The organism is Phytobacter sp. RSE-02 (genome assembly GCF_040578655.1).
In the GTDB taxonomy this organism is placed as follows: Bacteria; Pseudomonadota; Gammaproteobacteria; order Enterobacterales; family Enterobacteriaceae; genus Phytobacter; species Phytobacter diazotrophicus.
On sequence record NZ_JBEULY010000013.1, the window covers coordinates 1 to 113591 of the forward strand.

General features: G+C 53.7%; 119 protein-coding genes, 1 tRNA gene, 1 other RNA gene and 1 riboswitch (1 of these 122 running past the window's edge). Of the genes, 58 read left to right on the forward strand and 63 right to left on the reverse strand.

What is annotated here, in order from left to right:
• The coding region (locus tag ABU190_RS21520; RefSeq protein WP_354692345.1) for an enolase C-terminal domain-like protein at window positions 1–984 on the forward strand (984 nt) is incomplete at its 5' end.
• Between the two features lie 48 nt (window positions 985–1032).
• On the opposite strand, the gene crcB is transcribed toward ABU190_RS21520, so the two are convergent.
• The gene (gene crcB, locus ABU190_RS21525) at window positions 1033–1407 is read right to left on the reverse strand and encodes a fluoride efflux transporter CrcB (protein WP_354692346.1); all 375 of its coding nucleotides are present in this window, start codon (window positions 1405–1407) and stop codon (window positions 1033–1035) included.
• 80 nt (window positions 1408–1487) lie between these two features.
• Window positions 1488–1557, reverse strand: a riboswitch (Fluoride riboswitch).
• A gap of 294 nt (window positions 1558–1851) precedes the next feature.
• Here crcB and mntP point away from each other — a divergent pair.
• The 20 genes from mntP to acpT all read left to right on the forward strand — a co-directional run bounded on the left by mntP (window position 1852) and on the right by acpT (window position 18601).
• Window positions 1852–2424 (forward strand): manganese efflux pump MntP, encoded by a 573-nt coding sequence (gene mntP / locus ABU190_RS21530; RefSeq protein WP_354692347.1) that lies wholly within the window; start codon window positions 1852–1854, stop codon window positions 2422–2424.
• Between the two features lie 465 nt (window positions 2425–2889).
• A complete protein-coding gene (locus tag ABU190_RS21535; RefSeq protein ID WP_039077942.1) occupies window positions 2890–3279 on the forward strand; it encodes a lipoprotein in 390 nt (129 codons plus the stop codon).
• A 65-nt stretch (window positions 3280–3344) separates the two neighbouring features.
• A complete protein-coding gene (locus ABU190_RS21540; protein WP_354692348.1) occupies window positions 3345–4403 on the forward strand; it encodes a methyltransferase in 1059 nt (352 codons plus the stop codon).
• A gap of 67 nt (window positions 4404–4470) precedes the next feature.
• A complete protein-coding gene (locus ABU190_RS21545) occupies window positions 4471–5193 on the forward strand; it encodes a beta-ketoacyl synthase chain length factor (RefSeq protein WP_354692349.1) in 723 nt (240 codons plus the stop codon).
• Window positions 5190–6011 carry a lysophospholipid acyltransferase family protein gene (locus ABU190_RS21550; protein ID WP_354692350.1) on the forward strand — a complete coding sequence of 274 codons (822 nt, stop codon included), beginning with the start codon at window positions 5190–5192 and terminating at the stop codon, window positions 6009–6011. Before ABU190_RS21545 ends, ABU190_RS21550 begins: the two co-directional genes overlap by 4 nt.
• Window positions 5986–6243, forward strand: coding sequence for a phosphopantetheine-binding protein (locus ABU190_RS21555; protein WP_039077946.1), 258 nt, complete (start codon window positions 5986–5988; stop codon window positions 6241–6243). Before ABU190_RS21550 ends, ABU190_RS21555 begins: the two co-directional genes overlap by 26 nt.
• A gap of 13 nt (window positions 6244–6256) precedes the next feature.
• Window positions 6257–6508 carry an acyl carrier protein gene (locus tag ABU190_RS21560; protein ID WP_039077947.1) on the forward strand — a complete coding sequence of 84 codons (252 nt, stop codon included), beginning with the start codon at window positions 6257–6259 and terminating at the stop codon, window positions 6506–6508.
• A gap of 6 nt (window positions 6509–6514) precedes the next feature.
• Window positions 6515–7096 (forward strand): hypothetical protein, encoded by a 582-nt coding sequence (locus ABU190_RS21565; protein WP_354692351.1) that lies wholly within the window; start codon window positions 6515–6517, stop codon window positions 7094–7096.
• A complete protein-coding gene (locus tag ABU190_RS21570; RefSeq protein WP_354692352.1) occupies window positions 7093–8454 on the forward strand; it encodes an acyl-CoA synthetase in 1362 nt (453 codons plus the stop codon). The genes ABU190_RS21565 and ABU190_RS21570 overlap by 4 nt, the downstream gene beginning before the upstream one ends.
• Window positions 8441–8794: a hydroxymyristoyl-ACP dehydratase gene (locus tag ABU190_RS21575; protein WP_354692353.1), complete on the forward strand. Its 354-nt coding sequence runs from the start codon at window positions 8441–8443 to the stop codon at window positions 8792–8794. The genes ABU190_RS21570 and ABU190_RS21575 overlap by 14 nt, the downstream gene beginning before the upstream one ends.
• The gene (locus ABU190_RS21580) at window positions 8785–10479 is read left to right on the forward strand and encodes a glycosyltransferase (protein ID WP_354692354.1); all 1695 of its coding nucleotides are present in this window, start codon (window positions 8785–8787) and stop codon (window positions 10477–10479) included. Before ABU190_RS21575 ends, ABU190_RS21580 begins: the two co-directional genes overlap by 10 nt.
• 2 nt (window positions 10480–10481) lie before the next feature.
• Complete coding sequence (locus tag ABU190_RS21585) at window positions 10482–10904, forward strand: thioesterase family protein (protein WP_354692355.1); 423 nt, start codon at window positions 10482–10484, stop codon at window positions 10902–10904.
• Entirely contained in the window at window positions 10901–11506 is a 606-nt protein-coding gene (locus ABU190_RS21590) for an outer membrane lipoprotein carrier protein LolA (RefSeq protein ID WP_039077953.1), read from the forward strand. Before ABU190_RS21585 ends, ABU190_RS21590 begins: the two co-directional genes overlap by 4 nt.
• On the forward strand, window positions 11475–13796 hold the full coding sequence (locus ABU190_RS21595; protein WP_354692356.1) for an MMPL family transporter: 2322 nt from the start codon (window positions 11475–11477) through the stop codon (window positions 13794–13796). Before ABU190_RS21590 ends, ABU190_RS21595 begins: the two co-directional genes overlap by 32 nt.
• Window positions 13793–14380, forward strand: coding sequence for a DUF3261 domain-containing protein (locus ABU190_RS21600; RefSeq protein ID WP_354692357.1), 588 nt, complete (start codon window positions 13793–13795; stop codon window positions 14378–14380). The genes ABU190_RS21595 and ABU190_RS21600 overlap by 4 nt, the downstream gene beginning before the upstream one ends.
• Before the next feature lies 1 nt (window position 14381).
• Window positions 14382–15551, forward strand: a complete 1170-nt coding sequence (locus ABU190_RS21605) for a beta-ketoacyl-[acyl-carrier-protein] synthase family protein (protein ID WP_354692358.1) — start codon at window positions 14382–14384, stop codon at window positions 15549–15551.
• Window positions 15548–16024, forward strand: coding sequence for a 3-hydroxy-fatty acyl-ACP dehydratase (locus ABU190_RS21610; RefSeq protein WP_354692359.1), 477 nt, complete (start codon window positions 15548–15550; stop codon window positions 16022–16024). The genes ABU190_RS21605 and ABU190_RS21610 overlap by 4 nt, the downstream gene beginning before the upstream one ends.
• Complete coding sequence (locus ABU190_RS21615; RefSeq protein ID WP_354692360.1) at window positions 16021–16752, forward strand: 3-ketoacyl-ACP reductase FabG2; 732 nt, start codon at window positions 16021–16023, stop codon at window positions 16750–16752. The genes ABU190_RS21610 and ABU190_RS21615 overlap by 4 nt, the downstream gene beginning before the upstream one ends.
• Window positions 16749–17978 (forward strand): beta-ketoacyl-ACP synthase, encoded by a 1230-nt coding sequence (locus ABU190_RS21620; RefSeq protein ID WP_354692361.1) that lies wholly within the window; start codon window positions 16749–16751, stop codon window positions 17976–17978. Before ABU190_RS21615 ends, ABU190_RS21620 begins: the two co-directional genes overlap by 4 nt.
• A gap of 2 nt (window positions 17979–17980) precedes the next feature.
• A complete protein-coding gene (gene acpT / locus ABU190_RS21625; protein ID WP_354692362.1) occupies window positions 17981–18601 on the forward strand; it encodes a 4'-phosphopantetheinyl transferase AcpT in 621 nt (206 codons plus the stop codon).
• A 151-nt stretch (window positions 18602–18752) separates the two neighbouring features.
• On the opposite strand, the gene ABU190_RS21630 is transcribed toward acpT, so the two are convergent.
• The gene (locus ABU190_RS21630) at window positions 18753–20297 is read right to left on the reverse strand and encodes a methyl-accepting chemotaxis protein (protein ID WP_354692363.1); all 1545 of its coding nucleotides are present in this window, start codon (window positions 20295–20297) and stop codon (window positions 18753–18755) included.
• A 422-nt stretch (window positions 20298–20719) separates the two neighbouring features.
• Window positions 20720–21358 carry a TetR/AcrR family transcriptional regulator gene (locus ABU190_RS21635; RefSeq protein WP_354692411.1) on the reverse strand — a complete coding sequence of 213 codons (639 nt, stop codon included), beginning with the start codon at window positions 21356–21358 and terminating at the stop codon, window positions 20720–20722.
• A 309-nt stretch (window positions 21359–21667) separates the two neighbouring features.
• Here ABU190_RS21635 and ABU190_RS21640 point away from each other — a divergent pair, with 309 nt between their 5' ends.
• The 3 genes from ABU190_RS21640 (at window position 21668) to ABU190_RS21650 (ending at window position 25474) form a co-directional block, all read left to right on the forward strand.
• Complete coding sequence (locus tag ABU190_RS21640; RefSeq protein WP_354692364.1) at window positions 21668–22885, forward strand: Tm-1-like ATP-binding domain-containing protein; 1218 nt, start codon at window positions 21668–21670, stop codon at window positions 22883–22885.
• Between the two features lie 16 nt (window positions 22886–22901).
• Window positions 22902–23729, forward strand: coding sequence for a phosphoenolpyruvate hydrolase family protein (locus ABU190_RS21645; RefSeq protein WP_039077962.1), 828 nt, complete (start codon window positions 22902–22904; stop codon window positions 23727–23729).
• Window positions 23730–24256: 527 nt separating this feature from the next.
• Window positions 24257–25474, forward strand: a complete 1218-nt coding sequence (locus ABU190_RS21650; protein WP_354692365.1) for a tyrosine-type recombinase/integrase — start codon at window positions 24257–24259, stop codon at window positions 25472–25474.
• Window positions 25475–25515: 41 nt separating this feature from the next.
• Here ABU190_RS21650 and ABU190_RS21655 read toward each other — a convergent pair whose 3' ends face one another.
• The 19 genes from ABU190_RS21655 to ABU190_RS21745 all read right to left on the reverse strand — a co-directional run bounded on the left by ABU190_RS21655 (window position 25516) and on the right by ABU190_RS21745 (window position 36141).
• On the reverse strand, window positions 25516–25983 hold the full coding sequence (locus ABU190_RS21655; RefSeq protein WP_354692366.1) for a hypothetical protein: 468 nt from the start codon (window positions 25981–25983) through the stop codon (window positions 25516–25518).
• Window positions 25940–26116 (reverse strand): hypothetical protein, encoded by a 177-nt coding sequence (locus tag ABU190_RS21660; RefSeq protein WP_354692367.1) that lies wholly within the window; start codon window positions 26114–26116, stop codon window positions 25940–25942. Before ABU190_RS21660 ends, ABU190_RS21655 begins: the two co-directional genes overlap by 44 nt.
• Window positions 26117–26291: 175 nt before the next feature.
• Window positions 26292–26720: an endonuclease domain-containing protein gene (locus ABU190_RS21665; protein WP_354692412.1), complete on the reverse strand. Its 429-nt coding sequence runs from the start codon at window positions 26718–26720 to the stop codon at window positions 26292–26294.
• Window positions 26704–27012 (reverse strand): hypothetical protein, encoded by a 309-nt coding sequence (locus ABU190_RS21670; RefSeq protein ID WP_354692368.1) that lies wholly within the window; start codon window positions 27010–27012, stop codon window positions 26704–26706. Before ABU190_RS21670 ends, ABU190_RS21665 begins: the two co-directional genes overlap by 17 nt.
• Window positions 26996–27421, reverse strand: a complete 426-nt coding sequence (locus tag ABU190_RS21675; RefSeq protein WP_354692369.1) for a hypothetical protein — start codon at window positions 27419–27421, stop codon at window positions 26996–26998. Before ABU190_RS21675 ends, ABU190_RS21670 begins: the two co-directional genes overlap by 17 nt.
• A gap of 18 nt (window positions 27422–27439) precedes the next feature.
• A complete protein-coding gene (locus ABU190_RS21680; protein WP_354692370.1) occupies window positions 27440–27967 on the reverse strand; it encodes an HNH endonuclease signature motif containing protein in 528 nt (175 codons plus the stop codon).
• A gap of 16 nt (window positions 27968–27983) precedes the next feature.
• Entirely contained in the window at window positions 27984–28979 is a 996-nt protein-coding gene (locus tag ABU190_RS21685) for a capsid protein (RefSeq protein WP_354692371.1), read from the reverse strand.
• A gap of 231 nt (window positions 28980–29210) precedes the next feature.
• Entirely contained in the window at window positions 29211–29624 is a 414-nt protein-coding gene (locus ABU190_RS21690; protein WP_160890538.1) for a hypothetical protein, read from the reverse strand.
• 139 nt (window positions 29625–29763) lie between these two features.
• Window positions 29764–30456, reverse strand: coding sequence for a hypothetical protein (locus tag ABU190_RS21695; protein ID WP_354692372.1), 693 nt, complete (start codon window positions 30454–30456; stop codon window positions 29764–29766).
• Between the two features lie 2 nt (window positions 30457–30458).
• Entirely contained in the window at window positions 30459–30719 is a 261-nt protein-coding gene (locus tag ABU190_RS21700; RefSeq protein WP_354692373.1) for a hypothetical protein, read from the reverse strand.
• A 28-nt stretch (window positions 30720–30747) separates the two neighbouring features.
• Complete coding sequence (locus ABU190_RS21705) at window positions 30748–30990, reverse strand: hypothetical protein (RefSeq protein WP_354692374.1); 243 nt, start codon at window positions 30988–30990, stop codon at window positions 30748–30750.
• Window positions 30987–31568, reverse strand: coding sequence for a hypothetical protein (locus ABU190_RS21710; protein ID WP_354692375.1), 582 nt, complete (start codon window positions 31566–31568; stop codon window positions 30987–30989). The genes ABU190_RS21705 and ABU190_RS21710 overlap by 4 nt, the downstream gene beginning before the upstream one ends.
• Window positions 31552–31743 carry a hypothetical protein gene (locus ABU190_RS21715; protein ID WP_354692376.1) on the reverse strand — a complete coding sequence of 64 codons (192 nt, stop codon included), beginning with the start codon at window positions 31741–31743 and terminating at the stop codon, window positions 31552–31554. The genes ABU190_RS21710 and ABU190_RS21715 overlap by 17 nt, the downstream gene beginning before the upstream one ends.
• Window positions 31744–31745: 2 nt before the next feature.
• Window positions 31746–31958 carry a hypothetical protein gene (locus ABU190_RS21720; RefSeq protein ID WP_354692377.1) on the reverse strand — a complete coding sequence of 71 codons (213 nt, stop codon included), beginning with the start codon at window positions 31956–31958 and terminating at the stop codon, window positions 31746–31748.
• Window positions 31948–32388, reverse strand: a complete 441-nt coding sequence (locus ABU190_RS21725) for a hypothetical protein (RefSeq protein WP_354692378.1) — start codon at window positions 32386–32388, stop codon at window positions 31948–31950. The genes ABU190_RS21720 and ABU190_RS21725 overlap by 11 nt, the downstream gene beginning before the upstream one ends.
• Window positions 32389–32432: 44 nt before the next feature.
• Window positions 32433–33143 carry a helicase-related protein gene (locus ABU190_RS21730; RefSeq protein ID WP_354692379.1) on the reverse strand — a complete coding sequence of 237 codons (711 nt, stop codon included), beginning with the start codon at window positions 33141–33143 and terminating at the stop codon, window positions 32433–32435.
• Window positions 33079–34308, reverse strand: a complete 1230-nt coding sequence (locus ABU190_RS21735; RefSeq protein WP_354692380.1) for a DEAD/DEAH box helicase — start codon at window positions 34306–34308, stop codon at window positions 33079–33081. The genes ABU190_RS21730 and ABU190_RS21735 overlap by 65 nt, the downstream gene beginning before the upstream one ends.
• Window positions 34309–34327: 19 nt before the next feature.
• Window positions 34328–34492, reverse strand: coding sequence for a hypothetical protein (locus tag ABU190_RS21740; protein WP_354692381.1), 165 nt, complete (start codon window positions 34490–34492; stop codon window positions 34328–34330).
• 1016 nt (window positions 34493–35508) lie between these two features.
• Entirely contained in the window at window positions 35509–36141 is a 633-nt protein-coding gene (locus ABU190_RS21745) for a recombinase family protein (RefSeq protein WP_354692382.1), read from the reverse strand.
• Window positions 36142–36686: 545 nt separating this feature from the next.
• Here ABU190_RS21745 and ABU190_RS21750 point away from each other — a divergent pair.
• Window positions 36687–37502 carry a hypothetical protein gene (locus ABU190_RS21750; RefSeq protein ID WP_354692383.1) on the forward strand — a complete coding sequence of 272 codons (816 nt, stop codon included), beginning with the start codon at window positions 36687–36689 and terminating at the stop codon, window positions 37500–37502.
• A gap of 4 nt (window positions 37503–37506) precedes the next feature.
• Here the strand turns inward: ABU190_RS21750 and ABU190_RS21755 are convergent, their stop codons facing one another.
• From ABU190_RS21755 to ABU190_RS21775, 5 genes are all read right to left on the reverse strand, one after another.
• A complete protein-coding gene (locus tag ABU190_RS21755) occupies window positions 37507–37947 on the reverse strand; it encodes a hypothetical protein (protein WP_354692384.1) in 441 nt (146 codons plus the stop codon).
• Between the two features lie 9 nt (window positions 37948–37956).
• The gene (locus ABU190_RS21760; protein ID WP_064391993.1) at window positions 37957–38490 is read right to left on the reverse strand and encodes a hypothetical protein; all 534 of its coding nucleotides are present in this window, start codon (window positions 38488–38490) and stop codon (window positions 37957–37959) included.
• A 484-nt stretch (window positions 38491–38974) separates the two neighbouring features.
• Window positions 38975–39048, reverse strand: a tRNA-Gly gene (locus tag ABU190_RS21765).
• A gap of 92 nt (window positions 39049–39140) precedes the next feature.
• Window positions 39141–39869, reverse strand: coding sequence for an amidase activator ActS (actS, locus tag ABU190_RS21770; RefSeq protein WP_296419975.1), 729 nt, complete (start codon window positions 39867–39869; stop codon window positions 39141–39143).
• 65 nt (window positions 39870–39934) lie between these two features.
• Window positions 39935–40834 (reverse strand): LysR family transcriptional regulator, encoded by a 900-nt coding sequence (locus ABU190_RS21775; protein WP_193794318.1) that lies wholly within the window; start codon window positions 40832–40834, stop codon window positions 39935–39937.
• A gap of 218 nt (window positions 40835–41052) precedes the next feature.
• On the opposite strand from ABU190_RS21775, the gene ABU190_RS21780 reads away from it, so the two are divergent.
• From ABU190_RS21780 to idi, 4 genes are all read left to right on the forward strand, one after another.
• On the forward strand, window positions 41053–42546 hold the full coding sequence (locus ABU190_RS21780; RefSeq protein WP_354692385.1) for a UbiD family decarboxylase: 1494 nt from the start codon (window positions 41053–41055) through the stop codon (window positions 42544–42546).
• A 4-nt stretch (window positions 42547–42550) separates the two neighbouring features.
• On the forward strand, window positions 42551–43144 hold the full coding sequence (locus ABU190_RS21785) for a UbiX family flavin prenyltransferase (protein ID WP_075203668.1): 594 nt from the start codon (window positions 42551–42553) through the stop codon (window positions 43142–43144).
• A gap of 16 nt (window positions 43145–43160) precedes the next feature.
• Entirely contained in the window at window positions 43161–43877 is a 717-nt protein-coding gene (locus tag ABU190_RS21790; RefSeq protein ID WP_071196011.1) for a DUF554 domain-containing protein, read from the forward strand.
• Window positions 43878–43994: 117 nt separating this feature from the next.
• A complete protein-coding gene (idi, locus tag ABU190_RS21795) occupies window positions 43995–44540 on the forward strand; it encodes an isopentenyl-diphosphate Delta-isomerase (RefSeq protein WP_354692386.1) in 546 nt (181 codons plus the stop codon).
• 46 nt (window positions 44541–44586) lie between these two features.
• Here the strand turns inward: idi and lysS are convergent, their stop codons facing one another.
• The 5 genes from lysS to xerD form a co-directional block, all read right to left on the reverse strand.
• Entirely contained in the window at window positions 44587–46104 is a 1518-nt protein-coding gene (lysS, locus tag ABU190_RS21800; protein WP_039077966.1) for a lysine--tRNA ligase, read from the reverse strand.
• 9 nt (window positions 46105–46113) lie between these two features.
• Window positions 46114–47212 (reverse strand): peptide chain release factor 2 gene (gene prfB / locus ABU190_RS21805; protein WP_103245268.1). Its coding sequence is split into 2 segments (ribosomal slippage): window positions 46114–47136 and window positions 47138–47212, totalling 1098 coding nucleotides; the frame shifts between segments, so codons are not numbered across the junction.
• 91 nt (window positions 47213–47303) lie between these two features.
• Window positions 47304–49037 carry a single-stranded-DNA-specific exonuclease RecJ gene (recJ, locus tag ABU190_RS21810; RefSeq protein WP_354692387.1) on the reverse strand — a complete coding sequence of 578 codons (1734 nt, stop codon included), beginning with the start codon at window positions 49035–49037 and terminating at the stop codon, window positions 47304–47306.
• Window positions 49038–49042: 5 nt separating this feature from the next.
• Window positions 49043–49756: a bifunctional protein-disulfide isomerase/oxidoreductase DsbC gene (dsbC, locus tag ABU190_RS21815; protein WP_354692388.1), complete on the reverse strand. Its 714-nt coding sequence runs from the start codon at window positions 49754–49756 to the stop codon at window positions 49043–49045.
• 24 nt (window positions 49757–49780) lie between these two features.
• A complete protein-coding gene (gene xerD / locus ABU190_RS21820; protein ID WP_039077970.1) occupies window positions 49781–50677 on the reverse strand; it encodes a site-specific tyrosine recombinase XerD in 897 nt (298 codons plus the stop codon).
• A 101-nt stretch (window positions 50678–50778) separates the two neighbouring features.
• On the opposite strand from xerD, the gene fldB reads away from it, so the two are divergent.
• Entirely contained in the window at window positions 50779–51300 is a 522-nt protein-coding gene (gene fldB / locus ABU190_RS21825; RefSeq protein WP_296420033.1) for a flavodoxin FldB, read from the forward strand.
• Window positions 51301–51302: 2 nt separating this feature from the next.
• Here the strand turns inward: fldB and ABU190_RS21830 are convergent, their stop codons facing one another.
• Both ABU190_RS21830 and sdhE read right to left on the reverse strand, forming a co-directional pair.
• Window positions 51303–51719, reverse strand: coding sequence for a protein YgfX (locus ABU190_RS21830; RefSeq protein WP_039077972.1), 417 nt, complete (start codon window positions 51717–51719; stop codon window positions 51303–51305).
• A complete protein-coding gene (gene sdhE / locus ABU190_RS21835; protein WP_039077973.1) occupies window positions 51700–51966 on the reverse strand; it encodes an FAD assembly factor SdhE in 267 nt (88 codons plus the stop codon). The genes ABU190_RS21830 and sdhE overlap by 20 nt, the downstream gene beginning before the upstream one ends.
• Before the next feature lie 249 nt (window positions 51967–52215).
• Between sdhE and ygfZ the strand changes: the two genes are divergently transcribed.
• Entirely contained in the window at window positions 52216–53199 is a 984-nt protein-coding gene (ygfZ, locus tag ABU190_RS21840; RefSeq protein ID WP_071196007.1) for a tRNA-modifying protein YgfZ, read from the forward strand.
• Between the two features lie 128 nt (window positions 53200–53327).
• Here the strand turns inward: ygfZ and ABU190_RS21845 are convergent, their stop codons facing one another.
• Together ABU190_RS21845 and yqfB are read right to left on the reverse strand one after the other, a co-directional pair.
• Window positions 53328–53987, reverse strand: a complete 660-nt coding sequence (locus ABU190_RS21845) for a hemolysin III family protein (RefSeq protein WP_354692389.1) — start codon at window positions 53985–53987, stop codon at window positions 53328–53330.
• Window positions 53988–54149: 162 nt separating this feature from the next.
• A complete protein-coding gene (gene yqfB, locus ABU190_RS21850; RefSeq protein WP_354692390.1) occupies window positions 54150–54461 on the reverse strand; it encodes a N(4)-acetylcytidine aminohydrolase in 312 nt (103 codons plus the stop codon).
• A 52-nt stretch (window positions 54462–54513) separates the two neighbouring features.
• Between yqfB and ABU190_RS21855 the strand changes: the two genes are divergently transcribed.
• Entirely contained in the window at window positions 54514–55242 is a 729-nt protein-coding gene (locus ABU190_RS21855) for a MurR/RpiR family transcriptional regulator (RefSeq protein ID WP_039077977.1), read from the forward strand.
• 122 nt (window positions 55243–55364) lie between these two features.
• Entirely contained in the window at window positions 55365–56798 is a 1434-nt protein-coding gene (locus ABU190_RS21860; protein ID WP_354692391.1) for a 6-phospho-beta-glucosidase, read from the forward strand.
• 65 nt (window positions 56799–56863) lie between these two features.
• Here ABU190_RS21860 and ABU190_RS21865 read toward each other — a convergent pair whose 3' ends face one another.
• The 8 genes from ABU190_RS21865 to ABU190_RS21900 all read right to left on the reverse strand — a co-directional run bounded on the left by ABU190_RS21865 (window position 56864) and on the right by ABU190_RS21900 (window position 66923).
• A complete protein-coding gene (locus ABU190_RS21865; RefSeq protein ID WP_354692392.1) occupies window positions 56864–57607 on the reverse strand; it encodes an SDR family oxidoreductase in 744 nt (247 codons plus the stop codon).
• Between the two features lie 70 nt (window positions 57608–57677).
• Window positions 57678–60551 carry an aminomethyl-transferring glycine dehydrogenase gene (gcvP, locus tag ABU190_RS21870; protein WP_354692393.1) on the reverse strand — a complete coding sequence of 958 codons (2874 nt, stop codon included), beginning with the start codon at window positions 60549–60551 and terminating at the stop codon, window positions 57678–57680.
• 124 nt (window positions 60552–60675) lie between these two features.
• Window positions 60676–61065: a glycine cleavage system protein GcvH gene (gene gcvH, locus ABU190_RS21875; protein ID WP_039077981.1), complete on the reverse strand. Its 390-nt coding sequence runs from the start codon at window positions 61063–61065 to the stop codon at window positions 60676–60678.
• Window positions 61066–61090: 25 nt separating this feature from the next.
• Window positions 61091–62185, reverse strand: a complete 1095-nt coding sequence (gcvT, locus tag ABU190_RS21880) for a glycine cleavage system aminomethyltransferase GcvT (RefSeq protein ID WP_071196003.1) — start codon at window positions 62183–62185, stop codon at window positions 61091–61093.
• A 421-nt stretch (window positions 62186–62606) separates the two neighbouring features.
• Complete coding sequence (gene ubiI, locus ABU190_RS21885) at window positions 62607–63809, reverse strand: FAD-dependent 2-octaprenylphenol hydroxylase (protein WP_354692394.1); 1203 nt, start codon at window positions 63807–63809, stop codon at window positions 62607–62609.
• 18 nt (window positions 63810–63827) lie between these two features.
• Window positions 63828–65006, reverse strand: coding sequence for a 2-octaprenyl-6-methoxyphenyl hydroxylase (gene ubiH, locus ABU190_RS21890; protein WP_354692395.1), 1179 nt, complete (start codon window positions 65004–65006; stop codon window positions 63828–63830).
• Window positions 65003–66319 (reverse strand): Xaa-Pro aminopeptidase, encoded by a 1317-nt coding sequence (gene pepP / locus ABU190_RS21895; protein WP_271849749.1) that lies wholly within the window; start codon window positions 66317–66319, stop codon window positions 65003–65005. The genes ubiH and pepP overlap by 4 nt, the downstream gene beginning before the upstream one ends.
• Window positions 66320–66344: 25 nt before the next feature.
• Window positions 66345–66923 (reverse strand): YecA family protein, encoded by a 579-nt coding sequence (locus ABU190_RS21900; protein WP_125123904.1) that lies wholly within the window; start codon window positions 66921–66923, stop codon window positions 66345–66347.
• 223 nt (window positions 66924–67146) lie between these two features.
• Between ABU190_RS21900 and zapA the strand changes: the two genes are divergently transcribed.
• The 3 genes from zapA to ABU190_RS21915 all read left to right on the forward strand — a co-directional run bounded on the left by zapA (window position 67147) and on the right by ABU190_RS21915 (window position 68317).
• On the forward strand, window positions 67147–67476 hold the full coding sequence (gene zapA, locus ABU190_RS21905; RefSeq protein ID WP_039077987.1) for a cell division protein ZapA: 330 nt from the start codon (window positions 67147–67149) through the stop codon (window positions 67474–67476).
• Window positions 67477–67517: 41 nt separating this feature from the next.
• A non-coding RNA gene (gene ssrS, locus ABU190_RS21910) (6S RNA) lies at window positions 67518–67701 on the forward strand.
• Between the two features lie 19 nt (window positions 67702–67720).
• Window positions 67721–68317, forward strand: coding sequence for a 5-formyltetrahydrofolate cyclo-ligase (locus tag ABU190_RS21915; RefSeq protein ID WP_354692396.1), 597 nt, complete (start codon window positions 67721–67723; stop codon window positions 68315–68317).
• 84 nt (window positions 68318–68401) lie between these two features.
• Here ABU190_RS21915 and serA read toward each other — a convergent pair whose 3' ends face one another.
• A complete protein-coding gene (gene serA / locus ABU190_RS21920) occupies window positions 68402–69634 on the reverse strand; it encodes a phosphoglycerate dehydrogenase (RefSeq protein WP_354692397.1) in 1233 nt (410 codons plus the stop codon).
• Window positions 69635–69899: 265 nt separating this feature from the next.
• Window positions 69900–70559, reverse strand: coding sequence for a ribose-5-phosphate isomerase RpiA (gene rpiA, locus ABU190_RS21925; protein ID WP_039077990.1), 660 nt, complete (start codon window positions 70557–70559; stop codon window positions 69900–69902).
• A gap of 174 nt (window positions 70560–70733) precedes the next feature.
• Here rpiA and argP point away from each other — a divergent pair, with 174 nt between their 5' ends.
• Window positions 70734–71627, forward strand: coding sequence for a DNA-binding transcriptional regulator ArgP (gene argP, locus ABU190_RS21930; RefSeq protein ID WP_039077991.1), 894 nt, complete (start codon window positions 70734–70736; stop codon window positions 71625–71627).
• Window positions 71628–71730: 103 nt separating this feature from the next.
• On the opposite strand, the gene ABU190_RS21935 is transcribed toward argP, so the two are convergent.
• The 7 genes from ABU190_RS21935 to tkt all read right to left on the reverse strand — a co-directional run bounded on the left by ABU190_RS21935 (window position 71731) and on the right by tkt (window position 80134).
• Window positions 71731–72480: an oxidative stress defense protein gene (locus ABU190_RS21935; RefSeq protein ID WP_039077992.1), complete on the reverse strand. Its 750-nt coding sequence runs from the start codon at window positions 72478–72480 to the stop codon at window positions 71731–71733.
• Between the two features lie 94 nt (window positions 72481–72574).
• Window positions 72575–73210, reverse strand: a complete 636-nt coding sequence (argO, locus tag ABU190_RS21940; protein WP_039077993.1) for an arginine exporter ArgO — start codon at window positions 73208–73210, stop codon at window positions 72575–72577.
• Window positions 73211–73350: 140 nt separating this feature from the next.
• Entirely contained in the window at window positions 73351–74211 is an 861-nt protein-coding gene (locus ABU190_RS21945; RefSeq protein ID WP_039077994.1) for a small-conductance mechanosensitive channel MscS, read from the reverse strand.
• 186 nt (window positions 74212–74397) lie between these two features.
• The gene (gene fbaA / locus ABU190_RS21950) at window positions 74398–75477 is read right to left on the reverse strand and encodes a class II fructose-bisphosphate aldolase (RefSeq protein ID WP_039078179.1); all 1080 of its coding nucleotides are present in this window, start codon (window positions 75475–75477) and stop codon (window positions 74398–74400) included.
• 98 nt (window positions 75478–75575) lie between these two features.
• Window positions 75576–76739, reverse strand: coding sequence for a phosphoglycerate kinase (gene pgk, locus ABU190_RS21955; RefSeq protein ID WP_039077995.1), 1164 nt, complete (start codon window positions 76737–76739; stop codon window positions 75576–75578).
• A 49-nt stretch (window positions 76740–76788) separates the two neighbouring features.
• Window positions 76789–77808: an erythrose-4-phosphate dehydrogenase gene (gene epd / locus ABU190_RS21960; protein WP_165158018.1), complete on the reverse strand. Its 1020-nt coding sequence runs from the start codon at window positions 77806–77808 to the stop codon at window positions 76789–76791.
• A 334-nt stretch (window positions 77809–78142) separates the two neighbouring features.
• Complete coding sequence (gene tkt / locus ABU190_RS21965; RefSeq protein ID WP_071195997.1) at window positions 78143–80134, reverse strand: transketolase; 1992 nt, start codon at window positions 80132–80134, stop codon at window positions 78143–78145.
• A 281-nt stretch (window positions 80135–80415) separates the two neighbouring features.
• On the opposite strand from tkt, the gene ABU190_RS21970 reads away from it, so the two are divergent.
• Window positions 80416–81174 carry a M48 family metallopeptidase gene (locus ABU190_RS21970; protein WP_039077998.1) on the forward strand — a complete coding sequence of 253 codons (759 nt, stop codon included), beginning with the start codon at window positions 80416–80418 and terminating at the stop codon, window positions 81172–81174.
• Window positions 81175–81354: 180 nt separating this feature from the next.
• Here the strand turns inward: ABU190_RS21970 and speA are convergent, their stop codons facing one another.
• Together speA and yqgB are read right to left on the reverse strand one after the other, a co-directional pair.
• The gene (gene speA, locus ABU190_RS21975) at window positions 81355–83331 is read right to left on the reverse strand and encodes a biosynthetic arginine decarboxylase (protein ID WP_354692398.1); all 1977 of its coding nucleotides are present in this window, start codon (window positions 83329–83331) and stop codon (window positions 81355–81357) included.
• An 8-nt stretch (window positions 83332–83339) separates the two neighbouring features.
• The gene (gene yqgB, locus ABU190_RS21980) at window positions 83340–83471 is read right to left on the reverse strand and encodes an acid stress response protein YqgB (RefSeq protein WP_132438713.1); all 132 of its coding nucleotides are present in this window, start codon (window positions 83469–83471) and stop codon (window positions 83340–83342) included.
• A 645-nt stretch (window positions 83472–84116) separates the two neighbouring features.
• On the opposite strand from yqgB, the gene metK reads away from it, so the two are divergent.
• The 3 genes from metK to ABU190_RS21995 all read left to right on the forward strand — a co-directional run bounded on the left by metK (window position 84117) and on the right by ABU190_RS21995 (window position 88129).
• The gene (metK, locus tag ABU190_RS21985; protein ID WP_039078000.1) at window positions 84117–85271 is read left to right on the forward strand and encodes a methionine adenosyltransferase; all 1155 of its coding nucleotides are present in this window, start codon (window positions 84117–84119) and stop codon (window positions 85269–85271) included.
• A gap of 441 nt (window positions 85272–85712) precedes the next feature.
• Window positions 85713–87107 (forward strand): sugar porter family MFS transporter, encoded by a 1395-nt coding sequence (locus ABU190_RS21990; protein WP_039078001.1) that lies wholly within the window; start codon window positions 85713–85715, stop codon window positions 87105–87107.
• A gap of 401 nt (window positions 87108–87508) precedes the next feature.
• A complete protein-coding gene (locus tag ABU190_RS21995; RefSeq protein ID WP_071195995.1) occupies window positions 87509–88129 on the forward strand; it encodes a response regulator in 621 nt (206 codons plus the stop codon).
• Window positions 88130–88138: 9 nt separating this feature from the next.
• Here the strand turns inward: ABU190_RS21995 and ABU190_RS22000 are convergent, their stop codons facing one another.
• The 5 genes from ABU190_RS22000 to ABU190_RS22020 are packed head-to-tail and all read right to left on the reverse strand — an operon-like array spanning window position 88139 to window position 95371.
• Window positions 88139–93727, reverse strand: a complete 5589-nt coding sequence (locus tag ABU190_RS22000) for an AAA family ATPase (protein ID WP_354692399.1) — start codon at window positions 93725–93727, stop codon at window positions 88139–88141.
• 9 nt (window positions 93728–93736) lie between these two features.
• Complete coding sequence (locus tag ABU190_RS22005; protein WP_039078004.1) at window positions 93737–94108, reverse strand: response regulator; 372 nt, start codon at window positions 94106–94108, stop codon at window positions 93737–93739.
• Window positions 94109–94134: 26 nt separating this feature from the next.
• On the reverse strand, window positions 94135–94389 hold the full coding sequence (locus ABU190_RS22010) for a XapX domain-containing protein (RefSeq protein ID WP_079497176.1): 255 nt from the start codon (window positions 94387–94389) through the stop codon (window positions 94135–94137).
• 2 nt (window positions 94390–94391) lie between these two features.
• A complete protein-coding gene (locus ABU190_RS22015) occupies window positions 94392–94622 on the reverse strand; it encodes a DUF1427 family protein (protein WP_079497175.1) in 231 nt (76 codons plus the stop codon).
• 59 nt (window positions 94623–94681) lie between these two features.
• On the reverse strand, window positions 94682–95371 hold the full coding sequence (locus tag ABU190_RS22020) for a hydrolase (protein ID WP_039078007.1): 690 nt from the start codon (window positions 95369–95371) through the stop codon (window positions 94682–94684).
• A 335-nt stretch (window positions 95372–95706) separates the two neighbouring features.
• Between ABU190_RS22020 and ABU190_RS22025 the strand changes: the two genes are divergently transcribed.
• From ABU190_RS22025 to ruvX, 10 genes are all read left to right on the forward strand, one after another.
• Window positions 95707–97581: an amidohydrolase gene (locus ABU190_RS22025; protein WP_354692400.1), complete on the forward strand. Its 1875-nt coding sequence runs from the start codon at window positions 95707–95709 to the stop codon at window positions 97579–97581.
• 5 nt (window positions 97582–97586) lie between these two features.
• Entirely contained in the window at window positions 97587–98012 is a 426-nt protein-coding gene (locus ABU190_RS22030; RefSeq protein WP_354692401.1) for a DoxX family protein, read from the forward strand.
• Entirely contained in the window at window positions 97996–99624 is a 1629-nt protein-coding gene (locus ABU190_RS22035; RefSeq protein ID WP_079497174.1) for an MFS transporter, read from the forward strand. Before ABU190_RS22030 ends, ABU190_RS22035 begins: the two co-directional genes overlap by 17 nt.
• Window positions 99625–99671: 47 nt before the next feature.
• The gene (locus tag ABU190_RS22040; protein WP_071195988.1) at window positions 99672–100493 is read left to right on the forward strand and encodes an alpha/beta hydrolase; all 822 of its coding nucleotides are present in this window, start codon (window positions 99672–99674) and stop codon (window positions 100491–100493) included.
• Window positions 100494–100572: 79 nt separating this feature from the next.
• A complete protein-coding gene (locus ABU190_RS22045; protein ID WP_193794347.1) occupies window positions 100573–101073 on the forward strand; it encodes a SprT family zinc-dependent metalloprotease in 501 nt (166 codons plus the stop codon).
• A gap of 95 nt (window positions 101074–101168) precedes the next feature.
• A complete protein-coding gene (endA, locus tag ABU190_RS22050) occupies window positions 101169–101864 on the forward strand; it encodes a deoxyribonuclease I (RefSeq protein WP_354692402.1) in 696 nt (231 codons plus the stop codon).
• Between the two features lie 138 nt (window positions 101865–102002).
• Entirely contained in the window at window positions 102003–102734 is a 732-nt protein-coding gene (rsmE, locus tag ABU190_RS22055; protein ID WP_296409246.1) for a 16S rRNA (uracil(1498)-N(3))-methyltransferase, read from the forward strand.
• A 12-nt stretch (window positions 102735–102746) separates the two neighbouring features.
• A complete protein-coding gene (gene gshB / locus ABU190_RS22060) occupies window positions 102747–103694 on the forward strand; it encodes a glutathione synthase (RefSeq protein WP_071195986.1) in 948 nt (315 codons plus the stop codon).
• A 192-nt stretch (window positions 103695–103886) separates the two neighbouring features.
• Window positions 103887–104450, forward strand: a complete 564-nt coding sequence (locus tag ABU190_RS22065; RefSeq protein ID WP_039078016.1) for a YqgE/AlgH family protein — start codon at window positions 103887–103889, stop codon at window positions 104448–104450.
• The gene (ruvX, locus tag ABU190_RS22070; RefSeq protein ID WP_354692403.1) at window positions 104450–104866 is read left to right on the forward strand and encodes a Holliday junction resolvase RuvX; all 417 of its coding nucleotides are present in this window, start codon (window positions 104450–104452) and stop codon (window positions 104864–104866) included. Before ABU190_RS22065 ends, ruvX begins: the two co-directional genes overlap by 1 nt.
• A gap of 146 nt (window positions 104867–105012) precedes the next feature.
• Here ruvX and ABU190_RS22075 read toward each other — a convergent pair whose 3' ends face one another.
• A complete protein-coding gene (locus tag ABU190_RS22075; protein ID WP_354692404.1) occupies window positions 105013–105705 on the reverse strand; it encodes an IclR family transcriptional regulator in 693 nt (230 codons plus the stop codon).
• A gap of 71 nt (window positions 105706–105776) precedes the next feature.
• Here ABU190_RS22075 and ABU190_RS22080 point away from each other — a divergent pair, with 71 nt between their 5' ends.
• Window positions 105777–108035, forward strand: coding sequence for an FAD-dependent oxidoreductase (locus tag ABU190_RS22080; protein ID WP_354692405.1), 2259 nt, complete (start codon window positions 105777–105779; stop codon window positions 108033–108035).
• On the opposite strand, the gene ABU190_RS22085 is transcribed toward ABU190_RS22080, so the two are convergent.
• Window positions 108032–109012 (reverse strand): type IV pilus twitching motility protein PilT, encoded by a 981-nt coding sequence (locus ABU190_RS22085; RefSeq protein ID WP_354692406.1) that lies wholly within the window; start codon window positions 109010–109012, stop codon window positions 108032–108034. The genes ABU190_RS22080 and ABU190_RS22085 overlap by 4 nt on opposite strands.
• 16 nt (window positions 109013–109028) lie before the next feature.
• On the opposite strand from ABU190_RS22085, the gene ABU190_RS22090 reads away from it, so the two are divergent.
• From ABU190_RS22090 to hemW, 5 genes are read left to right on the forward strand one after another with little or no spacing between them, the layout of a single operon-like run.
• Window positions 109029–109733, forward strand: a complete 705-nt coding sequence (locus ABU190_RS22090) for a YggS family pyridoxal phosphate-dependent enzyme (protein ID WP_354692407.1) — start codon at window positions 109029–109031, stop codon at window positions 109731–109733.
• A gap of 18 nt (window positions 109734–109751) precedes the next feature.
• A complete protein-coding gene (locus ABU190_RS22095) occupies window positions 109752–110315 on the forward strand; it encodes a YggT family protein (protein WP_071195982.1) in 564 nt (187 codons plus the stop codon).
• A complete protein-coding gene (gene yggU, locus ABU190_RS22100; protein WP_354692408.1) occupies window positions 110312–110602 on the forward strand; it encodes a DUF167 family protein YggU in 291 nt (96 codons plus the stop codon). The genes ABU190_RS22095 and yggU overlap by 4 nt, the downstream gene beginning before the upstream one ends.
• 8 nt (window positions 110603–110610) lie before the next feature.
• Complete coding sequence (locus tag ABU190_RS22105; protein ID WP_039078024.1) at window positions 110611–111204, forward strand: XTP/dITP diphosphatase; 594 nt, start codon at window positions 110611–110613, stop codon at window positions 111202–111204.
• On the forward strand, window positions 111197–112336 hold the full coding sequence (hemW, locus tag ABU190_RS22110; protein ID WP_354692409.1) for a radical SAM family heme chaperone HemW: 1140 nt from the start codon (window positions 111197–111199) through the stop codon (window positions 112334–112336). The genes ABU190_RS22105 and hemW overlap by 8 nt, the downstream gene beginning before the upstream one ends.
• 35 nt (window positions 112337–112371) lie before the next feature.
• Here hemW and ABU190_RS22115 read toward each other — a convergent pair whose 3' ends face one another.
• Window positions 112372–113376, reverse strand: coding sequence for a DUF1202 family protein (locus tag ABU190_RS22115; protein WP_354692410.1), 1005 nt, complete (start codon window positions 113374–113376; stop codon window positions 112372–112374).
• 127 nt (window positions 113377–113503) lie between these two features.
• Between ABU190_RS22115 and ABU190_RS22120 the strand changes: the two genes are divergently transcribed.
• Window positions 113504–113591, forward strand: partial view of an endonuclease domain-containing protein gene (locus tag ABU190_RS22120; RefSeq protein WP_354692413.1) — the beginning only. The gene runs 275 nt beyond the window's last position; 88 of the gene's 363 nt are visible here — the first part of the coding sequence; the start codon lies at window positions 113504–113506; the stop codon falls past the right edge of the window.

The window sequence follows — 113591 nt, forward strand, 5'->3', positions numbered from 1 at the left end:
ATGCTCGACCTGCTGGGCAAACACCTGGGCGTCAACGTCGCCTCCCTGCTCGGTGACGGCCAGCAGCGCAGCGAAGTGGAAATGCTCGGCTACCTGTTCTTCGTCGGCAACCGTAAGGCGACGCCGCTGCCCTATCAGAGCCAGCCGGATGACAAATGCGACTGGTACCGCCTGCGTCATGACGAGGCGATGACCCCGGATGCCGTGGTGCGTCTGGCGGAAGCCGCGTATGAAAAATACGGCTTCAATGACTTCAAACTGAAAGGCGGCGTACTGGCCGGCGAAGAAGAAGCGGAATCCATTGTCGCCCTGGCGAAGCGCTTCCCGCAGGCCCACGTCACCCTCGACCCGAACGGCGCCTGGTCCCTGAACGAAGCCATCAAAATCGGTAAGTACCTGAAAGGCTCGCTGGCCTATGCGGAAGACCCGTGTGGCGCGGAGCAGGGCTTCTCCGGGCGTGAAGTGATGGCGGAGTTCCGCCGTGCCACCGGCCTGCCGACCGCCACCAACATGATTGCCACCGACTGGCGTCAGATGGGGCACACGCTGTCGCTGCAGTCGGTGGATATCCCGCTGGCGGACCCGCACTTCTGGACCATGCAGGGCTCCGTGCGTGTGGCGCAGATGTGCCATGAGTTCGGCCTGACCTGGGGCTCCCACTCCAACAACCACTTCGACATCTCGCTGGCGATGTTCACCCACGTGGCGGCAGCGGCGCCGGGTAAAATCACCGCCATCGACACCCACTGGATCTGGCAGGAAGGCAACCAGCGTCTGACCCGAGAGCCGTTTGAGATTAAAGGCGGGATGGTGCAGGTGCCGACAACGCCGGGTCTGGGCGTGGAAGTGGATATGGATCAGGTGATGAAGGCGCACGAGCTGTATCAGAAACACGGTCTGGGCGCGCGCGACGATGCAATGGGGATGCAGTACCTTATCCCCGGCTGGACGTTCGACAACAAACGTCCCTGCATGGTGCGTTAACCCATAGTGATTCATACAAGGCCCGCAGGCGTAAACCTGCGGGCTTTTTTACAGCATGTTGATGACCAAGAAACCCAGGGCGGTCATCAGCAATGAGCCAAACACATGCACCATCACCGACGTGATGGCCCACAGATAATTGCCTACCTGTAGCTGGGAAAAAATTTCCAGCGAAAATGTTGAAAACGTGGTCATTCCCCCGCACAGCCCGGTGGTAATCAGTAATCGCCAGGTCGGATCCAGATGTGGCTGTCGCGTGAAGAACGCCAACGCCCCGCCAATAATAAACCCGCCAGTCAGGTTCACCAGCAACGTGCCGGGCGGTAGATTCGGAAAGAGCGCATTCAGGCGCACTGAGAGCAGCCAGCGGATCACGCAGCCAGCCGAACCACCGATAATGACGGCCATGAAAGATTTCAGCATGTTTTCCTCAACAACAATAAAAGTGTCCGAGGCATGCAGGAGAGAAAAAGATAAGCGCCCGACATGCCTCCATTAAAAGAGTCATACCAGGCGTCATCAGCTTCGCTGGGAAGCGGTTGGGTAAGGTGGAACGCCATCACCTTGCATGCATTGTTCAACGTTTTTTGCCGGGAGGCAAGAAAGAAACATTCACACCCAGAATACATCCACATAAATGCAGCGGCACGACACCACGAGCTTTCGTCACATCAGCCCAGCGCAACGCCTTCATTCTGCAACTATAAAACCAAACATAGCCAGTGCAATAAAACATAGCCAATACTATATATAATTGATTTATAAGATATTTTTTGCATTTATGATATTTACATGGCAGCATGACACTCTCTGATATTTGATGCATTTGACCCGTTTCGACACAAACGGGTATTGAAAGGTACGCACATGAGTTTCTACGCACTCCTCATTCTGGCATTTGGGATGTCTATGGATGCCTTCGCGGCATCCATCGGTAAAGGGGCGGCACTTTATCGCCCGCCTCTGAGAGAAGCGCTGCGCACTGGCATCATCTTTGGCGTGGTCGAAGCCATCACTCCGGTGATTGGCTGGGGGATTGGCCTGGCCGCCAGCCAATACGTTATGCGCTGGGATCACTGGATTGCCTTTGCTCTGCTGATGCTGCTCGGCGTGCGTATGGTAGCTGAGGGGATGAAAAAAGACGGACAGGAACCGATAAATGCGCCCAGACGGCACGGCTTTTGGTTACTGGTCACCACCGCTATCGCCACCAGCCTGGACGCTATGGCTGTCGGCGTGGGGCTGGCTTTTCTGGAGGTGAACATTGTCACCACCGCCTTGCTGATAGGTCTTGCCACCACCATTATGGCCACGACAGGGATGCTGCTGGGCCGTTTTCTGGGTGCCGCGATGGGTAAGTGGGCCGAAGTGATGGGCGGCATAGTGCTGATCGGCATCGGCTGCTCCATTTTGCTGGAACACCTGGCAGTCTTTGCCTGATGTTTCCATCCCTTGCCCTGCCCCGAATGGTAACTGTGTCAACAGGTTGAGTCGGCGCTTCAATTCTTCTTAACCGTATTGAATAAAGATCAATTGCCATTCCCGATTATCATCTCCGGCTCTCTTTCCGCATCTTTTATTTCGGTATTTTCGAACAAAAAATTGGGTTAGGGAAAATGAAATTATGCCTCTTAGTTTTACGCTCAATTTAAAGACGCCCTAGCGCGTGTAATGTCTCTTTTTACGCTTTATACACATCCCAGTAACAGACTAAAAATACTTTATTTTTTCTGAAACCGTTGCCTGAAGCGCTATGAACTGCAAAACAGTTTGTTTAGAATATGAAAAGAATTGTCGTTTTTGTAAGTTCATGTATCTGGCATTATTTCGCTAAAACCTGATAGTTATCCAGAATATCAATTAGTAATCACACTAATTTAATAGCTTATTTTGAATGGAGTTCTTATGAAGAAAGTGGGTAAGTGGTTTACCGCACTGGTTGTTGTGGGTGCCCTGGCTGGCTGCGCGCGTACCGCACCGATTGAAAACGTCCGCACAACTGTCGGCACTGGCCATACTGCTGAGCAAGTAAAAAGCGCAATCTTTAAAGCAGGCGTACAGCGCCAATGGATTATGAATGAAGCGGGTCCGGGGGTTATTAAAGCTCGCCAGCAGAACCGCGATCACGTTGCAGAAGTTCGCATTAACTACACTGCAACAGGCTATACCATCAATTATGACAGCAGCCTCAATCTGCAAGCCGCAAACGGTAAAATCCACAAAAACTACAATCGCTGGGTGAATAATCTGGATAAAGACATTCAGGTTAATCTTTCCGCAATATCAGCACATTAAGAAGACATTCAGTTGGACCAGGCCACTGGTCCAATTGCCCTATTTTCACCTCGGACAGGTAAGTGATGTATACAAAGGACACTCTCAGCGCATTGGATGCCATCACAGAAGCGCAGCGTATTGCTTTTGCGCCAATGTTGTTTCAAACCGCACGTTGTTTACGTAATGCCAACGTGCTGACTTACCTTGATAAACAGGGAAAAGCGGGGGCGACAATCGAAGAAATAACAACCCATGTCAGCCTCAGCGAATATGCCATTAGTGTGTTACTGGATATGGGACTGAGCGGAAGAATTGTCATTTGCAAAGAGGGACGTTATTACCTGTCGAAAGTGGGTCATTATCTTCTTCATGATTCAATGACTCGTGTGAATATGGATTTTACTCAGGACGTCTGTTATCAGGGCTTATTCTTTTTAGATCGGTCTTTAAAAGAAACGAAACCCGCAGGACTTAAAGTGTTTAGCGACGCGGAAACCATCTACCCGGTGCTTTCGCAATTACCATCGCCAGTCCGTAAAAGCTGGTTTGCTTTCGATCACTATTATTCCGACGGCGCATTCAATGCCGTGCTGCCGTATGTTTTCGCACATCATCCTGCAATACTTTATGATGTCGGCGGCAACACTGGAAAATGGGCGTTACGTTGCTGCGAATATGATGATGATATCATAGTCACCATTCTTGATTTACCGCAGCAGATAGCATTGGCTCGCCAGAATATTGAAAACGCAGATTTATCGCATCGTATCCACTTCCACGAGGTTGATATGCTCAGCGAGGCATCGCTGCCTGCTGAGGCTGACATCTGGTGGATGAGTCAGTTCCTGGATTGTTTCTCCCCTGAGCAAATCATTGACATACTGGGGCGAATCTCAGCCGCTATGAAGCCAGGAGCACAACTTTACATCCTTGAGCTTTTCTGGGATGCACAGCGATTTGAAGCCGCGTCGTTTAGCCTGAATGCAACATCGCTTTATTTTACCTGTATGGCGAACGGTAATAGCCGCTTCTATAGTGTTGAAAAATTTTACTATTTCCTTGAAGTAGCAGGTTTTAAGGTGGCGCAACGCGTGGATAATCTCGGCGCTGGGCACACCTTATTGATCTGCGAAAAATGTTAATATTTACCTTGTCTGGCGGCCGTGAATCGCGGCGCCAGGTCTATCGTTTTATCGCGGAAGCGCGTTGATGAAATTAGCCCTGAATCTGATCGACTGGCAGGCCCGAGCGCCTGGATTAAGTGAAGTAGCCGAGTGGCAACAATGGTCACGGCAGCCCCACGCCATAAACCCTGACGCGCCACAGGCCAAACTGACAGAACTGCCAATGATGACGGCAAGACGATTAAGTTCAGGCAGTAAGCTCGCCGTAGAATGTGGCTTGTCTATGTTACGTCGCCACAGCATTGATGCGGTACTCTATACCAGTCGTCACGGTGAGCTTGAACGTAACTACCGCATTCTGGAAGCCCTGGCCAATAAGCAGGATGTTTCGCCAACCGATTTTGCGATGTCGGTGCATAACTCTTCCGTGGGTAATCTGACTATCGCGGCGAAACAACCCATTGTCTCTTCCTCTTTATCTGCTGGCATGGACACCTTTCAACAGGGGCTTTGCGAGGTTACCGCACTCCTGCAGGCAGGGTTCAAACGGGTGCTGATGGTGGATTTCGATGGGCATCTGCCGGTCTTTTATCACCCGCATCTGCCCGAGAAAATGCCAACCTGGGCTTACGCTGTCGCGCTGGTCTTTGAGGCTGGCGACGAACTGCTATGTGCCACACAAAGCGGAAGTGATGGCGAAGAGCATCCGTTGCCCCAAAGCATGCAATTTTTGCAGCACTACCTGTGCGACGTCCCTGCCTTTACCATTAGCGGAGAAAAAGTTCAGTGGCAATGGAGCCGTCTATGACACGCCTCGCTGCCCTATTAAACCGCCTGTGGCGGATACCAATGACCGGCTTTTGTTTCGCTCTGTTCGGTCTTGGGGGCGTATTGCTCTCTGTTATCTGGTTTAATCTTTTGTCGCTGGTCATTCGTGACAAACAGACCCGGCGACGTTACGCCCGACGCAGTATTTCAGCCTGCTTTCGCTTTTTTCTGGCCGTTGTCAGATTCGTGGGTGTCCTCGATTACCGGATTGAAGGTGAAGAAATCTTACAACAGGAAAGCGGCTGTCTTGTGGTCGCCAACCATCCGTCGCTTATCGACTATGTCATGATCGCGTCGGTGATGCCGGAAACAGACTGCCTGGTAAAAAGCGCCTTGCTGAAAAACCCGTTTGTGAGCGGTCCCATACGCGCGGCCGACTACCTAATTAACAGCCAGTCAGAGACGCTGCTATCGCAGAGTCAACAGCGTCTTGACCGTGGCGATACCATTTTGATTTTCCCGGAAGGGACACGTACTCGTCCAGGTGAAAAGATGACGTTACAGCGCGGTGCGGCCAATATCGCCGTCCGTTGCGCCAAAGATTTGCGTATCGTTACCATTCATTGCACCGAACATTTTCTGAGTAAGCAGAGCAAATGGTACGACGCCCCACCGTCCAGGCCGCTGTTTACCATAAAAGTTGGCGAACGCGTCCGTATTGATCGTTTTTATGAAGCTGAAACACAAGAACCGGCGCTGGCGGCAAGGCAGCTAAACCGGCATCTTTTACAGCAATTACAATCAGTTGAAATATCTATAGCAGGACTTAATGATGCAAGCGCTTTATCTCGAAATTAAAAATCTTATTATCAACACGTTAAATCTTGATGAGTTGACGGCAGAAGATATCAACACCGATGCAGCATTATTCGGGGATGGGTTGGGTCTGGATTCTATTGACGCGCTTGAGCTTGGTCTGGCGGTGAAAAATCAATATGGCATAGTGCTTTCAGCCGAGAGTGAAGAAATGCGACAGCATTTCTACTCCGTGGCAACGCTGGCCTCTTTCATTCATTCACAACGCGCCTGAGAACGAGTCCTCTATGACAGAACAACGTGCTATCTATCAGGAAGTCTCCGCGCTTCTGACCAAACTGTTTGAAATCGATCCTGACGACATCAAACCTGAGGCCCGCCTGTACGAAGATCTTGAGCTGGACAGCATTGATGCCGTCGACATGATCGTGCAATTACAGAAAAAAACCGGCAAAAAAATCAAACCGGAAGAGTTCAAAGCGGTTCGCACGGTGCAGGATGTTGTCGAAGCGGTAGAACGTCTATTGAAAGAAGCCTGATTCACGGTGCGCGGTTTCAAAGCATTGCCGGGAATAGGTGCAACGACTGGAGTGTTACTGCTGGCCTGGCCATTTATTATTTGGTTTGGCCTGAGGTATAACAGCCTGCAGTGGTTGCTGCCATTGATGGCGGTTATGCTGGTGTTACGCTTACGTCAGGTACGGCAAAAAGCCGGGCCGATGCGCTTTGTTATGCAAAGCGTGGCGTTGGCGGGAATTGTGCTGTGTATCGCCAGCATCCTGCTCAAAACCCATCAGCTTCTGCTGTTTTACCCGGTCGTCGTAAATATCGTGATGCTCACTGTCTTTGGCGGATCGCTGTGGACGGCAATGCCACTGGTCGAACGTCTGGCTCGTCTGCACGATCCCCATCTTCCTCCCGAAGGCATACAGTATACCCGCCGCGTTACCCAGGTGTGGTGCCTGTTTTTCATCATCAACGGGGGGATCGCCCTGTTTACAGCAATGTATGGCGATATGTCGCTATGGGCTGCATGGAACGGCATGATTTCCTATTTGCTGATCGGTGCGCTAATGGGGGGTGAGTGGTTGGTACGTAGCCGGTTAATGAAACGAGAAAAACCATGAATCAGACCCTTCCCCTCGCGCAGTGGCTTAGCACGACTCGTCCGGACGATACGCCCGTGGCCTGGCTTGGTGAGCATACCTGGACGCTGGGGCAGCTTCGTTATGATGTCTCGCGGGTGGTCAATGCGCTGCAACAACAGGATGGCGAGCGCTGGGCGCTATGCTTTGAAAATAGCTATCTGTTTATTGTCGCGCTACTGGCAACGCTGAGCGCAGGAAAAACACCGGTTGTGCCTGGTCACTGCCGTGTCTCATTGCTGGAAGAACAGCGCGCCCTCTTCAATGGGGTTTTAAGCGATAAAACACTGGGTTGGCAAGGCACGCTTCTGGTGGTCAATTCGGCAAAAATAGTGCTGCCACTGGCTGCAACATTACCCACTATCAATGACTGTCAGGTTATCGAGCTCTTTACCTCCGGTTCTACCGGCCAGCCAAAGCGGGTGGTAAAAAGCATTGCCTCGCTCGATCAGGAAGCCCGGCTTCTTGCCACACGCTTTGCCAAACGGCTGGAGGGTTGTAGAGTCGTTGCCTCCGTCCTCCCACAACATCTGTACGGTTTAACGTTTCGTATTTTTCTGCCAATGTCGCTCGGTCTGACGCTACATGCGGCAATGATTTTTTACGCGGAACAACTCAGCGCGGTGTCCTCTCAGCATACTTATCTTTTCGTCAGCAGTCCGGCGTTTCTTAAGCGCCTGGATCGCCAGTTGGCGCCACCTCCCGTCACCATGGTCCTCTCAGCAGGCGGTATGCTGCCATGGAAGGAAGTGATGGATGTACAAAGCTGGTTTGGCATCTGGCCCGATGAAATCTATGGCAGTACGGAAACGGGGGTTCTCGCCTGGCGCCGTCGGTTACAGGATGGCACCCCCTGGCTGCCTTTCCCTGACGTGAGCATTACTGCAGAAGGCGACGCGTTTCGTGTCATATCGCCGATGATTGACGAAAAAGCCGGGTTATTGATTGATGATATTTTGCATTTTGAAGAAAACGGACAGTTTCACCTGCGTGGACGTCGTGGCCGGGTAGTGAAAATCGAAGAAAAACGTATTTCATTAAGTGAGATTGAACGTCGTCTGATGGCGCTGGACGGCATTGTTGATGCCGCAGCGCTCCCTGTATCGCGTGGGGGCCGACAGAGTATTGGCGTGTTGCTGGTGCTAAATGATGCCCTGCGCCAGACCTGGCGAAACAACAATGGCGAGGCGCTGGAACTGTCGTGGCGACGTGCACTCATTCCCTGGCTTGAGCCTGTCGCGATACCTCGCTACTGGCGTGTTATTGATGAAATCCCGGTCAACACTATGAACAAGCGTGTCTATGCGCAATTACAGGAGTTATTTTATGAAACCCCGTGAAATTGAACGTCATCAGACATCGCCAGAGCAGATCAGTGTTGTCCTGTACCTTGACCCAGGGCTGTTCTGGTTTCAGGGGCATTTCAACGTTCAGCCGCTCCTGCCTGGCGTCGCACAACTCGACTGGGTGATGCACTACGCCAGCGAGCTACTTGCGCCGGGGTTTCATTTTCACAGCATCCAGAACGTTAAGTTTCAGTCGCCGTTGGTTCCAGGAAACACGCTGACGCTGACACTGACCTGGCAGGAAGAAAAACAGACGCTGACTTTCTGCTATCAACGTCATGATGGCCAGGCGCGCCATACCGCAAGCAGTGGGAAGATCCGTTTATGTCGCTAACCTACTCCCCTTGCGTGGTGATCCCTTGTTACAACCACGGGGCGATGATGGCGCGCGTACTAGCTCGTCTTGCGCCGTTTCAACTGCCGTGCATTGTTGTTGACGATGGTAGTGACGACGATACCCGCCGGATCCTTGATGATCTCACCGCCAGTCATCCCACGTTAACCTTGATCCGCCTCACACGGAACGTCGGAAAAGGTGTTGCCGTCATTCGCGGCCTGGAGGCAGCGGAACAGGCGGGCTTTACCCACGCGGTACAGGTTGATGCCGACGGGCAGCATGCCATTGAAGATATTCCGGCACTGCTGACGCTGTCAAAACAGCACCCGGACGCGCTGATATCTGGTCAGCCCATCTATGACAGTTCTATTCCGCGTTCACGTCTGTATGGCCGTTGGGTTACCCATATCTGGGTGTGGATCGAAACACTCTCACTGCAACTCAAAGACAGCATGTGCGGGTTTCGCGTCTATCCCGTCGCACCGACCCTGCAGTTGGCAAAACGCGCCAGACTCGGTCAGCGAATGGATTTTGATACCGAAGTGATGGTGCGTCTCTACTGGCAGGGCAATACCAGTTACTTTGTGCCGACACGCGTGACCTACCCGCTGGATGGCCTGTCACACTTTGACGCCCTGAAAGACAATATTCGTATTTCACTGATGCATACGCGTCTGTTTTTCGGCATGTTGCCGCGTATCCCTTCGCTGCTGTTTCGTCGCCGCCACTCACACTGGGCAAAGCAGCGGGAAGTGAAAGGGCTATGGGGAATGCGGATCATGCTGACCGTCTGGCGATTCCTTGGACGCCGTGCATTTTCACTGTTGCTCAGACCGGTGGTGGCGGTTTACTGGCTAACGGCCACATCCGCACGCCACGCTTCGCAAGGGTGGATTGGCCGCGTTAAAGCGCAGCTTGCCAGTCGCGGTCTGCCAGAGCCTTCGCACCTCAATAGCTATCAGCATTTCCTGCGCTTTGGCAATGCCATGCTCGATAAAGTGGCGAGCTGGCGCGGTGAACTTCGTCTGGATCGCGATGTGGTCTTTGCTGAGGGCGCAAAAGCAGCGCTGGGAGTTGAATCGCCACAAGGGAAACTGCTGTTGGCATCGCATCTGGGCGATGTTGAAGCGTGCCGCGCGCTGGCGCAACTGGATGGCACTAAAACCATTAATGCGCTGGTCTTTAGTGAAAATGCACAGCGCTTTAAGCAAATCATGCAAGAGATGGCGCCTCAGGCGGGGCTCAATCTGTTGCCTGTGAACGATATTGGGCCAGACACCGCGATAGTGCTCAAAGAGAAGCTGGATCGCGGAGAGTGGGTGGCGATTGTCGGCGACCGCATTGCCGTGAAGCGCCAGCGGGGTAGCGACTGGCGAGTGGTCTGGAGCCCGTTTATGGGTCAACTCGCCCCTTTCCCGCAGGGTCCGTTTATCCTCGCATCCATTTTGCGCTGCCCCGTAGTGCTTATTTTCGCCATCCAGCAACAGAACAAACTGCATATACACTGCGAACCCTTTGCCGATCCACTGCTACTGCCTCGTCCGCAACGCCAGGCAGCACTGCAAGACGCGGTCAACCGCTATGCCGCCCGGCTTGAACACTACGCGCTGCTCTCGCCACTGGATTGGTTCAACTTTTTCGATTTCTGGCAGTTGCCAGATGCAGTCACCGATAAGGAGTAAAGGTGCTTAACGATCCCCGTTTTACAGCCGAAGTAGAGCTAACCATTGCGTTTCATGACGTCGATATGATGGGCGTGGTGTGGCACGGCAACTACTTCCGCTATTTTGAGATTGCCCGCGAAGCCCTCCTGAATCAGTTCAATTACGGCTATCGCCAGATGAAAGAATCAGGCTATGTCTGGCCGGTGGTTGACACCCGGGTGAAATATCGCGATGTGTTGACCTTCGAACAGCGTATCCGCGTTCGGGCAACGCTTGAAGAGTATGAAAACCGCCTGCGGATCGCCTATCAAATTTTTGATGCGGCAACAGGTAAACGCACCACCACTGGCTACACCATCCAGGTTGCCGTCGAGGAGAAAAGCCGCGAGCTGTGCTTTATCAGTCCGCCGGTTCTGTTTGAATGCATAGGAGTTACGCCATGAAGTACTGGCCCCTGCTTATGTTATTGCTCAGCCCATGGGTTAACGCCGTCACGCTTGATGAACTCCAGCAACGTTTCACCGAACAGCCGGTCATCCGCGCCCATTTTGCCCAGACGCGAGTAATAAAAGATCTACCGCAGCCGCTACGCTCTCAGGGTGAAATGCTGATTGCCCGCGATAAAGGTCTGCTTTGGGATCAAAAAGCGCCGTTTCCGATGATGCTGATGCTGGATGACTCCCGCATGGTGCAGGTCGTCAATAATCAGCCTGCGCAGGTGATTACCGCCGAAAATAATCCGCAAATGTTCCAGTTTAATCACCTGTTGCGCGCGCTGTTTCAGGCCGATCGTCACGTACTGGAGCAAAACTTCCGTATCGAGTTTCATGACAAGGGCGAAGGGCGCTGGACGCTTAGCCTGACGCCTGTCACTACGCCGCTGGATAAGATCTTCGCGTCGATCGACCTCGCCGGACAGACCTATCTTGAGTCGATCCAGCTTAACGATAAACAGGGCGATCGTACCGATATTGCCCTTTCCCAACACCGACTGACGCCAGCTACGCTTACCGATGACGAACGCCAACGCTTTGCCGCACACTAACGCCCGTCGCGCGATGCTGCTGTGGGTCTGCGCCTGCCTTGCGATGCTGGGTATCCTGCTCATGCTCATCCCACAGGCCAGAATGAATAGCAGCGTGCTGGCAATGCTGCCCAAACAGGCGATGGGGGCCATTCCGCCGGCGCTCAACGATGGCTTTATGCAGCGCCTGGACAGGCAGCTTGTCTGGCTGGTCAGCCCCGGTAAAACCGCCAACCCGGCGGTGGCTCAGGCATGGTATGCACAACTCAGTAAAACGCCAGAACTGGTTGACGTAAAAGGGCCAATGGATGCCGTCAGTCAGCAGGCATGGGGCACTTTTTTCTGGCAGCATCGCAACGCACTGATTGATAGCGTCACACGCGAACGCCTGCAAAACGGCGGAGAAAAACAGGCGCAATGGATCCTGTCACAGCTTTACTCAGGGTTTTCCGGTGTCAGTGGTAAGGAGTTGCAAAACGATCCGCTGATGCTGATGCGCGGACAGCAAATGGCGATGGCGCAAAATAGCCAGCGCTTGCGGTTAATGGGCGGCTGGCTGGTTACCCAGGACGATGACGGCAATTACTGGTATTTGCTGCACGGCGAACTGACGGGCAACTCTTTCGATATGCAGCAAACCCATCAGTTGGTTAACCGTCTCGCCGCGCTGGAACAAACGCTCACGGCGCAGTATCCGCAGGCCCGCCTGCTATCGCGCGGGACGATGTTCTATAGCGATTACGCCAGCCAACAGGCAAAGCGCGATATCTCAACGCTTGGCGTGGCGACAATCCTGGGGGTGATTCTGCTGATTGTCGCTACCTTCCGCTCAGTGCTGCCGCTTTTGCTGTGCCTTGTTTCTATAGCCATCGGCGCGCTTGCCGGTACAGTCGCCACCTTGCTGCTTTTCGGCGAACTTCATCTGATGACGCTGGTCATGAGCATGAGCATTATCGGTATCTCTGCAGATTACACGCTCTACTATCTGACAGAACGGATGGTACATGGCGAGCACGCCACACCGTGGCAAAGCCTGACAAAGGTACGCAAAACGCTGCTGCTTGCGCTGCTCACCACTGTGGCCGCTTACCTTATCATGATGCTTGCCCCCTTCCCCGGCATTCGCCAGATGGCCGTATTCGCCGCCTGCGGCCTCAGTGCCGCCTGTCTGACGGTTATCTTCTGGCACCCGTGGCTCTGTCGTGGGCTGCCGGTACGTCCCGTACCGGCAATGGCACTTATGTTGCGCTGGCTGGCTGCCTGGCGACGCAACAAGGCCCTCTGCATTGGACTCCCCACGGCACTCGCGCTCTTCTCGCTGGCGGGGCTTTCCCGCCTGCATGTTGATGACGATATCGCACAACTACAAGCGCTACCGCAGTCTATTCTGGCGCAGGAAAAAGCCATCACCCGCCTGACCGGACAGAGCGTCGATCAAAAGTGGTTTGTGGTGTATGGCGATACCCCGGAAGAGACGCTGACCCGCATGGAGAATTTTATCCCGGCCCTTGAACAATCGCGCCGCGAAGGGAAGTTAGGCGGCTGGCGCACGGTTCCACTCAATTCGATGGCCCGCCAGCAGCAAGACCTTTTGCTCTTACAGCAGGCGGTACCGACAGTGAAGAAGACACTGCAGAGCGCCGGGCTAACCAACATCGATCCCGATCTGAGCCCAATGACCGTCTCCGTGGACGCATGGCTTGCCAGCCCGGCCAGTGAAGGCTGGCGTCTGATGTGGCTGACGATGCCAGGCGGCGCAAGCGGTGTGCTGATTCCGGTTAGCGACGTTAAAGAAAGCGCTGCGCTGAGTGCGCTGGCTCAAAAACAATCGGGCATAGCCTGGGTGGACCGAAAACAGACGTTCGATTCACTCTTTGCGCTGTATCGCGGTGTTCTGACCAGCCTCCTGGCGGTGGCGCTGGCGGTGATTGCTTGCGGTGCGATGGCACGCCTGGGCTGGCGTAAGGGGCTTATCAGCATGGTACCCTCGGTGTTATCACTGAGCTGCGGGCTGGCGGTGCTCTCCTTGAGCGGTCATTCGGTGAATTTGTTCTCACTACTGGCGTTGGTGTTAGTACTGGGTATCGGCATCAATTACACGCTGTTTTTCAGCAACCCACAGGGAACACCCCTGACGTCGCTGCTGGCTATCACGCTTGCGATGCTCACCACCCTGATGACACTGGGCATGTTGGTCTTTAGCGCCACCCAGGCAATCAGCAGCTTCGGCATTGTCCTTATCAGCGGTATTTTTACCGCATACCTGCTTTCCCCGCTGGCGATGCCCAATAAAAAAAGAGAAAAAAGATGACGATACGAAATTTCTGGCAGGCCTGCGCCCTTGGCGCAACACTCCTGCTGGCAGGCTGTAGCCACTCAACGAAACAGGATGAAAACGGTCGCCCTCAGGCCTGGCTGGAACCCGGCGCTCGCGTCACACTTCCCGCCCCCGGCATTACACCTGCGGTGAGTTCACAGCAATTGCTTACCGGTACCTTTAACGGGCAAACGCAGTCGCTGATGGTGATGCTCAACGCGGATGAGAAAAAAGTCACCTTAGCCGGGCTGTCATCTGTCGGTATCCGACTGTTCCTGGCCACCTATGACGACAAAGGGCTGCATACCGAACAGTCGATCATCGTGCCGCAGCTCCCACCCGCCAGCCAGGTGCTGGCAGATGTGATGCTCAGCCACTGGCCGCTTTCAGCCTGGCAGCCGCAGTTGCCGAAGGGCTGGACGCTGCGCGATATCGGCAACAAGCGCGAGCTACGCAATGCGCGTGGCAAGCTGATCACTGAGATCATCTATTTGCAGCGCAAAGGCAAACGCGAGCCGATTAGCATTGAGCAGCATGTTTTCAAATACCACATCACCATTCAATATTTGGGTGACTGATATGATTTATATTTCTGCCGTTGGCATCATTAATGCGCTCGGAAAAACGTCGGCCGAGGTTGCAGACAATCTGGTGCGCGGCGTTTCACCAGGGATGCACCCACGCAAGGACTGGCTAGTGAACCAGCCAGATGCCGTACTGGCAGGTGTGGATGGCGAGTTGCCCGCAATACCCGATGCTTTTTCTGCCCACCGTACGCGCAATAACCAACTTTTATTGGCCGCGCTGGCACAAATCCAACCGAAGGTGGAAGACGCCATCGCCCAATATGGACGAGAACGCGTTGGGGTGGTGTTGGGTACCAGCACCTCCGGGCTGAATGAAGGGGACGAGCATGTTAATTTACGTCTCAACAACGAACCCAGCCTGCACTGGCAATATCCGCAGCAGGAGCTTGGTGACCCCTCGCGTTTTCTCAGCCGCTGGCTGGCACTGGAAGGCCCGGCGTATACGTTGTCTACCGCCTGCTCTTCCAGCGCCCGTGCCATTATCAGCGGTCGCCGCCTGATCGAGGCCGGACTGGCAGATGCCGTTATCGTCGGCGGTTCAGATACACTGAGCCGCATGCCGGTCAACGGTTTCAATAGTCTGGAGGCGTTATCGCCCACACGTTGTCTTCCTTTCGCGCGCGACCGCAGCGGCATTACCATCGGTGAAGGCGCGGCGCTGATGCTGCTCACCCGAGAACCACAGCCTGTCGCGCTGCTTGGCGTTGGCGAGTCGAGTGACGCCTGGCATATCTCCGCGCCGCATCCTGAAGGTGAAGGGGCTATCCGCGCCATTAAGCAGGCGCTGGCAGATGCAGGAATACAACCGGACGAGGTCGGCTACATCAATTTGCACGGCACGGCGACCACACTCAACGATCAGATAGAGTCGAAAGTTATTCACGATCTGTTTGGCGAAAGCGTACCTTGCAGCTCCACCAAACATTTAACCGGACACACGCTGGGGGCCGCAGGCATTATCGAAGCCGCCATCAGCATGCTTATCCTGCAGTTGAACCTTCCGCTGCCGCCGCAGGATTTTTCCCTCTCGCCTATTGATCCGGCGCTGCCCGCCTGTGGCATTTTACGCCAGCCTCAACCGCTGACGCGCCCGGTGATTTTGTCTAATTCGTTCGCCTTTGGCGGTAATAACGCCAGTATTCTGCTGGGGAGGATCGTATGAGCCCTTATCTCCCCCCTTCAGAGTACCTGCCACACGATGCGCCGATGATGCTGCTCGAAGAGGTTATCGATGTCACCGACAGTTCGACGCATTGCCGGGTGAGCGTTACAGATGACAGCGTACTGGCCCCCTTTATTGATGCGCAGGGTAATCTGCCAGGCTGGTTCGCACTGGAACTGATGGCGCAAACTGTTGGCGTCTGGTCTGGCTGGCATCGTCGGCAAAATGGTCAGCAGGCCATCACGCTGGGAATGATGCTGGGCGCCCGCGAATTTATCTGCGCCAGGGGGATTCTTCCCGCCGGAGCGACACTGGACATTGATGTTAAGTTGCTGATGCAGGACGAACGTTTCGCCAGTTTTGATTGCGCCATTTTCGTAGGTGATGAGCGCGTGGCCACCGGTCGCGTCAATACCTTCCAGCCTACGCCAGAAGAATTAACTTCGCTTTTTAATCAGGGAGATACACCATGATTCGTTCCGTTCTGGTTACTGGAGCCAGTAAAGGTATTGGGCGAGCGATTGCCTGCCAGCTTGCCGCTGATGGTTTTGTTATCGGCGTGCATTATCACCGGGATGAGACGGGAGCAAAAGAGACACTGGCAGCGATTGAAAACGCGGACGGACAGGGACGCTTGCTCTGTTTTGACGTCGGCGATCGCCAGCAATCCAGAGACATTATTGAGGACGATATTGCCCGTCATGGCGCGTGGTACGGCATTGTGAGCAACGCGGGTATCGCCCGTGATGGGGCATTTCCGGCGCTAAGCGAAGAAGACTGGGACAGTGTTATCCACACTAACCTCGACAGTTTTTATAACGTCATTCACCCCTGCATTATGCCGATGATTGGCCTACGCAAAGGGGGGCGAATTATTACTCTGTCGTCGGTTTCTGGCGTGATGGGCAATCGGGGACAGGTGAATTACAGCGCCGCAAAGGCAGGCATTATCGGGGCGACAAAAGCTCTGGCGATTGAGCTGGCAAAGCGAAAAATCACCGTGAACTGTATCGCGCCGGGGCTGATCGATACCGGCATGATTGAAATGGAAGAAGCGGCGCTGAACGAAGCGATGGCTATGATCCCCATGAAACGTATGGGCCAGGCGGCAGAAGTTGCCGGACTGGCCAGCTATTTGATGTCAGATATTGCGGGTTATGTGACCCGCCAGGTTATTTCCATCAATGGAGGAATGTTATGACACGTCGCGTTGTGATTACGGGCATGGGCGGCGTGACTGCCTTCGGCGAGAACTGGGAGAGTGTTTCAAAACGTCTGCTGACCAATGAAAATGCGGTGCGCAAAATGCCGGAGTGGCAAGTTTACGACGGGCTGCATACGCTGCTGGGCGCTCCGATTGATGACTTTACGCTACCGGAACACTATACGCGCAAGCGTATCCGCGCCATGGGCCGCGTCTCGCTATTTTCCACCCGAGCCACGGAGCTGGCGCTGGAGCAGGCGGGATTGATTGATGATCCGGTGCTGACCAACGGTCAGACAGGCATTGCCTACGGGTCGTCAACCGGCAGTACGGGGCCGGTAAGTGAATTCGCCACCATGCTGACGGAAAAACACACCAACAACATCACTGGCACCACCTATGTACAGATGATGCCGCACACCACCGCTGTTAATACGGGCCTGTTTTTCGGTCTGCGTGGTCGCGTGATTCCCACCTCCAGCGCCTGCACCTCTGGCAGCCAGGCCATTGGTTATGCCTGGGAAGCCATTCGCCATGGTTATCAGACGGTGATGGTGGCTGGTGGTGCAGAAGAACTCTGCCCTTCAGAAGCGGCTGTCTTTGATACGTTATTCGCCACCAGCCAACGCAACGACGCACCAAAAACCACACCATCGCCGTTCGACCAACAGCGCGACGGCCTGGTGATCGGTGAAGGCGCGGGTACCCTGATCCTTGAAGAACTTGAACACGCCAAAGCCCGTGGCGCCACGATTTACGGTGAAATAGTGGGCTTTGCCACCAACTGCGATGCGGCGCATATCACGCAGCCCCAGAAAGAAACCATGCAAATTTGCATGGAACAGGCGCTGAATATTGCCGGATTAAGCCCGCTGGATATGGGATACATTTCCGCTCACGGCACCGCCACAGACAGGGGTGATCTTGCTGAAAGTCAGGCAACCGCGGCCATTTTCGGCGAAAACGTCCCTATTTCTTCGTTAAAAAGCTATTTTGGTCATACTCTGGGTGCCTGTGGCGCACTGGAAGCCTGGATGAGTTTGCAGATGATGCGGGAAGGCTGGTTTGCTCCCACGATCAACCTGCAACAACCGGATGAGCGCTGCGGTGCGCTGGATTACATCATGGGCGAAGCACGCCGCATCGACTGCGAATATCTGCAAAGCAACAACTTTGCATTCGGCGGGATCAACACATCCATCATCATCAAGCGCTGGGCCTGATAATGCTGCGCGTGGGCATGGGGAAAGTGTCGGTGCTTAGTGAAATGGCGCCTCCGGCACTGTGTCAACAGGTGCCGGAGAGGTCTCACCGTGCCTCCTGGCTTGCAGGGCGCGTACTGCTCAGCACCCTGCTCTCCCCGGCCTGCGTCCCGGCTATCGTTTATGGACCCAATGGCAAGCCGTACTTCGAAGAAAACATTCCGCTATGGTTTAACATCAGCCATAGCGGCGATGACATTGCGATAGTGGTTAGCGATGAGGGGGAAGTCGGCTGCGACCTTGAAGTCATACGTCCCAAAAATAACGTGCAGCGGATTGCCCATGCGATGTTCACTCAAGCGGAACAGCAGCAGCTTGCCTCTGCGGATGAAGCGCAGCAGTCCTGCATATTCTGGCGAATCTGGACGCGCAAAGAAGCCATCTTAAAACAGTGTGGCAGCAGCGTCTGGCAAATGAACACTCTGGACAGCCATGAAGGGCTTTTTATTAGCCAGTTTTGTCTGGCAGATTCACTTGTTCTGGCCGTTTGCACCGCCCACGCGCACCAACTCACCCCTCGCGATTTCTCCTTTCCGGGCTGTGACGCGCTTCTTCCGACAGATAAGATCATCCGTCTCCAGTAATCGCTGGGTCTTCAAGATTTATTCCGTAGACGGGGCAACAGAACGCTCAGCGGCCCGTTCGTTACGCTGATTTCGACAGATGAGTGCCAGTTTTGACCGTACGTTTAAAAGCCCCGCCTCACCTGGCGGGGCGACATTGTGGCTGTTAGCGTTAGCGGAACACGGAAATGGCTTCTGCCAGGCGTGTCACCTGACTGTTCAACCGATCTGACGCTTCTGCGCCCTCCTGAACACGGTCGGCATTTTGGTGGGTGAGTTTATCGAGCTCTTCTACCGCCAGACTCATTTGGCTTATTGCCGACGCCTGTTCAGACGTCGCCTGACTGATATGCTCTATCAACTGAGTGACATGTTTAACCTTGCCGACAATCTCCTGCATTGCTTTCCCGGCGTCATCGGCCAATTGACTACCGGAGCGAACCTGCGTCACGCTGGACTCGATTAGCGCTTTGATTTCGCTGGCTGCGCTGGCGCTACGCTGGGCAAGAATGCGCACTTCACCGGCCACCACGGCAAAACCTTTTCCCTGTTCACCCGCTCGTGCGGCTTCCACTGCGGCATTCAGTGCGAGGATGTTGGTCTGGAAGGCAATACTGTCGATAATACTGGTAATACTGGCGATTTGATCTGAGCTGGAGCCAATATTGCCCATCATCTCAATCATGCCGCTCATCACTTTACCGCCCTGCTCAGCCGCTTCACGCGCACCCTTTGATAAGGCACTGGCTTCGGCGGCGGTAAGGGTATTGCTTTTTACTGTGGCCGCCAGCTCATTCATTGTCGCAGCAGTTTGCTGCACATTCGCCGCCGCCTGATCCGTCTGGCGGCTCAGGCTATCGTTTCCTTTACATAAGGCATCCGCTGCATTCAGCACGCTCACGGCCTGACTACTGACATCGTTGATCAGCCATCGGAACATCAGCCCAAGTTGGCCGATGGCCCGCAGAGTAACGCCGACTTCGTCGATGCGTTTCGGTTGTTCAACCTGCTGCGTTTCCCCCGTCGCCACCTGCAGGGCCTGATGACACAAACGCTCGACGGGGCGCACAATTTGCATTTCCAGCCATGCCATCAATGCCAGAAGCAGGACGGCCATCGCCCCGGTAAACATGCCCATTTGTCCAGGCGCGAACTGACATAACATCCCGACGAGAATGCTCACTAAAAAGGTCGTCATTAACGCCGATCGAAGCCGCCAGCGTAATGGCATAGTCACAAACAACGAGCGCCAGCGCATAAATCCTTTGCGAATGATCAACCCCTTGAAAAGGCGCTTACTGTTTGCCCCACCCTCACGAAACTGACGATACAGCGTTTCTGCACTGGCGACTTCGTCGGCATCAGGCCTGGTGCGTACCGACATATATCCCTTCACATTACCTTTGCGGATGATCGGGATTGCGTTGGCGCGAACCCAATAATGATCGCCATTTTTGCAGCGGTTTTTTACCAGTCCGCTCCATGGTTCTCCCTGCTTCAGGGTAAACCACATATCTGCGAATGCGTGCGGCGGCATATCAGGATGACGAACCAGATTATGCGGTTGCCCCTCAAGTTCACTGAGCGAAAAACCAGACACCTCAATAAAGGCATCATTAGCGTAATTAATATAACTCTCAGGATCTGTTGTAGACATTAACGTCGCATCATTATCAAAAATGCGTTCTTGCTGTGTTACAGGGTGATTCTCACGCATAGAATGTATTCCCCATAAAGCTTAAGAGAGTTTAATTTATATTGAAGGCCTGTCGTTATGTTGAAAGAATCGAGATAAACGCAATAAAATTATGCTATTGAAATAAAATAGCCATTATTCTCAGCATAGTTCACAAACAGATTTTATCACTACAAAACGCCACTTCTATAATCTACGACAATTATTTTCATTTAAAAAAACTAAGCTTGCTTATCATTCTTCTGTCAGTAAATGCCACTTTCCTGAGGAAAAGAAAATTAAACACAAACCCTAAAGCAAATTATTAACGCTATTTTTAATTAATATTTTAGAGAGACTGAATTATATTTTTAAGTACGCTTCAATTAACGGTGGGTTATTTTGGTTAAGTATGGGAGCTATTGCTCCCATACTTATAAGGCAGGCAGCGAGATAAACCAGAATTATCCGGCATGGTCCTCATGAGAAGACTCGCTATTGGCTTGATTTATAATAGCTTTAGCCATCCACTGTACGTTATCAATGACTTGTTGATTGTCCATGCCCCAGATATCTTTCATCACCAGAAAGACTTCCGAACCGTACAATAACGAAAAGGCGGCAATAACTTTGCGATACATCTCGGGGGAATATTTGTCCTTCACCGGTTCCATTACGCGAGCGAGCGTCGCTTTACGATTACCACGGACCAGCTTTTTTTCCATTTTATCCGGGGAGTGACGCTCAAGCGCCCATTGCTGTAATGAAACAAGCAGCGCGGCGCGCAAGGCACCTTCATGGCGAAACATTTCCGGGAACGCGAAATCAAACAACTCGGCAATACGTTCACCGACTTTATCATCACTTTTGGGCTTCCATTCCCGAATAGTTTCCAGACTCGCGCCAACGGCAGCAGCAATAAGATCGCTTTGGGTGGGGAAGTAACGATAAGCCGTTGCCCGTGAAACACCCGCTTCGGTGGCTAGCTTTGAAATGGAGGGGATCTCCCCTTTTTCAAACAAAAATAACGCCTTATTCATTAGCAAATCATACGTTTTCTTGCGTGTTACAGATGGCTCCAAAGCTTCCTCTCCATACATCATGACTTTCCCAACCACACCCGTTGTAACACAAACATAGCAAATCAACACTCGCCCATCCAGGCGGTGCGAAATGCAAAATCATGATCGGCTAAGAAATTAATTACCTTAAAAAACATGTGGTTAATTTTAACATCAAAAATTATTTGAGACAACCGTCTCATTTATGCTAGTTTTTTTGAGACGGTCGTCTCAATCACTGCTACATTTTTTGAGACGGCAGTCTCAATCGTTGTCACACCAAATGCATTTCACTCTTCCGAATCTGAAATACTCGTTCGTTACAAAAGTGAGTTTAGTTAAGGAGAACACGTGAGCAAAGACAATGGCTACATATACGTCGTAACAACTCTTGACACGAAAAGCACGGAAGCTTTTTACGTTAAGTCGTTAATAAAAAAAACAGGCGCCGATGCCCTCATCGTTGACCTGACGACAGTAGCTGATAGCTCCGCAAGACGTGCGGATATTTCAGCAACTACCGTGGCCCGCTTTCACCCTGAGGGAGAAAGTGCTGTCTTTTGTGGTGACAGAGGAAAAGCGATCACCGCAATGTCTCTCGCCTTTGAACTGTTCTTAAAAAGCCGTGAAGATGTGCTTGGGATAATCGGCTTAGGGGGGTCTGGCAATACCGCGTTAATTACGCCAGCTATGCAGGCTCTGCCGATTGGTATTCCCAAACTGATGGTGTCAACCATGGCATCCGGAGACGTGTCCGGTTATATCGGCGCCAGCGATATCGCCATTATGAACTCCGTCACCGATATTTCAGGCTTAAACCGAATATCCCGCAAAGTTTTAAAAAGCGCAGCTAATCAGATTGCCGGTGCGGTGGTGTTCTATCAGGACGACAACGAAGCCGTCACGGATAAACCCGCCATTGGTCTGACGATGTTCGGCGTCACCACGCCCTGCGTACAGCAAATCACACAAAAATTAGAAAACGATTATGACTGTCTGGTTTTCCATGCCACCGGTAGCGGGGGTAAAGCAATGGAAAAGCTGGCAGATAACCACTTATTACACAGCGTACTGGATATCAGCACCACCGAAGTATGCGACTTCTTATTTGGCGGCGTTCTGGCCTGTAGTGATGACCGCTTCGGCGCGATCGCCCGCTCTAAAATCCCGTATATCGGCTCTTGCGGGGCACTTGATATGGTTAATTTTGGGTCCCGATCTTCGGTACCCGAGCACTATCGGGGTCGTCGGCTTTATCAGCACAACCCACAAGTAACATTGATGCGCACAACACCAGAGGAAAACGGCAAGATGGGGACGTGGATTGCCGAGCGTTTAAATCGATGTGAGGGAGAAGTCAGATTTGCTATCCCCATGGGCGGTTTTTCTGCCCTGGACAATGTTGGTGGGGATTTCTGGGATCCAGAAGCAGATCGGGCTTTTCTCGATGCGTTTAAGGCAACATTTATCGAAACGCCGCACCGTAAACTGATCGTCAGCTCACACCACATCAATTCTGCCGAATTTAATCAGCTACTTATAAATTTACATAAAGAATTAATTCACTAAAGACGGAATTAAAGCCATGAAACATACGCGTGAAGGATTATTGCAAAAATTTCATCAGATGATTGCCCGGGGGGAACCCATCATCGGCGGCGGAGCGGGCACAGGTTTGTCGGCAAAATGCGAAGAGGCCGGGGGCATCGATCTGATTGTTATCTATAACTCTGGACGTTACCGCATGGCGGGCCGTGGTTCATTAGCCGGTCTGCTGGCTTACGGCAACGCCAATGAAATTGTTATGGATATGGCAAAAGAAGTGCTGCCGGTCACCAAGAAAACGCCTGTCCTGGCGGGTGTAAACGGTACCGATCCCTTCTGCCAGTTTGATAAGTTTCTGGATGATATTAAAGCGATTGGCTTTGCAGGCGTACAAAACTTCCCAACCGTGGGACTGATCGACGGTAATTTCCGGGCCAATCTTGAGGAGACCGGAATGGGATACGCGTTAGAAGTGGATATGATTCGTCTGGCGCATGAAAAAGGCCTGTTCACGACACCTTATGTCTTTAGCCGCGATGATGCCATTGCGATGACCGAAGCTGGTGCAGACATTATTGTGCCGCATATGGGGTTAACCACCGGGGGGAATATCGGCGCGGAAACGGCTCTCACCCTGAAAGACTGCGTGCCATTAATTAATGACTGGGCGAAAGCGGCAAAAGCAGTGCGTCCGGATGTTATCGTCCTGTGTCACGGCGGCCCCATTGCGACACCAGAAGATGCGAAATTCATTTTAGAGAACTGCCCGGAATGTAACGGCTTCTATGGCGCCAGCTCTATGGAGCGCCTGCCGACTGAAATAGCATTAACTGAGACCACAAGGCAATTTAAAGCAATAAGAAACTGATCGGGAGCACGTGTAGCCTGATAATCGATCCACCTTTTACCGGGGTTTGTATATGCACCCCGGTTTTTTATTGCCTGTTATTTCCACGGCCCGACATCACGCTACATTCAATTGACCATGTTTCTCATGCACCGGCGACAGCAGGCTTGCCAGAATAAACACCGGGTAATATCACGTCAGGAAGCGGGAGGTGTAAGAGGCTGAATCTCCTTATTGTTAACCCAGCCGCGAATCGTTTTCCCTGTTCCACTAATAAACTCAATTTGCGTCCAGCCCGCTTGCGACCGCATAGTCAGGTTGCGTATCAAAAGGGAAATAGACGGAGCAGGCAAGATAGCGGAAGACAGTAAAACAGAAAGAGATTCAAGGATTAGCTGCGCTTGAGCAAACTGAAAGTGTAATTGCAACTTATGGAGCGGGTGAAGGGAATCGAACCCTCTCGTCTAACCATATGAATTGTGAATCAAAATAAGAAATCGCGGTACTTATCCCGGTAGTTGGTAGCGGTAGATTACAAGGTAATTACCATGCCAATCAAGAAGACTTCTTACCTTTATGCAAACAAGGATGGGATATTCATTTTTCAAATCTATGTCCCGGTGTATATGCGCCACTTGTGGGGCGGGCGACGTTCGCTCAAGAAATCGACAGGCACGCGGGACATCATGCAAGCGCGTATTTTCCGTGACCAATATCTATTAGAGTTTCGTAAGCTACAGCTAATGATGAAACCGGATAACCCCATTAACCGGATTCATTCTGCTATTTCAGATCTTCACTTACTGGCGGGAATATCCAGCGACATTACCGCGCCCGCAACAATTCCGGCAGAACGAGGAAAACCAGCATCACCCAAATTGACAGACGTCAGTAAAGAATATGCGGAGCAATATAAAGCTCGACGCTCTTATTCTACGTTGAGCAAATCAGTTCGCGCTGTATCGGCATTCACTAATTCAATCAAGCGCCCAACCATTACTATAAACGGAATCGGGCGGCGTCTCGTCTCTGACTTTCTGGAAGCGAATCAAGATAAGTTTTCCCGCCAGACGCTACAAAACTGGCTAACCTGCTTAGGAACGCTGTATGACTTCGCCCGGCGTAAATATGACAATATCGCCCCGGATAATCCCTTTCACGGCCACAATCTGGAAGCCCGTCAGACGAATGAAAGTTATCAACCCTTTGAACCGCACCAGCTAAAGGCATTAATAAAAGAGGCAGGTAGCGAGATACAGGACGTAATCATAATCGGCTTGTATTCCGGTATGCGTCTCGACGAAATCGCCAGCATCAAACGAGATGAGATTGTCACAGTTGAAGGGATACGGTGCTTCTACGTCAGCAAATCTAAAACTAAAGCGGGTGTAAGGCACGTCCCTATTCACTCGCTGTTAATCGGCATTGTTGATAAATACCTTTCGCAGAACAACGGAGAATTCCTGCTGCCCCAATCGAACAAGATTAGACGCGCCGATGGTAAGCGTGGCCCGTGGTACTCGCAGGCATTCACACGGCTACGCCGTCATGTGCTGCCAACGGCCACAGATCGCCAATGCTTCCACTCTCTGCGTGGTCACTTTATCACTTGTTTAGACAGAGCAGGAGTACCAGAACAGCGCATAGGAGCCATTACAGGACACACTGAACAAAAAGCCAAAACGGAAGCATTCAGGACGTACTCGCGCGGTGCGGGAATGAAGGAGTTATCAGAGTATGTCGAATTGGTAGGATATGATATTTAAAATAAACAAAAAAAGGTGCCTTAAGGCACCTTTAATCGGCATCAGAGAGCACCATCTGCTTTCTGAATAAATTCATCAATTTGCTTCCATATGAATCGCATTTGAGCTTTATCGAACTTCTGGGACTTGTCGCCAAAAATATCACAATGGTCGAGCATAAATTTCATATCAGCATAAGGATGCTCACCTTCAACCTCATGAAATTTAATAATTATTAACGGGTCATTATCACCGTCAATTAACCTTGCATGAAAAAGACCGATATAATAGGGACTAATCGCACCACGATCATTGATGCTGGAATCTTTTATCAGGCCGAAAGCACGATCCTCTTTGGTCTGGTATACTTCAATGTAACCACGATCTTTCCAGAGAGTCATAAGGGCAACAATTTCTGTTGCCCATTCTGTCGGATCATATCCGAATTGCTTGCTGATCACTGAGAAAAGGCTGTTAACCTTTACATCAGATATGTAAGTTCTCTCTAGAGGTTGCTGCAAAGCGCTCATTGGTTTCCTTGAAAAAGTCGATCAGCGCTTGTTCTTGTTCTTTTGGTGCTCCAGAAAAGGACTTACTGCTCACCTTGTCTGAAAGTGCAACAAGGGAAGCGACGAAGTTTTTCTTGTCACGTTCAAGGATCATATTCGCCTCCATTGGTTGATAGAAATGCCGAACACACGCTCAACAATTATTTTATGCTCAGCCTACGCAATCTACGTCAATCCGTCAAGAATTGTTTTAAATATAGGCAAGTAACAAGGCAGCCACAACAACGCATAACATAATGAAAATAAAAGAAATAATCTCACCACTCATGTTATTTTGGATAAGTAACGCCCAATCCCTTGTATTGTCGGCGGTAGGCAGGTAGCATGACGAGCATGCTACCTCGTGAGAGCCCGCACAAATTCCCTACATAACAACCACCTTCCGCCGCATTGGCCGAACGATGAACCACAGCTCGCACACGCCCAGTTCGATGACAGTGATCCAGCACAGCAGACGCAAGGCGCAACGGCTTACCCGTTATAGCACAGCGGCGGTATTGATAATTCCAAAGGAAGACACGAACAGCAGCCACATCAGCGCGGCGCAGTTCCAGCCTGCCGGGGCTATTCAGCACAATGTTATAAACATCCTCAAAAGCATCAGCGTATTTAACCCGGTCAGCCAGAGACATATTGCCAAGAAGCTCAAGATAACCGCGCAGTGCTTTTCTCAATTTCTGTTCAAGAGTCGCCATTATATATTTCTCCATGCAACCAGCGCTCTAAATCCTCGCCATCACGGTCAGCACGCTTGCAGGCTTCAAACTCTTCCCGCTGGCGCAGCTTAAGCAGTGCGCCGAGTTCAGACGCCATCGAATAGACCAGCTCATCACTGATACCGTTGCGGCGCACCAGTCCCAGCAGCTCACGAAACTTAGCTTCAAGCTCAGGCGTCCCGGCATCTGCCACCCATTGTTTCAGGTCAGCAAGTGCGCCCGTCATCGGCGGCGGGTCAATGTACCGCCACCGTAATTTAATCGTTGTTACCATTGCCCTTCTCCTCGTCATTAACTGGGTGGGTTTGCCGAAACCGCTCAACCGTCAGCCCCTCACGAGCTGCGGCCATCTCTTCCCGGCGTTCGCCTTCAAATTTCACAGCAGCATCTTTCCAGCAGAGTAAAAAGAAGATAGTCAGCACCTGCTTGCTGTTTCCCTCCAGCAGTTCACCAAGCCTCTGAGCAAGCAGACATGCACACCATGCAACGGCGTGTTCAGTCAGGGAACCAACAGAGGGGACAGGAGCACCAAGCAATGCCGCAAGCTGGCACATGATTCCATCAGCATCACCCGGTTGTAACCGTGGGACGGTCACGCGCTGCGCTTCGGCCAGCAGTTCGGCGTAACGCTGGCGGCGCGGGTCATCTTCGGCCAGCGGCTTAATCGGCTTTTCATCAGCCATTAATTACCTCTATGAAATTTAAGCAGCCCTTAATAAGTCGACTGGCGTTGATGGGTGGTGTATGCGTTTTGCAGCGAGGTAGGCCGCTCGTGCTGCCGCCTCAGTGGTGAACAAGCCGAGGTGATGGCGCACACCGCCAACGCGAATGTAAGCCTCCCACCTGCCAGAGCAGGAATGGCGGCTATATCCCTTCGCTTTGCGGTAGTTGTGCTGATTCTCCTGCGGTGTAACGGCGCGGAGGTTAATCAGTCGATTGTCATCACGTATGCCGTTGATGTGGTCGGTTTGCATCCCAACAGGGATACCACCATTAGCAATGATGAAGGCCACGCGATGCGCATAGAGCATGTGTGTCTTTCCGTCGATGCGGACAGACACGCGCCTATACCCGGCGCTGTCCGTTGCCGTGTCGGCCAGTTCCCCGGCGTTAACGTAAATCCGCTTATTGGTTCCAACCCGATCTACTGCATGGAACAGGCGGCCAGTCTCCGCATCGTACCGAAACAAAGAGCACAACAACTCCGGGGCATAAGCGTCAATATTCATGGCTCAGCCCCTGTTGCTACGCAGCTTGTCGAAAATTGATAACGCAGTCAGGGCGACGCAGCCCAATATTGAACAGGCGATATGAGTCCATAACCATCGCCATCTCGCGTTCGTCATCCCAAGTGCGATTGATGACGCTCTGCGCTTCTACCGTCAACAGTACGGAGGAAGGTTTAAACAGCGTTGCCCTGGTCAGTGCTTCTTCTGCGGTCACATCATAATCAGCGCCCAGCTCATGCCCGGTAATGGATTCCTGCGGGTAGCGGTTCAGCTCAATGATACGCACGCCAGCGACATAGCCAACACGACGCCATGCGTAATCGTTGCCACTATCCCGGCTATAGCGCACGTTCATCAGCTTCTTATGTTCCATCAGGATGCTGAACCAAGCCGGGTCGATAAGCAGTACCAGCTCCGCCACCGGAATATCTTTCTCAGTAAGGAACCGATTAACAGCGGCTTTAATAGCGTGAACCAGTTCGTTAGCCGCATCCTCTTCGCTCCCCTCTGTCAGGTCGAGCGAGACAACATTATCCGTCAGCGGGTTAAACGTTGGTTGCAGTGTCGGCGGCGGTACAAAGTCAGTCGCTTTGATTAGCTGTATGGTGTGCGCTTCGTCGTAGAACTTAGCGTGAGCAGTACCGATATTGCGGCTCAGCTCTGCGCGAAATGTGGGTGCTGTCCAATCGTCCTGATAGTCAATCGGGATACGAATGTACGATACAGTGTCAACCGAGATAATCAGCTTGTCCGACTTAACAGCGGTTGGTTGCAGTGACTCACCACGCGAGCGGCCTTTCACTTCCAGATCTCCGCTCAGGCGGTCTACACGATACTGATTGCTGTTTTTCAGCGGCTTGTATGTGCTCAGCCCTTCGGCCAGAAATACAGATTTGGCTTCAAGACGCGTCTGAACATCACGGTCATAAGCTTCAATGTGAATATCGTTGTCGGATTCCACACCGCCATAATGGGGGCGGAACTGGTCAGGCGAATAAATGTTATCGGCCATATGTAAAACTCCTACGTAGGTTGTGCCAGTGGATTCACTGACGAGATAAGCCCGGCCATCGTCATACGTAATCCTCCCGCCGTGGCAGGATTCAAAGCGATGGGAAATAAGGGTTAAAACGAACTATCGATATTTAGTCTCGGAGTACCCGAAACTGGCTTTGCGAGGCCAGAGCTGGCGCGGTTCTCAGGGGTTAGTGCGCGTGAAGTAAGGCGAACGTATTACCTTGCATTAGTGCGCACTCATATGCGCCATGTTCACCACCTTACGCACAGAGGTTTCAGATACGCCAACCTTGCTGGCGATGTAACTGTTCTTCTGGCCTTTTGCAGATCGATCGATAATCTCAGCGCGTATCGCCTCAGTGATCACCTTGCGGGGTCTGGCTCGGTTCTTCTCGTGCCGTTCACGTTCGCGCAGCCTTTCGGCCATCTTCGGCGGCAGCTCCGGGGACAGGCCACGGCTAACGCCAGAGGTGCGGGTGTCGGACGTGGCAGACCGTGCAACGATATAAACCGCTTCGTCTGGATTGAAAGCGTGCTGCACACGCTCAGGGTAAACGTGGTCATATCTACCCAGCGGCAAGGCAAAATCCGGGCGCACGTCAGCGACACGCTCCACGGCATGGAAATTACAGGTACTCATTACGAACCTCGATTAATAAAGGACAGGCTTTCAGATGCCGCGCAGAATGCGGCTTACGGGGACTCATGCGCATAGATTGGTATGGTAGTACCGGGTTGGTGTGCACTCAGTCTTGCAGGGCGCATTCCACCGTTGGGCGTTAGCGGCCAGCACGTTTGCCAGCGGAGCGCTGTGCAACCAGAGCGCGGTATTGCTGGTCGTACTGGCGATGGCCGGGGCCATACCCTGATTGTTGCGCCCACTGTGAAAGCTGGTCATACGCTGCGATAAACTCGGCATGAGACATACCGACAGGTTGCGCTGCGGGCTGACCGTATGGGTTCCCCTGCGACGGGACATAACCAGTGACAGAGCCAGCAGCCATACGCTCTTGCAGGTACTGAACCGCACGCGACATCTGCGCGGGGTCGCCAGACATGACCAGCCTTTCAAGGGTGGATTGAGTCCCGGCATCGAGAGTGCCAGCGTATTGCAGCATGGCGTCAAAGCTACCCTGCCCTAACTGGCTTTCAACTGACTGGTGGAATTGACCAATCAGGCTTTGCATCTCGGCGGTGTACTCGACAGTCGTCCCATCCATCAGGGGAATGGTATCCCCAACCTGAATAGTTACATCGGCGTTCTGGTCTTGTTGGTTCGCGATATTGCCATTGTTCCACTGCCCGCCATCGTTGCCGTTAACGGGCTGCGTTTTCAGGAAACCAGCATCAGCAGGGGCGGAGCTAAAGCGGGACGCGCCATTATCAGCCCCGGCAGGCGGGGCGGCATATGGTGATTGCGAAGCACCTGCGCCAGCGTCGGAAAGGTACGGGTTTTGTTGATTGTCAGCCATAGTTAGGCAACCTCTTTAACAAGAATGGATTTCTGCGCCAGTTCCAGCAGCAGCATGTGAACAGGAATGCAGCGCTCCGGGATGCGTTTCAGGCCGTGAATCATTTTGTTAACATCCTGACGGTCAACCTGATAGGCGCGGGCGATATCCACCTGACGCATGTCGAGAGTCGCGGAAATGAACTTCAATTGCTGCCCGGCTTCTACAGCGGTGCGCGGTTGCACCAAGACGATTGTCTTAGCGGCACTATCTAAAATATTCATGATAAATTCCTTAGGGATAGTTAACTGGTCAAAGCAGGCCACGGCTGCGGAGCCAGCGGCGTTCACCCACTGAGCCGCGTGGACGCTGGCGGCGTCCACGGGCGGTGGCTGGCTGTTCGGATGCAGCTTCGCCAGTCAAGTTCTGCGTCAGGATGCCCCAGTCACGCGACTGCATGGGGGCATAACCTTCTTGTTGTTCGTCCAGATTCGCATACCGGGCAGGATCAAATGCCGGGTTAATGATTTCGTTGTTGTCGCTCTCGTCCATCATGCGGCCTTATTTAACTTTGAGTTAATGGATTCCAGAATGTCGGGATAACTCCAGCGATTACGCAGGCAGCGCTGCGCATGGGCGATGGCTTCTACAGGCACCCCCAGCTTTTCGGCAATCTCGGCAGCAGGCCAGCCAAAGCGCTCTAACTTGTGGATTTCGTCAAGGTCGGCACTGAACAGGCGACGCACTGCTTTCACTTTCTCCGTCTTCGCTTTGACTGGTTTTGGTGCTGGGTGCGTATGGGCGTTCTGGAAGCGGGAATGCGTGATAGCTAACACAGTGGCCGGACGAATTAACATATCGCGGGCGATTGCATATTCAGTATCCCAGTGCCCCTTGCCGGGCTGATAGCGACGGCGGATAGTGTCGTATTCTTGCAGGGTGATATCAGCGTCATCCTTCCACTGGTCAGCGAGGTCGGCCACATATTGGCCTTTGATTACTAAGTCCACATCTACTAGGTCAAATCCGGTTGCAGCAACAATCTCGCTCAGGTTCAGCAGCTCGCGTTTGGCGAGTGTGTTAATACGCTGGATTTCGGTCAGCGTCAGCGGGGTCTTATTGGTGGTCGTCATATGTATAAACTCCATCAAATGAAATTTGGTCTTCAATTAGTGTGCGGATGAGGTCAAGGCTCGATGCTGTATGGACACCGCCGCCACGGCGGGCGTCGTCGTACAGAGCTTTGGCTTGGCGCTGGTACTTCTCAGGCAGGGTGGAAAACCACTGGCGGAATTGATGTGGCTGCAAAATCAATCTTCCTCTTCGTCAGGGAACACAGAATTGAAACTGGTGTCGGGCGCTTCGGCGGAACTTTGCTTAAGGAAGTTAACCGTGCTCGACAATTCAGCAGCCACCATCCGGGACTCGCCGGATGCATCGTCTTTCAGGCGACGAATGAGGGCATCTTGCAGAAGGCATTTAATCAACCAAGCATCACGTTGAAACTCAGCATCAGTTTTCATTGGTATCTCCATTGAGTTGCAGCAGGCCGAGCACCCGCAAATGTTGAACAGCCTCGCGATGCACAGGCTTCGGCAGAAACAGACGGCGCATCACAGCGGCGTAAATTTCATCAGCAGTCTTGCGCTCCGGGCGCGCCCGTCCGTCGAACACTTCCGACGCCAGCCGCCAAGTCGGCCACAGGCGGGAGCCGTCCGGGCGCTTCATCCTGTTCAGCACAGATGCCAAAACTTCCCACAGCTCACAGCCGTTCGTTACGCAGTAGTGCAACAGCGGCGTGCCAGCCCGGCGTAAAACGGCTTCCCGGTTCAGGGTCTGAATATGGCGTTCGGCCAGTCCGTCAAAGGAATACCCGTTCAGGGCATATGCCAGTTGTGCATTAATCAGGGCGTCTGAACGCCCCGCGCTATGCAGCGCGGTTTCATCAGGCATAAGGATTTCTCCAGAAAGGAACTTAAATAGGCGAGCTAAACCGCTCAGAGATAGCGGGAGATATAGCCCCAATTGCAATTTTCAGGGCGGTAGAAGTAAGCCAGCTCATCAGGCACACCGGACGGCACAGGGGCAGCATCGGCATCGTAAACAATTGGGTCGCCGTACAACGCCAGCTCAGACCATAGCAGGAAAGCGCGGGCTGGCTCACCATCGCGACCAGCGCGACCAACCATCTGAACGAGGTCGGCGATGTCTTCGGGTACATAAGTGACGATGACGTTACGCACGTCAGGGATATCAGCGCCGAGGCCAAATGCTTTGGTCGCCACCAGAACAGCGCCCGGCGTTGAGGCGAACCACTCAGCGTTAGCGTGCCGCTGGTCGCGGCTCAGTCGCTCAACGTCAGAATGATAAGGCCGTGCGCGGCCTCCCAGTTCAGCGAGATAGGCGTACAGCATCTTTATGCTGTCCACCATAATCAAAACTTTCTCATCCTCCGGCAGAGTATTAACCAGACCAACAGCAGCCCGGCGCTGAATTGCGCATTGCCGGACAGGAATCAACAGGATGTTCTCTCTTGAAACGTCAGCCCGAAAGGTGAGGAACCCGCCACGACAACCCAACTCTTTCATCAGGTTAGCCTCATGCCCTTTTGGCAGGGTCGCGGTGAATGCACACCGCTGCGCTTTAGGGAAAGCATTTTGCAGGGAGGGCGTCCCGAAATTCCCAATCGTCCACCGTGTGGACTTCATCAATGATAATTCTGTCCACGCCGTAAACCATCAGTGCAGCAAACACTTGGCTTGATGGCACAAGATGTTCTGGAGAAATGACAGCGACACGGAAAGCGCCAGCAGCAATTCCGGCCAGTTGCTGCGCGTTGCGGCGCTTCGGCAGCTTATCGCCAAAGGCCACGGCGTGAACGTCAATGTCGCGCAGGTGCTGGAGAAGCTGGCGCTTCAATGTGTTCGTTGGAACCACAACCACAGTCAGACCAACGCCAGCGCGAGATTCATAAAATAACGGATACGTAAACACTGCCGTTTTACCAAACCCGGTCGGAAGAACAGCAAGCACATCCCGACCATGACGGAAAACAGCTTCGGCCACGTCCATCTGCCCCGGTCGCCAGTCCAATTTTATCGAACCATCAGAATCAAGCGGCGGCAGTAAAGCAGAGGTTGCATAGCGGTCGCACTGTGTCAGCGCTTTAAATTCGTATGACTCAGTTGTCAGTGGCGGGACGGTCGGCGGCAACGTCGAACCACCTGCATCACAGTGCAGATTCTTCGTGTTGAAATTGTCATCAACGGACTTAGGTGCCCCGCACCATAATTGACGAAACGCAGGGCTGTCACCCAGTCGGTCGAAGTCATCACGGCGCATCGCTTCCAGTTTATTCATGCCACGATTGATGCGGCGGATGGTCTTCTCATCACAAATCAGGAATTCGCGGCAGGCTTTGAGAAAAGCATTCTGTCCAGTGGTCGATTCCGGAATGGAGTGTTCGCGCGGTTTAAGTGCAGCGTCATCGACACGAACGCCGGGGAAGTCTGGCGACAGTGGGTCAGCGTACCGGGCAGGTGCATCGGACAGCCATTGCTCAAGCTCGGCGCGTCGGCAGTGAATCGCGTCTCCGGGCTGGATAACCAGACGAGTATCAGCATCCGCTCGCTTACTGCGACCAATCCCGTTGAGCGCTTTCCACTCTTTGAAAAGCATCAATCGCCCGTCACCGTGATAGAGAAATTCCCCGGAACGCTCATCATAAGCGGCGCGTAAAACACCACCATCAACTTTCTTTAACTTGGCGTGAACAAGCCCGCGAGACAATAGTTCGTTGGGTGTTAGGTCAGCATCCTGCATTAAATCAGCGTCGGCAGCCAGCGTAAGCAGGCGGTTTAATGTTGTTGGCATATTAAAAATCTCCAAGAAATTAAGGTAAGTTTAGGTCGATATAAAAGGGGGCATTGGTGGCGGCAGCAGCACCAGCCGCAAAGCAACGGCGTAGTACCGTCTCTCTTCTGTAGTTGCTTTTTATGTAGCGGGCAGCGTCAGCAGCACTATCCGGCGAACCGTTCTCCAGCGTGGTAACTTTCATGCATGCAAATCCCGGACAGCCCTTGTGGCGTCCGGCGTGACATAAGATTGGCGGTAGGATTACTGGCACCGTGGAATGTGGCGCGGCTGGGAGCGGCATTGTGAGTACCACTTTCCATAGTAGTTGCTTTCATTGTCAGTGATGCTATTCGGGGTATGTCTTCCCACAGTAGAAACCTTTAAAGGCATACCGCGTTGTAGCCAGCGATCTATCTGCGTTATCAGAATGCTAATCAGTAGGGCAATAAGGGACGGAAAAGTTGGTGATTTGCGTTACCGTCTATCTTTAGTAGTGACCTTTATAATTATTAATAAATACAGATGGTTATAATTACTAATGGTATTGAGTAAGACTTCATAATTTAACTTATTGTATTTAAATATAAATAATCACAATTAAGGTATTTGATAGTTAGCTCACTACTCTATCCCCGCCGTGTTGCCTGCCACGGCAAGCACGGTTGCGTAGAGTGGCCGAGCATCACAGCGGGCGAAGACCGGGAATGAGCCAAAGGCGATGGAGCGGGCTGGAGCATAGCGAGAAGCGCAGCACCGTTGAGAGGTCTGGAGACGGCGGAACGTCTCCGGCTTTAGGGGAAAGCGGCGTCACTAAGGCGCAGCATTTACCATCTGAGAGATGATACCGGATAAGGGAGACATACGTAATTGTTACCTGAGTGATCACTCATTTATTCAATAATTATATTTAAATACAACCAGTTGTAATCTTAGGTGTGGTAACAGATACCTATGTAACCCTTCCCCGCCCCCATCCGGGAATTATTCAGTGATCGCTCACTTTCATAATCAATGAGTAAACTCATCCTTTGACAGGGCTAAAGCCCCGCCATCGTCTTCGTGTACTCACCGCCAGTAAAACGAAACAACACAATAAAATTAGTAAGTTATGGCATCGTTAACAACTTAGTACATTGATATACATATAAAAGCTGTAGGTCATCCATCACCCACAGCCCAGCAACGGCCAGTAATAACGCCCTGTAAGGGTGTAGGCCATCACTCCGTTAGGCTGGAGGCCAGCTCTCGCTTGATACGGTAGAAGGTCGCACGGCTTATCCCAGCAGCTTTCATGATGCGTTCGGGTTTCACACCCTGCCCCAGCATATCGCGGACAGCTTCACGGGCGCTCTCGTCCTTAGACTTCCCGTTATATTTCCCCTCAGCTTTAGCACGCTCGATGCCCTGCGCTTGGCGTACTCTGCGTGTCTCATAGTCCACTCGTGCCATCGTAGCGAGGATATCGATCAGCATTGCGTTAACAGCTCTCAGAATGCCCTCTGTAAGCTCTGACGCCGTGTCGTTCAGTAGTTGCCATGAGGTTGGCAGGTCAACGGCAACGATCACCAGTCCCTTATCCTGAATCCTCTGTTTCAGGGTCGCCCATTCCTTTTGCGTAAGGCGGCTTAGCCTGTCGATGCTCTCGACAAGCAAGACCTCTCCGGCCTGCGCATCATCCAGCAGGCGCATCAGTTCAGGGCGAGCGAGCCTCGCACCGCTGGCGTTCTCGATGTACTCAGCCCGTACAGGCCAGCCCCGATCACTGGCGAACTCTCGCAGCAAGCCCAGCGCCCTGTCTGCGTGTTGCTCTCCTGTACTGGCGCGGCAATAGATAAGCGCATTGTGTTCCATGCTTCCCCTCCTAAGTCTCAATGAAATATCACAGCAAGACCTATAAGAGATCACATCAATAATCTGTAGTCAATAGAGTTTTATAGATAGTCAAATGAGACAGCGTGTCTATGTCTTTATCAGGTATACCCAAACGAGACAGATACAAGCGCAGGCAAGAGCAGCACCCAGCATCAACGCAAAATGCTTTAACAGTGGAGATTCAGGAGTGATTTAGCGTTTAAAGAGAAGATTAACCCTAACCCACAGCCTCACGGTCAGAACGCGAAACAGGGTCATAAACGCCACAGAGGAAGGCAAATCGATATACAGCCCGCCCAGCCTTCGGCTGGGAGAGGCGCACGGGGGAAGTTGAAGCCTTAATCGTTGAGGGAGGGTCAACCATAAACGTTCAATTTTTCAAGCTGGGAATAACTGTAAGAGCTTTAGCTACAAAGGACTCAATACATACTGCTCACCCGTCATGGTTGACTTGAGACCACAGATTATTCAAGCTGCGAAGCTACTAACTATTATGCTGATGGTTGAATGGGGAGTTTTCAGGAATGGAAAGATATCGCCCACATGGTCGTACCGTAACCACTTTAGAAGCAGATGTACTTAAACTTCGAGCACTAGAAATGGTGTTAGTGCTTTTCTATGTAGAAAACCTGAAAGGTTTTATTATCAGTTCTGTCAAAGTTACAAAACGCCTAAGAAAAATTCCTGATAACACAACTCTCGAAACAAATAACGAAGAGCAAGTTAGTTTTAAAAAGGCACATGAATTACTCATTTCAGAATGCGTCATAACGCAAGAAGAAAGCGAACAACTGAAAGAAATGATTGACTACCGTAATACTATCGGCCATGAGATTCACAGAATAACCATAGATATTGGAGCATACGCAAATCTGGCAGAGTATGACCTCCCTAACGGACATAAAATAGCAAAATATAATTACTCAGCAGTGCAGCGCGTACAAAATCTTAGAAAGAAGATAGAAAGAAAAATGATGGAAAAGTCATTTTCCTTTGAGTTATCTTTTAACACACTGGCATTTGATGCCGCAGAGCAAGCATACCTTAAGGAGATTAAGCGGTTAAAGAAAAAGGTTAATACTGGGATTGATAAGTTGAATGTTACAATTGAAACTACAAATAAAATAATCCGCAACATTCCTCCTGAGGTTATGGATACGGTACAACCCGGCCATCCGAAAAACACGAAGAGTAATGGTACATTTAGTCAAGAAGGTGCGAAAGCAATGTTCATGCTATATGATGCAAAAGCAACCCCGTTAGCGGTTGCTTATATAATGAGGATAACCTACCGTACCGCTGCTAAATGGCACAAGAAATGGCTGTCACAACATAAATAAATATTTAGCTGTTAACTATGCGGTCGAACGTACTTTTACACACGCGGCAATACCAGTTAGGTTTTTCTATCGTCGTCCCCAAACCCGCGTACATTCTTTCACGGGACTGCATATGTATTTTTTTATGCTCATCTTCAAAACATTTCGGACAAAACGCCGTAGAGTCCCCATCAATCCAGTACACCCCATCAATAAAACTGAATTTTCGCTTCTCTTCCAATTGTTCCTCAAGCTGTTTATTCTTTTGCTCTGAGTGAAACAACAATGCTTGCGTTGTTATGATTTCTATTTTCGCATTTGCCAGCTCACTCATAAGATTTGCTAATTCTAATTTAAGTGTCGCCGTATCAAGTTCATTACTTTCATTCGATAGTTTCTTAGCAATATTAACAGCTTTATCAATAATCCCAACTGCTGCTGCCGCACTTGAAAAAACACCAGACATTTTTCATCCTCACAGGATTATCTTATTCAAAACAGCCCTGCCAACATCCTGACCGTAAACTTTCAAATCAGTTGGCCCCGTATAATTAACACCAGCAGGTAAATGTTTCCGCAAATATTTATGTGCAGAGCAAGCCGCTGCTATTGCCGTATCAAATTCAGGAGTAGATCCTTCTAAGAAAAAGTCATAATTGAAATGAGCAATAATATTACTTCTAAAATCAGTCATCTTTTTCCAGTAGGCTGTAAACTCAGCATTAGTTAGCCCAATTTCATCAAAGAGAATACTACGAAAATCTTCATGATCATCAATACTATATTTCCAGTGAGTACTCTCATTATTAGAACCAAAAACTTTGCACCAGTTTATAGCTGCATCACTTATCAATGCGTTGCAGATGTTCTGGTAAGGAACTAGGTTTCCAGTCCCATAGTCCAAATACTGCAAGTTATCGCTCAGCGCATAGAAAGAGTTAATAGACCGTGAGAATGTGGCCAAGCACATCATTGTATTTTCAATTGATCTTATATAACTAGCATCCATCGAGATTAGCCTTGTGGTAGCGTTTTACTGATCGTAAGAAAATTTATACCAAAAGCCCCGTTGGTGGTACAGCAACAAGCGGAGCCTCTGGCGACTTCATCAGGGTTATGTCAGTTAGTGAGGCTTATCAGGATGACCATGTACCCAAGGGGAGCGAGGCCGAACCGCTGGCAGAGCTTGCATATGGTCTGCAAGTACCGTGACCACCATAAACCTGTTTATCCCCTGCGGCGTCTCGCGACGGCGACAGAACGGGGGCATCGGGCTAAAATGCGCTTCACTAAAAGTTTTGGGAATCATGCCGGGTGTGCGGCTTTCTGTTCATGTTGAGCTATCGCGGTATGACAAGTGGAACGACCGCCAGCGCTTTGCTAAACTCCCTGTTCACCGTTCAACAAATCGCGGCAACTTTCAGGGTAAATAGCGGTACTTTGGTCACATTACCTTAGAGATAACTCATTGAGTTACAAGGCTTTTAATGGGCTGGAGCGGGTGAAGGGAATCGAACCCTCGTATAGAGCTTGGGAAGCTCTCGTTCTACCATTGAACTACACCCGCCTTGTGGTGTGACAGGCATTATAAACCTTAAACACCGACTGGCAAGACGCTAAACGACTAACTGACCATTAATTAATCGCTTAGCGCAAATCTTAACACTTAGGTGGGCTACCCTGTGGTGGCAGATAACGCAGTGGATCAATAGCTGTTGCCTTATAACGGATCTGGAAGTGCAACTGTACTCCGTCTGCATCAGTGCTGCCCATCGTGGCAATTTTTTGCCCAATCTTCACGCTCTGCCCGTTATTAACGAGGATAGTGTCGTTGTGCGCATAGGCCGTGATGTACTCGTCGCTGTGCTTAATCATGATCAGGTTGCCATAACCGCGCAATTGGTTCCCGGCATAGACCACCTTCCCTGCTCCGGCTGCGTAAACCGCCTGCCCGCGAGAGCCTGCGATATCAATCCCCTTGTTACCGCCTTCGGATGTGGAATAGGGTCTGATCACCTTGCCAGTGGTCGGCCAACGCCAGCAGCGCTGTCCAACGGGCGGCCAGGAAGAGAGCGGCACAGCCGATGAAGGCACGACTTTAGCCGTTTGGGAGCCGCCTTTTGCAGAGGACGATTTCGACGCGCCATTCAGTTTCAGACGTTGACCGACCTCAATGGTGTACGGCGGGGAAATCCCGTTAAGCCGGGCAAGGTCATTCACGCTGGTGCCCGTCTGGCGCGAAATTTTGTATAGCGTATCCCCACGTTTTACCGTGTAAACATTGCCGCTATCAGACGATTTGCTGCCAGAACACCCCGCCAGCAATAACGCCACGGCCAGGCAAATGACAATGTGGAATGGGTTTCTTGTCAGGCTTCCTGCACGCAAAACAGATCCTCTGTAAAAATGAATGACCCCTTATTCTAGGCAGGCAACGCCAGGATGCCAACCACTTACCGCTCACTGGCGATAAAGGGGTAGCCGTGAGCAATAATCTCCATGATTTCAGGTAGCCAGTTCGTGGCCGGGATTTTCACCAGCGCCGGGTAAAAGACCTGCGGCGAGGGAAAAACATCCACCACGTGACAGTTTGTCAGCTTCGATGCGTCCACCTCCGAGGAGGGTAGTAACGTTGCCGCCGCCAGCCCGGACTCCAGCCATTCCAGGATGACTCCTGGCTGGGTGATATGCATGATGACCTTCGGGTTACCCCCGGCTTTGCGGAATAAATCAATCAACATTTCATAGGTGCCGGAATCTTTCGCCCGGTGCAACAGCACCAGCGGGAATGTCTCCAGTGCCTGATAATCAAAGGGACTTTGCGGTACCAGCGGCAGACATTTTTTACTGATCACCGCCACCAGCCTGACCGGGTCGAAAGAGACAAAATCGAACCCTTCGCTACGATAAGGACGTTGAATCAGCGCCAGATCGATAGTCCCCTCATTGAGCATCGTCTCTAAATGGCTGGAATCGGTAACAGAGATATTTATTTCAGCCTGCGGATGACGCTTATATAACTCGAGAAGCAGAGGTTTAAAATAGGATTGAAAAAGATGAGTTAAGCCGATTCTTAATTGGAATTTTTCTTTATTAGCAATCGCCACTGTTTCTCGGGCAGTATCTTCTACCTGGCGTAATATCTCACAAGCTTTACGATAAAGAAAATAACCTGCATCAGTGGGTTCAATGCGATTTCCCTGCCGTGTAAACAATGACACATTAAGTTCTTCTTCAAGTTCCTGTATACGTTTACTGAGCGGGGGTTGTGCCATATTCAATACTTTTGCAGCCTGGCTTACGGAGCCTTGTTCCACCACGCGACAAAAATAACGCAATCTTTTCAAATCCATACAATTATACTCCGCAGCATTCAGGCACTCAGTATCACACTTAGCGAACCAAAGGAAAAGCGCGTTAATTATTTCACTTTTGACTTAAACATTTAACATCTGTGTAAAGAGTACTTTTTTGATATGGAGAGAATCAGGAAAACGGTATTTGTTTAAAAAGCATCAGGAAAATAAGGTAGGTGCAGACCTTAATTATCTTTCCTGAGATGGAACAGGCTATGTCAAATAGAGAAAAAAAACCTACCAGCAACGTTCACGATTTACGTTCAGCGCTTGAATTATTAAAAACCTTACCCGGCGAATATGTGGAAACTGATACTGAGGTAGATCCACATGCCGAGCTGTCCGGCGTATATCGCTACGTTGGTGCGGGCGGTACCTGCCAGCGCCCGACGCGTAAAAACGGCCCGGTTATGGTATTTAACAAAATTAAAGGCTTTCACAATATCAGTGTGGCAATTGGTCTCAATGGTTCACGCAAACGCGTCAGCCACTTTCTCAACTGCCCGCAGGAAAAACTTGGCCACCTGCTGAAAGACTCCGTGCAAAACCCGATTCCGCCGGTACTGAGCCAGGATGATGCCGTCTGCCAGCAGGTTGTACATCTCGCCAGCGACGCTGATTTCGATCTGCGCAAATTATTACCTGCACCAACCAATACCGAAGAGGATGCAGGCCCGTACATCACGATGGGGCTGTGCTATGCCTCCGATCCGGAAACCCGAGAATCCGACATTACCATTCACCGCCTGTGTGTACAGAGCCGTGATGAGTTATCTATGTGGTTGACCCCGGGCCGTCATATCGATGCGTTCCGCATGAAAGCAGAAGCCGCAGGCCAACCACTGCCAATATCTATCAGCATTGGCGTCGACCCGGCCATCGAAATCGCGGCTTGCTTCGAGCCGCCAACAACCCCATTGGGCTATGACGAACTGAGTGTTGCGGGTGCGTTGCGTGGCCATGCAGTGGATATGGTGCAGTGTAAAACCATCAACGAAAAAGCCATCGCCCATGCAGAAATCGTCATTGAAGGCGAACTGCTGCCAAACGTGCGTCTTCGCGAAGACCAGAATACCAATACCGGTAAAGCGATGCCTGAATTCCCGGGCTATACCGGCGAAGCCAAAAACGCACTGCCGGTTATCAAAGTGAAAGCCGTCACCCATCGCTACAACCCTATCTGGCGCACTACCGTAGGGCCAGGCGAAGAACACGTCAACATGGCGGGCATCCCGACCGAAGCCAGCATCCTGGATATGGTGGGCCGCGCAATGCCGGGCAAATTACTGAATGTGTTTGCGCACTCCGCAGGCGGCGGCAAGCTACTGGCCGTGATGCAATTTAAGAAAGCGGTTGCAGTGGATGAAGGCCGTCAGCGCCAGGCTGCACTGCTCGCGTTCGCTGCGTTCCCTGAGCTGAAACATGTGATTCTGGTGGATGAAGACGTGGACATCTTCGACAGTGACGACGTGCTGTGGGCGATGCAAACCCGCTACCAGGGCGATGTGGATACGATTACTATCCCCGGCGTTCGCTGCCACCCGCTCGATCCGTCACAGATCCCGGAATACAGCCCGAGCATTCTGCAACAGGGCACATCCTGCAAAACGATCTTCGACTGTACTGTACCGTTCCATCTGAAAAGCCACTTTGAACGTTCGAAGTTCAAAGAGGTGGATGTGAAACGTTTTCTGCCAGACTTCGAATAAGGGGATGAAGGTGACCATATCACGACGCATCATTGTCGGCATCAGCGGTGCTTCCGGTTTTCAGTATGGCGTGAAAGCGCTGGAGCTTTTACGTGGGCAGGATCTCGAAGTCCATCTGGTCGTGACAAAAGGGGCGGAAAAAACCTGCGAACTGGAAACGGATTATCAGTTGGATGAGGTAATGGCGCTGGCGGATGTGGTGCATCCGATCGGAAACCTTGGGGCTTCTATTTCCAGCGGGTCGTTTAAGACGCTGGGGATGATAGTCGCCCCATGTTCAATGCGATCCCTGGGCTCCATCGCGCACTGTCTCACCGATAATCTGCTGACCCGAGCGGCCGATGTGGTGCTTAAAGAGCGTCGCCGCCTGGTACTGTTGGCACGCGAAACGCCACTGAACCTGGGCCACATTCGCAATATGCAGGTTGTTACGGAGATGGGCGGGATTATTTTCCCGCCGCTTCCCGCACTCTATCAGCGCCCGCAAACGACCGACGAAATCATCACACATAGTGTCAGCCGCGCGTTGGATCTGTTCGATATCGATGTTAAAAACATCCCGCGCTGGGGCGAAGGAAAATTGCTTTATCGCGCTTAATTTCGCAGGAATTTCTATGTTAATTGGACCTTATGTTAATGGCGCGGCTGTCGTTATCGGCGGCCTGCTCGGTTCCCTTGTTGGCAGCCGTATTCCGGATCGCGTCAAAGTCGCGCTACCGCTGACCTTTGGTTTGTGCTCAATTGGCCTGGGCATCAATCTGGTTATTAAAGTGAAATTTATGCCCGCCGTCGTACTGGCCATGGTATTGGGCGCGGTTATTGGGGAGGTCTTCTTCCTGGAAAAACAAATTGGCAAAGCGGCTGGCACAACGCGCGGTTTGATCAACCGTGTTTTCCCACCGGTACAAGGGCTAACGCATGACGAGTTTACGGAAAAATTCGTCGCCATTCTGGTGCTCTTCTGCGCCAGTGGCACGGGGATCTTTGGAGCGATGCATGAAGGGATGACCGGTGATCCGTCTATTCTGTATATCAAAACAGTACTGGATCTTTTCACCGCTGCGATTTTTGCCACCATGCTCGGTTTTTCGGTAATGACCATTGGTGCTCCGCTGATCATTGTGCAGGTCGCACTGGCGACAATTGCCGTTTACATTCTGCATATGATCACCCCCGATATGATGGCGGATTTCTCCTGTGCGGGTGGCCTTATTATGGTGGCAACGGGATTGCGTATCTGCAATATAAAACCGTTTCCGGTTGCCAATATGCTACCCGGCCTTTTGCTGGTAATGCCCTTTTCCGCCCTCTGGGCCAAACTGTTTGCCTGAGAACGGGTATAATGTTTAACCGTTGGCGCGACGCCACCGGGCCGGCTACGGAGTTGCGCCGTAACCACACTGGCGTCGCGTCATACGGTTTTATATCGATCCGGAGAAATCATAAGCATGCAAGAACATGTCATTTTACTGGATGAGTACGGCTCACCCGTCGGCATGGAAGAAAAGTATACCGCTCATCACCATAACACCCCGCTACATCTCGCCTTCTCTTCCTGGCTTTTCAATTCACGCGGCGAATGTCTGGTGACCCGCCGGGCCATGAGCAAAAAAGCCTGGCCGGGCGTGTGGACCAACTCCGTTTGCGGGCATCCGCAAGAGGGGGAAACGCCTGAGCAGGCAATGGTTCGTCGCTGTCGCTATGAAATAGGGGCGGATATTATCGACATCACGTCTATTGCTCCGGGTTTCCGCTACCGCGAGACCGATCCCTCCGGGATTGTCGAAAACGAAATTTGCCCGGTCTTCGCCGCACAAATCATCACGCCATTGAATATCAATGCAGAGGAAGTCATGGCGTATCAGTGGGTAGAACTTGATGCGCTCTGCCATTCGCTGGTGGCAACACCCTGGGCATTTAGTCCGTGGATGGTGCTGGAGGCAGAAAACGCAAACGCGCAACTCAGAGCGTTTGCTGCCAGCGTCAGGCAATAAAAAAGCCCCGTGTTTGCACACCGGGGCTTTTTGACTTCTTAGCGACTTATTTTACCGGACGCATCGCCGGGAACAGGATCACGTCGCGAATGGTGTGACTGTTGGTAAACAGCATAACCATACGGTCGATACCAATGCCCAGACCCGCAGTCGGCGGCAGACCGTGTTCCAGCGCGGTCACATAGTCTTCGTCATAGAACATCGCTTCGTCATCGCCTGCATCTTTGGCGTTAACCTGATCCTGGAAACGTTGCGCCTGATCTTCAGCATCGTTCAGCTCGCTAAAGCCGTTACCGATTTCACGACCACCGATAAAGAACTCGAAGCGGTCAGTGATTTCCGGGTTCACGTCATTACGGCGCGCCAGCGGAGACACCTCAGCCGGATATTCGGTGATGAAGGTCGGCTGAATCAGATGTGCTTCGGCCACTTCTTCGAAGATCTCGGTCACGATGCGGCCCAGGCCCCAGCTCTTCTCAACTTTGATGCCAATGCTTTCTGCGATGGCTTTCGCTGAGTCGAAGTTATCCAGATCCGCCATATTCGTTTCCGGGCGGTATTTCTGAATTGCTTCGCGCATGGTCAGTTTTTCGAACGGCTTGCCGAAATCGAACACTTCATCGCCATAAGGCACTTCGGTTTTACCCAGAATATCCTGCGCGAGCGTACGGAACAGGGATTCAGTCAGTTCGATCAGATCTTTGTAATCCGCGTACGCCATGTAGAGTTCCATCATGGTGAACTCAGGGTTGTGGCGAACAGAGATACCTTCGTTACGGAAGTTACGGTTGATTTCGAACACGCGATCGAAGCCGCCAACCACCAGACGTTTCAGATACAGTTCCGGCGCGATACGCAGGTACATGTCCAGGTCCAGCGCATTGTGATGGGTGATAAATGGACGTGCAGACGCACCGCCAGGAATCACCTGCATCATTGGGGTTTCCACTTCCATAAAGTCGCGATTCACCATGAACTGGCGAATGCCGGCCATAATTTTGGAACGCACTTTGAATGTGTTACGGGAATCTTCGTTAGAGATCAGATCCAGATAACGCTGACGATAGCGGGCTTCCTGATCCTGCAGGCCGTGGAATTTGTCCGGCAACGGGCGCAGGGCTTTGGTCAACAGACGCAGCTCAGTACAGTGAATGGACAGCTCGCCAGTCTTGGTTTTGAACAGCTTACCTTTCGCGCCCAGGATATCGCCCAAGTCCCATTTTTTGAACTGCTCGTTGTAAACGCCTTCCGGCAGATCGTCACGGGCAACATAAAGCTGAATACGGCCCCCCACATCCTGCAGGGTGACGAAAGACGCTTTACCCATAATGCGGCGGGTCATCATACGGCCAGCGACAGCCACTTCAATGTTCAGCGCTTCCAGCTCTTCGTTTTCTTTTGCATCGAAGTCAGCGTGCAGAAGGTCTGAGGTGTGGTCACGACGAAAATCGTTCGGGAACGGCACGCCTTGTTCACGCAGCAATGCCAGCTTTTCGCGGCGAGTTTTCAGTTCATTATTAAGATCGACTGCCGCGTCAGCGCCCTGTGCTTGTTGTTCAGACATGTTGGTTCCTCATAACCCTGCTTTCAAACTTGCTTCGATAAATTGATCCAGGCTGCCATCCAGCACCGCCTGCGTGTTACGGGTTTCAACTCCAGTGCGCAGGTCTTTGATGCGAGAATCATCAAGGACATACGAACGGATCTGGCTACCCCAACCGATGTCGGACTTGTTGTCTTCCATCGCCTGTTTCTCAGCGTTCTTCTTCTGCATTTCCAGTTCATAAAGCTTCGCTTTCATCTGCTTCATGGCCTGGTCTTTGTTCTTATGCTGTGAACGGTCGTTCTGGCACTGGGTTACCGTGTTGGTCGGAATGTGGGTAATACGTACCGCAGATTCCGTACGGTTAACGTGCTGACCACCCGCGCCGGATGCGCGATAAACGTCGATACGCAGATCCGCCGGGTTGATTTCGATATCAATATCGTCATCCACTTCCGGGTACACGAACGCAGAGCTGAATGAGGTGTGGCGACGGCCACCGGAATCGAACGGGCTCTTACGCACCAGGCGGTGCACGCCGGTTTCGGTACGCAGCCAGCCATAGGCGTAATCACCGGAAATCTTGATGGTAACGGATTTGATACCCGCCACTTCACCTTCGGATTCTTCGATGATTTCGGTCTTAAAGCCGCGCGCTTCTGCCCAGCGCAGATACATGCGCTCCAGCATGCTCGCCCAGTCCTGCGCCTCGGTGCCGCCGGAACCGGCCTGAATATCCAGGTAGCAATCGGCGTTGTCGTATTCACCAGAGAACATACGGCGGAATTCAAGCTGTGCCAGCTTCTCTTCCAGCGTATCGAGTTCAGCGACAGCTTCGTTGAAGGTCTCTTCGTCATCGGCTTCGACAGCCAGCTCCAGCAGACCGGAAACATCTTCCAGCCCCTGACTCATTTGGTCGAGCGTTTCAACAATGGCTTCGAGGGAGGAACGTTCTTTACCCAGCGCCTGTGCGCGATCAGGTTCGTTCCAGACATCCGGCTGTTCCAGCTCGGCGTTTACTTCTTCCAGACGCTCTTTCTTGGCGTCATAGTCAAAGATACCCCCTAAGAACGTCGGAGCGCTCCGTGAGGTCCTGAATGCGATTTTTTACCGGGTTAATTTCAAACATGGTCTGATTTCTTTAGATGGACTTGTCAAAATGCGGTCATAAGGGCGGAATTTTACCGGATTTCAGCCCTTATTAGTAGAGAATACTGGCGTTAAATTGGCCACAGGTGATCAATGATTAATTGCACGCTGCGATTGCCGCGAAACTCATTCACATCCAGTTTATAAGCGATATTGACGACGCGCACGCCGTTATCAGGCCAGCAGGTGGTGTCGACATTAAAAGCGATACCGTCGAGCAGCGGGCCGCCGCCGAGCGGTTCGACCATTACTTTCAGATGGCGCTCCCCCACCAGCCGCTGTTGCAGAAGTCGAAATTCGCCATCAAACAGCGGTTCCGGGAACATCTGCCCCCAGGGACCGGCATCGCGCAACATTTCGGCTGTATCGAGGGTCATTTCATCAGGTTTTAACAGGCCATCAGAAACGATTTCACCTTGCAACAGTGCCGGATCCAGCCACTCGGTGACCAGCTCGCCAAAGTAGCGCTGGAACTCCTCGAAGCGAGCTTCCTCAAGCGACAGCCCCGCCGCCATGGCATGGCCGCCGAATTTGAGCATCAACCCTGGGTAGAGCGTATCCAGACGCTCCAGCGCATCGCGCATGTGAAGGCCCTGGATTGAGCGTCCTGAGCCTTTTAAAGTGCCATCCCCGGCAGGCGCAAACGCGATAACCGGACGGTGGAAACGCTCTTTAATGCGCGACGCCAGAATCCCCACTACCCCCTGGTGCCATTCGGGATGATACATAGCAAGACCGCCCGGCAGGGTATCGCGGCTACGTTCCAGCTTCTCACACAGCGTCAACGCCTCTGCCTGCATGCCCTGCTCAATCTCTTTGCGCGTCTGGTTTAGCGCATCAAGTTCGCTGGCCAGCACCCGAGCTTCGCCAAGGTTGTCACTGAGCAATAGCGCTACGCCAACGGACATATCGTCCAGACGACCTGCGGCATTCAGACGTGGGCCAAGCGCAAAACCTAAATCGCTGGCCGCCAGTTTTTGTGCATCGCGGTTGGCAACTTCCAGGAGCGCTTTTATGCCAGGACGGCACTTTCCGGCACGAATGCGGCTTAAGCCCTGCCAGGTCAGAATGCGGTTATTGGCATCCAGAGGTACGACATCGGCAACGGTGCCCAGGGCCACTAAATCGAGCAATTCCGCCAGATTAGGGATAGCCAGCCCGCGCTCATCAAACCAGCCTTTGTCGCGTAAAAAAGTTCGCAGTGCCAGCATCAGATAGAAGGCCACACCCACCCCCGCCAGCGACTTCGACGGAAAATCGCATTCACGCAGGTTAGGGTTAATGATGGCTTCCGCATTCGGCAACGTTTCGCCCGGAAGATGGTGGTCGGTGACCACCACCGGAATGCCCAGCGCATGTGCCCGTTCAACCCCGGCATGTGACGAAATACCGTTGTCCACGGTCAGGATCAGTTGCGCGCCACGCGCGTGAGCCTGATCCACTACTTCCGGGCTTAACCCGTAGCCGTCTTCAAAACGGTTCGGCACCAGATAGGCGATATTAGTGCCGCCCAGCGCACGTAAGGCCAGCACGCTCAGCGCGGTACTGGTTGCGCCGTCGGCATCAAAATCACCGACAACCACAATACGCAACCCCTCGCGTAAAGCGTTATAGAGGATCTCTACCGCTTTATCGATGCCATGCAGCCGCTGCCAGGGCAGCATGCCTTTCACCCCGCGCTCCAGATCCGCCGCGCTACACACACCGCGGCTGGCATAAAGGCGGCGCAGAAGAGGGGGAAGATCGGCAGGTAAATCCGCCGCGTCGTTTGCCTCGCGGCGGCGAAGTCGAATTTCGGCTTTCACGTGAATTACTTACCGCCAGTCTGTTTTTGATGTTCGTCGAGGAAGGCTTTCATCTCTTTCGGCCCCTGATATCCCGGCACAAGGTAGCCATCGTTTAACACAATGGCTGGCGTACCGTTCACGCCAAACTGCACGCCGAGCGCATAGTGATCGGCGATATCAAGATCGCAACTGGCTGGCTTAACACCCTTACCGCCCATCGCATCGTCAAAGGCTTTATTACGGTCTTTCGCACACCAGATAGCTTTCATATCCTGCTCGGCCTGACTCTGCAGCCCCTGGCGCGGGAAGGCCAGATAACGCACGGTGATACCCAGCGCGTTGTAGTCTGCCATCTCTTCATGCAGTTTGTGGCAGTAACCGCAGGTGATGTCCGTGAAGACGGTTATCACATGCTTTTCCTGCGGCGCTTTATAGACAATCATCTCTTTTTCCAGTGCGTTGAGATGCGCTGTCAGCAACTGGTTGGTGACATTCACCGGCTGGGCGCCGCTGACGTCGTACATCGGCCCCTGAATGATGTGTTTGCCGTCATCGGTGACATACAGCACGCCGCTATTGGTCAGCACGGTTTTCATTCCGGCAACTGGCGCAGGCTGAATATCGGAACTCTGTACACCCAATTTTGCCAGCGATTGCTTGATAGCGGCATCGTCCGCATGCGCGGTACTGGTCAGCGCCGCCGCCAGCAGGGTGAACATGATAAAACCTTTTTTCATAACGTATCCTTTAAAAAACAACGATCACGCCCGCGGGTGATGTTGCTGATGAAGCTGTCGCAGCCGCTCCGTCGCGACATGCGTATAAATCTGGGTCGTGGAGAGATCGCTGTGGCCAAGCAACATCTGGACCACACGTAAGTCTGCACCGTGATTCAGTAAATGGGTAGCAAACGCATGACGCAAAACGTGCGGCGAGAGTTTTTCGCTGTCGATACCCGCCAGTTGCGCATAATGTTTGATGCGATGCCAGAATGTTTGCCGTGTCATCTGCTGAGCACGCTGGCTCGGGAAAAGCACATCGATTGAGACGCCATTCAACAGCCAGGGGCGCCCATGTTCCAGATAGTTTTCTACCCAGTACACCGCCTCTTCCCCCAGCGGAACCAGGCGCTCTTTATTTCCTTTACCGATGACGCGCACAACCCCCTGGCGCAAGCTGATGTCGCTCATCGTCAGCCCTACCAGCTCCGAGACGCGAAGCCCGGTAGCATAAAGCACTTCCAACATCGCTTTATCGCGTAACTCCAGCGGCTGGTCAATGGCCGGCGACGCTAATAGCCGCTCAACCTGCGCTTCACTGAGATCTTTCGGAAGACGTTGTGGCAGTTTTGGCGAAGCAAGTAATGCGCTGGGATCGTCCTGACGAAACTTCTCCCGGTACAGATGCTGGAAGAAACGGCGCATCGCGCTGAGCAAACGTGCTGAGCTGGTTGCCTTGTAGCCGCCGTCCATCCTTTGCGCCAGCAGGTTTTGTAAATCATCCGCCTGTGCGCTTTCCAGCGACAGCCCCTGATGATGTAGCCATTCCACAAGACCCTGCAAATCACGGCGATATGCACTGAGAGTATTTTCCGCCAGGTTTCGCTCCAGCCAGAGGGCATCAAGAAATTGTTCGATACGCGCGAAATCTTGTTCCACCTGTGCTCCTCCTTGCTTCGAATCGTTGCATTATGCCTGATTGCGGTGTGATTCTGGTACACTGCTCGCAAAGACACATCCGGAATTGAGACGTTTACGTTATGAACATCGGCCTGTTTTATGGTTCCAGTACCTGTTACACCGAAATGGCGGCAGAAAAAATCCGCGATATCATTGGCCCGGAACTGGTGACGTTACACAACCTGAAAGACGACGCCCCCGTATTAATGGAGCAGTACGACGCTCTGATTCTTGGCATTCCCACCTGGGACTTTGGTGAATTGCAGGAAGACTGGGAAGCCATCTGGGATCAGCTCGACACACTCAATCTCGACGGAAAAATCGTCGCACTGTACGGTATGGGCGACCAGCTCGGCTACGGCGAGTGGTTCCTCGACGCGCTCGGAATGCTGCACGATAAGCTGGCTCCGCGCGGAGTAAAATTCATTGGTTACTGGCCAACAGAAGGCTACGAATTCACCAGCACCAAACCGATCATTGCCGATGGACAGTTGTTTGTGGGTCTGGCGCTGGACGAAACCAATCAATATGACCTGAGCGATGAACGGATCCAGAACTGGTGCGAACAGATTCTGGTAGAAATGGCCGGACAATTCGCCTGAGCTTAGTGCTGACGCTGCGCCGATTGTTGCGAAATCAGTCGGCGTAAATCACGCCACTCTTGCGCATCCATGCTATCTGCGGCCAACCACAGATGCTGTCGGCGACCATCTTTTTCCCGACGCAAACGCAGAATCATGCCAATATTCAGCATCCACGGTGTTCCGACGATTTCCCACTCCACGCCTTGCCAGCGCAAACGTGCATCCATCAGCAGTTTGATCTCTCCCTGACAGGCATTAATGCGGCGCTGACTCCGTACGCTGTCGAACACCACCAGTGACAAAAGCAGTAACCAAAGCGGCGTATAGCTCAATGGCCAGGGTAACAGCAACACGAAAGCCGCCATCAAGCCATGGAGTAAAAGTGAGAGCCACTGTGAGCGCCATGAGACGCGTATATCAGATTGCCACAGGACCACGTTCCCGATTCCGTGTCTGAATTAACTGGATCATTCGCTGCAACGCCTCGTCCTGAGGTTTGCCGTGATTCATCAGCCAGTTAAATAAATCCGGGTCATCGCTCTGCAGAAGACGCACAAACACACGTTTGTCATCATCACTCAGCGAGTCATATTCATGTTCAAAGAAAGGCATGATGGAAATATCCAGCTCACGCATTCCGCGCCGACATGCCCAATGAATACGGGCTTTGTTGTTAATATCCATGTTCTGAAACCTGCATAGCCACGATGGGTTGCCATTGTAACGTGTTTTTAATCATCCATCGGCGGAATATTTATGTTTACGAGGAGACTTCCAGAATAAATCCCATGCATTGCAACCATTACAGCCATTTTGCGTGCTTTTTCCCATACTCTTTATAAGGCACAAATCGCCTGTTTTTATCGCTTGCATTGGGCAACGGCTCTTTTACCATTAGGTGAAAATACGCATCAGGCTAATCAGGACAATACTATGGCTTTTACTCCGTTTCCTCCGCGCCAGCCGACCGCATCAGCGCGACTGCCGCTGACGCTTATGACTCTCGATGACTGGTCACTGGCGACTATCAAGGGCGCAGACAGTGAGAAATACCTGCAAGGCCAGGTTACAGCCGATGTGGCGAAACTGACTGACGATCAACATCTGCTGGCTGCGCACTGCGATGCAAAAGGCAAAATGTGGAGCAACCTGCGTCTGTTCCGCACCGCTGAGGGTTTTAGCTGGATTTTACGCCGCAGCGTTGCGGAGTCTCAGCTTAAAGAATTGAAAAAGTACGCCGTGTTCTCCAAAGTCACTATCGAAGCAGACAACGAACATGTCCTGCTGGGTGTCGCGGGGTTCCAGGCTCGCGCCGCGCTGGCCAATCTGTTTTCGGCCCTGCCGGATGCAGACAAACAGCTTGTGCATGAGGGTGAAACTACCCTTCTCTGGTTTGCCCATCCGGCAGAACGTTTTTTACTTGTGACCGACGTCGCCACCGCAGAAAAAGTGACAGAAGCCCTGCGTGGCGAAGCACAACTTAACAACAGCCAGCAGTGGCTGGCGCTCAATATCGAAGCGGGCCTCCCGGTCATTGACACCGTTAACAGCGCGCAATTTATTCCCCAGGCCACAAATATTCAGGCACTGGGCGGTATCAGCTTCAAGAAAGGGTGCTACACCGGCCAGGAGATGGTTGCCCGCGCGAAATTCCGTGGCGCGAATAAACGCGCACTGTGGTATCTGGCGGGGAAAGCCAGCCGGGTGCCGGAAGCCGGTGAAGATCTGGAACTGAAAATGGGTGAAAACTGGCGTCGTACCGGTACAGTGCTGGCTGCCGCGCAACTGGATGACGGCAAACTGCTGGTGCAGGTTGTGATGAACAACGATATGGAGCCAGACAGCGTGTTTCGCGTGCGTGATGATGCGAACACTCTGGCTATCGAGCCGCTGCCTTATTCGCTGGAAGAAGAGTAACGGACAGGAGCGCCTGCTGCGCTCCCCTGAGGCGATGCTACGCATCTGAACTGGCTGCTAAACCACAGTAATCCGTAGCCCCGGCAAGCACCATATCGCCGGGGAATTTTCGGCTAACGCTTCAGCTTTTAAGCCTGTCCGACGTATAGATAAATCGCCAGGAAGTGACATATGCTGCCGCCCAGCACGAAGCCGTGCCAGATAGCGTGGTTATAAGGAATACGCTTACAAACGTAAAATATCACGCCCAGCGAGTAAACCACCCCACCCGCGGCCAGTAACGTCACCCCGCCAATCGATAGTTTGGTCGCCAGTTGGTAAACCACAATCAGCGACAGCCAACCCATGGTGAGGTAGGTCACCAGTGACAGCACTTTGAAACGGTGGGCAATGGTCAACTTGAACAGGATCCCCAGTAGTGCCAGGCCCCAGATAACAACCATCAATCCCCGTGCCAGCGGCGAATCCAGTCCCACCAGCAGAAAAGGTGTATAGGTTCCGGCAATCAATAGATAGATCGCGCAGTGGTCGAATTTCTTAAGCCACACTTTTGCCCGCTGATGCGGTATAGCGTGATAAAGCGTGGAGGCGAGAAACAGCAGAATCATGCTGCCGCCATAAAGACTGTAGCTGGTGATCGCCAGCGTGCCGGCATTACTCTCAACGGCCTGCACCAGCAGAAGCACCAGTCCAACAATACCAAACACCAGCCCGATGCCATGGCTGATGCTGTTGGCTATTTCCTCAGCCAGCGTATATCCCTGTGCGATTAATGGTCTATCCACCATAGTTAACTCCGGGAGAACTCAAAATAAAACGTCGCGCCTATAGAGTAACTGAGAATGATTCCAGTGCACACCTGTTCGCTTAAATAAATCATGATATTTATATGAACAGATAAATATCAATTAGTTATATAAGAATTTAAACTAACAGGCGTTACTGTTTTTCTAAAGAACCTTGAAATCAATCACATAAAACTGGTTCTGTCCGGGGTAGATATCGGCAATGACATTTTTGAGCTCAGACAGGGACATGTTCTCCTGCTGCGCATGTTCTTCTGTCAGGTTGTCAAGGGTGGTCGTTGAGGTACCAATCACCTTGATGGTGCAAAAATAGCCGTCATCCTCATAACGTCCCACGCGCAAGATATCCCCGACGCGAAAGTGCGATTCACTTTCATCGCGGATAGTAATTGTTTTGCGGCCTGCCAGAATGTCGTTCTGAAAGCGCTGAAAAAAAGTGATGTCGTTCGGCTGCATGTTATTATTCCCTGATGATAAATCTGATAAGTGAGTCGTTGACACAGTGAGTATGTTCTCCCACGCCGCTATCGCCAGTCTCAACAATCTTGAGATGATGGTCTACAACTATGTCGTCAAAAATCGTGACAAAGTGATGTATATGACCATCCGCGAACTGGCCGACGGCGCTGGAGTCTCAACCACCACGGTGCTGCGTTTCTGCCGCAAACTGCAATGTGAAGGTTATTCAGAATTTCGCGTCCGCTTTAAATTATATTTAGAGCAAAACGAACCCCAGCAGGCTAATTTTGGCGCCAGCGAAATTATCAGCTTTTTTAAAAGTGTGAATAACGACGAATTCGACACGTTATTAGATAAAGCGGTCGACATTATTTTATCGTCGGAGCGTATTATTTTTGTTGGTGCAGGCACATCCGGTGCTCTGGCAAAATATGGCGCACGCTTCTTTTCGAATGTCGGAAAATTCAGTAATCATATCGATGACCCTTATTTTCCGGTCACAAATGACATGGCCAGAAATGCACTGGCTATCGTGTTGTCTGTCTCCGGGGAAACCGAGGAGATCCTGCGTTTCGCCAGCCAGTTCAGCCTCCATCACTGCAAAGTCCTGACCATCACCAGCCATGAGCATTCGCGCCTGGCAAAACTGGCGGATTTCAATCTTTCCTGGCATGTCCCGCAAACACGCATTGCCGGTGTTTATGATATTACGACGCAAATACCGGTGATCTATATTCTGGAATCACTTGGTCGGAAACTGGCGAAGAAAATAGCATAAAAAAACATATTGTTTTATTAGTGTAACAAATCACCATAATGGTAATTTGTTATATCGTGACATTTTTATTCCCTTTGCTAGACTCGAGCGCAGATTTTATTACCAGGGCGAGAGTAGCAACGATGAAAAAATTGACCTTACCGAAAGACTTTTTATGGGGCGGCGCCGTTGCCGCACATCAGGTTGAAGGCGGCTGGAATCAGGGCGGAAAAGGCCCAAGCATTTGTGACGTGCTCACCGGTGGCGCGCACGGCGTTCCACGCGAAATCACCCGGCAGGTCATCGAAGGGAAATACTACCCGAACCATGAAGCGGTCGATTTTTACGGCCACTACAAAGAAGACATCAAACTCTTCGCCGAAATGGGCTTCAAATGCTTCCGTACGTCTATCGCCTGGACACGCATCTTCCCGAAAGGTGACGAACTGCAGCCTAACGAAGAAGGCCTGAAATTCTATGATGATATGTTTGATGAACTGCTCAAATATAACATCGAACCGGTAATTACCCTGTCTCACTTCGAAATGCCGCTGCACCTGGTGCAGGAGTACGGCGGCTGGACCAACCGTAAGGTCGTGGATTTCTTTGTCCGCTTCGCCGAAGTGGTGTTTGAGCGCTACAAAGCGAAGGTTAAATACTGGATGACCTTCAACGAAATCAACAACCAGCGTAACTGGCGCGCGCCACTGTTCGGCTACTGCTGCTCCGGTGTGGTCTATACCGATCATGAAAACCCGGAAGAGACCATGTATCAGGTCTTGCACCATCAGTTCGTGGCCAGCGCGCTGGCGGTGAAAATAGGTCACCGCATCAATCCGGAAATGAAAATCGGCTGCATGCTGGCCATGGTGCCGCTGTATCCGTTCTCCTGTAAGCCAGAAGATGTGATGTTTGCACAGGAATCCATGCGTGAGCGCTATGTCTTTACTGATGTTCAGTTGCGTGGTTACTACCCGTCTTACGTGTTGAACGAATGGGAACGTCGTGGTTTCAACATCAAAATGGAGGCGGGCGACGAGCAGGTTCTGCGTGAAGGGACCTGTGATTACCTCGGCTTTAGCTACTACATGACCAATGCGGTAAAAGCCGAAGGCGGCACCGGTGATGCCATTTCCGGCTTCCAGGGCAGCGTACCGAACCCGCACGTAAAAGCGTCCGACTGGGGCTGGCAGATTGACCCGGTAGGTCTGCGTTATGCGCTGTGCGAACTGTATGAGCGTTATCAGAAGCCGTTGTTTATTGTTGAAAATGGCTTTGGCGCGTACGATAAAGTAGAAGAAGATGGCAGTATTATCGACGATTATCGTATCGATTATCTGCGTGCTCACGTTAAAGAGATGGTTGAGGCGGTCACATATGATGGTGTTGACCTGATGGGTTACACCCCGTGGGGCTGTATCGACTGCGTCTCTTTCACCACCGGCCAGTACAGCAAACGTTACGGCTTTATCTATGTGAACAAGCATGATGACGGCACTGGCGACATGTCCCGTTCCCGTAAGAAGAGTTTTAACTGGTATAAGGAAGTGATCGCCAGCAACGGCGAGAATATCTAACCGGTATACTGTTCATCCTGCCCTTCTCCCCATCGGGGAGAAGGGCCGGGCAGAGGGGGAGTCGCTTATTTCCCACCCGCCAGTTCGATAAAGCTTCCCGTCACGTAGGATGCCTTATCGCTCAATAGCCAGACTATCGCCTGCGCCACCTCTTCCGGCTGACCGCCACGCTGCATCGGCAGCATCGACTTCACCCGATCGACCCGCCCGGGTTCACCACCAGAGGCATGCATTTCCGTATAGATAAAGCCCGGTCGAACGCTGTTAACCCGAATACCCTGCGCCGCGACTTCCACCGACAAGCCCGTGGTAAGCGTATCCATCGCCCCTTTTGACGCGGCATAATCAACATATTCACCTGGCGAACCCAGACGCGCCCCGGCCGAAGAGACATTCACTATCGCACCGCCTTTTCCGCCGTGCGGCAGCGCCATACGTTTAATGGCCTCCCGACAGCAGAGAAAGGTGCCCGTCACGTTAGTCCGCAGAACCTGGTTGATGCGCTCCGCCGTCATCGCTTCCACGCGGCTTTGGGTAAACAGGATCCCGGCGTTATTCACCAGCGCGGTCAGCGGTTCATCCTCCTCATCAATACGCGCGAACATCGCGGTGACCTGCTCTTCTTCGCCAATATCCGCCTGAACCGCGAACGCTTTTCCGCCCGCCGCGATAATGGTTTCAACCACTGACTGCGCGGCCTGCGCATTGTGCTGATAATTGACCGCGACCGTGTACCCTTCTGCGCCCAGCAGCAGCGCTGTCGCTTTTCCTATTCCCCGGCTACCGCCAGTGACCAGTGCAATTGCCAATCTGTATTCCTCCCAATAAAAAGGCCGGGTAACGCGAACGTTCACCCGGCCTGTAGAAGCGTAGCGCTAATTACTGGTATTCGCTCATCGGCACGCAAGAGCAGAACAGGTTGCGGTCGCCGTAAACGTCATCAAGACGTTTTACCGTCGGCCAGTACTTGTTCGCTACACCCGCCGGGAAGACAGCCTGCTCACGGGTATAACCGTGATGCCACTCCGCCACCAGCTCGTTCTGCGTATGTGGCGCATTCACCAGCGGGTTATCGGCAAGCGGCCATTCGCCTGCTTTTACGCGGTTGATCTCGCCACGAATGGCCAGCATCGCGTCAATAAAGCGATCCAGTTCCGCTTTGCTTTCTGACTCCGTCGGCTCAACCATCAGGGTACCCGCAACCGGGAAAGACATGGTCGGCGCATGGAAACCGTAGTCAATCAGGCGTTTCGCAATATCCAGTTCACTGATACCGGTCTCTTCTTTCAGCGGGCGAATGTCGAGAATACATTCATGCGCCACGCGACCATCGCGCCCCGTATACAAAACCGGGAATGCCTCTTTCAGACGGCTGGCAATGTAGTTGGCATTCAGAATCGCCACCTGGCTTGCCTGTTTCAGCCCTTCGGCGCCCATCATACGAATGTACATCCAGCTAATTGGCAGAATCGACGCGCTACCAAACGGGGCGGCGGATACCGCGCCCTGACGGGTCAGCATGCCTTCAATCTGCACCACGCTGTGGCCCGGTACGAAAGGTGCCAGATGCGCTTTCACGCCAATCGGCCCCATACCCGGACCGCCACCGCCGTGCGGAATACAGAAGGTTTTATGCAGGTTGAGATGCGACACATCCGCACCGATAAAGCCCGGAGAGGTAATCCCCACCTGAGCATTCATGTTCGCGCCGTCGAGATAAACCTGCCCGCCAAATTGATGCACAATTTCGCACACTTCACGGATAGTCTCTTCATAGACGCCGTGGGTGGACGGGTAGGTCACCATGATGCAAGAGAGATTTGCCGCGTGTTGTCCTGCTTTCGCGCGCAGATCGGCCAGATCGATGTTGCCGTTTTTATCACAGGCCACAACCACCACCTGCATACCTGCCATCTGTGCGGATGCCGGGTTGGTACCGTGTGCAGAGCTTGGGATCAGGCAGATATCGCGATGGCCTTCGTTGCGGCTCTCATGGTAGTGACGAATCGCCAACAGGCCCGCATATTCCCCCTGCGCGCCAGAGTTCGGCTGCATACAAAGGGCATCGTAACCCGTCAGTTTCACCAGCCAGTCGGAAAGCTGGTTGATCATGTGGTGGTAGCCTTCGGCTTGTTCAGCCGGGCAGAACGGATGCAGTTCGGCGAATTCAGGCCAGGTGATCGGAATCATTTCCGCTGCGGCGTTCAGCTTCATGGTGCAAGATCCCAGTGGGATCATCGCCTGATTGAGCGCCAGATCTTTGCGCTCCAGAGAGTGCATGTAACGCATCATCTCGGTTTCGCTGTGATAGCGATTAAAGACCGGGTGGCTCAGGATCGCATCATCACGCAGCATGGCGGCAGGCACAGAGCGGCTGTCGAGCGCCACGTCTTTATCCAGCACGTCAATGTCCAGTCCGTGCGCATCGCCCAGCATCACGGCAAAAAGTTTCTGCACATCTTCACGGGTGGTGGTTTCATCGAGCGTGATACCCACGGCATTAAGAATGTCGCTGCGAAGGTTGATTTCAGCCGCTTGCGCACGCGCCAGCACGGCGGCTTTGTCGGCCACTTCCACACATAGCGTGTCAAAGTAGTGCGCGTGACGCAGCTTAAGCCCTTTTTGCTGCAGGCCGGCCGCCAGAATATCGGCCAGACGATGGATACGGCTCGCAATACGTTTCAGACCAACCGGACCGTGATACACCGCGTACAGGCTGGCGATGTTGGCCAGCAGTACCTGCGAAGTACAGATGTTGGAGTTCGCTTTTTCGCGACGGATATGCTGCTCGCGGGTCTGCATCGCCATACGCAGTGCGGTATTGCCCGCCGCGTCTTTGGAGACACCGATGATACGTCCCGGCATTGAGCGTTTGAATTCATCTTTTGCGGCAAAGAATGCCGCATGCGGGCCACCGTAGCCCATCGGCACACCGAAGCGCTGCGCAGAACCGAAGACAATGTCTGCCCCTTGTTTGCCCGGCGCGGTCAACAACACCAGCGCCATAAAATCGGCGGCTACGCTGACCACAATTTTACGGGCTTTCAGCTCGGTAATCAGTGCGCTGTAGTCATGCACTTCGCCGGTCGTGCCCACCTGCTGCAACAGCACGCCAAACACATCCTGATGATCCAGCACCTTGCTGGCATCATCCACAATGACGTCAAAACCAAAGGTTTCGGCACGGGTGCGCACCACATCGAGCGTTTGCGGATGAATATCGTCGGCAACAAAGAAACGGTTGGCATTTTTCAGTTTGCTGACGCGCTTTGCCATCGCCATTGCTTCGGCAGCGGCGGTAGCTTCATCCAGCAGAGAAGCCGAGGCCATGTCGAGACCAGTCAGGTCGAGCGTCACCTGCTGGAAATTCAGTAAGGCTTCAAGGCGCCCTTGTGACACCTCCGGCTGATACGGCGTATAGGCAGTGTACCAGCCTGGGTTTTCGAGCATGTTACGCAGAATAACCGGCGGTAATTGCACGGCGGTATAACCCATGCCAATGTAAGACTTAAAGCGCTTGTTGCGACCAGCAATCGCTTTCAGCTCCGCCAGTGCGGCGTATTCGGTCGTGGCTTCACCCACCTGCGGCGGCGTGGCAAGCTGGATATCTTTCGGCACGATCTGGGCAATCAGTGCGTTTAACGAATCCGCGCCAACCGTTTTCAGCATCTCCTGCTGTTGCTGAGCATCCGGCCCAATGTGACGTTCAATGAAAGCGCCACGGTTTTCAAGCTGGCTTAAAGTCTGTGTCATGAGCGATGGTTCCTGAAACGTGCGGTGATTTTAAAATTGCCTCTTCGTCAGGAAGAGGTTGGGGCGAAAGCGCGAATATTCCCTCACCCCGCTCCTCTCCCTGTGAGGGAGAGGGAGAAAACCGTTATTCGTCTTCGAGTAAGGCTTCGTAAGCGGTCGCATCCAGCAACGCAGCAACTTCCGATTCATCACTGGCTTTGATTTTGAAAATCCAGCCTTCGCCGTACGGCTCGCTGTTGACCTGCTCCGGCGCATCGCCCAGTGCCTCGTTAACAGCAACGATTTCGCCGCTGATCGGCGCATAAATATCGGAAGCCGCTTTCACGGATTCCGCGACGGCGCAATCATCACCTGCGGCAACGGTTGCGCCCACTTCGGGCAGATCAACAAACACCATGTCACCCAGCAGTTCCTGAGCATGTTCAGTGATACCGACGGTGTACGTGCCATCCGCTTCTTTACGCAGCCACTCGTGTTCTTTGCTGTATTTCAGTTCTGCAGGTACGTTGCTCATCACTAAATCTCCAAATAAGAATGAATCACGCGACGGCTTTGCCAGCGCGTACAAAAATAGGTTTCGTCACTTTTACCGGCATTTCACGATTACGGATCTGAACGATTGCCGTGTCGCCAATGCCCGCTGGCACACGCGCCAGTGCAATACTGTAGCCCAGCGTCGGCGAGAACGTACCGCTGGTGATCACGCCTTCTTGCGCGTTACCGTGGGTATCTGTGAACCGCACCGGCAATTCGTTACGCAGCACGCCTTTCTCGGTCATGATCAGACCGACCAGTTGTTCGGTGCCTTTCTCGCGCTGTAATTCGAGCGCTTCGCGACCGATAAAATCACGGTCCGCCGGTTCCCAGGCAATGGTCCAGCCCATATTGGCGGCGAGCGGCGAAACGCCCTCGTCCATCTCCTGACCGTACAAGTTCATGCCCGCTTCAAGGCGTAAAGTGTCGCGCGCGCCCAGGCCACAAGGCTTAACGCCCGCCTGCACCAGCTTCTGCCAGAAATCGGCTGCCTGTTCGTTCGGCAGCGCGATTTCATAACCCGCTTCGCCGGTATAGCCGGTGGTCGCGATAAACAGATCGCCGGCCTCAACGCCAAAGAACGGCTTCATTCCTTCTACCGCCTGACGCTGCTCGTCAGTGAACAGGGTCGCGGCTTTAGCCTGCGCGTTTGGCCCCTGAACAGCAATCAACGACAAATCGTCACGGACGGTGATATCAATGGCGAAAGGTTCAGCGTGTTGGGTAATCCAGGAGAGGTCTTTTTCGCGCGTGGCGGAGTTTACAACGAGGCGGAAGAAGTCTTCGGTGAAGTAGTAGACGATGAGGTCATCAATGACACCGCCCGACGCATTGAGCATGCCGGAATATAGCGCCTTGCCGGGTTTGGTGAGTTTCGCTACGTCATTTGCCAGCAGGTAGCGCAAGAATTCCCGGGTTCGACTGCCACGCAAATCGACAATCGTCATGTGCGATACATCGAACATGCCCGCATCGGTACGCACCGCGTGGTGCTCATCGATTTGCGAGCCGTAATGCAGCGGCATCATCCAGCCATGGAAATCCACCATGCGTGCGCCGCACAGCGTGTGTTGTTCATACAAAGGAGTCTGCTGGGCCATCTTTTCCTCGTCGAATAAGCGGGGCTTTCACGTTTTCAGCGGTGAAAAAATCATCGCATGACAAGACGTCGACACCGATCCCGGTCGCCGACGCAAACGTTCACTTTCGCCTGAACTTATCACCGAAAGCGGCACTTAACCATAAGAGAAAATGGGTCATCACATTAGCTTATGACCATTTTTCACAAAAACCCCAACAAAATATTACACCAGGATTAAGCGTGAAATGGCGCATAAAGAATCACTCTCGCATAGCGGGTATCGCAAATAGCGATATTTACCACCACAAAAGAGATAATTTTCCCGACAGCAAAAAAACGAGGGATGAGAAAAACTAATCTGAAAAATGGCGTGAAATTAGAATTTTTCAAATGAGGCAAGGTTTCCCTTCCCGCCAGGGGGAAGGGAAAGTGTGACGCAGTTAACGCAACCACTGAGGGAGGTCATTCAGTCCCATCGCCTGACGCAACAACTGTGGTTTTACCCCAGGCAATCTGTCCGCCAGTTTCAGGCCAATATCCCGGAACAGTTTTTTCGCCGGGTTAGTGCCGGAAAACAATTCCCGGAAACCCTGCATCCCGGCCAGCATCAGCGCGGCACTGTGTTTACGGCTGCGTTCGTAGCGGCGCAGATACATGTGCTGACCAATATCTTTGCCCTGAGCGTGCAGCCGCTTGAGTTCGCTCACCAGTTCTGCCGCGTCCATGAAGCCCAGGTTAACGCCCTGCCCGGCAAGAGGATGGATGGTGTGCGCCGCATCGCCCATCAATGCCAGACGATGCCCGGCAAAATGACGCGCGTAGCGTCCGGTCAGCGGGTAGACCTGCCGCTCGCTTTCCACGTGACACAACCCCAGGCGATTATCAAACGCGACGCACAGCGCCTGGTTGAAGGCCTCTTCGTCTGCCTGCTGCATTTGTGCAGCCAGCTCAGGCGGCAGCGACCAGACGATTGAACACAAGTGCGGGTCGGCCAGCGGCAGAAACGCGAGGATGCTTTCATCGTGGAAAACCTGCCGCGCAATAGCCTGATGCGGCTCATCGGTACGGATGGTCGCCACCAGCGCATGATGGTTATAGTCCCAGAAGGTCAGCGGAATATCGGCTTTATTGCGTAACCATGAGTTAGCACCATCGGCCCCGACGACCAGCCGGGCGGTTAACATATTGCCATCTTTGAGGGTAAGAAACGCTTCGTTCTCACCCCAGGCCACCTGTTGCAGTTCCGCTGGTGCCAGGATTGACACATCCGAACACTGCCGGGCTTTGTTCCACAACGCCTGATGAATGACACTGTTTTCAATAATATGACCGAGATGGCTGTAACCCATACTCTGATCGTCAAAGGCAATGCGGCCAAAGCTGTCTTTATCCCATACTTCCATGCCGTGATAACAGCTGGCGCTATGGGCAATAATCGATGACCAGACGCCCAGGCGCGTCAGCAGTTTTTCGCTGGCGGCGTTGATCGCCGAGACACGCAGTTGTGCAGGGGCATCCTCTTTCAGGGGGATGGGCGCATGCTGTTCCAGCACCGCCACTCGCAGGCCACTGCCCTGTAATCCACAGGCCAGCGCCAGTCCCACCATGCCGCCACCTACAATTGCCACATCAACATTTTGCACAAATAGCTCCTGAAGACCTTAACGCGCCACCCAGCCCAGAGTACGCTGCGCCAGCGCATCACGCGCCGGGGTAAATAATTCCATTGCCATCAAACCGACGTTACGCCCGACAACCAGCGGCGCCCAGCGATTAGCAAAAAGATGCACTAACCCATCTGTCACGCCAATCGTAGCGCACTTATCATCACGGCGACGATCGCGATAGCGTGTCAGCACGCCATAACCGCCAACATCCTGCTGCTGTGTCCAGGCATCGGCCAGCGTTTCGGCCAGGCTCATCACATCACGCATCCCCAGGTTAAAGCCCTGCCCGGCAATCGGGTGGAGCGTCTGCGCGGCATTTCCAACCAGCACAGTTCGATGTGAAATAGGCGAGGAGGCGGTGGAGAGAGAAAGCGGATAAGCGTTACGGACTCCCGCCTGCATGATTCGGCCCAGTCGCCAGCCAAAGGCTTTTTGCAGTTCATGGCAGAAGGTCTCATCGCTCCAGTTCAGGATCTGTTCCTGTCTGTCGAGCGGGTGACACCACACCAGCGAGCAACGTCCGTGCGACATCGGCAGCATTGCCAGCGGGCCGTGAGCGGTAAAACGCTCAAACGCGCGCCCCTGATGCGCCACCGAGGTCGTGACGTTAGCAATCACCGCAACCTGCTGATAGGGTGCCTGTTGCCAGCTAATACCACATTGCGCACCCAGCGCAGAGCGGGAGCCATCCGCGGCGACCAGCAGGGTTCCGTTAATCGTCTCCCCACTTTCCAGTGCGACCGCCACGCGGTCTTCATCCCTGGAGAAGAAGCTCACACGTGCCGGACAATGGAGCGTCACGCCAGGCGCTTTTTTCAGAAGACTAAAAAGACGGCTACCGACATCGTGCAGTTCCACCACCTGGCCGAGCGCCTCAATGTGATAATCATCAGCATCAAGAGTCACGAAACCAGCATGGCCGCGATCGCTGACATGCACGGTGGTAATCGGCGTGGCTTTCTCGACGATATGTGACCAGATCCCCACTCGCGCGAGCTGCTGGCACGTTCCCGCCGCCAGCGCGATAGCGCGCGCATCAAAGCCTGGGTGATCCTGAGAACTCGGTTCGGTCGCTTCGATCAGATGAACAGGAAGGCGACCACCGGTTAAGTGCGAAATCGACAGCGCGAGCGTCGCGCCTGCCATACCGCCACCCACAATAATCACACTCATAAGCGACGTGCCGCTGCCATCAGCGCCTCGATGTCATCGGCTTTTTTGACGACGCTGGCGGTGAGGTTTTCATTACCGTTTTCGGTGATCACAATGTCATCTTCCACGCGAATGCCAATCCCCCGATAGGCTTCTGGTACGTCGGCATCAGGGGCGATATAGAGACCCGGCTCAACGGTTAATACCATCCCCGGTTCAAGGATACGCGAGCGATCCTGACCATAGACGCCGACATCATGGACATCCAGCCCCAGCCAGTGGCTCAGACCATGCATAAAGAAAGGGCGATGCGCATTCTCAGCAACCAGCGTGTCAACCTCACCCTTAAGAATGCCCAGTTTCACCAGCCCGGTTACCATGATGCGCACCACTTCCCCGTTCACTTCCTGAATCGAAGTGCCGGGGCGGAACAGGCGCAGGGCCGTTTCCAGTGATTCCAGTACAATGTCATACACTTCACGCTGCGCCGGGCTGAACTTTCCGTTAACCGGAAAGGTACGGGTAATATCGCCGGCATACCCCATGTATTCGCAACCTGCGTCGATCAGCACCAGATCACCATCACGCATCACGCTTTCGTTTTCGGTGTAATGCAAAATACAGCCATTCTCCCCGGCACCGACGATAGTGTTATAGGACGGAAAACGGGCGCCGTGACGGTTGAACTCGTGGTGGATTTCGCCTTCAAGCTGGTATTCAAACATCCCGGGTTTACAGGTTTGCATGGCGCGGGTATGTGCCAGCGCCGAAATCTCTCCGGCGCGACGCATTACCTCGATTTCTTCGGCTGACTTGAACAGACGCATTTCATGCACGATAGGTCGCCAGTCGGTCACCGTGGCCGGGGCAGTGAGATTCTGTCGAGAGCCTTTACGCAGTTTATCCAGCGCGGCAAAGACAATCTCATCAGCATAAGCGTATTCGCCCTGGGCGTGATAGACCGCGTCCAGGCCGTTGAGCAATTGATAAAGATGTTTGCCTATTTCCGGAAACGCCAGCGCCCTGTCCACACCCAGTTTTTCTGGCGCCGCTTCCTGCCCCAGACGGCGGCCAAACCAGATTTCCGCCGTCTTATCGCGAATCCGGTTAAACAGGACGCTGTGGTTATGGGTATCATCACTTTTAATCAGCACCAGCACCGCTTCCGGCTCATTAAAACCGGTGAAATACCAAAAGTCGCTGTTCTGACGATACGGGTATTCACTGTCGGCACTGCGGGTCGCTTCCGGCGCCGCGAAAATAAGCGCCGCGCTGGCTGGCGCCATCTGCGCCAGCAACGCCTGACGGCGTCGGAGAAACTCAAGCTGTGTCATGACATCTCCTTTGAGCGGATATAGATTAATGCAGGGTTGGCTTACGCACTTCGGGTGCCGTTGGCTGCGGACGGGTAAATGTGTCATGGCACAACAGCGCCGCAACGCGCACATATTCGATGATCTCTTCGAGCGACATTTCCAGCTCTTCCTGATCTTCATCTTCGTCATAACCGAGCAAAGCAATGTTACGCAGATCGTCAATCGCTTCACCGGTTTCGCCGGTCACTTTGTCGAGTTTCGGCTGCGTGACGCCAAGCCCCAGCAGGAAGTGGTTAACCCAGCCTGCCAGCGCATCGGCACGGTCAAACACACTCACGTCGTCGCCGGTCGGCAGATAAAGCTGAAACAGGAAACCGTCATCTTCCAGTGAGTCGCTGGTGGCGGCATGCATGCTGCGCAGCGCCTGTGCGAGCTCATGGCCGAATGCCAGCCCTTCGTTAGTCAGGTCATGCAACAGCGGCTGCCAGGAGCTGTCGTTGTTGCCGCCACAAAGCATCCCCGCGATAAGCCCGTGCATTTCCGCAGGAATCAGTCCAACACCTTGCTGATTGAGCAACTGGCCTACATCGTTGTAACCAGGTATTTCGTTCTGTATAGACATGCGCATTCATCGTCGTTGGGGAGAATATTCATGGTATGCTACCACTTTGGACCCTGGTGATATACCCGTCATGCTTCACGTTACATGCCTTTGCATGCGCTATGAGTGAATTAAGGTATAGCAAAGAGCTTGAATCCTCTCACCAGGGTGGCTATAGTGACGCCCCTTCGCAGCCAGGACTCGGCTGTGAAGGCAGAGCGCAGTCAAACAGCAGGAAGGTGGCATGTCTGCACAACCCGTCGATATCCAAATTTTTGGCCGTTCACTGCGAGTGAATTGCCCGCCTGAACAGAGAGATGCTCTGAATCAGGCCGCGGAGGATCTGAATCAGCGGTTGCAAGATCTGAAAGTTCGCACTAGAGTCACAAATACTGAGCAGTTAGTCTTTATCGCAGCGCTGAATATCAGCTATGAACTGACTCAGGAAAAGGCGAAAACCCGTGACTACGCATCCAGCATGGAACAGCGTATTCGGATGTTACAACAGACCATCGAACAGGCATTGCTTGATCAGGGTCGCATATCCGAAAGACCGGGGCCGAAGTTTGAATAACACTTCAAGGTTAACTATGGTAGAGTGACCGTGAAGAAAAAATTTCTCTGAGATGTTCGCAAGCGGGCCAGTCCCCTGAGCCGATATTTCATACCACAAGAATGTGGCGCTCCATGGTTGGTGAGCATGCTCGGTCCGTCCGAGAAGCCTTAAAACTATGACGACACATTCACCTTGAACCAAGGGTTCAAGGGTTACAGCCTGCGGCGGCATCTCGGAGATTCCCTTCTTTCTACCTGGTACCATGACACAACTTTCTGCTCTTCCCCCGTCACGTCAGGAAATCCGTAAAATCATACGGCAGCGTCGTCGCGCCCTTACCGCGGGGCAACAGGAACACTTTTCGATTGCAGCGGCAGCGCACATGATGGCGTATCCGCCGGTCGTGATGGCGCATACCGTCGCCCTTTTTCTCTCCTTCGATGGCGAGCTGGACACCCAACCGCTTATCGAACAGCTCTGGCGCAGCGGCAAACGCGTTTATCTGCCGGTGCTGCATCCGTTCAGCCCGGGCAATCTGCTGTTTTTGCAATACCATCCGCATAGCGAGCTGGTTATCAATCGCCTGAAAATTCAGGAACCGAAACTGGACGTGCGCGATGTCTTACCGCTTGCGCAGTTAGATGTCCTGATAACCCCGCTGGTTGCCTTTGACAGCCAGGGGCAACGACTGGGAATGGGCGGGGGCTTTTACGACAGAACGCTGCAAAACTGGCAACGATATGGTTTACAGCCGGTGGGTTACGCGCATGATTGTCAGCATGTTGATATGCTTCCAGTGGAAGAGTGGGATATTCCGCTCCCTGCGGTGGTGACGCCGTCGAGATTGTGGAGTTGGTGAAACCACAGGGTGAGTGAGAACACATAAAAACGGCAACCCTCAGGTTGCCGTTTTGCATTTATCTCGCCATCCAGTACTGCAAAGTTAGTACAGCAGGCGTGCGCGAATCGTACCCGGGATCGCCTTCATGCTCTGCAGCGCTTTTTGCGCCACATCTTCTTCGGCTTCAATATCGATAACCACATAGCCCATATACGGGGTCGTTTGCAGATACTGAGCGGCGATGTTGATACCGTCGCCAGCAAAGATCTGGTTGATTGCGGTCAACACGCCAGGACGGTTTTCGTGGATGTGCAGCAGACGACGACCACCGTGCAGCGGCAGCGACACTTCCGGGAAGTTAACGGCAGAGAGCGTTGAGCCGTTATCAGAGTACTTAATCAGCTTACCCGCTACTTCCAGGCCGATGTTTTCCTGGGCTTCCTGGGTTGAGCCGCCAATATGCGGCGTCAAAATCACGTTATCGAATTCGCAAAGCGGCGAATTAAACGGATCGCTGTTAGTTGCCGGCTCAGTTGGGAACACGTCGATTGCCGCGCCCGCCAGGTGTTTACGTTTAAGCGCATCGCACAGCGCCGGAATATCAACAACCGTACCACGTGCGGCGTTGATCAGCAGTGATCCCGGCTTCATCAGCGCCAGCTCTTCCACGCCCATCATGTTTTTGGTCGAGGCATTTTCCGGCACGTGCAGGCTGACAACATCGCTCATATTGAGCAAATCGGACAGGTGCTGAACCTGGGTCGCGTTACCCAGCGGCAGTTTGCTTTCAATATCATAGAAATAAACGTGCATACCGAGTGACTCAGCCAGAATGCCAAGTTGGGTACCGATGTGACCGTAGCCAATGATGCCCAATTTTTTACCGCGCGCTTCGTAAGAGCCCACGGCCAGTTTGTTCCAGATTCCGCGGTGCGCTTTGGCGTTCGCTTCCGGAATACCGCGCATCAGCAGTAACAGCTCGCCAATCACCAGTTCCGCCACGGAACGCGTGTTAGAGAACGGGGCGTTAAATACCGGGATACCGCGCTGTGCCGCCGCATCCAGATTGACCTGGTTGGTACCAATACAGAAACAACCAATCGCAACCAGTTTTTCAGCGGCGGCAATAACATCTTCGGTCAGGTTAGTACGGGATCGAATGCCAATGAAGTGGGCATCACGGATAGACTCTTTGAGCTGCTCACTGTCGAGCGCGCCTTTGTGATACTCGATGTTGGTGTAACCTGCTGCACGAAGGCTATCGAGTGCTTTCTGATGCACCCCTTCGACGAGCAGAAATTTAATCTTGTCTTTCTCCAGTGATACCTTTGCCATTTACCCGACCCTGTTTTTTGTCATAACTGATGTTGTGTGGATATTCATCCGCTGTAGTCAACATATCAAAAAAAACTATTGCAGCAATATGAACGTTTGCGTTGGCCCTGTGAAGGAATGTCATACAGTGAGAAATGGCAGAGGAATATGCTGGAAATAGCCACAGAGGCGGGAGGATTATCAGGGCGAATCCAGAAGCGTGACAGATGTCACCAAATTTGCTCTTTGAGATTTTTTTCATGGGGGAACACGTCCCCCACACAGATCATTTTGTGATGGTTTTGACGCCATCGGCGCTGCCGATCAAAGCCACATCCGCGCCGCGGTTGGCAAACAAGCCCACGGTTACCACACCCGGAATGCCATTAATCGTATTTTCCAGCGCAACAGGATCGATAATCTCCAGACCAAAGACGTCGAGGATCACGTTGCCGTTGTCGGTGACCACATTCTGGCGATATTCAGGACGACCGCCCAGCTTCACCAGTTCACGCGCTACGGCGCTTCGTGCCATCGGGATCACTTCCACCGGTAGCGGGAATTTACCGAGGATCTCGACCTGTTTGGACGCATCGGCAATACAGATAAATTTATCGGCTACCGAGGCAATGATCTTTTCGCGCGTTAACGCGGCGCCGCCGCCTTTGATCATCTGCATCTGACCGTTGATTTCATCCGCGCCATCAACATAAATTCCCAGACGATCGACTTCGTTCAGATCGAATACGGTGATACCCAGGCCTTTCAGTTTTTCTGTCGAGGCATCGGAACTGGAGACCGCCCCTTCAATCTGACCTTTCATGGTACCGAGCGCGTCAATAAAGTGCGCAGCGGTGGAGCCGGTACCAACACCTACGATAGTACCCGGTTCAACATATTTCAGCGCTGCCCAACCCACTGCTTTTTTTAATTCGTCCTGCGTCATCGTCGTTCGCCTGTGGTGAGAATGGTGTGGAATTCGAAGCGCATTATAGAACATGGAAGGGGGAAAAGTCCCTGTGAGCTGTGTCACATTACCAGCAGGTACATTTTCGTCTGTAAGAGACAAAAAATTATGTCATAGTGCTGAGTAATTATTTTGCAGGAGTATGTCAGTCAGATGAAACGTCCGGACTACAGAACGTTACAGGCGCTCGATGCGGTCATTCGGGAACGTGGGTTTGAGCGCGCCGCGCAGAAGCTGTGTATCACTCAGTCCGCCGTATCGCAGCGAATTAAACAGCTCGAAAATATGTTTGGTCAGCCCCTGCTGGTGCGCACCGTCCCACCGCGCCCCACTGAGCAAGGGCAAAAATTGCTGGCGCTGCTGCGCCAGGTAGAATTGCTGGAAGAAGAGTGGCTGGGTGATGAGCAAACCGGCTCCACCCCACTCCTGCTGTCGCTGGCGGTGAACGCCGACAGTCTGGCAACCTGGCTGCTGCCCGCGCTGGCACCGGTACTGGCCGACTCGCCAATTCGTCTGAATTTACAGGTTGAAGATGAAACCCGCACTCAGGAGCGTCTGCGTCGCGGCGAAGTGGTCGGTGCGGTAAGTATTCAGCCGCAGGCTCTGCCAAGTTGCCTCGTTGACCAGCTTGGCGCGCTTGATTACCTGTTTGTCGGTTCAAAAGCCTTTGCTGAACGTTACTTCCCGAATGGCGTAACCCGCTCGGCGTTACTTAAAGCGCCTGCCGTGGCGTTTGATCATCTCGACGATATGCACCAGGCCTTCTTACAGCAAAACTTCGACCTGCCGCCGGGCAGCGTACCCTGCCATATCGTTAACTCGTCGGAAGCATTTGTGCAACTGGCAAGGCAGGGAACGACCTGCTGTATGATCCCGCATCTGCAAATCGAAAGAGAGTTGAATGCCGGAGAGCTGATCGATCTGACGCCGGGTCTCTTCCAGCGCCGGATGCTGTTCTGGCACCGGTTTGCGCCAGAAAGCCGCATGATGCGCAACGTCACCGACGCACTGCTGGCGTACGGCCACAAGGTGCTAAGGCAAGATTAAAACATTGTCTTACCGGGGCGACATATCGTGCAAAATGCAGCCCCCGGTAAGCGTGGCGCATCTGGATTTCCCAGATGCGGCCACATATCCCACTCATTTGAAATTACTGCGTTTTGTCCGTTGTTGCTGGCTGCTGAGTCTGGCTCTGCGTTGGCTCAAGCTGGAACACAACATCCACCTGATCGGCAAACTGAATGGTCGGCTGTTCGTACGTTTCCTGTGCGGATACCGGCGCCGCATCTGCTTTCATCATGCGAACCATCGGGCTCGGCTGATAATTGGAAACGTGGTAACGCACGCTATACACCGGGCCAAGCTTCGCGTGGAAACCGGCTGCCAGTTGTTCGGCCTGATGAACCGCATCATCAATGGCGGCTTTACGCGCCTTATCCTTGTAAGAATCCGGTTGCGCAACGCCCAGCGAAACGGAACGGATTTCATTCAGACCGGCTTTCAGTGCACCATCCAGCAGAGAATTGAGCTTCTCCAGATCGCGCAGGGTTACTTCCACCGTACGTACGGCACGCCAACCTTTCAGCACGCTTTTACCGTTTTGGTAATCATAATCCGGCTGGGTGCGCAAGTTGGCGGCGTTGATGTCTTTCTTCACTACGCCATTCTTGTCGAGGAAGGAGAGATACTCGGCGACGCGGTCGTCTGCCTGTTTCTTGGCGGTTGCAGCATCTTTCGCCTGGATGTTCACTTCAATCGCCAGGGTGGCAATATCCGGCACTGCGTCCACGCTCGACGTACCCGAGGTAATAATGTGCGGGCCATCAGGCAGTTCACTTGCCTGTACCGACATGACACTCAGTCCCACTAATGCCGCCAGGGCCATCACTTTGAATTTCACGGTTGCTCCTCCATGTTGCTTATTACGTCCGTAACAAAACGGCACGCCAGGCAAAAGCTTAGCGGATACCGTTGGTTTGTCTATCAGACCAGACTTAGTTTAATAACGCCTGCATATGGGCCACGCCCTCTTTTGCCAGTTGCGCGGCAATAACCCACATTACCGCCCCGACGATCAGATTGATGATACGTTGTGCTTTTGCCGTACGCAGACGCGGGGCAAACCAGGCCGCCAGCATCGCCAGGCCAAAAAACCAGATAACAGACGCACTGATCGTCCCCATCGCAAACCAGCGCTTCGGCTCCGCCTCCAGTTGCCCGCCGAGACTGCCGAGTACAACAAAGGTATCCAGATAGACATGAGGATTAAGCCAGGTCACCGCCAGCATGGTCGCGATGATTTTCCAGCGTCCCTGCTTCATCGCTTCGGCGCTGGCAAGCTCGATATGACTGCCGAACGCGGTTTTCAGCGCGCCATAGCCATACCACAGCAAAAAAGCGACGCCGCCCCAGGTGACCAGCCCCAGCAGCCAGGGAGATTGCATCAACAAGGCGCTGCCGCCGAAGACCCCGGCGCAAATCAGCAGCAAGTCGCTCAGCGTACACAGCAAAGCCGTCATGATGTGGTACTGGCGACGGATCCCCTGGTTCATAACAAAGGCATTTTGCGGCCCCAGGGGCAAAATCAACGCGGCACCCAATATAAGACCTTGAAAGTAATAGGTTATCACACTAGATTCTCACTCATCTTTTTTCTGGATTCAGACTATAACGCGCAAGAATCATTAGCGGAAATTGAATATTTTAATGAGTAATAAGCGGAGCTAATAATAGAAAGCAGTAAAAAGGCCAGCAGTGCCGGCCTTATTCTTTACTCTTCGACAGGCTCTTTCACCCGCTTGAAATTCACATCCATTTGCGGGTAAGGGAAACTGATACCGTGCTCATCAAAGCTGCGTTTCACTTTCTCCAGCACATCCCAGTAGACGTTTTGCAGATCGCTACTGTTACTCCAGACGCGTACCACAAAGTTGATGGAAGACGCCCCGAGTTCATTCAGACGCACCGTCATTTCACGGTCTTTCAGAATACGGTCATCAGCCTGGATGATATCGGTCAGCAATTTCGTGACCAGATCGATATCGGAGTCGTACGCAACGCCAATAATAAATTCGTTACGACGCACCGGCTCGCGGGAAAAGTTGATAATGTTCCCGGCGATAATTTTACCGTTGGGAACCACGATTATGCGGCCATCGGCGCTGCGCAGCGTGGTGGAGAAAATCTGCACCTGCAGAACGGTACCGGCGACGCCCCCCAGATCAACATATTCCCCGGAACGGAACGGGCGAAATGTCACCAGCAGTACCCCGGCGGCCAGGTTCGAGAGTGACCCTTGTAGCGCCAGACCGATTGCCAGACCGGCGGCACCCAGTACAGCGATGACCGAGGCGGTTTGTACCCCCACGCGCCCCAGTGCGGCTATCAGGGTAAATGCAATGACGCCGTAGCGCACCAGCGCAGAGAGAAAATCGGCAACGGTGGCATCAATGTGCCGCGCCCGCATCAGTTTATTGACGGTGTTTGAAATCATGCGGGCAACGATCATACCCACAATGATGATGGCAATGGCGGCAACGATGTTAACAGCGTAACTCAGCAGTAACGCCTGATTGGTCACCAGCCAGGAGCCTGCGTCATTGATGCTATCGACGACGTGAAGATCTTCCATTCTTTGTTCCTTATGTTGATCCGTACGAGAACAATCCTTCCCGACGGTGGCGGACAGACACCTAAAGGGTAAACAATAAGGGACGATTTTGCCAAATGGATCACATTTAATGATGAGTGCAGGCTATTGAATCGGAAATAAAAAAGGCCCGCATAAGCGGGCCTGATTCAGGAAACAAGGCAAAATTTACAGAACGTCAACCGCGTTCAGTTCTTTGAAAGCCTGTTCCAGACGCGTGATCATAGAAGACTGCGCTGCACGCAGCCATACGCGCGGATCGTAGTATTTCTTGTTCGGCTGGTCTTCGCCTTTCGGGTTGCCCAGTTGACCTTGCAGATACGCTTCGTTGGCTTTGTAGTAGTTCAGAATACCTTCCCAGGTCGCCCATTGGGTGTCGGTATCGATGTTCATTTTGATAACGCCGTAGCTTACGGAGTCTTTGATTTCCTGAGCAGTAGAACCGGAACCGCCGTGGAATACGAAGTTCAGGGCGTTGTGCGGCAGGTTATGTTTCTTGCAAACATATTCCTGAGAGTCGCGCAGGATAGTCGGGGTCAGTTTCACGTTACCCGGTTTGTACACGCCATGCACGTTACCGAAGGAAGCGGCAATGGTGAAGCGCGGGCTGATTGCGTTCAGTTTGGTGTATGCGTAATCAACATCTTCCGGCTGAGTGTACAGTGCAGAAGCGTCCATGTGGCTGTTGTCCACGCCGTCTTCTTCGCCACCGGTGCAGCCCAGTTCGATTTCCAGCGTCATGCCGATTTTGGACATGCGCGCCAGATATTTGGAGCAGATCTCGATGTTTTCTTCCAGGGACTCTTCAGACAGGTCGATCATGTGAGAAGAGAACAGCGGTTTGCCGGTAGCAGCAAAGTGTTTTTCACCCGCGTCCAGCAGGCCGTCGATCCACGGCAGCAGTTTCTTCGCGCAGTGGTCAGTGTGCAGAATAACCGGAACACCGTAGTGCTCTGCCATCTGGTGTACGTGATGCGCACCAGAGATCGCCCCCAGGATAGCAGCACCCTGAGGAATGTCGGTTTTCACGCCTTTACCCGCGATGAATGCAGCACCACCGTTGGAGAACTGAACGATAACCGGTGCTTTCACTTTCGCAGCGGTTTCCAGAACGGCGTTAATGGAATCGGTGCCCACGCAGTTAACTGCTGGCAGCGCAAAGTTATTTTCTTTCGCTACCTGGAACACTTTCTGTACGTCATCACCGGTAATGACGCCCGGTTTTACGAAATCAAAAATTTTAGACATGTTTTCGAGTCCTGTATCTGTATCTTCGACCGTTGGAAAAAAGTTCGCGAGCATGACGCGCGCTGAAAATTGGGCAGGTTTCCCTGCCCATTGAATACTTACTTCTTAGCGCGCTCTTCGAGCATTGCGACTGCCGGCAGCACTTTGCCTTCCACGAACTCGAGGAACGCACCGCCGCCAGTGGAGATGTAGGAGATTTTGTCAGCGATACCGAACAGGTCGATAGCTGCCAGAGTGTCGCCGCCGCCTGCGATGGAGAACGCTTCGCTGTCAGCGATGGCGTTAGCAACGATTTCAGTACCTTTGCGGAAGTTCGGGAATTCGAACACGCCCACCGGGCCGTTCCACAGAATGGTTTTCGCGTTTTTCAGGATATCAGCCAGTTTCTGCGCAGAAACATCGCCCAGGTCCAGAATCTGCTCTTCGTCTTTGATGTCAGAAACAGATTTCAGGGTAGCGGTCGCGGTTTCGGAAAACTCGGTAGCAACACGAACATCTGTCGGAACCGGAATATCGCAGGTGCCCAGCAGGCGTTTTGCTTCGTCAACCAGGTCAGCTTCGTACAGGGATTTACCCACGTTGTGGCCCTGAGCAGCAACGAAGGTGTTGGCGATGCCGCCACCGACGATCAACTGGTCAGCGATTTTAGACAGGGAGTCCAGAACGGTCAGTTTAGTGGAAACTTTAGAACCACCAACGATAGCGACCATCGGGCGAGCAGGTTCTTTCAGCGCTTTACCCAGCGCTTCCAGTTCGTCAGCCAGCAGCGGACCTGCGCACGCAACATCTGCGAATTTACCGATACCGTGAGTTGAAGCCTGTGCACGGTGAGCAGTACCGAAAGCGTCCATCACAAATACGTCGCACAGTGCAGCATATTTTTTGGACAGCGCTTCGTCGTCTTTCTTCTCGCCTTTGTTGAAACGAACGTTTTCCAGAACAACCAGTTCACCTGCAGCAACTTCAACGCCATCCAGGTAGTCTTTAACCAGACGTACCGGGTTGGACAGTTTGTCTTTCAGGTAATTAACAACCGGCAGCAGAGAGTACTCTTCGTTGTACTCGCCTTCGGTCGGACGACCCAGATGGGAGGTAACCATCACTTTCGCGCCTTGTTTCAGCGCCAGCTCGATGGTCGGCAGAGAAGCACGGATACGCGCATCGCTGGTCACTTTGCCATCTTTAACCGGTACGTTCAGATCCGCACGGATGAAAACGCGTTTACCTGCCAAATCCAGATCGGTCATCTTAATTACAGACATGGTGAATCCTCTCAATGATTCATAAAGTTTTGCGAACGCAATGTGCGCCCTACCTGAAACCTTTTGCGGCCATCTCTAACGTCGTGTCGAGCATTCGGTTAGCAAAGCCCCATTCGTTATCGCACCATACCAGGGTTTTAATAAGGTGCGCGCCACTGACCCGTGTTTGCGTGCCATCAACAATGGCACTGTGCGGATCATGGTTAAAATCTGTTGAGACCAACGGTAATTCCGTATAGTCAACTATACCATGAAATGTTCCCTGTGCTGCTTTTTGCAGCAAGGCATTGACTTCACACGCTTTTACCGGATTTTTCACCGTCACGCTCAGGTCGATGGCCGTCACATTTATGGTCGGTACGCGTACCGCAATCGCCTCAAACCGATCATAAAATTGCGGGAAAATACGGGTGATACCCGCCGCCAGTTTCGTGTCCACAGGAATAATAGACTGGCTGGCTGCACGCGTACGGCGTAAATCAGGATGATAGGCGTCAATCACCTGCTGATCGTGCATTGCGGAATGGATCGTGGTGACAGTACCCGATTCAATTCCCCAGGCGTCGTCAAGAAGCTTAATAATCGGAATAATGCAGTTCGTGGTGCAGGAGGCGTTGGACACAATACGATCGTCAGCTTTTAAGGCATCCTGGTTGACGCCAAAAACGACCGTCGCGTCGAGATCGTTACCGCCGGGATGCGAGAACAACACTTTCTTCGCCCCCGCCGCCAGGTGCGCTTCGCCATCGGCACGGCTGCCAAACACGCCCGTGCAATCGAGCACTACATCAACGCCCAGCTCACGCCAGGGAAGCGCGGCAATATCGCGCTGGTGAAGAATACGAATCGCGTCTTCACCGACAAACAGCTGCTCGCGCTCCTGATGTACATCCCATGCGAAACGCCCGTGGCTGGTGTCATATTTCAATAAATGGGCCATGCCTGCCGCATCTGCCAGTTCATTGATTGCCACCACGGTGACTTCCGCCCGACGCCCGGATTCATACAAAGCACGAACCACGTTGCGCCCGATGCGACCGAAGCCATTAATCGCTATGCGTACGCTCATAGATCTCCTGCAAGGTTACCCAATTTGAGGTGGCTCACAGAGTAATGCAGCAACCTTTACAGGGGAACCTCGCCTGTCACAAACTGCGTTTGATTGATTAATTGTCGAACATTTAAGCGACTGAAACGCTTCAGCTAGAATAAGCGAAACACAGAATAAAAGGAATCCATGTCCAGCCCTGGCGACCATTTATCTGACTTACGTCACATTTTTTGCGGGAATACTTCGAGGTAAAAAACAAAACGGTAACCTGTTGGTTACCGTTTTAGTATCCGTCCCCTCTCCCATCGGGAAAGGGGCAGAGTGAGGGCATCAGCCCTCAATCCAATAGCAATTACAGCAGCGCTTTCGCTTTAGCGATCACGTTGTCTACGGTAAAGCCGAACTCTTCAAACAGCAGCTCTGCCGGTGCAGATTCACCGAAGGTGGTCATCCCGACGATAGCGCCGTTCAGGCCCACATATTTGAACCAGTAGTCAGCGATACCCGCTTCAATTGCCACGCGTGCAGAAACGGCTTTCGGCAGTACGGATTCACGGTAGGCGGCATCCTGTTTGTCGAACGCGTCGGTGGACGGCATGGAAACCACGCGCGCCTTCACGCCTTCGGCAGTCAGTTTTTCCCATGCGGCAACCGCCAGTTCAACCTCAGAACCGGTGGCGATGAAGATAAGCTCTGGCTGACCAGCGCAATCTTTCAGCACGTAACCACCACGGGCCACGTTTGCCAGTTGCTCAGCGGTACGCTCCTGCTGCGCCAGGTTCTGACGGGACAGAATCAGCGCGGTCGGGCCATCGGCACGCTCAACGCCGTATTTCCATGCCACTGCAGATTCTACCTGGTCACACGGACGCCATGTGCTCATGTTCGGGGTTACGCGAAGGCTTGCCACCTGCTCAACCGGCTGGTGAGTCGGGCCATCTTCGCCCAGACCGATAGAGTCGTGGGTGTAGACCATCACCTGGCGCTGTTTCATCAGGGCCGCCATACGCACCGCGTTACGGGCATATTCCACAAACATCAGGAAGGTGGAGGTGTACGGCAGGAAACCACCGTGCAGGGAGATACCGTTAGCGATAGCGGTCATACCGAACTCGCGCACGCCGTAATGGATGTAGTTACCGGCAGTATCTTCGTTAATCGCTTTAGAGCCAGACCAGATGGTCAGGTTAGAAGGCGCGAGATCTGCGGAGCCGCCGAGGAATTCCGGCAACAGCGGACCGAACGCTTCAATCGCATTCTGGGACGCTTTACGGCTGGCGATTTTGGACGGGTTCGCCTGCAGCTTCGCGATGAATTCGTTGGCTTTTGCGTCGAAATCAGACGGCAGCTCACCGCTCATACGACGGGTGAACTCTGCGGCTTCCTGCGGGAAGGCTTTGGCGTAGGCTGCGAACTTCTCGTTCCAGGCGGATTCTTTCGCCTGACCTGCTTCTTTTGCATCCCACTGAGCATAGATTTCAGACGGGATTTCAAATGCCGGGTGTTTCCAGCCCAGCGCTTCGCGGGTCAGTGCGATTTCCGCGTCGCCCAGCGGCGCGCCGTGGGAGTCGTGAGTACCCTGTTTGTTCGGCGAACCGAAGCCGATGATGGTTTTGCACATCAGCAGGGACGGTTTGTCGGTGACTGCACGCGCTTCTTCTACTGCACGTTTGATGGAGTCAGCGTTATGACCGTCAACCCCACGTACTACGTGCCAGCCATAGGCTTCAAAGCGTGCGGCGGTATCATCGGTAAACCAGCCTTCCACGTGGCCGTCAATGGAGATGCCGTTGTCGTCGTAGAACGCAACCAGTTTGCCCAGTTTCAGGGTACCGGCCAGGGAGCATACCTCGTGAGAGATACCTTCCATCATGCAGCCGTCGCCCATGAACGCGTAAGTGAAGTGGTCAACAATGTCATGGCCCGGACGGTTAAACTGCGCCGCCAGGGTTTTCTCCGCAATCGCCATGCCCACAGCGTTGGCAATGCCCTGACCCAGCGGGCCGGTGGTGGTTTCCACACCTGCGGTGTAACCCACTTCCGGGTGACCCGGGGTTTTTGAATGCAGTTGACGGAAGTTTTTCAGCTCGTCAATCGGCAGGTCGTAACCGGTGAGGTGCAGCAGGCTGTAAATCAGCATTGAACCGTGGCCGTTGGACAGCACGAAACGGTCGCGGTCAGCCCATGCCGGGTTCTGCGGGTTATGGTTCAGGAAATCACGCCACAGGACTTCGGCGATGTCAGCCATACCCATCGGGGCACCCGGGTGACCGGATTTGGCTTTCTGTACCGCGTCCATGCTCAGCGCACGAATGGCATTGGCAAGCTCTTTACGTGAGGACATTTTGACTCCAGATCGGACTGTTAAAGGCCATGCCCGGAACGACTTGACTACAGCGCGTTATGGGCTACGCCGGAAAAAAGTGCCAACAATGTAACCCAAGCGGCAAGTCATGTACATGGAGCATCCTTTTGAGGATTAAGAAATCTCTGGAAGGTGCATGGTCGTTGCGCAATGGACTCGCCCCGTAATCCTTCTATTCTTTATACTTGTGCAACTGCACCGGCTCGTTTGTGCGCGGCGCATTATCAGAATTATGAATTAACCTGCGTGGAAGATAAGAGATGAAAATTCGCCCGGCTTTGCTTGCTCTGACAACAGCGACCCTGTTGGCAGGTTGTCAGAATATGGACTCCAACGGTTTTATGACCTCCGGTGCAGAAGCTTTTCAGGCCTACACATTGAGCGATGCTCAGGTTAAAAGCCTGAGTGACGAAGCCTGTAAGCAGATGGACAGTAAAGCAACGATAGCCCCTGCGGGCAGTCAGTATAATCAGAGGCTTAGTAAGATTGCCGCCGCGCTGGGCGATAATATCAACGGCCAGCCGGTGAACTACAAGGTTTACGTAGCAAAAGATGTTAACGCCTTTGCCATGGCGAATGGCTGTATCCGTGTTTATAGCGGTCTGATGGATATGATGAATGACAACGAGGTCGAGGCGGTAATTGGCCATGAAATGGGCCACGTTGCGCTCGGTCACGTGAAGAAAGGCATGCAGGTGGCGCTTGGCACCAATGCCGTGCGTGCCGCGGCCGCATCGGCGGGCGGCGTCGTAGGCAATTTATCGCAATCTCAGTTGGGTGACCTGGGCGAGAAACTGGTGAATTCGCAGTTCTCGCAGCGTCAGGAGTCCGAAGCGGACGATTATTCCTATGATCTGTTGCGCAAACGTGGAATTAGCCCGATTGGGCTGGCCACCAGCTTCGAAAAATTAGCAAAACTCGAAGAGGGTCGCCAGAGCTCCATGTTTGACGATCACCCGGCCTCGGCTGAACGTGCGCAACATATCCGCGATCGCCTGGCGGCAGACGGTATTAAGTAATTTGACATATAACATCCCCGGTGGCGCTGCGCTTACCGGGGCGACGAGTTACGCGCGTCGGTCACATCCTTCTCCACACTATCCATAAGCCGAACAGGCCCTTCATGCTTTCCAGGACGCTATAAATAAAAAACTGACCGATTTAGATGATTAAACCGGTCAGTTAAAGGTGAGTCCTGATTACTCGTCTTCGAGGTAGGTATACCCGTACAGCCCTGCTTCAAACTCTTCGAGGAACTGCTGTTGCAGCGCATCGTCCAGATCGGTCTGTTTCACCTGATCGCGGAACTGAATCAGCAAAGTTTTCGGATCGAGCTGCACATATTGCAGCATATCGGCCACGGTATCGCCTTCATCCGACAGTTCAACTTCCACGCTGCCGTCAGGGAATACAAAGACGTCCACCGCTTCGGTATCGCCAAACAGGTTATGCATGTTGCCGAGAATTTCCTGGTACGCGCCAACCATAAAGAAGCCCAGCATCGGCGGGTTTTCCGGGTCGTACTCCGGCATCGGCATGGTGGTCGCAATACCATCGCCATCCACATAGTGATCGATAGCGCCGTCGGAATCGCAGGTGATATCCAGTAACACCGCACGACGTTCCGGCGCGTGATTCAAACCTTCCAGCGGCAGCACCGGGAAGAGTTGATCGATACCCCAGGCATCCGGCATTGACTGGAACAGGGAGAAGTTGACGTAAATCTTATCCGCCATACGCTCCTGCAGTTCGTCAATAATCGGACGATGTGCGCGGTTGCTCGGGTCGAGCTGCTTTTGCACTTCATGGCACATGTTCAGATACAGTTGCTCTGCCCAGGCGCGCTCCTGAAGATTAAAAGTGCCAGAGGAGTAACCGATGTGAATATCGTGCAGATCCATCTGGCTGTCGTGCAGCCATTCGCGCAACGAGCGGCGGTTGCCGGTTTCATGCATCTCCAGCCAGGTTTCCCACATACTTTGCAGCGGGCGGGCAGCGTCTTCTGGCGGAGGTGTCGCGTCGGTATATTCGTTACGCTCCACACCGATGATGTTAGACACCAGCACAGTATGATGTGCTGTCACCGCACGGCCCGACTCGGTAATCACTGTCGGATGCGGCAGACCGTTCTCTTCACAGGCATCGCCAATCGCCCAGATAATATTATTGGCATACTCATTCAGGCCATAGTTCACCGAGCAATCTGACTGGGAACGCGTACCTTCATAGTCCACACCCAAACCGCCGCCCACGTCGAAGCACTGAATGTCGACACCCAGCTTATGCAGTTCAACATAAAAACGTGCCGATTCACGCACGCCGGTGGCGATATCGCGAATGTTGGCCATCTGCGAACCGAGGTGGAAATGCAGCAGTTGCAGGCTGTCCAGACGACCGGCATCACGCAGAATATCCACCAGTTGCAGAACCTGCGTCGCCGCGAGACCAAATTTGGATTTCTCGCCGCCGGAGGATTGCCATTTACCGGAGCCCTGCGACGCCAGACGCGCACGCACACCCAGGCGCGGCACCACATTCAGGCGCTCGGCTTCTTCCAGCACAATCGCGATTTCCGACATCTTCTCAATGACCAGATAGACCTTGTGGCCCATTTTCTCGCCAATAAGTGCCAGACGGATGTATTCACGGTCTTTATAGCCGTTACAGACAATCACCGAGCGGGTCATGCCCGCATGGGCCAGAACCGCCATTAATTCGGCTTTCGAACCGGCCTCAAGACCCAGCGGCTCGCCGGAATGGATCAGCGACTCAATAACGCGACGATGCTGGTTTACTTTAATCGGGTAAACCAGGAAGTAATCGCCGTTATAGCCATAGGATTCGCGCGCGCGTTTAAAGGCGGCGTTAATGGAACGCAGACGATGTTGCAGGATCTGCGGGAAGCAGAACAGCGCAGGTAAACGCTGGCCTTGCGCCTCTCGGGCTTTTACCAGTTGAGCCAGGTCAACACGGGCTTCCGGGACATCAGGATCCGGGCATACGCTGATATGGCCCAGTTCGTTGACGTCATAATAGTTATTACCCCACCAGGCAATATTGTAAGTACGAAGCATCTTGCTGGCTTCCTGGGAGCTCATCGCAACCTCCTGCATGGAACGTAGTACACCGTGTTCGCCTGCTGACGAAGGCGAAAATGAAGACATGTCGTCAGACATAGCGAACCTCAACTCTTTGTATTAAGTGTAAAACAGTTAACTACTATCACAACGTTACGTTGCGATAACAACCCATAAACAGTCTGGCTATGCAGCATAAGATGCTGAAACGCCGACTGTGCGACCGGTTTCTTGTTCATAACATTGTAAAACACGTGACCGAACGAAATATGACGGTTCGGCGAAACCACGAGAAAACCCCTGAATCAACAGGAGAGCCCTTGTTCAGTCATCACTGTGCCATACCGGCCCGGGAGTCCTGAGAAGCGCCGAAATGGGTATAACATCGGCAGGTTTGCAGATTTGAAATGCGGGTTGCGGGGAATAAACGCGCGTCAGAACGACGCAACGGATTCTGCTGAAAGCAACGGTTCATTATCTCGTATCACCTCCACACACGTCTTGCGACCTGCGACAAGCCAAAGCCATAAATTGCTTAACCCGGCTGGAAGTGGCAACACGAGGAGTCCCGTGCGCTTTTAATATGAGCCGCGCGCGGCGTTTTATACCGATAACGGGGTGAAAATGCAAAATAAAAAATTACGTTGGCGCCATCCATAGGGAAAATTTCTGTAACCAATTCAAACAGAACATCTGGAGGCTCAAAAAACGCTGGCAATGGGATTAAGAATTAACCTAGAATAGCCATCCAGATGTTAATCCATCTATACTGATTAACACTTAGACAGTCCGTGTCGCTACCTGCACGTCCTCGCGGAACAACCGTGAAGGCATCCTGACACAGTGTCTAAGCCAACCGTATTATTCCAGGGTGAAAACACAATATGGCAAAACACCTTTTTACGTCCGAGTCCGTCTCAGAAGGGCATCCTGACAAAATTGCTGACCAAATCTCCGACGCCGTGCTTGATGCGATCCTCGAACAGGATCCGAAAGCGCGTGTTGCTTGTGAAACCTATGTAAAAACCGGCATGGTGCTGGTCGGTGGTGAAATCACTACCAGCGCATGGGTGGATATCGAAGAAATCACCCGTAACACCGTTCGTGAAATTGGTTATATCCATTCTGATATGGGTTTTGATGCCAACTCTTGCGCGGTACTGAGTGCAATTGGTAAACAGTCTCCTGATATTAACCAGGGCGTTGACCGTGCCGATCCGCTGGAGCAAGGTGCAGGCGACCAGGGTCTGATGTTTGGTTATGCGACCAACGAAACCGACGTGCTGATGCCTGCGCCGATCACCTACGCACACCGTCTGGTTGAGCGTCAGGCAGAAGTGCGTAAAAACGGCACCCTGCCGTGGCTGCGTCCGGATGCGAAAAGCCAGGTCACTTTCCAGTATGACGACGGCAAAATCGTCGGCATCGACGCGGTCGTTCTCTCTACTCAGCACGCAGAAGATATCGACCAGAAATCGCTGAAAGAAGCGGTAATGGAAGAGATCATCAAACCGGTCCTGCCGACCGAGTGGCTGAACGAATCCACCAAATTCTTTATCAACCCGACAGGCCGTTTCGTTATCGGTGGCCCGATGGGTGACTGCGGCCTGACCGGTCGTAAAATCATCGTTGATACCTACGGCGGCATGGCGCGTCACGGTGGCGGCGCGTTCTCTGGTAAGGATCCGTCTAAAGTTGACCGTTCCGCAGCCTACGCAGCCCGTTATGTGGCGAAAAACATCGTAGCGGCTGGCCTTGCTGACCGTTGTGAGATTCAGGTCTCTTACGCTATCGGCGTGGCAGAACCGACCTCTATCATGGTGGAAACTTTCGGTACTGAGAAAGTGCCTGCTGAACAGTTGATCCTGCTGGTACGCGAATTCTTCGACCTGCGTCCGTATGGTCTGATTCAGATGCTGGACCTGCTGCACCCGATCTATAAGCAAACGGCTGCTTACGGTCACTTTGGTCGCGAAACCTTCCCATGGGAAAAAACCGACAAAGCGGCTCAGTTGCGCGAAGCTGCCGGCCTGAACTAACAGGACGGCGTAGCCCCGCTAAGCGTCAGGGGTGTTTCCCCGGATGCGACAGAGATTAACAGGCCAGCCTTGTGCTGGCCTGCTGCTTTTCAGAGCCCGGTTAACCCGCGCTTTTACAAAAATCGACTAAACTTCTAAAGCGTTTTCAATACGTTAATGATAACGATTACACAGCCGCTTTGCTGTTATCGATACTGCTTATTACCCGGCCTTCATTAATTACAGACCCGCTGTTACATCCCCCTTTCGGTTTAGTCCGAAACTACCGTCATCCCCTCCCGCCTCTATTTCTTATATCTATAATATTTATCAGTTTTATTTGCCTGCCCGTTTTTGGTCGAATGTAACCGATTACACTTGCGTGACATTCATCACAAAAAACAGCCCGGCATTGACCTACGTTTACCATCGCAAAAACTGATATAACGAATGGAGGGCATCATGCCTGACAATAAAAAACAGGGACATTCAAACAAGGCGATGACCTTTTTTGTCTGCTTCCTTGCTGCACTGGCAGGACTTCTCTTTGGCCTGGATATTGGTGTTATCGCCGGGGCGCTGCCCTTTATCACTAATGACTTTAAAATTGACTCCCACGTACAGGAGTGGGTGGTCAGTTCAATGATGTTTGGTGCCGCCGTCGGCGCCGTGGGTAGCGGATGGATGTCGTGGAAACTCGGGCGTAAAAAAAGCCTGATGATCGGCGCAATTCTCTTTGTTATTGGTTCTCTGTGTTCTGCCGTTGCCCCTAACGTCGAAGTACTGATTATTTCCCGCATTATTCTTGGTCTTGCAGTGGGGATCGCGTCTTATACCGCCCCGCTCTATCTGTCCGAAATAGCACCGGAAAAAATCCGTGGCAGTATGATTTCAATGTACCAGTTGATGATCACCATCGGTATTCTCGGTGCTTATCTGTCGGATACGGCATTTAGCTATAGCGGCGCATGGCGCTGGATGCTCGGCGTGATTGTTATCCCGGCGATCCTGCTGCTTATCGGCGTGTTCTTCCTGCCGGATAGCCCGCGCTGGTATGCCGCCAAACGCCGTTTCCATGACGCTGAACGCGTGCTGCTACGCCTGCGTGATACGAGCGCCGAAGCCAAAAACGAGCTGGATGAAATTCGCGAAAGCCTGCAGGTGAAACAGACCGGCTGGGCGCTGTTTAAAGAGAACAACAATTTCCGTCGTGCGGTCTTCCTTGGCGTGCTGTTGCAGGTGATGCAGCAGTTCACCGGCATGAACGTCATCATGTATTACGCGCCGAAAATCTTCGAGCTGGCAGGCTACAGTAATACCACGCAGCAAATGTGGGGGACGGTAATCGTCGGTCTGACCAACGTCCTGGCCACCTTTATCGCGATCGGCGTTGTCGACCGCTGGGGCCGCAAACCCACGCTGGTGCTTGGCTTCCTGGTGATGGCTGTCGGCATGGGGGTTCTGGGGACCATGCTGCATCTGGGCATTCACTCGCAGGGCGCACAATACTTTGCCGTCGCCATGCTGCTGATGTTTATTGTCGGGTTTGCCATGAGTGCCGGTCCGGTCATCTGGGTACTGTGCTCGGAAATTCAGCCGCTGAAAGGGCGTGATTTTGGTATCACCTGCTCAACAGCAACCAACTGGATAGCGAACATGATTGTCGGCGCCACGTTCCTCACCATGCTGGACTCCCTTGGCAACGCCAATACCTTCTGGGTCTATGGTGGCCTGAACGTCCTGTTTATTATCCTGACGCTGTGGCTGGTTCCGGAAACCAAACATATTTCGCTGGAGCATATCGAGCGTAATCTGATGAAAGGTCGCCCGCTGCGCGAAATCGGTTCCCATAATTAAGTTGATGGCGTGCCTGTAAACCACAGGCACGCTCTTCCAGATACCGCAGGCCAGCCCTCATTCGACGGCTGGCCTGCTCACCTTCTGGCAGAATTATCTGAATTTTCTCCCCCGCTACGGTGACATTCATATCGGCAAAAATTTCCGCCGCCCTGCGCTTGCTGCGGCCAATACGCCATTTTTTATCTGCCAACGTCCCCGAAGAGTGAAACGTGAGTTATTACGCCATTCATTTTTATTATTTTCATTTGAAACATGATAATGATAATTATTGTGTTAACATTCAGTTATTCTTTAGTAAAAACATATGTATGTCACTGTAATGTAAGGAACATGGCGGGTGTCGCTTCTCGTCCGTCTTTTCCTTGCACAGGCATATTCTTTAATAGCCAGGAACACGCATGGATCACATTGTTTACGTTGTGGACGATGATAATTCCGTCAGGCAGGCGCTGGTCAGCCTGCTGCGAGCAGAGGATTATCGGGTGGCCGACTTTTCCTCAGCGCAAGCGTTTCTGTCCCACCCTTTTACCTCACAGCCAGGCTGTCTGATTCTGGATATGAATATGCCCGGTGCCAGCGGTTTCGACGTCACCGACGCCCTTTCCCGGCTTGGACATGTGATTCCGGTTATTTTCCTGACCGGTTTTGGCACCATTCCGCTCTCGGTCAAAGCGATGAAGGCAGGGGCATATGAGTTTATGACCAAACCCGCTGTCCCCGGCTTGTTGCTCCAGGCCGTTGCCGATGCCCTGAAACTGGCGGAGAAAACCCTCGACGAAACGCAAGAGATACAGGCGTTGACCACGCGTTATGACTCACTGACGCCGCGCGAAAAAGAGGTGTTTCAACTGGCGATTGGTGGCCTGCTGAATAAACAGATCGCCACCGAAATGGGCGTCAGCGAGATCACCGCCAAAGTACATAAAAAGCGGGTGATGGAGAAAATGCAGGTCCGTTCCCTGACCGATCTGGTCAGGGCTGCAGACCGTCTGAATATTCAAAAAACCCTCGGACGATAGCGGCCAGGTTTAGGCATCAGCAGGGTGTGTCGGCAAGGTAAAGGTAAAGACACTGCCGCAAGGCTGGCGAGGTTCCGCCGTCAATTTACCGCCGTGCTTTTCAATAATGCCGTAGCTGATACTCAGCCCCATCCCCATGCCCTGCTCCTTGGTGGTATAGAAGGAGTCAAACAGACGTTTCTGCACTTCGGGCGTAAAGCCTACGCCGGTATCGGCGATGGCCAGGCGAATTTTACCGGGTTGCGGATTCTCTGAACTCACCGTCAGCATTAGCGGATGATCGTCTATCCCCGCCATGGCATCAATCGCATTGACGATCAGGTTTAACAGCACCTGCTGTATTTGTACGCTATCGCCAAAAATCTCAGCATCCTGCGCCTCAAGATGGTAATGCAACGCGATCTCCTGACGTTCCAGCTCGCTGCGCGACAGCGCCACAATATGGTAGACAAGGTGATGCAGGTTAATGCGCGTGCAGGCAGAGGTCTGGTTGCGCGTTAGCGCCTGCAAGCCGCGGATAATATTACCCGCCCGCTCGCCCTCGCTGATGATCTCCTCAAGGCTTGCGCGCGCATTACCGAGCATCGCAGGCTCGCGGCTCAGCCAGCGCAGACTGGCGCCCGCATTGGCCACAATCGACATCAGCGGCTGGTTAATCTCATGGGCGATAGAGGCCGTCAGTTGACCAACGGTGGTCGCGCGGGAAACACGGGCGAGATCGGCCTGGGCCACGCGAACCGCATCCTCAGACTGGCGGCGCGCCGTGATATCAGTGATAACGCCGAAATACTCCGCGACGTTAGCCTCATATTCCACCGGGTTGCCCACACCCAGAATATAACGGCATTCGCCGTCCGGGCGGAAAATACGAAACTCCGCCCGCATGGAGACGCCATTACGCACACTATCGTTAACCAGCGTGTTGATCCGGGGGAAATCCTCCGGATGCACCAGCGTCATAAAGTCGGCCATTGATAGCGTACGCTGATGGTCGGGCAGGCCAAGAATGCGCGCATACTCGTCGGAAACAAACATCACATCCTGTTCCAGCTCCCAGCGCCAGGTGCCGGTATTGCTGATTTTCTCCCCAAGCATCAGCGAGGTCTGGCTGGCGCGTAGCCCTTTTTCCGCCCGGCGACGCTGCACGTTCTCTTCAACCCGCTCGGCATAAAGGCGCGCAGTCTCCAGCGAAACCGCCGCCTGCGCCGCCAGCATCCTGACGATACGCGAATGCCCGGCGGTGAAAATCTCCGGCATCACCCGATTTTCCAGATACAGCACCCCCACCAGCTTGCCCTGTTTATGCATCGGTACGCACATAATGCCCGCGCCGGACGTTACCAGATAGGGATCCTGACTGAACGGGCCGAACAACTCAGACTTGCTGATACGAATCTCCTGCCCGGTACGCATCACCGCCGCCAGTACCGACAGCGGCATATCGGTAGCCGAGGGGCGCTCCCGGACAATCTGTACCTTCACCCCTTCCGAGGATGTTTCCGCCCACGCCTGGGTTTCGGGAATGGTATTATCAAGGATGCGAATCAAGAGCCCACGCTGCGCCCCCGCCCGCTCCAGTAACATCGTCATCAACGTATGGACGAGGCGGTCGAGGTCAATCTCCTCGGTCATGGCACGTACCGCCCGCAAAACACTTTCCAGGTCGTGCATCATTTCATTTTGCGCGAAAGTGATGGTGTCATAAGGCGAACGTGGCCCTGAGGAGGCCAGATGGGGGTACAGGCGTTCAAGCTGACGCAGTTTTGCCACCGCCCCCCAGCACCGCCAGGCGGAGAAAGCATTTTTGAAATAGCCATCTGCGGCGACATGCCAGCCCATCGCTTTGGCAAAACCCCCGGCCAGTTCACACGCCAGCCCGTTCACCGGGTGGCATTCAGTCTCTGCGGAAAGGGCTATCGCGTTTTCGTACCAGCCGATGGCGATATCGTTGGTCTGTTCCAGTCTCGCCAGCTCCGCACGCACCAGCGCCGCCTTGTCGGCAAAGGTCGTCGGGTTATGCTCCGCCCAGCGTGCGATAACGTCACAATGAACGACAAGGGTTTCCCGCTGTGCGGGCGTCACGGTTGTCGGCGTCACCCTCTGTGCCAGTGAGAGGGCGCTGTAAAAATGGTAATCCAGCAGATGCAGATAGCCCGGCACCATATCGGCTACCGGGGCCGCCTTTTCCAGGCAACGGGAAGCATCGTCATACTCACCCGCCATAAAATGGGCCATTCCCTGATAGAGCCAGAACCAGAAAATGGTCAGCGGTATCGGCTGACTCTCATGCTTATTGGTCGCGTTCAGGAGCGCCTCGGAATAGAGGTTGTGACCACTTAAATTGCCCGAACCGGCGCTACGCAAATGGTTAACGTACAGGCGCTGGATAAGAAGCATGACCTCGACATCCGGGAAACGTAGCTTGCGGATAAAACTCAGCCCTCCTTCAATGGTCGTCAGCACCCCGTCGAGGTGATCGCCACGGATCAGGAAGTTCATCGTCTGATGGCGAATAATAAAGCAGGCGGCGGTTAAATCCCCGTGCTCGACCGCCGCCGTAAAGCACGCTTTAGCGTGATCTACCGCAACGCTAAGCGGCTTCACCCAGGCACTGCACAAATCCACCGCCAGAAAGGTACGGCCCATAAAGGGGTTTAGAGGTTGCTCCTCAACCAAATCGCGCCCCAGCAGCGTATACCTGTACCCCTTTTCGTAGGCGTGATAGCGACAACCAATCATGACGCCATACCAGGCAATCGCCGTGGTAAACGCGCCGCTAACGCCATGCTCCAGGGTCATCAGTATGACCCGGCAGAGTAAAAGAAAATGCAGGCGCGGGGCGGTAAACGCGGCAAACATACTGGCGCTGAGCATCAGGTTGATGACGGCTTCTGCCTCGGGGTTATTAATCCGCGCAAGCTGGCGAAAGTGGCTCTCCGGCTCATCCCCAAGGCGGGCCTCAATGATTTGCCAGCCCTCGTCGCACTCCGCATCAGTCGGCGCACGGCTCAGGTGAATACCAAACACCGCAAGCCAGGCCAGGGCGGTCTCCAGCGCAAGGCTCATATCCGACTGTCGCATCTGCACTTCTGCCATCATGCCTGCGGTAATCGCCTTTTGTTGCAGGCTGCCGGGCGCGCGCAGGAGTTGATGACACAGGGTCAGCGCTGATGGAAGATTACCCTGCAAAAACTCACACTCCGCCTCTTCAAAAGCGAGCGCGAAATCCTCATCAGGCGCGGTAATCAGGGCATCTTCTTTCAATAATCGCGCGGTACGCAGATAGCGCACCGCCGAGGCGTAATCCCCGGTCAACCGGGCGCGCTGCGCGGCAAGACGGCAGATCGCACGATAATGGTCGCGTTCGGGAGATACGCGAGTACAGTCGATGGATGACGCAATGTGGTGGACCGCCAGAAACAGATTTTCATTGCTGTCATTTTGTGAGACGGCCTCAGTAAAGAACCGCGCGGCAGCAAAATTGAGATGACAAATATCATCCGCTTCGAGCAATTCCTGCGCCGCCTTCTGCACCCGATCATGGGTAAAGGCATACTGGTCGCCGCTGCGACTGATCAGTCGGGCGGCAACCGCAGGCAGCAGATGTTCATGTAGCAGCTCCGGCGCTATCTTCTGCATCGCGCTGAGCAGTGCGGGATTACCGTTTCCCCCCACGCAGGCCAGACAACCCAGCAGTTTGCGCGTCAGGGAAGGCATCTCCGCCAGTTGTTGCAGGACCAGGCTTGCCACATTTTCCGTGTAATTACGTGAACGGATCGCCTGTGCGTCGTAGTGCAACTTGCCGTGCTGTTTGTGATGGGTAATCAGCCCGTCTTTGACGATGCGCTGAATAAACTCATGGGTAAAGAGCGGGTTACCGTCGGTTTTTTCGTGGATCAGCGCCGCCAGTTCGCCAAGGCAGGCGGCCCGCGTCTGCAACAGTTCCGCCAGCCATCGCGACACCGCTTTCACGCTCAACGGCTCAGGCCGCAGCTCGACGGTATAGCGGGCACCAACGCACAGTGTCGACAACTGCGTCTGTTCGCTGGCATCCGCAAACACACCGCTGTCAGCGTACGAAACCACCAGCAGCAGCGGCAGCGACTCGCTGCAACTGATAAGGTGTTCCAGCAGGTGCAGGCTGGCCTGATCTATCCAGTGAATATCATCAATCAGCAGAACCAGCGGTCGGTCCGGGGTGGCAAATGCCTCAACCAGCCGATGCGCCATCATATTGAAACGCATTCGGCTATCCGCCGCCTGGGTATTCACAACAGCCAGGGGTGGGTTTTCAAGCAGTAGACCTAACTCCGGCACCAGATTGACCGCCAGCGCGGCATGAACGCCAAGCGCACGTGTTAAACGCATTTTCCAGCGGGCCACCTCTTCCGCGCCCTGGCCAAGTAACCAAAGCGTCAGCGCGCGAAACGCAGAGGCAATGACCGTATAAGGCAGAACCGGCGAATACTGGTCGGCCTTACTCACGGCGAGTAACGCCTGCCGCTGTTGCAGCTTCCTGAGCGCCGAAGCAATGAGCGAAGATTTACCGCAGCCCGGCGGTCCACCGATCGTGACCAGGGCATGCGCGCCACTTTCCACCACCCGGTCAAATACCGTCAGCAATTGATGGTGCTGCGGATGGTCGAGAAAAAGCGGGTCCGGCTGCAAACGCGCGGCTACCCGGTCCTGCAAGCCGGGAATAAACGGCGTAATTTCACCATTTTTGGCCAGCGAAGCCTCGCAGCGACGCAGGTCGGCAATCAACCCGTCGACCGTCTGGTAACGATGGTCCGGCGATTTTTCCAGCAGTCGCAAAATAATATCCGACAGCGTTGGCGGAACCGATGAGCGTACCTGCCGGGGTGGTCTGGGAGCGGAGGCAATATGGTGATGGGCCCATTCCGCCTGCCCGCCTTCGCTGAGATCGAAAGGCAGCTCGCCGGTCAGCAACTCGTAGAGCACAATGCCAAGACTATAGAGATCGCTGCGGCTGTCGACCCTGTCCGGCGTACGGGAAGTGTGCTCCGGCGACATATACGCCAGCGTACCGCCAGGCTCCGTCAGGCGAGACGGGTCAAAGGCATCCGTCCCTTCGCTGGCAAGGCCAAAACCGCCCAGACGGTAAGCGCCGCCGGGGTCGATAAAAAAGTGGCCGGGTTTGATATCGCTGTGCATCAACCCCTGCGCATGCATCTGGCGTAGCGGGGCACACAGGCCAATGGCAACGGAAAGAAAATCGGCAATGCTTCGGGTGCGCAGCCGGGGCAGTTGTGCAAGCGTGCGGAAAGGAAATGGCGTATAGACCAGCGCGTAATGTCCATGATAACTGGTACTGCTGAACGGCTTTACCGCCCATGCGTCAGAGAGCCGCCTGCGCAGCGCAAATTCATTTTTTAAGCGTTGGGTGGTATGAAAGGCGGCTTCATCGCTTGAGACGGCCGCGCAGGCAAGAATAAAGCTGCTGCCGGAGTGTAGCGGCTGGCAAAGTGTCCAGGCGATCCCTCCTTCCTGCGTCAGCGGAGTGAAAATGATGTCATCGGTTAAGGTGACAACCTCACCATCCATCATTTTACCGGCAGCAGAAAGTTTCTCGCTCATTAGCGCTCCTCACACAGAGAGTTCGCGGCGGATCTGTTCCAGCAGCGTTTCGATTTTAATGGGCTTACGCAGCAGCGTAACGCCCCCGAACTCCGGAGCATAACGCGACAGGTTTTCATCTTCATGTCCGGAGATAAAAATCACCGGCGGCGGTGCGGCAAGTTGAGCTACCCGGCGATACAGGTCCAGGCCACTCATACCTTTGAGCTTGATATCAATAATAAGCAGAGATGCGTCAGACAGCGCGGATTCATGATGAAGAAATGCCTCCGCAGAGTCGAAGGCGTCAGAGTCGTACCCCTCCGACTGGAGCAGGTTGCTTAATCCACTACGGACGGAACGTTCATCATCAATAATGACAATGCGCGGTGACAGCCTCATGCCGTACTCCTCTGTCTGCCCTCAGGCTAAGGGGCGCGTTTGTCGTCAGGAGGTGGCGTGCCGCTGATTTTGGGCACACATTCATGACGAAACCAGGCCATTGTCACCGGCTCGCGGCGCAGAAGTCGACGGGCGAGCGGAATCAGTTGTTCGCCGACCAGCATACCAAAAAGGCCCAGCAGGGCGACGATCGGTGGTGCGGGTGAGTGAACCTGCATTGCGCCATAGATAACACCCACTAACAGGCCCGTTGCCAGGGAAATTACGTATGATTTCAACATGGTTAGCCTGCCTCTGGATGACGGTCCGCCGTTTGCACTGCGGCCTGCGGCTGACTAATGGCGGCCTGGGGTTCATGGTGTGAGCGCAGCGCTGAGACCGCCTGCTCTCCCGCCAGCATGCCTAGCAGCCCCACCAGGGCTACCGCCGGCGGGGCTGGCGAACGGACGTTCAGCAAAGCATAGACCAGCCCAATAAACACACCTGCGCCGAGGGAAATGAGCGCTGTACTCATGGTCATTCTCCCCTTATCGGGTTCAGAGCCGGGCGACGCTGACGCGCCGCCCCTGCACATTATTTATTGGCTGGCACCGGCGCCAGAGTACGGTGCGCACCTTTGGCACGCGCTGGCGCTTTGTGCACCATGGTATAAGCGTAATCAACGCCCATCCCGTAAGCACCGGAGTGTTCTTTGACGATATCCATCACCGCGTTGTAGGTCTCTTTGTGCGCCCAGTCGCGCTGCCACTCCAGCAACACCTGCTGCCAGGTCACCGGGATCACACCCGCCTGAATCATGCGCTGCATCGCGTAATCATGCGCTTCTTTCGAGGTACCGCCGGAAGCGTCAGCCACCATATAGATTTCATAGCCGCCTTCCAGCATGGCACACAGGGCGAACGTGTTGTTGCACACTTCCGTCCACAGGCCGGATACCACCACTTTTTTCTGACCATTTTTCGCCAGCGCATCACGCACTTTCTGGTCATCCCAGGAGTTCATGGATGTACGCTCAAGAAGGTCGTGCTCGGGGAATACGTCCAGCAGTTCAGGGAAGGTATTTCCGGAGAAGCTTTCCGTCTCAACGGTGGTGATAGTGGTCGGAATGTTGAAAACTTTTGCCGCTTTCGCCAGGCCAACAACATTATTTTTCAGCACCTGGCGGTCAATAGACTGCACGCCAAACGCCATCTGCGGCTGCTGATCGATAAAAATAATCTGGCAATTCTGGGGAGTCAGTACTTCAAGCTTAGCGTTGGTCATAAGAATACCCGTTGTCGTTAAGTAGCAGTTTCCCGTGAAAGGGGAGCGGACGTTTTGCTGACAGTGACCGGGGTATTCTCGCGCTGCTCAAACAGGCGAAATGACGTTCGTCCCGGACGCTGCTGTCGGGACGGATAGTAAGAGTTGTCAGAAATGAGAACTATTATCTCTGTGTATAACTATACGTTCGTATAGGTATACCTTCGTATAACTAGACGCCGTTTTCGCCAGCTCACCATAATCCCTCCCACTTCCACGCTCTGTTCTGACGGAGCATCGCATCTTATCGTCCGGCGGGATTATGCCTGCTTCGGATGTCTCAGACAGGAGGATTTATGGTCTCGCTCGGCAAAGCTGAACTAATATTACTCAACGGCAAATTTCATACGGTAGACAGGGAAAACCCGGTTGCAGAAGCGGTCGCCATCCGTGACGGCAAATTCCTGGCGGTAGGCTCGCAGGCCGAAGTAATGGAATATCACAGCGACGGCAGCAAAGTGGTGGATCTCAAAGGCAGCACCGCCATTCCAGGGCTTAACGACTCGCACCTGCACCTGATTCGTGGCGGTCTCAACTATAACCTCGAACTGCGCTGGGAAGGAGTACCGTCGCTGGCGGACGCCCTGCGGATGCTGAAAGAACAGGCGCTGCGCACCCCCTCACCGCAATGGGTACGCGTGGTGGGCGGCTGGAGCGAATTCCAGTTTGCCGAACGCCGGATGCCGACCCTCGAGGAGATCAACGACGCCGCGCCGGATACCCCGGTCTTTATCCTTCATCTCTATGACCGCGCCCTGCTCAACCGCGCCGCCCTGCGCGTTGTCGGCTACACCAAAGATACGCCGAACCCGCCTGGAGGAGAGATCCAGCGCGACAGCAACGGCAATCCCACCGGCATGCTGATTGCGCGGCCAAATGCCATGATCCTCTATGCCACGCTCGCCAAAGGGCCGAAGCTGCCGCTGGAACAGCAGGTTAACTCCACCCGTCAGTTTATGCGCGAGCTAAACCGTCTGGGCCTCACCAGCGCTATCGACGCGGGCGGCGGCTTCCAGAACTACCCCGAAGACTATGAAGTGATAAGCGAACTGCACGCCAAAGAGCAGATGACCATCCGCATCGCCTACAACCTCTTTACCCAGCGCCCCGGCCATGAGCTGGAAGATTTCGAGAAATGGACCGACATGCTGACTCCGGGTCAGGGCACCGATTTCTTCCGTCACAACGGCGCGGGTGAAATGCTGGTCTTCTCTGCCGCGGATTTTGAAGATTTCCTTGAACCGCGCCCGGACCTCGCGCCTGGCATGGAAGATGAGCTGGAACGCGTGGTGCGCCATCTGGTGGAGCACCGCTGGCCGTTCCGCCTGCACGCCACCTATAACGAATCCATCAGCCGCATGCTCGATGTGTTTGAGCGCGTGAACCGCGATATTCCGTTTAATGGCCTGCACTGGTTCTTTGACCACGCAGAAACCGTGACCCAGCAAAACATTGACCGCATCAAAGCGCTGGGCGGCGGTATTGCCGTGCAGCACCGTATGGCGTTTCAGGGTGAGTACTTCGCGGAACGTTATGGCATGGACGCGGTGCGCCACACGCCGCCGGTGACGAAAATGCTCGAAACCGGCGTACCGGTCGGGCTGGGAACCGACGCGACCCGCGTGGCCAGCTACAATCCGTGGACGGCGTTGTACTGGCTGGTCTCCGGGCGCACCGTCGGCGGTATGCAGATGTACGACGTTAATGCGCGCCTGGACCGCGACACCGCGCTGATGCTCTGGACACAAGGCAGCGCCTGGTTCTCAAGCGAACAGGGCAAAAAAGGCCAGATTAAAGTGGGCCAACTGGCTGACCTCGCCGTGTTGAGCAAGGACTATTTCCGCGTACCGGAAGAGGAGATCAAAGGCATTGAGTCGGTACTGACCGTAGTCAATGGCAATATCGTCTATGCCGCGGACGGTTTCAGTTCAGAAGCCCCGCCTGCGATTCCGGTGCTGCCGGAGTGGTCGCCAGTGGTCAACGTGCCGGGTCACTACCGCAGCGCGCCGCCACAGCAAACACGTGTCGGCATGATGCCCGCCGCACACCACTGTAGCGGCCCCTGCGGCGTACATAACCACCAGCACGGTGTGGCACGCGGATCTTCCATTCCGGTTTCAGACGATAACGCCTTCTGGGGCGCGCTCGGCTGTAGCTGCTTTGCGTTCTGATGCCTATGAAAAATACAACGCTGATGTCGCCCCGTATTGATGCGGGGCTGTTCTTCCTGCGCCTGACCGGCGGGCTGCTGCTTCTCTATGTGCATGGTCTGCCGAAGGTGCTGAATTTTCATGAAGAGCTCACCCGCATTGAGGATCCGTTCGGCTTTGGCCCCTGGTTCAGCCTGCTACCTGCCATTCTGGCAGAGGTGGTATGTCCGATATTCATCATTTTCGGTGTTGGCACGCGGCTGGCCTGTCTGCCGATTATCGGCGTGCTGCTGGTTGCCATGCTGGCTGTGCACCCGCAATGGAGTATCGCGGAAGGACAATTTGGCTGGCTGCTGCTCATCATCTTCACCACGCTGGCATTAACCGGCCCGGGTAAATGGCGGGTAAGTATGCCAGGCAACCAGGAGTTCAGGCATGGCGCAAGTCAATGATGTTCACGCGGCGACGGTACAAACCCCGTCGGCCGCATCCGCTGGTGCCTCCTCCTGGCAGCCACTGCGCCAGCCGGTATTTCGGATGCTATGGATTGCCACGGTAGTCTCCAACATCGGTTCATGGATGAACGATGTGGGGGTGAACTGGACCATGCTGACGTTAAGCGCCAACCCGCTTTCCGTAGCGCTGGTTCAGGCGGCGAGCAGTCTGCCGATGTTTCTCTTCGCCCTCCCTTCCGGGGTGATGGCGGACATTGTCGACCGACGCAAATATCTGCTGTTTTCCCAGTTGTGGGTGTTTATTGCCGCCAGCGGGCTAACCCTGCTCTCTTTTGCCGGGTTAGTAACGCCAACGGTGCTGCTGGTTGCGGCCTTCTTATTAAGCACTGGCGCGGCCATGAGTTCTCCGCCGTTTCAGGCCATCGTGCCGGACCTGGTGGAAAAACACGAACTGGCCCCGGCCATCGCGCTGAACTCGCTCGGCATTAACATCAGCCGCGCCATCGGCCCGGCGCTGGGCGGGCTGATCCTCTCTTTTGCCGGACCGTGGGTGGTATTCGCCCTCAATGCGACATCAGTGCTGGGCGTCGCCTGGGTGCTGTGGCGCTGGAAAGCAGAACCGTTGATTCAGCGCCTGCCGCCGGAGCACTTTTTCCCCGCCGTTCGCGCCGGGCTGCGCTATGTGCATGCCGCTCCGGTACTGCGTAACGTGCTGGTGCGTACCGTGGCGTTCTTTACCTTCGCCAGCGCAGGCTGGGCGCTGCTGCCGCTGGTGGCCCGCCGTGAACTGGGCCTTGGGCCTGGCGGTTACGGCATCATGCTGGCCTGTATCGGCCTGGGGGCGATTTGCGGTGCGATTGTGCTACCGCGTTTACGCAAGCGCTTCAACCCGGACCGCCTGATGGTGATTAACAGCGTGATTTTCGCGATCAGCATGCTGGCGCTGGCGTTTATTCGTCATTTCTGGCTGCTCAATGCGTTTGAATTTTTAACCGGTTTCGCCTGGATTGCGGTGCTCTCCACCCTCAATGTCGGGGCGCAGCGTAGCGCCGCCAAATGGGTGAAAGCCCGCGCGCTGGCGGTCTATCTGACCGTCTTTTTTGGTTCGATGACGCTCGGTAGCGCCATCTGGGGCCAACTGGCATCGCACTTTAGTATTCCTGCCTCATTGTGCGTGGCAACGGTGGGCATGCTGCTGGCAAGCCTGACGGTGCTGCGCTGGCAACTGAATAAAGATCCTGACCTCAATCTGGACATTCGTGATATCGACAGTAATGCCCAGGCGCTCGATATCTCACATGAACGTGGCCCGGTCATGGTGATGTATGAATATCTGATCGATCCCGAGGATGTCTCCCGCTTCGTCGTCTGTATCCAGGAGATTCGCCGGGTGCGGGTACGCGGCGGTGCACTGAGCTGGTCTGTGTATGAGGATATCCAGCGCCCCGGCGTCTTTGTTGAGTCGTTCGTGGTCGGCACCTGGATTGAACATCTGCGCCAACTGGAGCGCCACACGGTAAATGACCTGCTGATTCAAAGTAAAGTACAGGCCTTCCATCGCGGCGGACATCTTCCCGAAGCACGTTATCTGATAGCACCCATAATGTAACAGTTACCCACATCAACCCAAGCAATAGCGACAGTGAGGATTTACGTATGAGCACAATCAAAACGCAGGACGGTACGCAGATTTATTACAAAGACTGGGGCGCGGGAAAACCGGTATTGTTTAGCCACGGCTGGCCGCTGGATGGCGATATGTGGGACAGCCAGTTGAATTTCCTGGCCGAACGCGGCTATCGCGTTATCGCCTTTGACCGCCGCGGTTTTGGCCGCTCCGACCAGCCGTGGGAAGGGTACAACTACGACACCTTCGCCTCCGACATTAACGATCTCATCACCACGCTTGATCTGCAGGATGTGACGCTGGTGGGCTTCTCCATGGGCGGCGGCGATGTGTCGCGTTATATCGGTCGTTACGGCACGGCGCGCGTTAAAGCGCTGGTCCTGCTGGGTGCGGTGACACCGATTTTCGGCAAAACGGCGGACTACCCGCAGGGTGTCGATGCCAGCGTTTTCGAGGGCATTCGCGACGGACTGCGCAAAGACCGGGCGCAGTTTATCAGCGATTTCGCCACGCCGTTCTATGGCATTAACGCCGGGCAGACGGTTTCCCAGGGTGTCCTGACCCAGACGCTGAACATTGCTTTGCTGGCCTCACTCAAAGGGACCATTGATTGCGTTACGGCTTTCGGCGAGACCGACTTCCGTTCGGATATTGCCAAAGTTGACGTGCCGACGCTGGTGATCCATGGCAGCAACGACCAAATCGTACCGTTCGAATCGACCGGTAAAGTGGCTGCAGAAATGATCCCGGGCGCGCAGTTAAAAGTGTATGACAACGCGCCGCACGGTTTTGCGGTGACCCATCAGGATCAACTGAACAACGATCTGCTGACCTTCCTGCAATCGCTGTAAACCAGAATGAAGCCTCACTCCCTGTCCGGAGGAGGCTTTTTCTTGCACTCCCCCGCTCCCCGCCCTATCCTCTGCGATTATGAAAACCTCCCGTCTCCCCATCGCTATACAGCAGGCCGTCATGCGCAGCCTGCGGGAAAAACTTGCCCTGGCCAATCAGAAACTTGAGCGTAACTATCCGGAACCCAAACTGGTTTATCAGCAACGGGGCACTGCGGCAGGCACAGCCTGGCTCAATACGTATGAAATCCGCCTGAACCCCGTGTTGCTGATGGAAAACCAACAGGCGTTTATCGACGAGGTGGTGCCGCACGAGCTGGCGCATTTGCTGGTGTGGAAACATTTCGGTCGCGTTCCGCCACACGGCAAAGAGTGGAAATGGATGATGGAAAGCGTGCTCGGCGTCCCTGCGCGCCGTACTCACCAGTTTGAGCTGGAGTCGGTGCGGCCAAATACCTTTTCCTACCGCTGTAAGTGCCAGCAGCATCAGTTGACCGTGCGGCGACATAATCGTGTGGTGCGCGGTGAGACTACCTATCGCTGTGTACAGTGCGGCGAAACGCTGGTACCTGAGCGCTAATTACATGAACCATTAAGAATGTTTTCCGCGCCAACTGATTGCATCTGACAATCGCTTCCGCTACGTTGCGCACTCCAGTTGACAGGGAGTTTGCAATGTTACGCGTTATCTCATCTTTACTGCTTATCCTCAGCGCGCCGGTACTGGCGGACGGCATCAATAGCTTCGCGCAGGCTAAAGCCGCCGGGGTTAAAGTCAACGCCGACGTTCCGGGCGACTTTTATTGCGGCTGTAAAATTCAGTGGCAGGGAAAAAAAGGGGTGGTCGATCTGGCCTCCTGCGGTTATAAGGTGCGCAAAAATGAAAACCGCGCCAGCCGTATTGAATGGGAGCATGTGGTCCCGGCCTGGCAATTCGGCCATCAGCGCCAGTGCTGGCAGGATGGCGGGCGGAAAAACTGCGCCAAAGACCCTGTTTATCGCAAGATGGAAAGCGATATGCACAACCTGCAACCCGCCGTGGGTGAAGTGAATGCCGATCGCGGCAACTTTATGTACGGCCAGTGGAACGGTGGCGAAGGCCAGTACGGGCGCTGTGAAATGAAGATCGACTTCAAGGCCAAACTGGCCGAGCCGCCTGCCAGCGCCCGTGGTGTGATTGCCCGCACCTACTTCTATATGCGAGATCAGTATCAGCTCACCCTGTCGCGCCAGCAGACACAGCTTTTTACCGCCTGGGATAAACTCTATCCGGTGACCGACTGGGAATGTACGCGTGAGTCGCGCATCGCTCAGATTCAGGGGAATCATAACCCTTACGTGCAGCGCGCTTGCATGGCGCGAAAGAGCTAACCTACACTAGCGGCAATTGTAAATTTTGCAGGTGTATTGTCCCTCACCCCGCCCCTCTCCCTACAAGGGAGAGGCCGCAAATCGCGACCTGTTAAGGTGTGGGGGAAATGCGCCACACTTCACACGGAAATCTGAACTATGCGCGTCCCACGCATCTATCACCCTGAACTCATCCAGACTGGCACTGAAATCGCCCTTGCCGACGATGCGGCAAACCATGTTGGCCGCGTATTACGTATGGGCCAGGGACAGGCTATTCAGCTCTTTGACGGTTCGAACCAGGTGTTTGACGCCGAAATCACCCGCGCCGATAAAAAGAGCGTTATCGTTAAGGTGATCCAGGGAGAGGTGGACGATCGGGAGTCACCGCTGCATATTCATCTGGGCCAGGTAATGTCTCGCGGCGAGAAAATGGAATTTACTATCCAGAAATCGATTGAACTGGGTGTAAGCCTCATTACGCCACTTTTTTCTGAGCGCTGCGGCGTTAAACTGGATGCCGAGCGCCTGAATAAAAAGATTCAGCAGTGGCAGAAGATCGCCATCGCCGCCTGTGAACAGTGTGGTCGTAACCGTATTCCTGAGATTCGCCCGGCAATGGATCTCGAACAGTGGTGTGCAGAAGAAGAGAACGGCCTTAAGCTGAATCTTCACCCGCGCGCCAGCCAGAGCATTAATACTCTGCCGTTGCCGGTGGAACGCGTACGATTACTGATTGGCCCGGAAGGCGGGTTGACGACAGACGAAATCGCCATGACCTCGCGCTACCAGTTTACTGATATTCTGTTGGGACCCCGCGTATTGCGCACAGAGACAACTGCCCTTACCGCCATTACCGCGCTGCAGGTGCGTTTTGGCGATCTGGGTTAAACGGAGAAGCCTATGATTAAGCTCGGCATCGTGATGGACCCCATCGCGCAGATTAATATCAAAAAAGACACCAGCTTCGCCATGCTGCTCGAAGCGCAGCGTCGCGGCTACGAACTGCACTATATGGAAATGGCGGATCTTTACCTGATCAACGGCGAAGCCCGTGCGCGTACCCGTCTGCTTTCCGTAGAGCAAAACTACGACAAATGGTACGAGTTTGGCGACGAGCAGGATATCGAACTCGCCTCGCTGGACGTGGTGCTGATGCGTAAGGACCCGCCGTTCGATACCGAATTTATCTACGCCACTTATATCCTTGAACGTGCGGAAGAAAAAGGCACACTGATCGTCAATAAGCCGCAGAGCCTGCGCGACTGTAACGAAAAGCTGTTTACCGCCTGGTTCCCTGACCTGACTCCGGAAACGCTGGTGACGCGCAATAAAGCGCAGCTTAAAGCGTTCTGGCAAAAGCATACTGATATCATCCTCAAGCCGCTGGACGGCATGGGCGGCACCTCGATTTTCCGCGTCAAAGAGGGCGATCCGAACCTGGGGGTTATCACCGAAACGCTGACCGAGTTAGGCACCCGCTACTGCATGGCGCAGAACTATCTGCCGGCTATCAAAGATGGCGACAAACGTGTGCTGGTGGTGGATGGCGAGCCGGTTCCATACTGCCTGGCGCGTATCCCGCAGGGTGGCGAAACGCGTGGTAACCTGGCCGCCGGTGGCCGCGGCGAACCGCGTCCGCTGACCGAAAGCGACTGGGCGATTGCCCGCCGCGTCGGCCCGACGCTGAAAGCCAAAGGGCTGATTTTCGTCGGTCTGGATATCATTGGCGACCGTCTGACCGAAATTAACGTCACCAGCCCCACCTGCGTGCGCGAGATCGAGGCGGAGTTCCCGATCTCTATTACCGGCATGCTGATGGACGCAATCGAAAAACGCCTGGCGAAATAATAAATATATTTACCCTCGATAATTCGGGGTTGCTCAAAGGTGCCAGGGCACAGACAGCACGAATTATTGCAGGTAAAGGGATGGCGGGAGGGAACCCGCTCATAAACTCCAAAGTCTGGCTAGTGACAGCGTGCAGCTTTCCCCTCATACTAGGCTGCTGCTTTTTTGAACCAGGAAACAGAACCTCTGACAATGAATTTACAGCATCACTTTCTTATTGCCATGCCTGCTCTCCATGATCCCCTTTTTCGGCGATCGGTGGTTTATATTTGCGAATACAACGAAGACGGTGCCATGGGGCTTATCATCAATAAGCCGCTGGAAAACCTGAAAGTTGAAAGCGTCCTGGAGAAACTGAAAATTAACCCGGAAGCACGCGATCCGGCCATTCGTCTGGATAAACCCGTGCTGCTTGGCGGCCCACTGGCGGAAGATCGCGGGTTTATTCTGCACACGCCGCCCGCCAGCTTTTCTTCCAGCATTCGCGTCTCGGATAACACCGTAATTACTACCTCGCGCGATGTTCTGGAGACCCTGGGCACGGCCGATCAACCTAAGGACGTGCTGGTCGCGCTGGGCTATTCCTCATGGGAAAAAGGCCAGCTTGAACAGGAGATCCTGGATAACGCCTGGCTTACCGCTCCTGCGGATCAAAATATCCTGTTTAAAACGCCTATCGCTGACCGTTGGCGGGAAGCGGCAAAACTTATCGGCATTGATATTTCGACCATGCCGGGCGTGGCGGGACATGCCTGATGAGCGGAACCCTGCTGGCCTTTGATTTTGGTACCAAAAGTATTGGCGTCGCCATCGGACAACGCGTGACCGGTACGGCGCGCCCGTTGAATGCTCTGAAAGCGCAGGACGGGACGCCGGACTGGAAGCTTATCGAGAAGCTGTTAAAAGAGTGGCAGCCGGAAGCCGTTATTGTCGGCCTGCCGCTGAATATGGATGGCACAGAGCAACCCCTGACCGCGCGTGCGCGCAACTTCGCCAATAAAATCCATGGCCGCTTCGGCGCAAAAATTGTTTTGCACGATGAGCGGCTGAGTACGGTAGAAGCCCGTGCGGGTCTGTTTGAGCGCGGCGGTTTTCGTGCATTGAATAAAGGCAGTGTTGATTCTGCCTCTGCGGTTATCATCCTCGAAAGCTACTTCGAGCAGCATCTGTAATTCTCAGGCTGAGCGCCGCTCAGTCTTTTTTGCCTTCTCCCTTCCCCAAAACGCAATCCCCCGATCCCCCTCACATTTCCAGGGCGTGCTTTTTGCTTTTTCACCAATGTTTCTATAAAAGAAACATTAGTCAGGAATTAAATGCGTCAGGGTTTCTGTGTCAGCCGCCGTGCCAGAGTGTGAAGTTCGCTCAGGCGTTCATCAATGACAGCCTCGTCAACCTGCCACATTCCGGCAAACGCCAACGCGGCAGAGTGCGCGCCAAGAGGCTTCGCCATGGATACCTCGCCGTCATCGTGATGCCAGACCACGCGTCCAAGCTCACGCTGTTGGGCAATATGCGGCGCAAGTTGCTGCCACTGTTCGTCGACAAAACGTTTTTGCAGTTCTTCATCGCTCTCTGCCGCCAGAAGCGACATACCGATGACCGACTGCCATGCAGGAAGCATATGAAAACCGGCCAGCGCCTGGCTCATCTGGCTACCGGGTTCAGAGTGATAGATATAAATCACCTGATCCTCCCAGAGCACGCCCATCGCCACCACGATATCTTTGGGCGCGTAGCTTTCCAGCAGGGGGAGCGCCTGGGAAAAGAGTGCCGAGCCGCGTATCGCCTGCGCCGCCAGCGCATGAATGCCGGGGCCGGGAAGGTAACGACGCTGCTCATCCTGCATCGTCAGGCCGATGGACGCCATCGTCATCAGCAACCGGTTTACACGGGTGGTATTTATGCCCATCAGACGCGCCAGTTCGCGACAGCCAATCGCGCGGCCGCTGGAGACCAGGTACTGCAGGCAGCGAATGCCATCAATCAGGCTTTGGTTCGGTTGTGAGGACATAACAGGCTTTATCTCTCAGGTGGCAGGAATTTTCGATTTTACCGTCAGTTCAGTAAAGAAGGATACAAGGTATGAACATCTATCCGCAAACTGCGTCCAGAACCTTTCCCTCTGCACAGTTGCATGCCGATCTGCTGGTAGCGGGCGGTGGCCTCGCGGGTCTTTGCGCTGCGCTCGCCGCCGCCAGGGACGGGCTACAGGTCGTGTTGATCCAGGACCGACCGGTACTCGGCGGCAATGCGTCCAGCGAAGTTCGCCTGTGGGCCAACGGCGCCACATCGCATATGGGCAACAATAACCGCTGGGCGCGTGAAGGCGGCATCATGGGAGAAATCCTTGAAGAGAATCTCTGGCGCAACAAAGAGGGCAACCCGGTTATGTTCGACCTGGTGCTGCTGGACATGGCAAAAAGCCAGCCTGGGCTGACATTGCTGCTCAATACCACGATTTACGAACTGGAGAAAAACCAGCGAACCCTCACCCAGGTCAGCGCCTTTAACGCCATCAACGAGACATTTTATACCGTCACCGCAGACCAGTTTTGCGACGCAACGGGGGATGGCGTACTGGGCTTTCTGGCCGGGGCAGAGTACCGCGAAGGCGCCGAAGAGGTGGACGAACTGGGGGAAAAAATGGCCCCCGGCGACAACTTCGGCCACAAGCTCGGGCACTCGATCTATTTCTACACCAAACAGACGAACGGCCCGGTGAGCTTTACTCCTCCTTCGTTCGCGTTAAAAGATATTACCGCTATTCCCCGCTACAAACGCCTGACATCCACCCTCAATGGTTGCGACCTGTGGTGGCTGGAATGGGGAGGACGGCTGGACACCATTCACCAGAGTGAAGAGATAAAATGGGAGTTGTGGAAAATTGTCTGGGGCGTGTGGGATTACATTAAAAACTCCGGCGAGTTTCCGGAAGCGGCCAACATGACCATCGAATGGGTTGGCGTCATTCCCGGTAAACGCGAAAGCCGCCGTTTTATGGGCGATCACCTGCTTTGCCAGCAGGACATCATTGAACAGCGCGACCACTACGATGCCGTGGCCTACGGCGGCTGGTCTATCGACCTGCATCCGGCGGACGGGGTCTACAGCACCCATGATGGCTGTCGCCAGTTTCACAGTAAAGGCACCTATACCATTCCATTGCGAAGCCTTTACAGCCGCTCGCTGGATAATCTCTTCCTGACCGGACGGCTCATTTCCGCCTCTCACGTTGCCTTTGGTAGCGCCCGGGTGATGTGCACCTGCGGTCTGCTGGGCGAGGTCGTCGGCCGCGCTGCCGCGCTGTGTAAAACGCACGACATCACCCCGGCAGAGCTGGCCCAGCGGGATAATGTCGGCCAGTTGCAACAGCGGTTGCAGGCCAGCGGCTGCTACATTCCCCGTCAGTGGTTACAGGACCCGGCACTCGGCGCGTCGGTCACCGCCAGCAGTGAATACGCCCTCAGTACGCTTGCCCCTAACGGCCACTGGCATTCGCTCGGCGAAAGAATGGCGCTGCTGCTGCCTGTTAAAGCCGGGGAGTCATTGCCCGACATGACCTTTACCCTGCGTTCCGCTTCTCAGCAGCCACTTGAGGTCTCGCTTCTGGGCAGCGCACGCTGCGGTAATTTCACGCCCGATTATCAGTACGCCAGCACAACGCTGCACGTTGAGGGCGAGCAGGCGCAGACGGTACATTTCCCGTGGCAAAGCGAGCGCGATCAGTATGTCTTTATCGCCTTTGAAGCGTGTGAACAGGTGGACATTGCCCTCACCGACACCCACCTGCCTGGCATTATGACCGTTTTTAATAGCCTGAATGCCCGCGTCGCCAAACATACCCGTCAGGTGGTGGATGGCGACTATGGCGTCGATGAGTTTGACTTCTGGTTGCCGCGTCGTCGTCCACATCAGGTAATGCCTGCGTTACGTTTTAGCCAGCCGTTAAGCTGCTATCGCGCCGACAATGTGCTTAATGGTCGCCTGCGCCCCGAGCAACAGGCAAATGCCTGGGTACCTGCTGCCGATGACGTCAAACCAGTATTACGCTGGCACTGGGATGCGCCACAAACCTTCACCAGCCTGACACTGGTACAGGACAACGATTTCGATAACGCCATGGAAACCGTGCAGATGGGCCATTTCCTGCCGGTGACGCCGCACTGCATCACCCACTATCGTCTGTGGGCCGATGACACCCTGCTGGCCGAGGAAACAAATAACCACCACTCCGTGCGTGAACACCGGTTATTCACCCCCGTCACCGCGAATAATGTACGTCTGGAGATCATTGCCACAGCAGGCGCTTTACCGGCGGTTTACGCGCTGAATATCCGCTAAAGCCGCCCCTGCGCCTGTCGCTGCTGGCGGCTTTGGTCGAAGGTCTGCATTCCCGCCTGCTGCCCGGTCTGTAATACGCCGGGCAACTGGTGATTTTTCCCTTCACGGATAAGGTTGGCTATCGCAGGTGTGTTGATAAGCAGCTCAAAGAGCGCCACACGTCCGCCCTGCCTGTCTGCCGCCAGCCTCTGGGACAATACGGCCTGCAGGCTTCCGGCAAGCTGGCTACGCACCGGATCTTTCTCCTGGGCGGGGAAACTGTCCACCAGCCGTTCAATAGCCTGCGGTGCGCCGCGTGTATGTAACGTCGCCAGCACCAGATGCCCGGTTTCGGCGGCAGTCAACGCCAGGCGGATGGTCTCGCTGTCACGCAATTCCCCCAGCAGAATGACATCCGGGTCTTCGCGTAATGCCGCGCGTAACCCCGCCGCAAACGAGGCGCAGTGCGGGCCGATTTCCCGCTGTTGGATCAGGCAACGTTTACTCGTATGGATAAACTCCACGGGATCTTCCAGGGTCAGGATATGCCCGTCGAGATGGTGATTAAGGTTATCCACCATCGCCGCCAGTGTGGTGGATTTACCGCTGCCTGTCGCCCCGGTAACCAGAATAAGACCGTTATCGCGTTTTAGTAATTCAGGGATAACGGCGGGCACGTCCAGCATATCCAGCGTCGGGCAGGTGTCAGGCAACAGGCGCAGCGCAAGCGACACCCCTTCGTGATGTAAAAACGCACTGGCGCGAAGGCGTTGAAGCCCTGGGGTACTGAGGGCAAAATCTATCTGTCCGCACGCCTGCCACTGCTGTTGCTGCTGCGTGTTTAAACTTTCGGCGAGCAGCGCGTGAATATCCACCGCGTCGAACGGTGCGGCTTCCAGCCGTCCTTGCCTTCGCCACCGTGGTGGACGGCGATCGCACAGGTGTAGATCCGAGACATTATGCTTTACACTAAGCTCCACTATTTTTTCCATATCCATAAAGCCACCTGGGAACATGAACGATATTGCGCATAACCTGGCACAGGTCAGGGACAAAATCTCAGCCGCTGCAACGTCCTGCTGCCGTGCTCCAGAAGAAGTTACGCTGCTTGCAGTCAGCAAAACAAAACCTGCGAGCGCCATCGAAGAAGCTTACGCGGCGGGTCAGCGTGGCTTTGGTGAAAACTACGTACAGGAAGGCGTTGATAAGATTCGCCATTTCAAGGATTCGGGAATCGCGGATATCCAGTGGCACTTTATCGGCCCCTTACAGTCCAACAAAAGCCGCCTCGTGGCTGAACATTTTGACTGGTGCCATACCGTGGACCGCCTCAAAATCGCCAGCCGCTTAAGCGAGCAGCGACCTGACTCTCTGCCACCGCTGAACGTGCTGATTCAGGTCAATATCAGTGATGAGCAGAGCAAATCCGGCATCTCCCTTGCTGAGCTGGACGCGCTGGCGGCGCAGGTGGTGGAATTGCCCGGTCTTTGCCTGCGTGGACTGATGGCGATCCCTGCTCCCGAGGCTGATTATGAACGGCAGTTTGCCGTGGCCCGCCAAATGGCTGTCGCATTTGACGCACTTAAGGTACGTTACCCTGGCGTGGATACCCTTTCGCTGGGCATGTCAGACGATATGCAGGCCGCGATTGCGGCAGGCAGCACCATGGTGCGCATCGGAACCGCCATTTTTGGCGCGCGCGATTACACAAAAAACTAAGGAAAACTGAGGAACGCCATGAATACGTTGTCCACTCTCCTTTCACTGATTATCCAGGCTTACACGATGGTGCTGTTGCTGCGTATCTGGATGCAGTGGGCGCGCTGTGATTTTTATAACCCGTTTTCCCAGTTTATCGTGAAAATCACCCAGCCGATTGTTGGCCCGCTGCGTCGCATTATTCCGTCGATGGGGCCCATTGACAGCGCATCGTTGCTTATCGCGCTGCTGCTGTGTGTCGTGAAAGTCTTCCTGAACCCGTACGTCTCCATGAACGGCGTGTTCATCGTGCTGGCGGCGGTGCTGATTGTTATTAAAACGCTCGGTTCGCTGATCTTCTGGGTGCTGCTGTTAATGGCAATCATGAGCTGGGTCAGCCAGGGCCGTAGCCCGGTGGAATATGTGCTGCTGCAGCTTACCGAACCGCTGCTGCGCCCGATTCGCCGCCTGCTGCCATCAATGGGCGGTCTCGATTTCTCGCCGATGATTCTGGTGCTGCTAATGTATGTCATCAATATGGGCGTGATGGAGTTTCTGGCTAACACCATCGTACCATTAGCCTATATCTGGAACTGGGCATGAGTGCTGTCACATCCTGTGACGACGGGCTGGTGCTGCGGCTGTATATTCAGCCAAAGGCCAGCCGGGACAGCATTATTGGGCTGCATGGCGACGAGCTAAAAGTCGCCATTACCGCCCCACCGGTCGATGGGCAGGCCAACGCCCATCTGGTGAAATATCTCGCCAAACAGTTTCGGGTGGCCAAAAATCAGGTGCTGATTGAAAAAGGCGAACTGGGCCGCCATAAACAAGTCAAAATTACCCATCCGCAACAGATACCTTCGGCCATCACGGCCCTGATGAATTAGGATCTATTATGCAAAAAGTTGTTCTCGCAACCGGTAATGCCGGTAAAGTGCGCGAGCTTGCCTCGCTGCTGAGTGATTTCGGTCTGGATATCGTGGCGCAAACCGAGCTGGGCGTGGAATCCGCCGAGGAGACCGGCCTGACGTTTATTGAAAACGCGATCCTGAAAGCGCGCCATGCCGCAGAGGTGACCGGTCTGCCCGCGATTGCCGACGATTCCGGCCTGGCTGTTGATGCGCTGGGCGGCGCACCGGGGATCTACTCCGCACGTTACTCTGGCGTGGATGCCACTGATGAAGCGAACCTACAAAAATTACTGACCACCCTGCAGGATGTGCCGGACGATAAACGTCAGGCTCAGTTCCACTGTGTGCTGGTCTATCTGCGTCACGCCGCTGACCCGACGCCGCTGGTGTGCCACGGTAGCTGGCCTGGTGTGATTACCCGTGCGCCTGCCGGTCAGGGCGGGTTTGGTTACGATCCGATTTTCTTCGTCCCGACGGAAGGTAAAACCGCCGCCGAACTGACCCGCGAAGAAAAAAGCGCTATCTCCCACCGTGGGCAGGCGCTGAAACTGTTACTGGAAGCATTACGTAATGGCTAATTTGCCACCTTTAAGTCTTTATATTCATATTCCGTGGTGCGTGCAGAAATGCCCGTACTGCGACTTTAATTCCCATGCATTGAAAGGCGAAGTGCCTCACGATGATTATGTGCAGCACCTGCTCGCCGACCTTGATGCTGATGTGCCTTACGCACAGGGGCGTGAAGTAAAGACGATCTTTATTGGTGGCGGTACGCCGAGCCTGCTCTCCGGCCCGGCGATGCAGACGTTGCTGGATGGCGTGCGTGCGCGCCTGACTCTGGCGGCGGATGCGGAAATCACAATGGAAGCCAACCCCGGAACGGTCGAAGCCGACCGCTTTGTTGAGTATCAACGTGCCGGGGTGAACCGCATTTCGATTGGCGTTCAGAGCTTTAGCGAGCCGAAATTACAGCGGCTGGGGCGTATCCACGGCCCGGAGGAAGCCAAACGCGCCGCGCGGCTGGCAACTGGCCTTGGGCTGCGCAGTTTTAACCTCGATTTGATGCACGGCCTGCCGGATCAGACGCTGGAAGAGGCGCTGGACGACTTGCGACAGGCCATTGAACTGAACCCGCCGCATCTCTCCTGGTATCAGTTGACCATCGAACCCAACACGCTGTTTGGCTCGCGCCCGCCGGTGCTGCCGGATGACGATGCGCTGTGGGATATTTTCGAGCGTGGCCACCAGTTACTGACCGCCGCGGGCTATCAGCAATACGAAACCTCAGCGTATGCGAAACCAGGCTACCAGTGTCAGCACAACCTCAACTACTGGCGCTTTGGCGATTACCTGGGTATTGGCTGCGGTGCGCATGGCAAAGTGACCTTCCCGGATGGGCGCATTTTACGCACCGCGAAAACGCGCCATCCACGCGGGTATATGCAGGGTCGCTACCTTGAGCGCCAGCACGATGTGGAAACCGCAGATAAGCCGTTCGAGTTCTTTATGAACCGCTTTCGTTTGCTGGAAGCCGCGCCGCGTGCGGAGTTCGCGCTGTTCACGGGGCTGGATGAAAGCGTGATCCGCTCGCAGCTCGACGAGGCCCTGGCGCAGGGCTACCTCACCGAGTGCGAGCAGTACTGGCAAATCACCGAGCACGGTAAGCTGTTCCTCAACTCCCTGCTGGAACTTTTCCTCGCCGGGGAGTGATCTGCATCCAGCCCGGCACACACGGGCTGGTTGGTTTACTTGATAATACCCTGGCGACGCATAATGGCGATGTCCCGTTCCCAACCTTTGTAATCCATCAGGGCTTTGCTATTGGCGATATCCAACTTGCTGAGCGCGCTGTAAAGTTCATTACGCTTTTCGCGCAGCGGCTCCCGCTTTTTATCGTAAGCCTCCAGGGTTTTCATGACCTCTTCGCGCTTGAGCTGAAACTTGAGTTGGTAGTCCCGACGCTGGTCCACGAGTGCCGTAGCACGCGCTTTTCGCAGCGGTGTGGCATCGCAATCTGGTTTTTTCTGGCACTCGGCCAGCGCCGGTTCATAAATCGTTTTGTTGTAGTTATTTTCAAAATGCAGCGGATCGTTCTGCCTGCCCACCTCCTGAAGCTCCTCCAGCAGCGCGTGTTGCACATCATCACGGGTTAACTGTTTGCCGTTTTTGTCTTTGCCCCACGAAGCGGCAATTTGGGCGTCCAGCGCGTCAATCTCCTTTTGGAGCTGCTCTTGTTTCTCAAGGGATTTATCCAGCGCTTTTTTCTGGGCGGCCCTGTCGGCTTCAATTTTGGCGAGGCGGGGATAAAAATCACTGTCGGTGACCACCAGATACTTCGCTTTGTTGTTAATGTCCGGTTTCGGATACCCGGCAGGTTTCGCCGCCATCTGCATAGAGAAGAACTCGGTGGTCCAGCCGGAATCTTTTGTCCCCACCGCAGTGACCATCGCCGAGAACTTCACCGGGCGCCCTTTGGTCCAGGTCTGCTCCATAAACTGATAGTTTCCGGCCATACCGACCATGGAATAGAGATCTTCCGTGGCAGAGATATCGCCTTCGGCGGCATAGGTCGCCTGGTTACCATGCGAATCAAGCAGGCGCAATGTGATGCTGTCCAATTGCATTAGCCCTTCCTGCGCCTGGTTAAATTGCTTTTTCAGCACCTCATCGGTGGGGATATTGCTATCGGCCAGCACGCTGCCCGACAGAAGTATCAACGCCGCCAGTCCTGCGGCCCCTTTCATTTTCATCGTCAAAATCCTTTTAATGTCTCATCCATTAATAACCTTGCGAGTCATAGGACAATTATTTGGAATGGGGGTTCCAGTGTCAGCAGAAGGTTGTGGTGAAACAGGGAGAGAGTGGCAGAGTGTGGGGATGGAAATAATACGCTCACATGCAAAACAACTCAGACGCGAACTGACACAAGAAGAAAGACGGCTTTGGTATCTGTTACGCAGCCGCC

What these genes read in the sequence shown, in the direction of transcription:
- ABU190_RS21590 (WP_039077953.1), top strand. Translation starts at nt 10,901, where the DNA reads ATGAAGTACTGGCCCCTGCTTATGTTATTGCTCAGCCCATGGGTTAAC.
- epd (WP_165158018.1), bottom strand. Translation starts at nt 77,808, where the DNA reads ATGAGCGTACGCATAGCGATTAATGGCTTCGGTCGCATCGGGCGCAAC.
- ABU190_RS21775 (WP_193794318.1), bottom strand. Translation starts at nt 40,834, where the DNA reads ATGGATTTGAAAAGATTGCGTTATTTTTGTCGCGTGGTGGAACAAGGC.
- ABU190_RS21990 (WP_039078001.1), top strand. Translation starts at nt 85,713, where the DNA reads ATGCCTGACAATAAAAAACAGGGACATTCAAACAAGGCGATGACCTTT.
- ABU190_RS21860 (WP_354692391.1), top strand. Translation starts at nt 55,365, where the DNA reads ATGAAAAAATTGACCTTACCGAAAGACTTTTTATGGGGCGGCGCCGTT.
- ABU190_RS22045 (WP_193794347.1), top strand. Translation starts at nt 100,573, where the DNA reads ATGAAAACCTCCCGTCTCCCCATCGCTATACAGCAGGCCGTCATGCGC.
- ABU190_RS22020 (WP_039078007.1), bottom strand. Translation starts at nt 95,371, where the DNA reads ATGACCAACGCTAAGCTTGAAGTACTGACTCCCCAGAATTGCCAGATT.
- ABU190_RS21915 (WP_354692396.1), top strand. Translation starts at nt 67,721, where the DNA reads ATGACACAACTTTCTGCTCTTCCCCCGTCACGTCAGGAAATCCGTAAA.
- ABU190_RS22105 (WP_039078024.1), top strand. Translation starts at nt 110,611, where the DNA reads ATGCAAAAAGTTGTTCTCGCAACCGGTAATGCCGGTAAAGTGCGCGAG.
- ABU190_RS21780 (WP_354692385.1), top strand. Translation starts at nt 41,053, where the DNA reads ATGTCAAATAGAGAAAAAAAACCTACCAGCAACGTTCACGATTTACGT.
- ABU190_RS21535 (WP_039077942.1), top strand. Translation starts at nt 2,890, where the DNA reads ATGAAGAAAGTGGGTAAGTGGTTTACCGCACTGGTTGTTGTGGGTGCC.
- ABU190_RS21610 (WP_354692359.1), top strand. Translation starts at nt 15,548, where the DNA reads ATGAGCCCTTATCTCCCCCCTTCAGAGTACCTGCCACACGATGCGCCG.
- serA (WP_354692397.1), bottom strand. Translation starts at nt 69,634, where the DNA reads ATGGCAAAGGTATCACTGGAGAAAGACAAGATTAAATTTCTGCTCGTC.
- ABU190_RS22095 (WP_071195982.1), top strand. Translation starts at nt 109,752, where the DNA reads ATGAATACGTTGTCCACTCTCCTTTCACTGATTATCCAGGCTTACACG.
- ABU190_RS21635 (WP_354692411.1), bottom strand. Translation starts at nt 21,358, where the DNA reads ATGATGTATGGAGAGGAAGCTTTGGAGCCATCTGTAACACGCAAGAAA.
- ABU190_RS21700 (WP_354692373.1), bottom strand. Translation starts at nt 30,719, where the DNA reads ATGAATATTTTAGATAGTGCCGCTAAGACAATCGTCTTGGTGCAACCG.
- ABU190_RS21970 (WP_039077998.1), top strand. Translation starts at nt 80,416, where the DNA reads ATGAAAATTCGCCCGGCTTTGCTTGCTCTGACAACAGCGACCCTGTTG.
- ABU190_RS22005 (WP_039078004.1), bottom strand. Translation starts at nt 94,108, where the DNA reads ATGAGGCTGTCACCGCGCATTGTCATTATTGATGATGAACGTTCCGTC.
- ABU190_RS22035 (WP_079497174.1), top strand. Translation starts at nt 97,996, where the DNA reads ATGGCGCAAGTCAATGATGTTCACGCGGCGACGGTACAAACCCCGTCG.
- ABU190_RS21685 (WP_354692371.1), bottom strand. Translation starts at nt 28,979, where the DNA reads ATGGCCGATAACATTTATTCGCCTGACCAGTTCCGCCCCCATTATGGC.
- ABU190_RS21620 (WP_354692361.1), top strand. Translation starts at nt 16,749, where the DNA reads ATGACACGTCGCGTTGTGATTACGGGCATGGGCGGCGTGACTGCCTTC.
- ABU190_RS22025 (WP_354692400.1), top strand. Translation starts at nt 95,707, where the DNA reads ATGGTCTCGCTCGGCAAAGCTGAACTAATATTACTCAACGGCAAATTT.
- ABU190_RS21855 (WP_039077977.1), top strand. Translation starts at nt 54,514, where the DNA reads ATGTTCTCCCACGCCGCTATCGCCAGTCTCAACAATCTTGAGATGATG.
- ABU190_RS22030 (WP_354692401.1), top strand. Translation starts at nt 97,587, where the DNA reads ATGAAAAATACAACGCTGATGTCGCCCCGTATTGATGCGGGGCTGTTC.
- ABU190_RS22085 (WP_354692406.1), bottom strand. Translation starts at nt 109,012, where the DNA reads ATGGATATGGAAAAAATAGTGGAGCTTAGTGTAAAGCATAATGTCTCG.
- ABU190_RS21725 (WP_354692378.1), bottom strand. Translation starts at nt 32,388, where the DNA reads ATGCCTGATGAAACCGCGCTGCATAGCGCGGGGCGTTCAGACGCCCTG.
- gcvT (WP_071196003.1), bottom strand. Translation starts at nt 62,185, where the DNA reads ATGGCCCAGCAGACTCCTTTGTATGAACAACACACGCTGTGCGGCGCA.
- ABU190_RS21755 (WP_354692384.1), bottom strand. Translation starts at nt 37,947, where the DNA reads ATGTCTGGTGTTTTTTCAAGTGCGGCAGCAGCAGTTGGGATTATTGAT.
- ABU190_RS21735 (WP_354692380.1), bottom strand. Translation starts at nt 34,308, where the DNA reads ATGCCAACAACATTAAACCGCCTGCTTACGCTGGCTGCCGACGCTGAT.
- hemW (WP_354692409.1), top strand. Translation starts at nt 111,197, where the DNA reads ATGGCTAATTTGCCACCTTTAAGTCTTTATATTCATATTCCGTGGTGC.
- yggU (WP_354692408.1), top strand. Translation starts at nt 110,312, where the DNA reads ATGAGTGCTGTCACATCCTGTGACGACGGGCTGGTGCTGCGGCTGTAT.
- yqfB (WP_354692390.1), bottom strand. Translation starts at nt 54,461, where the DNA reads ATGCAGCCGAACGACATCACTTTTTTTCAGCGCTTTCAGAACGACATT.
- fldB (WP_296420033.1), top strand. Translation starts at nt 50,779, where the DNA reads ATGAACATCGGCCTGTTTTATGGTTCCAGTACCTGTTACACCGAAATG.
- ABU190_RS21655 (WP_354692366.1), bottom strand. Translation starts at nt 25,983, where the DNA reads ATGAGCGCTTTGCAGCAACCTCTAGAGAGAACTTACATATCTGATGTA.
- ruvX (WP_354692403.1), top strand. Translation starts at nt 104,450, where the DNA reads ATGAGCGGAACCCTGCTGGCCTTTGATTTTGGTACCAAAAGTATTGGC.
- ABU190_RS21680 (WP_354692370.1), bottom strand. Translation starts at nt 27,967, where the DNA reads ATGAATATTGACGCTTATGCCCCGGAGTTGTTGTGCTCTTTGTTTCGG.
- sdhE (WP_039077973.1), bottom strand. Translation starts at nt 51,966, where the DNA reads ATGGATATTAACAACAAAGCCCGTATTCATTGGGCATGTCGGCGCGGA.
- ABU190_RS22000 (WP_354692399.1), bottom strand. Translation starts at nt 93,727, where the DNA reads ATGAGCGAGAAACTTTCTGCTGCCGGTAAAATGATGGATGGTGAGGTT.
- ABU190_RS21600 (WP_354692357.1), top strand. Translation starts at nt 13,793, where the DNA reads ATGACGATACGAAATTTCTGGCAGGCCTGCGCCCTTGGCGCAACACTC.
- ABU190_RS21575 (WP_354692353.1), top strand. Translation starts at nt 8,441, where the DNA reads ATGAAACCCCGTGAAATTGAACGTCATCAGACATCGCCAGAGCAGATC.
- ABU190_RS21550 (WP_354692350.1), top strand. Translation starts at nt 5,190, where the DNA reads ATGACACGCCTCGCTGCCCTATTAAACCGCCTGTGGCGGATACCAATG.
- ABU190_RS21690 (WP_160890538.1), bottom strand. Translation starts at nt 29,624, where the DNA reads ATGAGTACCTGTAATTTCCATGCCGTGGAGCGTGTCGCTGACGTGCGC.
- ABU190_RS22115 (WP_354692410.1), bottom strand. Translation starts at nt 113,376, where the DNA reads ATGAAAATGAAAGGGGCCGCAGGACTGGCGGCGTTGATACTTCTGTCG.
- ABU190_RS22010 (WP_079497176.1), bottom strand. Translation starts at nt 94,389, where the DNA reads ATGTTGAAATCATACGTAATTTCCCTGGCAACGGGCCTGTTAGTGGGT.
- mntP (WP_354692347.1), top strand. Translation starts at nt 1,852, where the DNA reads ATGAGTTTCTACGCACTCCTCATTCTGGCATTTGGGATGTCTATGGAT.
- gcvP (WP_354692393.1), bottom strand. Translation starts at nt 60,551, where the DNA reads ATGACACAGACTTTAAGCCAGCTTGAAAACCGTGGCGCTTTCATTGAA.
- ABU190_RS22090 (WP_354692407.1), top strand. Translation starts at nt 109,029, where the DNA reads ATGAACGATATTGCGCATAACCTGGCACAGGTCAGGGACAAAATCTCA.
- ABU190_RS21790 (WP_071196011.1), top strand. Translation starts at nt 43,161, where the DNA reads ATGTTAATTGGACCTTATGTTAATGGCGCGGCTGTCGTTATCGGCGGC.
- ABU190_RS21605 (WP_354692358.1), top strand. Translation starts at nt 14,382, where the DNA reads ATGATTTATATTTCTGCCGTTGGCATCATTAATGCGCTCGGAAAAACG.
- ygfZ (WP_071196007.1), top strand. Translation starts at nt 52,216, where the DNA reads ATGGCTTTTACTCCGTTTCCTCCGCGCCAGCCGACCGCATCAGCGCGA.
- rpiA (WP_039077990.1), bottom strand. Translation starts at nt 70,559, where the DNA reads ATGACGCAGGACGAATTAAAAAAAGCAGTGGGTTGGGCAGCGCTGAAA.
- ABU190_RS21785 (WP_075203668.1), top strand. Translation starts at nt 42,551, where the DNA reads ATGAAGGTGACCATATCACGACGCATCATTGTCGGCATCAGCGGTGCT.
- dsbC (WP_354692388.1), bottom strand. Translation starts at nt 49,756, where the DNA reads ATGAAAAAAGGTTTTATCATGTTCACCCTGCTGGCGGCGGCGCTGACC.
- ABU190_RS21595 (WP_354692356.1), top strand. Translation starts at nt 11,475, where the DNA reads ATGACGAACGCCAACGCTTTGCCGCACACTAACGCCCGTCGCGCGATG.
- ABU190_RS21705 (WP_354692374.1), bottom strand. Translation starts at nt 30,990, where the DNA reads ATGATGGACGAGAGCGACAACAACGAAATCATTAACCCGGCATTTGAT.
- ABU190_RS22065 (WP_039078016.1), top strand. Translation starts at nt 103,887, where the DNA reads ATGAATTTACAGCATCACTTTCTTATTGCCATGCCTGCTCTCCATGAT.
- ABU190_RS21995 (WP_071195995.1), top strand. Translation starts at nt 87,509, where the DNA reads ATGGATCACATTGTTTACGTTGTGGACGATGATAATTCCGTCAGGCAG.
- zapA (WP_039077987.1), top strand. Translation starts at nt 67,147, where the DNA reads ATGTCTGCACAACCCGTCGATATCCAAATTTTTGGCCGTTCACTGCGA.
- ABU190_RS21615 (WP_354692360.1), top strand. Translation starts at nt 16,021, where the DNA reads ATGATTCGTTCCGTTCTGGTTACTGGAGCCAGTAAAGGTATTGGGCGA.
- ABU190_RS22040 (WP_071195988.1), top strand. Translation starts at nt 99,672, where the DNA reads ATGAGCACAATCAAAACGCAGGACGGTACGCAGATTTATTACAAAGAC.
- ABU190_RS22015 (WP_079497175.1), bottom strand. Translation starts at nt 94,622, where the DNA reads ATGAGTACAGCGCTCATTTCCCTCGGCGCAGGTGTGTTTATTGGGCTG.
- ABU190_RS21695 (WP_354692372.1), bottom strand. Translation starts at nt 30,456, where the DNA reads ATGGCTGACAATCAACAAAACCCGTACCTTTCCGACGCTGGCGCAGGT.
- ABU190_RS21730 (WP_354692379.1), bottom strand. Translation starts at nt 33,143, where the DNA reads ATGAAGTCCACACGGTGGACGATTGGGAATTTCGGGACGCCCTCCCTG.
- ABU190_RS21845 (WP_354692389.1), bottom strand. Translation starts at nt 53,987, where the DNA reads ATGGTGGATAGACCATTAATCGCACAGGGATATACGCTGGCTGAGGAA.
- argP (WP_039077991.1), top strand. Translation starts at nt 70,734, where the DNA reads ATGAAACGTCCGGACTACAGAACGTTACAGGCGCTCGATGCGGTCATT.
- ABU190_RS21540 (WP_354692348.1), top strand. Translation starts at nt 3,345, where the DNA reads ATGTATACAAAGGACACTCTCAGCGCATTGGATGCCATCACAGAAGCG.
- ABU190_RS22075 (WP_354692404.1), bottom strand. Translation starts at nt 105,705, where the DNA reads ATGTCCTCACAACCGAACCAAAGCCTGATTGATGGCATTCGCTGCCTG.
- yqgB (WP_132438713.1), bottom strand. Translation starts at nt 83,471, where the DNA reads ATGAACAAGAAACCGGTCGCACAGTCGGCGTTTCAGCATCTTATGCTG.
- ABU190_RS21720 (WP_354692377.1), bottom strand. Translation starts at nt 31,958, where the DNA reads ATGAAAACTGATGCTGAGTTTCAACGTGATGCTTGGTTGATTAAATGC.
- ABU190_RS21645 (WP_039077962.1), top strand. Translation starts at nt 22,902, where the DNA reads ATGAAACATACGCGTGAAGGATTATTGCAAAAATTTCATCAGATGATT.
- ABU190_RS21760 (WP_064391993.1), bottom strand. Translation starts at nt 38,490, where the DNA reads ATGGATGCTAGTTATATAAGATCAATTGAAAATACAATGATGTGCTTG.
- rsmE (WP_296409246.1), top strand. Translation starts at nt 102,003, where the DNA reads ATGCGCGTCCCACGCATCTATCACCCTGAACTCATCCAGACTGGCACT.
- ABU190_RS21670 (WP_354692368.1), bottom strand. Translation starts at nt 27,012, where the DNA reads ATGGTAACAACGATTAAATTACGGTGGCGGTACATTGACCCGCCGCCG.
- speA (WP_354692398.1), bottom strand. Translation starts at nt 83,331, where the DNA reads ATGTCTGACGACATGTCTTCATTTTCGCCTTCGTCAGCAGGCGAACAC.
- ABU190_RS21745 (WP_354692382.1), bottom strand. Translation starts at nt 36,141, where the DNA reads ATGGAACACAATGCGCTTATCTATTGCCGCGCCAGTACAGGAGAGCAA.
- ABU190_RS21570 (WP_354692352.1), top strand. Translation starts at nt 7,093, where the DNA reads ATGAATCAGACCCTTCCCCTCGCGCAGTGGCTTAGCACGACTCGTCCG.
- pepP (WP_271849749.1), bottom strand. Translation starts at nt 66,319, where the DNA reads ATGACACAGCTTGAGTTTCTCCGACGCCGTCAGGCGTTGCTGGCGCAG.
- gcvH (WP_039077981.1), bottom strand. Translation starts at nt 61,065, where the DNA reads ATGAGCAACGTACCTGCAGAACTGAAATACAGCAAAGAACACGAGTGG.
- ABU190_RS21900 (WP_125123904.1), bottom strand. Translation starts at nt 66,923, where the DNA reads ATGTCTATACAGAACGAAATACCTGGTTACAACGATGTAGGCCAGTTG.
- ABU190_RS21580 (WP_354692354.1), top strand. Translation starts at nt 8,785, where the DNA reads ATGTCGCTAACCTACTCCCCTTGCGTGGTGATCCCTTGTTACAACCAC.
- endA (WP_354692402.1), top strand. Translation starts at nt 101,169, where the DNA reads ATGTTACGCGTTATCTCATCTTTACTGCTTATCCTCAGCGCGCCGGTA.
- acpT (WP_354692362.1), top strand. Translation starts at nt 17,981, where the DNA reads ATGCTGCGCGTGGGCATGGGGAAAGTGTCGGTGCTTAGTGAAATGGCG.
- ABU190_RS21710 (WP_354692375.1), bottom strand. Translation starts at nt 31,568, where the DNA reads ATGACGACCACCAATAAGACCCCGCTGACGCTGACCGAAATCCAGCGT.
- ABU190_RS21750 (WP_354692383.1), top strand. Translation starts at nt 36,687, where the DNA reads ATGGAAAGATATCGCCCACATGGTCGTACCGTAACCACTTTAGAAGCA.
- pgk (WP_039077995.1), bottom strand. Translation starts at nt 76,739, where the DNA reads ATGTCTGTAATTAAGATGACCGATCTGGATTTGGCAGGTAAACGCGTT.
- ABU190_RS21545 (WP_354692349.1), top strand. Translation starts at nt 4,471, where the DNA reads ATGAAATTAGCCCTGAATCTGATCGACTGGCAGGCCCGAGCGCCTGGA.
- ubiH (WP_354692395.1), bottom strand. Translation starts at nt 65,006, where the DNA reads ATGAGTGTGATTATTGTGGGTGGCGGTATGGCAGGCGCGACGCTCGCG.
- tkt (WP_071195997.1), bottom strand. Translation starts at nt 80,134, where the DNA reads ATGTCCTCACGTAAAGAGCTTGCCAATGCCATTCGTGCGCTGAGCATG.
- ABU190_RS21555 (WP_039077946.1), top strand. Translation starts at nt 5,986, where the DNA reads ATGCAAGCGCTTTATCTCGAAATTAAAAATCTTATTATCAACACGTTA.
- ABU190_RS21560 (WP_039077947.1), top strand. Translation starts at nt 6,257, where the DNA reads ATGACAGAACAACGTGCTATCTATCAGGAAGTCTCCGCGCTTCTGACC.
- ABU190_RS21945 (WP_039077994.1), bottom strand. Translation starts at nt 74,211, where the DNA reads ATGGAAGATCTTCACGTCGTCGATAGCATCAATGACGCAGGCTCCTGG.
- ABU190_RS22080 (WP_354692405.1), top strand. Translation starts at nt 105,777, where the DNA reads ATGAACATCTATCCGCAAACTGCGTCCAGAACCTTTCCCTCTGCACAG.
- fbaA (WP_039078179.1), bottom strand. Translation starts at nt 75,477, where the DNA reads ATGTCTAAAATTTTTGATTTCGTAAAACCGGGCGTCATTACCGGTGAT.
- crcB (WP_354692346.1), bottom strand. Translation starts at nt 1,407, where the DNA reads ATGCTGAAATCTTTCATGGCCGTCATTATCGGTGGTTCGGCTGGCTGC.
- ABU190_RS21660 (WP_354692367.1), bottom strand. Translation starts at nt 26,116, where the DNA reads ATGATCCTTGAACGTGACAAGAAAAACTTCGTCGCTTCCCTTGTTGCA.
- metK (WP_039078000.1), top strand. Translation starts at nt 84,117, where the DNA reads ATGGCAAAACACCTTTTTACGTCCGAGTCCGTCTCAGAAGGGCATCCT.
- idi (WP_354692386.1), top strand. Translation starts at nt 43,995, where the DNA reads ATGCAAGAACATGTCATTTTACTGGATGAGTACGGCTCACCCGTCGGC.
- ABU190_RS21630 (WP_354692363.1), bottom strand. Translation starts at nt 20,297, where the DNA reads ATGCGTGAGAATCACCCTGTAACACAGCAAGAACGCATTTTTGATAAT.
- ABU190_RS21740 (WP_354692381.1), bottom strand. Translation starts at nt 34,492, where the DNA reads ATGAAAGTTACCACGCTGGAGAACGGTTCGCCGGATAGTGCTGCTGAC.
- ABU190_RS21650 (WP_354692365.1), top strand. Translation starts at nt 24,257, where the DNA reads ATGCCAATCAAGAAGACTTCTTACCTTTATGCAAACAAGGATGGGATA.
- lysS (WP_039077966.1), bottom strand. Translation starts at nt 46,104, where the DNA reads ATGTCTGAACAACAAGCACAGGGCGCTGACGCGGCAGTCGATCTTAAT.
- gshB (WP_071195986.1), top strand. Translation starts at nt 102,747, where the DNA reads ATGATTAAGCTCGGCATCGTGATGGACCCCATCGCGCAGATTAATATC.
- ABU190_RS21675 (WP_354692369.1), bottom strand. Translation starts at nt 27,421, where the DNA reads ATGGCTGATGAAAAGCCGATTAAGCCGCTGGCCGAAGATGACCCGCGC.